This is a genomic window from Massilia sp. TWP1-3-3, from assembly GCF_049897805.1.
Taxonomy (GTDB): Bacteria; Pseudomonadota; Gammaproteobacteria; order Burkholderiales; family Burkholderiaceae_D; genus Telluria_A.
Window position 1 is genome coordinate 1 of the sequence record NZ_JAFCWX010000020.1, and the last position, 107,441, is coordinate 107,441.

Below are 107,441 nucleotides of genomic sequence, written 5' to 3' on the forward strand. Positions count from 1 at the left end.
TGCCGGGAAGACCTATCGCCATCGAGAGAATCGTTCGAAGCCCAGGAAGCCCGGCGTAAAACCACACAAGAAGATGACTCAGAAAAACTGTTGAAATGTCTTAACTTGGGTGGATTGGGTCCAGCCCCAGTTTTTTGGAAGCTTAACCGCGCGGGAATTGACATTTCTCAATACGGGGTGGGGGGGCGAAAACGGCAAAGCGTCGATCGATTCCGGCATAAAATATGTGGCCGGCCCGTTTGTGCTGTAACTGGCGGTACAAGCCGGAACCGCCGAAAAATCCGTCCGTGTAGATGCTGTGGTCAAGCATGCAGAATTCGGAAAAAATGGGGAACCGTAAGGATTCCTGCGCAAATGAGTAACATGTTAAAAAACCGTAAGATTTATGGCGTTCTGCGCTACTGGATGACCGGAACGGGCGGCAGCTGCCGAGTCGGTAGCCATCGGTCTGCCGTCGAGTACAATCAACAGCTGCCGGCCAGGGGCGGCAGCACGCGGAATAATTTTTTAACAAAAATTAAAGGCTGTTGATGGAGTTCACACCGAAAGAATTGGCTTTAATCACGAAGGCCGGCAGGAAGACAAAGAACCCAAAGTTCATTCGAATAATTCTGTAGATTGGGATGCTCATCTCAGTCGCCTGCATGTTCGTAGGCGTTCTTGATAGCGACAAATTGGCCTATGGTCTGGTCGTAGTCGTGTTCATCGCCATTGCCCATCCGCAGTTTGTGGACGGGCCGAAGTACGAAGATTTAGTAGCTCTGCTGGAGCAAAAAACAGTTCGGAAAGATTGACGCATGCTACGCCGGCTTTGGGGCGATAGCTGCCCCTTCAATACTTACGTCTCGCATGATCGATGGTACCCGAACACGATCAATTTCTACGAGGACGAAGAGTGGGCTAAGCTTCGAGACCTGATCGACGACTTTAAGGAGGCCATCTGAGTTACCCTTCATTCTAAGGAGAAGAAATGCCCCTTTTTTGCCCTGGCTGTTCCGCAGAACTCAAGAGCGCACATATCCCGCCGGCGTGCTGGAAGTGCGCCGCGGTATTCGGAACAGATCCCCCTTCGGCACCGGTCGCCATCCGGCCGCCGCGTCAGCGGCAGGCGCCGCGACAGCCTGCAAGTGCCGCGACGCCCGTGCCCAAGCCAGTGCCGCCAAGACCACTGGCAACCGGCCGCACGCCAGTCCGTGCGAGTGCGACCGCGCCAGCCACGCAGCCTTCGGGGCTGGCCAAAACATTGATCGCAGCGCCGCTGCTCATCATCGCGGCGCTGTTGCTGCTCGTGGCGGCTCTGATGCGCGACCGTGAAGTCGGCGTGGTCGTGATGCCTGGCCTGGTAGCCCTTGTCCTAGGCTTGACTGCCGCGCTGACAAAACGGAAAGGGATACTGACGGGCGTCATGTTCCTGGGAGGCGCGCTGATCGCGCTGATCTGTCTGGCCCTGTTCACTTTGCCCCCGGTTGGCCGGACCTGAGCAGCGCACAACACCGCGGGGCAAAAAAAATGGCACCAAATTTCCATGGTATGGCAGTCCGTATAGATGATGTTGGGGCCATTGGTGAGCATTGTCACAAATGAAGGGCGTGTTATCGCGGGACCCGATGTCCGCTGAGGGGCGACAGCCGCCGTTCAACAAACCCCATATGACAACGTCCGTTTGAGCATTGCCGAATCGTGGTTGAAAAGGTTCGTTCCCCTCATCCGCCTCCCGCTGCCATAATCCGCGGACGGCTACGTTCTCAAGGCAAACCCATACAAAGCCCCCAACACCGCATCCGGCTGCTCGGCCATCAACGAATGCCCCGCATCGACCATCACCACCTTCCCGTGCGCGATCGCGCCGGTAAGCGTTTTAGTCGAACGCGCCGGCGTCATCATGTCCTTCGTCCCAAAAATGAACAGCACCGGACACGTAACCGCCGCCGCCGCAACCTCGCCATTCGCATACGCGTTACAAGCAAAAAAATCCGTATAAAACAGCTGCTCGGGATTAATCTGCGACATGCGCTGCATCAGCCTGCGCGCGCCGCCCATCACATGCAACCCTGGCGTTGGGCACGCGGGGTTTTGCGCAATCGACGAGTGCAAAAAAATATTCACCATGTCGATCGCCGCCTGTTCGTCGTCCCTGGAAGTGGCCAGCAGCGCGTCGGACACCTTCATCGGATAGGTCGTCCCCAGCATCGCCAGCTGGCTCACGCGCGCCGGCGCCATATGCGACGCTTCGAGCGCAATGAGCGAACCCATGCTGTGCGCGATCATCAGCGCCTTGTCCACCCCCACCGCATCCATCACTTCCAGCACCCACGCAGCCATCGCCTCGACACTGGTGCATGCGCGGCCTTTGCTGCGGCCGTGGCCCGGCAGGTCCAGCGCCAGCACATTGAAGCCGTGGTGCGCAAAATAGCGCGTCTGCAAACTCCACACCGAATGGTCGTTCTGCGCGCCGTGAATGAAGATGGCGGTCGGCTGCGCTGCATTGAACGGCTTGCCGCCGGTGTAGCAATAGGCGTCAACGCCTTGCACTTGTACGATCACGTCATGCTCCTTTCTGCGACAGCTTCAGGCCGCGCGCGAGGTCTTCGATCAGGTCGTCGACGTTTTCCAGTCCCACCGACAGGCGCATCGTTCCCTCCGTGATGCCGGCGGCGGCCAACTGCTCGGCCGGCACCCGAAAGTGCGTCGTCGAAGCAGGGTGGATCACCAGCGACTTGGCGTCACCCACATTGGCCAGGTGCGAAAACACCTTCAGCGCGTCGACAAAGCGGCGCCCGGCGGCGCGGTCGCCCTTGATGCTGAAGGTGAAGACGGCGCCGCAGCCCTTGGGCAGCAGCGTCTTGGCCAGTTCGTAATCAGGGTGCGAATCCAATTCCGGGTACGACACCGATTCGACGGCAGGGTGCTTGAGCAGAAATTCGACCACCTTGCGCGTGTTGGCCACGTGCCGGTCCATGCGCAGGCTGAGCGTCTCTATGCCTTGCAGCACGGCGAACGCGTTGTGCGGACTCATGACGGCGCCAAAGTCGCGCAAGCCCTCGCGCCGCGCGCGCAGCGCGAACGGGGCGACGGTCGATTCTTCGGCAAACACCATGCCGTGAAAGCCGTCATACGGCTCGCACAGTTCGGCGAAGCGGCCGCTCTTGTCGTACGCGCCTTGCCAGTCAAAGGTGCCGCCGTCGACCAGCAGGCCGCCGATGGCGGTGCCGTGCCCGCACAGGAACTTGGTGGCCGAATGGAAGACCAGGTCGGCGCCGTGTTCGAAAGGACGCAGCAGATACGGCGTGGTGAAGGTCGAATCCATCATCAGCGGCAGGTGGTGCTCATGCGCGATGGCGGCCACGGTGGGGATGTCGAGCACGTCCAGGCCCGGATTGCCCAGCGTTTCGGCAAACAGCACCTTGGTGTTGGGCCGGATCGCGCTGCGCCAGGCATCCATGTCGCGCGGGTCGACAAAGGTGGTCTCGATGCCGAAGCGCTTGAGCGTATAGGCGAGCAGGTTGTGCGAGCCGCCGTACAGCGCGCGCGAGGCGACGATGTGCGAGCCGGCGCCGGCAATGGTCGCCAGGCCCAGGAACATGGCGGCCTGGCCGCTGGCGGTGGCAATGCCGGCCACGCCGCCTTCGAGGGCGGCGATGCGCTCTTCGAGCACGGCGTTGGTCGGGTTCGAGATGCGCGAATAAACGTGGCCGGCGCGCTCCATATTGAACAGCGACGCGGCGTGGTCGGAATCCTTGAAGGCGAACGAGGACGTGAAATAGACAGGAGTTGCGCGTGCGCCGGTGGCCGGGTCTGGCGTGGCGCCGGCATGCAGCGACAGGGTGTCGAAGCCGGGATATTGAGGACCGCTCATGGTGGACTCATCTGGTTGATAAAACATGGTAACGAGGGATGGGCAGAATCGTAGCATGCGCGTCCCAAACAAAAGAATGGTTTCCTCGCTAAAATGGTACGTTCGGCAAGGATGGCGCTTTTCCCGGTTTGATTTTTCGCAAAGCTGGATTTTTTGCCACGCATACGCTACATTCGGAGCCAAGGCTTATAAAAAAGCACTCCACTTATAACCTCATCAGACAAGGCGGCCATCATGAAAGTGTCGGAAATTCTCCAAGTGAAGGGCAATATCCTCTATACGGCCACCCCGGACATGCCTTTGGTGGACGCCGTGAACACGATGTCGGAAAAAGATATCGGCTCGCTGGTGGTCATGGAATTTGGCGACCTGGTCGGCATGCTGACCTTCCGCGAAGTGATCAAGGTGCTGCACAAGAATAACGGTTCGGTCGGCGCCGGCACGGTGCGCAAGTACATGGACGACCATCCGATCACCGTCACCCCCGACACGGAAGTCAACGAAGTGCGCCGCATGATGCTCGAAAAGCACGCGCGCTATCTGCCCGTCATGAACGCCAAGACGCTGCTGGGCGTAATTTCCTTTTACGACGTGGCGCGCGCCGTGCTCGAGGCGCAAAGCTTTGAAAACAAGATGCTCAAGGCGTATATCCGCGACTGGCCGGCAGAAGTCACGCAGGACGACTGACAGCGCATGCTTACCCGTATGGGCGCCCGGCGCCGCTTCAAGCAGGTCGACGTTTTTACCCGGGTGCCGTTCAAGGGCAATCCGCTGGCCGTGGTGCTGGACGGCGACGCTCTGGCCGACGAGCAGATGCACGCCATCGCGCGCTGGACCAATCTGTCCGAAACCACCTTTGCATTGACGCCGCGCGATCCGCAAGCCGATTACCGCGTGCGTATTTTTTCGCCCGGCACCGAGTTTCCCTTCGCCGGCCATCCCACCTTAGGTACGGCGCATGCGCTGCTCGAAGCCGGCCTCACGCCCAAGACGCCCGGACGCCTGGTGCAGGAATGCGGCGTGGGTCTGGTCCATATCCGGATCGCGGACGATGGCGCGCTCGCTTTCCGCGCGCCCGAGGCCGAGCTGCGCGCGCTGCACGCGTCGCTCTTTCCCGCCGTGCGCGCGGCTTTGCAAAGCGATGCCTTTCACCTGGGCGGGCCGCCGGTCGTGGCGACCATGGGCATTTGCTGGCTGGTGGTGCGCATGGACAGCGCGCAAGCGTGCCGCGACGTGCGGCCCGACGCGCAGGCGCTGCTGGAGATCACGCGCATGGGCATGACCGGCATCGCCATGTACGGGGCAATGCCGCCGGGCGGTGCAATCGACTACGAAGTGCGCGCCATATTCACCAAGATGGACGTGCTCACCGAAGACCCGGTGACCGGCAGCGCCAATGCCTGCATCGCGCGCGTGCTCGAGGCGCAGGGCTTTCCCGATGGCGGCCACACCAGCGCTGGATACACCGCCTGCCAGGGCGGGCAGGTGCAGTGCGACGGGCGCATTTCGGTGCTGTACCAGGATGGCGCGCCGTGGATCGGCGGGCATTCGGTATCGGTGATTGACGGTACAATCCAGGTATAAAGTAACCTATTGGTTGCAAAAAGTAACCTTTATGTTACATTGCGTTCTCCCATGTCGACGTTCACGAGGAGTCGCAAACATGCAGTCCACAATACCCAACGAAGCTGAGCAACTGGTCGCCTGTTCACGCCGTGGCCTGTGGGTTGCCCTGGTGCTGATGCTCGCGCTGCTCGCCGATGCGCTGATCGTCAACCTGTATCCGGACGGCGCGGCCGCGTTGGTGGCGAGCCGCATGGCGCTGCTGCTGCCGGTCGGAATCGTGGTCGCCGTGGCGTGGCTGCGCTCATCGCTCAAGGGCGTGCGCAGCGATGCCGGCTCGCCTGCCATGCAGTCGATGCTAAACGATGATCTGCGCCAGCAAAGCCTGCGCCTGGCCTATCGCAATGGCTTGTTTGCGGTGCTGTTCGCGCAGCCGCTGCTTGGCTTGCTGCTGGCGGCGGCGGGCCCGCCGCAGCCGATCATGCTGATGGCCAGCGCGACCGCGCTGCTCGGGGTAGTGGCGGTGGTGGGCAGCTTGCTGGCGCATGACCGCTGATGGACGAACATCTAAAAACAACGATGAAGGTGCAGCGCGCCATGCGCGACCTGACGCAGGCCGATCTGGCCGCAATGGCCGGCATTACCCGCAAGTCGATCAATGCCATCGAGATGGGGCATATGGTGCCATCCACGATCCTCGCGCTCAAGCTGGCGCACGCGCTCAAAGTGAGCGTGGAGGAGTTGTTCAGCCTTGAGGTGAGGCCGTAGGGACGGGCGGCCACGCATGGCGCAAGACGCGCTTTGCGCTTTTCCGTCATGCAGTCCAGACTTGAATCGTGGCTGGACTGGCTTTGCGTTCGGCCTGCGATATGGCTCAGGTGGCGGCGCGGCCTTCGCGCATGAAGCGCTGGATGTGGGCCAGCATGACGTCGTCGGCGTAAGGTTTGCCAAGCAGGATGTCGACTCCGGCTTCCTGCGCCTTGGGGCCATAGCTCTCTTCGGCGCTGATCATGATCACCGGGATGTGCGCGGTGGCAGGGTCGTTGCGCAGGTGTTGGGTCAGCTCGAAGCCGTTCATGCCGGGCATTTCGACGTCGGTGATCAATACGTCGGGCATGCGCTCACCGATCTGGCGCAGGGCGTCCAGACCGTCCTCGGCCTGCTGCACCTGGAACTGGTTGTTGACCAGCATGCGGTTGGTCTTGACCCGCACTACCTTGGAGTCGTCCGCAATCATGACGAGCGTCTCGGGCGCGGCCTTTGGCACGCGCTGCGCTGCGGGACTGGCTCGCTGCTGGCCTGTCGTTTCCTGTGCTGTCGCTGCCCGTTCCGCCGCTGCCTGTTCCGCCGCAGCCGCTTCCGCGGCCAGGCGCTTCGCTTCGAGGCGGGCGGCGCTGGCCGCAACCAGGCGCTCGGCTTCCGCGCGCGTGGCTTCCGCCAGTGCCGCGCGCTCCGCTTTCAGGCGCGCAGCTTGCGCTGCTGCCTCGCGTTCGGCTTCCAGGCGCGCCGCTTCATGGGCGGCATTGCGCATCGCTTCCAGGCGTGCTGCTTCCTTGGCCGCGACGCGTTCGGCTTCGGCGCGGGCCAGCCTTTCGGCCGACAGGCGCAGCGCCTCGACGCGGGCCGCTTCCTGTTCGGCCAGGCGCAGCGCCAGCAGGCGCGCCGTTTCTTCGGCAGCCACGCGCTCGTCTTCGCGCCGGATCGCTTCCTCGGCAGCTAGGCGCTGGGCCAGCGCACGGGCGGCCGCTTCGTCGGCGGCGCGGCGCGCTTCCAGCCGGGCCGCTTCTTCAATGGCGATGCGCTGCGCTTCTGCGCGCGCGGCTTCTTCAAGGACGATGCGTTTGGCTTCCACGCGCGCGGCTTCTTCAAGGGCGACGAGTTCAGCTTCAATGCGGGCCGCTTCTTCAGAGGCGAGGCGCTGCGCTTCCACGCGCGCGGCCTCCTCGGCGGCGGCGCGTTCTAATGCGATGCGTTCGGCTTCTTGGGCGGCCACGCGGGCAGCTTCCACCCGCGCCGCTTCCTCGGCGGCTGCCTGTTCGGCTGCCTGGCGCGCTTCTTCTTCGCGCGCGATGCGCTGCGCTTCGGCGCGGGCGGCCTCCTCAAGGGCTACACGCTCGGCCAGGCGATGTGCTTCTTCTTCAGCGGCCAGGCGTTCGGCTTCGGCGCGTGCGGCTTCCGCAAGCGCCAGGCGCGCAGCTTCGGCACGCTCTGCTTCCTCAAGCGCCACGCGCGCAGCTTCTGCGCGGGCCGCTTCTTCCGCGGCGGCGCCTTCAGCGTCGGATCGGGCTGCCGTTTCGGCGGCGATGCGCTCTGCTTCCAGGCGGGCGGCCAGTTCAGCGGCCGCCGCGTGCGCTTGCGCGCGCGCCGTTTCTTCTTCGGCCACGCGCTCAGCCTCGCGCTGCGCGGCAGCGTCTTCGGCCGCGCGCAGCGCTTGCACCCGGTCTTCGTCTTCGAGCGCCACGCGCTGCGCTTCGGCGCGCGCCGCCGTGTCGAGCGCCTGGTGCGCCGCGTCAAGCCGGGCGCGCTCTTCTTCGGCCACGCGCAGCGCTTCGATGCGCGCCGCTTCCTCGTCGGCCATGCGCTTGGCGTAGCGGCGCGCCGTGTCTTCTTCGGCCAGGCGCTGCTCTTCGATCAGCAGCGCTTCTTCGTCGGCCATGACCTTGGCGTCGATATTGGCGGCCAGTTCTGCCGCTGCGCGCTCCGCTTCCAGGCGCGCCGCTTCCTCCCCCGCCAGGCGGTCCGCTTCCAGGCGCAGCGCCTCGGCGGCGGCAGCTTCGCGTTCGGCTTTTTCGCGCGCGGCCATGTGGGCGGCAATACGTTCGTCCTCGGCGCGGAAAATGACCGCCGGGTCGAGCACCGTTTCAGGCGTTTCCAGGACGCTGTTGGCCTGGATGTCGGCGCGCTCGAGCTCATCGGCGGCGCTGCGCAGCGCGTCGAGACGCTCGCGCTCGGCCAGGGCGATAGTGTCGGGGTCGACCGCAACGTCGTCGTCGATCGTGAAATGCTGGCGTATGGCCGGGGGCGGCGCCGCGCGCGACTTGAACCGGCGCACCAGGGCAACCACGAGAACGGAGCCAACCAGCACCGCGATCAAAATCATTGCAATATCTTTAAGTAACACGCGGACAACTCCGTCGAGGCGCCGCGCAGCGGCAACCGGTTGTAAATGGCGAGGGGGTACGAAGTAAGGATATTACACCAACGCAACAGGGGGCGTGTTGCTGTCTTGCAATGCGAACCCAGTTTGTGCCGTGGTTCAGCTGGCAACATTATCCGCTGGCGACCAGGCGGCGTCGATGCCCGCACCGTCATCCTTCGAACTGATCAAGGTCACGCGCCCGGTGTCGATCATGACTTGGGCGCCCGGGTGCAGTTTTTCAACCAGCGCGCTAATTCGCCGTCCGGCGCCGGCCCGAGCGCGCTCCAGCCGTTGCGCCCGTTTTCCTTGACCCAGTACAGCGCCGCGTCGGCCAGTTCAACCAGTTGCTCCCAGCCGGCCAGAGGCAGGTGAGATCGGCTTTCGACGGCCCATGGTTCCACGCGACTCACCCCTGGTCGACGTGCGGGATGTACATGGATTTTACGTGGGCAGCCGCTTGGCGAGCGCCATCGACGCCTGGCGCGACGAAGTAGTGTTGGCTTGACCAAAACGTAGGGCGGAAAAGCGAACGCGCATTCCGCCAGTGCTGGCGTCACGTCGATGCGCGCATTGGCGCAATGCGCATGCGCTTTTCCGCCCACGATGCCACCATGTAGGCCACGTCAGCTCAGGCGGACGGCAATGCCAGGCGCGTGTGCAGGTCGTTGGCCAGCCATTCGTACAGCGCCGGCACCGTCATTGGGCGCGCAAACAAAAAGCCTTGCGCCAGCGGGCAACCCAGATCGCGCAGGATCTGGGCCTGGCGCTCGTCTTCGACGCCTTCGGCGACGATCGACAAGCCCAGATTGCGCCCGAGCTGGATCACCATTTCGGCAATGCTGCTGCCGCGCGCCGAGCCGGTGATTTCGGTGACAAAAGCGCGGTCGATCTTGAGCCGGTCAACCTGCAGGCGCTGCAAGTACGACAGCGATGAAAAGCCGGTGCCAAAGTCGTCGATCGAAATCGACACGCCGGTATGCTTGATCTGGGCCAGCATCTTGATCAACAGGTCCGGCTCTTCCATGGCCATCGATTCGGTGATTTCGAGCTCGATGAATTCGGGCGGTGCCTGGCTGTCTTCAAGCGCCGAGCGCAGCATCTCCAGAAAGTACGGATGGCGAAACTGCACCTGCGAGACGTTGACCGACATCGTGAAATCGCGGTGCCCCGCTTCGCGCAGGCGCACCACTTCGTGGCAGGCGGTGCGCAGCACCCATTCGCCGATGTCGATGATCAGGCCCGAATATTCGGCGATCGGGATGAAGCGGTCGGGCGAAATGAAGACGCCGTCGGCGCCGCGCCAGCGCAGCAGCGCCTCGGCGCCCACCGGCCGGCGCGTGGCCAGGTCGATCTGCGGCTGGTAGACGACGAACAGCTCGCCGTCGGCAAAGCCGCTGCGCAGCGCGTGCATCATGCGCACCCGCTCGCGAATTTCAACGCCCATGCTGCGCGAAAAATAAAAGTGGCCGGCGCGCTGCTGGGTCTTGGCGCGCTTTAAGGCAATATCGGCGTCCTTCAGGGCGTCGGCGCCGCCGCCGTCATGCTCGACCAGGCGCACCAGGCCGAGCGTGGCCGACAGGCGCACTTCCTGGTTCTCGATCAGGAAGGGCGTTTCGAACAAGCACAGGATGGCGACCGGATTGACGGCCGCCGCGTCGCCCAGCACGCAGAAAATATCGCCGCCGATGCGCGCCACCGTCAACTGCTGGCCCAGGCTGGTCTGCAATCGCGTGGCGACGGCCACCAGCAGTGCGTCGCCGAACTGGTGGCCAAGCGCGTCGTTGGTCTCGGCAAAGTGGTCCAGGTCGACCAGGCACAGCGTGGCGTCGTCGCACGCCGGGCCGCACAAGGTGGCGTCGAGGATTTCGACCAGGCGGGTGCGGTTGGGCAGCTTGGAAAGCTGGTCGTAAAAGGCGGCGTTGTGCAGGTGGCTGACCAGTTCCACATTGTCCAGACCGACCGCGACGTTGCTGCAAAATACGTCCAGCAGACGGCGGTCGATGTCGCCCAGCACCCGGTTCACCGAGACGCGGGCCACGAAGTCGCGGCTCGACTTGCCGGCGAAGTAGAGCGTGACGCAGCCCGGTTCGTACAGGTTGCTGCACTGGGACAGGGTGCGCATCATGGCGCTGTAGAGCGGGGCGTCGTCGGCCAGCGTCAGGCGCGCGTTGGCGGCGCGCCGCGCCGTGCCCGCGCTGGCCACCACGCATAGCGCGTCGCCGCCGGCGTCCGGGTTGTCGCGGGCGCACAGCACGCCGTTGGGGGGGATTTGCAAGATCTCGGCAATCTGGGCCAGCACGCCGGCGGCGAAATTTTGCACGCCGTGCAGCGACATCAGCTCGGTGCTGGCGCGCACGATCTGGTCCAGGCCGCGCCGGCTGGCGCTGATCGCGCGGATCTGTTCGTAGGAACGGATCGCCGCCGTCACCGTCGTATACAGCTTGATGCGGGTCAGTTCCGACTTGGTCTTGTAATCGTTGATGTCGAAATCGCGGATGGCGTCGATTTCGGGCGCGTAGCCGGGCTGCCCGGTGCGCAGAATGATGCGCACGTCGGCCAGCTTGAGCGTTTCGCGGATGTAGCGCACCAGGTGCAGGCCGGCGTCGTCCTGTTCCATGACCACGTCGAGCAAAATGACGGCAATGTCGGTCTCGGTCTTGAGCATTTCACGGGCCTGGGCGGCCGAATAGGCATGCACGAATTGCAGTGGACGGTGCTGCATGTCCAGGTTGCCCAGGGCGAAAGTGGTCGTCGAATGGACGTCCTCATCATCATCGATGATCATCACGCGCCATACGTTGGGCAAGCCGTCGGCAGCGGCGCTTGCCGGGTGCTCGTCCAGAAAGACCAGGTCGTCGTGATCGTCCTCGGAACGGACCGGGGGCGTGCTCGATGGGGGCATGTAGCGCTTCTCCAGGATGGCGTTTTTCAGTAGGATACGACGAAAACGCCGCCTCAAGCGAGTTTGCGGTGAGAAAAACAGCTTTCCGTGACGCTTACAGCAATTGCTTTAATGGTAATGTGATGGGGAAGATATTGCCATTCGAGGGCAAGGGTGCAGCAAATGCGCGCGGGCTGGTAGAATTGCTTTTTTCTCCCACTCACTTTTCCCACCATGTCCGGCAACTCATTTGGCAAGCTGTTTTCCGTTACCACCTTTGGCGAATCGCATGGCCCCGCCATCGGCTGCATCATCGACGGTTGCCCGCCGGGCATGCTGCTGTCGGAAGCCGATATCCAGCCGGACCTGGACCGCAGAAAGCCGGGTACCTCGCGCCACGTGACGCAGCGCCAGGAAGCCGACCTGGTCGAAATATTGTCCGGGGTGTACGAGGGCAAGACCACCGGCACGCCGATCATGCTGATGATCCGCAACCAGGACCAGCGCAGCAAGGACTACGGCAACATCGTCGACAGCTTTCGCCCGGGCCATGCCGATTACACCTATTGGCACAAGTACGGCGTGCGCGACCCGCGCGGAGGCGGGCGCTCGTCGGCGCGACTGACCGCGCCCGTGGTGGGCGCCGCCGCCGTCGCCAAAAAGTGGTTGTTCGAGCAGTATGGCACGGTGTTCAAGGGCTGCATGAGCCAGCTGGGCGACATTGCGGTGCCGTTCGCGTCGTGGGAGCACGTGCGCGAGAACCCGTTTTTCGCCGCCAGCGCCGACGCCGCCCTGATCGCGCGCATGGAAGCGGCCATGGATGAGCTGCGGCGCGACGGCGACTCGATCGGCGCACGCATCGACGTGCTGGCGCACAACGTGCCGGTCGGCCTGGGGCAACCCATTTACGACAAGCTCGACGCCGACATCGCCTACGCGATGATGGGCATTAACGCGGTCAAGGGCGTGGAAATTGGGGCCGGCTTCAAGTCGGTGGCGCAGCGCGGCTCCGAGCATGGCGACGAACTGACGCTGGAAGGCTTTGTCGGCAATAACGCCGGCGGCGTGCTGGGCGGGATCTCGACCGGGCAGGACATCACGGTCTCGATCGCTATCAAGCCGACCTCGTCGATCCGCACGCCGCGCCGCTCGATCGACAAGGCGGGTAACCCGGTGCTGGTCGAAACGTTCGGCCGGCACGACCCGTGCGTGGGGATCCGCGCCACGCCGATTGCTGAAGCGATGCTGGCCCTGGTCTTGATCGACCACGCGCTGATGCACCGGGCGCAGTGCGGCGACGTGCGCGTTTCCACGCCCAGGATCGCCCCAAAAATTGCCTGAGCCGCGCGCGCCGATGCCGCTGCAGTCGATTAATTTTTCGCTGTTCCTGTTTGTCTATTACGCCTACGCCGGCACCTTTGGCACCTATGCGACGCTGTATTTCGCCGCGCGCGGCCTGACGGTGCCGCAGATCGGGGTGCTGGTCTCGCTCATTCCCGTGATGCGCATCGTCGGTCCCAACCTGTGGGGCTGGGCGGCCGACCGCAGCGCCCGCCGCGTGCTGGTCATGCGCCTGACGGCGCTCGGCGCGCTGCTCTCGTTCGGCGCCATCTTCGTGGCCGACGCCTACCTGCAGTTTTTCATCGTGATGATGCTGGTGAACCTGTTCGCCAGCGCGTTAAGCCCGCTGTGCGACGCGCTGATGCTGGCCGAAATGCGGGGCGACCTGTCCAACTATGGCAAGCTGCGATTGTGGGGCTCGCTCGGCTTTATCGCCGCGGTGGTGCTGGCCGGGTACCGCCTTGAATGGTTCGGGGTGGAGGCGCTGCTGGGCTTGACGTTCGCGCTGCTGCTGCTGGTGTTTGGGGCCAGCCCGCGCATTGGCGAAACGGCTCACCCGGTGCGCGCGCACGACACGCCGCCCTTGTGGAGCGTGCTGCGCAAGGGCGAAGTGGTGGCGTTTTTTGTCTCGGCGGCGCTGATGTGCGGCGCCCACATGTGCCTGTACGCGTTTTACTCGCTGTACCTGGCGCGCGCCGGTTACGGCAAACCGCTGATCGGCGCGATGTGGGCGCTTGGCGTGGTGGCCGAGGTGGCGTTTTTCTACTTTCAGTCGCACGTGTTTGCGCGCTTCGGGGCGCGCCGCGTGATGCTGTTCGCCTTTGGCGTGGCGCTGCTGCGCTTTGCCATCACCGGGGCGGCGCCCGGCCTGCTGTGGGTGCTCATTGCCGCGCAGTTGATGCATGCGGCCACGTTCGCGGCCCACCATTCGGCCTGCGTAATCACGATGCAGCGCTGGTTTGCAGGCCCCCTGCAGGCCAGCGGCCAGGCGCTCTACATGAGCGTCGCTTACGGTGTCGGCTGCACGCTGGGCGGCCTGGTGCTCACCTTGTGCTGGGACCGCGTCGGGCCGCAGCACATGTTTTATGCGGCCGCCGCGATGGCGCTGGCCGGGGCGGGGGCAGCCTGGTATTGTTTCCATCGCCAGGACGCCGGCGCCGGCGCTCCCGGGTTGATGGTCTGATTTTTTTTCAGGAGCATTGGCGATGTCTGCTGACGAACACCTTGGTGCTAGATTGACCCTCGGCCAGCTGGCCAGCCGCTGCAATGTGCCGCGCACAACGGTGCTGTATTACGAGCAGGTAGGGTTGCTGGCGCCGCTCGAGCGCAGCGGGAGCGGCGAGCGGCTCTATTCGGAACCTGAACTGGCGCGCGTGCTGCAGATCGGCACCTACCGCGCCACCGGGCTGACGCTGGACCAGATTCGCCCCTTGCTGGCGGGCGGCGACAAAATGGCCGCATTCGCCAAGCGCCTGGACGAGATCGGGCAATCAATGCTAGGCCTGCGCGAGCAGCAGGCTTTGCTGGTGGCGTTACTGGAAGGCGGGAGGCGGCCGGCGGCGCCGGGTGTTGCGTTTGAAGATGCGTTTGAAGATGCGTTTGAGGATGCGTTCGGAGCCAGCGGGCTCGATGACGCCGCGATGCACCGCTGGCACGCCGTGTTCGCGCGCCAGAATCCGGAAGGGCACAAGGCCTTTTTGCGCTCGCTCGGCCTGACGGGCGAGGAGGCGGCGCGCCTTGCGGGCGCCGGCGAAGACCAGTAAACGCTGCCGCGCGCCTAGGCATGCTGGCGCCGTTCCAGCGCTTCGAGCACCAGCGCGCGTAGTTCATTGAGCTGGGTGAACTGGCCATGGTCGAGCGGCATTTGGTACATTTCATCGTCCCAGTCGCCGTAAATAAAGCCGACCGGCTGCCCGTTGCGGCACAGCGGCAAGATCACGAAGCTGCGCGCGTTCGCCAGCGACACCTTCCACCAGGCCGGCAGCCGGGGCGCAAACTCGCGGTCGCGCGTGTTTTCAATGAACACCACGCGGTCGTGGCTGAGCGCGGCGTGAAAGACATTCGGCTGGTAGCGGTCGTCGAACGTCAACCGGGGAATCAAGAGGCGCACGCCGGCGCCGAAGCCCATCTTGGCGGCGTAGTTGTGCTCGCGGCGGTTGCGCAAAAAGCCCACCGCGCGCGCCAGGCCCAGGCCCTGATACAGCGTTTCCAGGGCCATCGACATCATCTGGCCAGGGCTGGCCGTATCGAGCACGTCGCGCATGTCGGCAATGCCTGAAGCGAGCAGGCGGCTGTCGCGCGCGCGCACCTTGGCGCGCACCTCGGGCACCTGCGAGCGCTTTTGGGCCGCGCGTGCAAATGGCGCCACCGACAGGTCGGCGATGGCGTTTTCGCGCGCTTTTCCGATGGCGTCCATCACGCTGCCGGCCTGTACGCCGAGCATGGGCGCAAAGCCGGCGGCGAGCAGTTGCAAGGTGTCGGCGCCGGCGTCGTCGTCGTTCCACAGCGAATCGGCGCAGCGGCTCGACATGGTCGACAAGGCGGCCAGCCAGTCGGCGTCGCTGAAGGCGTCGGGCCGCGGCGCCGGTTCGACCCGGCGCATGCTGGCGATCAGCTTGTGCGGCAAGCCCCAGCGTTCGGCAGCGGCGCGCCCCACGTCTTCGAGCGAGAGCCCGAGCAGCTCGGGGGCGGCGTGGTCTTCGCCGCCAACGCCGCCGGCGTCCTGCAGCGCGCTCCATACGTCCGGCAGGTAGAACGTGACGGCCATCCGGCCCAGGGCATGGAGCATGGCGCAGACCACCGCTTCCTCGCTGTCGCGCCCTTCGGCGCTGCCGGCCACCTGCTGCGCGACCATGCCGGCCAGGACCGCCTTTTCCATCTCGGCGTGGGCGTTGCTGCTGGCCTGGGCGCTGGCGTGCAACTCTTCGACCAGTTTCAGTCCGAGCGCCAGGTGACCGATCGCCTCGGTGCCCAGCACCAGCACGGCTTTGGAGACGGTGCTGATGCGCTGGCCAAAGGCGGCGTACATGCCGCTGTTGGCAAGGCGCAGCACCTTTTGCGTCAAGACCGGGTCGGACAGCACGGTCTGGGTCATGCAAAATTCGTGCTCGTCTTCGCCGCGCATGGCGCCCAGGATGGCGCCGATGGCCTTGGCAAAGCCGGGCATGTCGCCCTGCTCGCGCACGCGCTCCCATAGCAGCGCGAGCGTGGTGTCGGCGCTGGCGCCGCAATTGGAGGTGCAATCGGCGCCGCAATCGGGACTGCAACCCGAGCTGCAATCCGAGCTGCAATCCGTGGCGGAAAGGGTTACGTCCATCATACGCGCCCCGTGCGCAAGGCGTTGAAGGTGTCGGCCAGCGCGACCATGGCGACGTGGGCCGGCATTGGACGGCCGGTCAGGTAGCCCTGGATGTACTGGCAGCCGCGCTGGCCCAGGTACTGCAGTTGGTCTTCGGTCTCGACGCCTTCGGCCACCACCGACAGGCCAAGGTGGCGCGCCAGGTCGAGCACCGCGTTGCAGATCGCGCCGTCCTTGCTTGACGCCGGCAAATCCTTGACGAAGGCGCGGTCGACCTTCAACACGGAGATGGGAAAGCGCTTGAGGTAGGCCAGCGACGAGTAGCCGGTGCCGAAGTCGTCGATCGCGATGCGGGCGCGCCGCTCGGCCATGCGCGTCAAGATCGTTTCCGCGTGCTGCGGGTCGAGCATCAGCGTGCCTTCGGTAATCTCGAGCACCAGCTGCTCGCCCGGCAAGCCCGAATAGGCGAGCGCTTCATCGAGCACCGCCAGGAACTGGTCGTTGCGAAACTGGCGCGGGCTGATGTTGACCGACATGTACAGCGTTCGGCCGCAGGCTTGCTCAAACTGGGCCAGCTGCACGCAGGCCGCCTTGAGCGCCCAGGCACCAAGCAGGTTGATCAGCCCGTTCGATTCGGCCAGGCCGATAAAGCGTGCCGGCGGCACCATGCCCAGCGTGGGGTGCTTCCAGCGCATCAAGGTCTCGAACCCCTGGATCTGGCGCGTCGGCGCGTCCACGATGGGCTGGTAAAAGAGCAGGAATTCGCCTTCGCGGATGGCCTGGAACATGGCAGCTTCGAGCGAAATATCGTGTTCCGGCGGGGAGCTCTGGCGCGCGCTGTACAGCACGCAGCGTCCGCGGCCGGTCTGCTTGGCGCGCGACATGGCCGTGTCGGCCAGCGCCACCAGCCGCACCTCATCTTCGGCGTGTTCGGGAAACAGCGCCACCCCGATCGAGGCGCCGATGTAGATCATGTGGTGCTCGACCTCGAAGGCCATCTGCGCCATCGCCAACAGGCGCCCCGTGACCAGCTTGATTTGCGCTTCGCTGTGGGTGCCGGGCAGGATGGCGACGAATTCATCGCCCCCCACGCGCGATAGCGTGTCGCTGTCGCGCAGCGTCTTGCGCATGCGCGCGGCGGCCATTTTGAGCACCGCGTCGCCCACCGGATGGCCCAGGCCATCGTTGACCTTCTTGAAGCCGTCCAGGCCGATGTGGATGACGGCAAACGGCTCGCCCGAGCGGCGCGCCTGCAAGGTGACCATGCGGATCCGGTCCGACAGCAAAATGCGGTTGGGCAGGCCGGTCAGGGCGTCATGGGTGGCCATGTGGCGCAGCATCTCTTCGGTGCCGCGCTGGGCCGACATGTCGCGCCCCACGACCAGCACGTCGGCAATGTCGTCGGGCGTGGTCAGGCGCGACAGGCGCAGCTCGAACCAGGTGTACTGCTCGCCGCACTGCAGGCGCACGACGGCCAGCACCGGCGCGTCCGATGGCGCCGCAGTCACCGCATCGCCCACAGCCTTGGCTAGCGACGGCTGGTCTGCGTCGGCCGCGAGCGAAGCGAGCTTGATGTTGGCGCCGCGCAGTGCGAGCAGTGCGCGGGCGCGGCGGCTGGCGTAACGGACCTGGCCGGCCAAGTCCAGGCGCAGCACGATGTCCCCGGCCGCGTCCATCAGGTGATCGATTTCGCGGGCCGGGCCGCGGTTGTCGCTGGAGATGCTCATGCGCATAAGATAATCGGTCTTTCCGTTGAATTGGACAGCACAATCGTGGACAACACGAGCGAGAAATGTAGCACCAAAAAAATGCCGTTGGGCATTGATTCCTCCTGTTTTGGCCTTTGATAGCAGGAAGTTTGACGCCCATCATGGAACCGGGCGCCATTGCTGGCGGAATCACCGAAACTTGCGTCTGCAGGGGCTTTGCGCTAGCCTGCAACGCTCGCAGTGCACTGCCAGCAAAACAATAAAACGGCGCCAGCGCCGCCATGGAGGCTTCACCATGCACCATTTCGATACCCACGACGTCTTTAACCAGGCCGCGCCGTTTGCCGACATCAACCTGTTCGCCTGCGACCTGGCTTTGCAGGAAGCGCTGCAGCGCGAGGGCGGCGCGCAGGCGGCGCTCGCCTTGCACGCGCTGGGCGAGCAACTGGGGCGCGCCGAGGTGCTGGACCTGGGACGCCAGGCCAACGCCAACGCGCCCAGATTGCATAACTTCGACCGCAGCGGCAGGCGGGTTGACGAAGTCGAATTCCATCCATCCTGGCATGCCTTGATGACGCTGATGATCGAATCGGGCGTGCACGCCTCGCCGTGGGATTCGGGCCTGGCCGGCGCCCAGGTCACGCGCGCGGCCCAGTACCTGCTGTTCGGCCAGGTGGAAAACGGCGCCCAGTGCCCGATCACCATGACGTATGCCTGCGTGCCCGCGCTGCGCCAGGCCGGCGCGCTGGCCGACAAGTGGCTGCCCAAGATCCTGTCGCGGCGCTACGACCCGCGCTCGCTGCCGATCGAGCAAAAGCACGGCGCCTTGATCGGCATGGGCATGACCGAAAAGCAGGGCGGCACCGACGTGCGCGCCAACACCACGCGCGCCGCGCCGCTGGCGCCGGGCGAGGGCCAGGCGCGCTTCGGCGCCGAAGGCGAAGGCGCATTCAACATTGTCGGCCACAAGTGGTTTTTTTCCGCGCCCCAGTCGGACGCGCATTTGATTCTGGCGCAGACCGACGACGAAGGCAGCGCCGGCCTGTCGTGCTTTTTCGTGCCGCGCTTCCTGCCTGACGGCAGCCGCAATGCAATCCGCGTGCAGCGCTTGAAGGACAAGCTGGGCAACCGTTCGAACGCCTCGTCGGAGGTGGAGTTTTGCGATGCGGTGGGCTGGCTGGTCGGCAAAGCGGGGCGCGGCATTCCCACCATCCTGGAAATGGGCGGGCATACGCGGCTCGACTGCGTGGTGGGCAGCGCCGGCATCATGCGCGCCGCACTCACGCACGCGCTGCACCATGCGCGCGGGCGCGCCGCGTTCGGGCGCAAACTGGCCGACCAACCTTTGATGCAAAACGTGCTGGCCGACCTGGCGCTCGAATCGGAGGCGGCAACCGTCTTTGCGCTGCGCCTGGCGCGCTGCTTTGACGAAGGCGATGACCCGGCCCAGGCGCTGTTGGGACGGATCCTCACGCCCGCGGGCAAATACTGGCTGTGCAAGCGCGGGCCGGGCTTCGGCGCCGAAGCGATGGAAGTCATGGGCGGCAACGGCTACGTGGAAGACGGCCCGCTGGCGCGCCTGTACCGCGAGGCGCCGGTCAATTCGATCTGGGAAGGCTCGGGCAATGTGATGTGCCTTGACCTGCTGCGCGCCTTTGGCAAGACGCCGGCCGCGCGCGAGGCGCTGGCCGCCGAACTGGCGCTGGCGGGCAAGGCCAGCGGCCCCTTGAATGCGTATGCGGCGCGCCTGCTGGCCGACATCGATCAAGCGCATGGCGACGAATTCGGCGCGCGTCGGCTGGCCGAGCGCGTCGTCATCGCGGTGCAGGGCGCGCTGCTGGTGCGCCACGCGCCGGCGTTCGTGGCCGAAGCCTTTATCGCCTCGCGCATTGCGGTGGATGTGGGCGGCGCCTTCGGACGCCTGGGGCCGGGCGTCGATTGCAAGGCCATCCTCGAGCGCGCGCTGCCGGCATCGGCTGACAACTAAATTCGGACAAACCGGGCTGCGGCTGGGATAATACGGGCACAAGCCATTACCACGAAAAACTCATCATGAAACAAGATCCACGCTTTCCCAACCTGTTCATCCTGGACCACCCGCTGATCCAGCACAAGCTGTCGCACATGCGCGAGCGCGACACCTCGACCCGCACGTTTCGCGAACTGCTCAAGGAAATTACGCTCCTGATGGGCTACGAGATCACGCGCGACCTGCCGCTCACCACGCGCAAGATTGAAACGCCCCTTGTTACCATCGACGCGCCCGTCATCGCCGGAAAAAAACTGGCGATCGTGCCGATCCTGCGCGCCGGTATCGGCATGAGCGACGGCCTGCTCGAACTGGTGCCGTCGGCCCGCGTGGGCCACGTGGGCGTGTTCCGCGATCCGAACACCCACAAGCCGGTCGAATACCTGGTGCGCCTGCCTGATACGGCCGACCGCATCTTCATCCTGTGCGACCCGATGGTGGCTACCGGCAATTCGGCCGTGCATGCGGTCGACGTGCTCAAAAAGCGCGGCGTCTCCGACGAGCAGATCATTTTCCTGGCGCTGGTGTGCGCGCCGGAAGGCGTGCAGGTATTCCAAGATGCGCATCCGGGCGTCAAGCTGTACGTGGCCTCGCTCGACTCGCACCTGAACGAGCATGCGTACATCGTGCCGGGCCTGGGCGACGCGGGCGACCGTATTTTCGGCACCAAGTAAAGCCTGCTGCGCGATGGCGACACAGATCGACCAGGACTTCTTTGCGCGCCTGCGCGCACTGAACGACAAGTTCGCCGCGGGCATTCCCGAAACGCTGGTGCGCATGCGCCGCGAGCGAGGCGCGTTCAACCCGGATGGGCCGCAGGAAGGGAGCATCAAGGCGCTGCATGAAACCTTGCACACGATTGCCGGTTCGGCGGCCACGTTCGGCTTTCGCGCCTTTGGACAGAAGGCGCGCGAGCTCGAGCAGCGCCTGCGCGTGCTGATGGCCTTCGAGACGGTGGCGGCGTCCGACTGGCAGCGCTGGCTCGATGCGCTCGACGCCTACATCGACTGGGCCGAAATCGACCCCAAGGCGGACGAACACGCAGGCGGACGCGACGTGTAATGCGACATTGAACTGTTGCATATGCGTTAATGCAAGAACCGGTGCGATGATCGTTTGATCTAACGCAAACTTCCAGAGTATCCATGCCCTATATTCATCTTACTGCCGCTGCAAACGGGTTCTGTCATCGTTGATCAACGCAACGATTCTTCAGTCCTCAAGTTTTATTTTGCAGTGAATGTGTTTTTTTTGATTTATTGGGTATAATGCGGGATCGTTGGATTCGAGGTAGTAGTGCAGTCTGTCTGTCATTTCTTTCTTGCTTCTTCAAACGATCTAAAACGGGCGAAAGCCCAACTAACTGAAATAGGAAATTGTAATGGCAACTGGCATCGTAAAATGGTTCAATGATTCGAAGGGCTTCGGCTTTATCACCCCTGACGAAGGCGGCGAAGATCTGTTCGCTCACTTCTCGGCTATCCAGTCGGCAGGCTTCAAATCTTTGCAAGAGAACCAGCGCGTCTCTTTCGAAGTAACCGCTGGCCCTAAAGGCAAGCAAGCTTCGAACATTCAGCCTATTTAATATCGCTGAGTCAACGACTAAAAAAATCCTCGGTTTCCGAGGATTTTTTTTCGCCTGATGGTTTTGAAACGCCGCAGTTAGTAGCAATTCCTCCCTCACATCACTGACCCCGTTGAGGGGGGTGAAGGTGGATCAGCCTTTGCGCCAATATCCCGGCTGGGCGTAGGTGTGGCGCAAGAAATCCACGAACGCCCTGATCCGTAATGGCAAATGGCGGCGCTGGGCGAATACTGCATGGATATCGTTTCCCGGCGCCGCAAACTGGTCCAGCACGGTCTTGAGCTTGCCCGCATCGATTTCGGCATTGACCTCCCACATCGAGCGCCAGGCCAGCCCCTTGCCTGCCAGCGCCCAGTCGTGCAGCACCGCACCGTCGTTGCAGACCATGTTCCCGGCCACCTTGATCGTCACCGCCTTGCCGTGTTCGCGAAAGGTCCAGCCGCGCTGGCTTCCTTCGCTGCTGATCGGCAGGCAGTTGTGCTTTGCCAGGTCGGCCAGCGTTTCAGGCGTGCCATGGCGCTTGAGGTAGGCAGGGGAGGCCACCAGCACGCGCTGATTGTCGGCCAGCTTCATGCCCACCAAAGTGGAATCGGACAGGCTGGCGATGCGAATGGCCACATCCACACCTTCGCCCACCACGTCGACCAAGCGGTCGTTCAGGTTCAGGTTGACCGTCACTTCACGATGCTCGGCGAGAAACGATGGCAGCAGCGGCGCCACGTGCTGGCGTCCAAAGCCGGCAGGCGCGGAGACCAGCAGATGGCCGCTGGCCTTGGCGCTGCGCTCGGCCACGGCGGCCTCGGCTTCTTCGAGCTCGGCCAGGATGCGCTGGCAGTCTTCGAGGAAGGCCGCGCCTTCGTTGGTGAGCACCAGTTTGCGCGTGGTCCGCTGCAGCAGCTTGACGCCCAGGCGCGCCTCTAAGGCGTCGAGGCGGCGCCCGATCATCGCCGGCGCGATCGCCTCGGCGCGCGCCGCAGCCGACAGACTGCCGCGCGCGACAACCTCGACAAAGGTGGAAATCTGTCTGAACTGCCCCATCAACTGCTCCTGTCACTTGTGATAAAAACGCACAGATGAATGTATAAAATGTCTCGTTTAGCTACCAGATAGTGAATATACTGGAAGTCATATGAATCGCCAATGCGTTCGCCAATTAGCCGCGTCAATGCGCTGTACCCGTTTTCCATTTCCACCTTTACAGGAGTACCTATGACAATCGCCACCCCAGCCGGTATGGACATCAAGGCCGAGATCTTGCCTGGCTACGAACAGATTCTGACGCCCCAAGCACTCGACCTGGTCGCAAAACTCACGCGCGCCTTCGAGCCGCGCCGCCAGGAACTGCTGGCCGCGCGCGTGGAACGCGCCAAGCGCCTTGACGCCGGCGAGCGTCCCGACTTTTTGCCAGAAACGGCGCACATCCGCGCCGGCGACTGGAAGATCGCACCGATTCCACCCGCGCTGGAATGCCGCCGCGTTGAAATCACCGGCCCGGTCGAACGCAAGATGGTCATCAACGCCTTCAATTCCGGCGCCGACAGCTACATGACCGACTTCGAAGACTCGAACACGCCGAACTGGGACAACCAGATCACCGGCCAGATCAACATGCGCGACGCCGTGCGCCGCACCATCTCGATGGAGCAAAACGGCAAGACCTACAAGCTGAACGACAAGATCGCCACGCTGGTGGTGCGTCCGCGCGGCTGGCACCTCGACGAAAAGCACGTGCTGGTCGACGGCAAGCGCATCTCGGGCGGCATTTTCGACTTCGCGCTGTTCATGGTCCACAACGCCAAAGAGCAGCTCGCACGCGGCGCCGGCCCGTATTTTTATCTGCCCAAGATGGAGTCGCACCTTGAAGCGCGCCTGTGGAACGACATCTTCGTGATGACGCAAAACGAACTGGGGCTGCCGCAAGGGACGATCAAGGCCACGGTACTGATCGAGACCATCCTCGCCGCCTTCGAGATGGACGAGATTTTGTACGAGCTGCGCGAACACAGCTCCGGCCTGAATGCGGGTCGCTGGGACTACATCTTCTCATGCATCAAAAAATTCAAGCTCGACAAAGACTTCTGCCTGGCGGACCGGCCCAAGGTGACGATGACGTCGCCGTTCATGCGCGCCTACGCCTTGCTGCTGCTGCAAACGTGCCACAAGCGCAATGCGCCGGCCATTGGCGGCATGGCGGCGCTGATCCCGATCAAGAACGATCCGGAGAAAAATGACATCGCGATGGGCGGCGTTCGCAGCGACAAGGCGCGCGACGCGACCGACGGCTACGACGGCGGCTGGGTTGCGCATCCGGGCCTGGTGGCGCTGGCGATGGGCGAATTCACCAAGGTGCTGGGCGATAAAAAGAACCAGATCGACAAGCAGCGCCCGGACATCAGCGTCACCGCCGCCGAACTGCTGGACTTCAAGCCGGAAGCGCCGATCACGGAGGCGGGCCTGCGCTACAACATCAACGTCGGCATCCATTATCTGGGCAGCTGGCTGGCCGGTAACGGCTGCGTGCCGATCCATAACCTGATGGAAGACGCGGCCACCGCCGAGATCAGCCGCTCGCAGGTGTGGCAGTGGATCCGTTCGACCAAGGGCGTGCTCGAAGACGGGCGCAAGGTCACCGCCGACATGGTGCGCGCGATGATTCCCGAGGAATTGGTGAAGGTGAAGGGCGTGGCGCCAAATGGCGACAATCCGACGTACGTGCGCGCCGCGCAGATCTTTGAAGAGATGTCGACGTCGGAAGACTTTGCCGAATTCCTGACGCTGCCGTTGTACGAAGAGATTTAAGGTTGCGATTTGGCGCAATGCGCTTTTCCGCCCTACGAAGACGCCGCCGTGACGCGGCGTTTTTTTTGGCCCGGGCTGCGAAAAGGACGAAGTCCCCATCGCGCCAAGCGTGACGAGGACACTGCCTTGCCAACAGCGCCTATACCAGCCTGGCTTCCCGTTCCCGCACCAATTGCGCAAATTGCGCAGCCGGCACCGCCGGGCTCAGATAGTACCCCTGCAAGAGATCGCAAAACTGCTCGCGCAGGTAGTTCAGCTGCGCTTGCGTCTCCACGCCCTCGGCCACCACTTCCAGCCTCAGGCTGTGTGCAAGCGCGATGATCCCCTTGATGATCGCCGCGTCGTCGGCATCTTGCGGCACGTCGCGCACGAACGAGCGGTCGATCTTGATGATGTCGACCGGGAAGCGCTTCAAATACGACAGCGACGAATACCCGGTGCCGAAGTCGTCGATCGAGATCCGCACGCCGAGCGCGCGCAGCCGGTGCAGCGCCTGCAGCGTGTCCGATGCATGCTCCATCAGCGTGCTTTCGGTGATCTCCAGCTCCAGCAAGTGCGCCGGCAAGCCGGTATCGATCAGGGCCGCTTCCACCGTCGCGGCGAAGTTTTTCTGCAGCAGCTGGCGCACCGACAGGTTGACCGCCACCCGCATCGACGGCAAACCCTCGTCGAGCCACGCGCGCAGCTGCGCGCAGGCGGTGCGCAGCACGAACTCGCCCAGCGGGTTAATCAGGCCGGTTTCTTCGGCCAGCGGGATGAAGTCATTCGGCGCCACCATGCCGCGCGTGGCGTGGTTCCAGCGCACCAGCGCTTCCATACCGATGATGCGCTCGTCCCCCAGCCGCGCCTGCGGCTGGTAGTACACATCCAGTTCGCCGTGTTCGAGTGCGCGCCGCAAGTCGCTTTCCAGGCGCACGTGTTCCGAGATGGTGTTTTCCATCGACGCTTCGTAGAACTGAAAGCCGGTGTTGGTCTTTTTGGCGCGGTACATGGCGCTGTCGGCGTGCTTGACCAGTGTTGCCACATCGAGCCCGTCGTGCGGATACAGCGCAATGCCCACGCTGCTGGTGACAAAAATGTCGTGGCCATCGATCTGGAAAGGCGCGGCCAGTGCGCGGCAGATATTCTGGGCCGCGCTTGCCGCCGGCGCGGGGCCGTCGATATCGGCAAGCACGATGGTGAATTCGTCCCCGCCCAGGCGCGCCAGCGTGTCCACGCTGCGCACGGTGCGCCGCATGCGCTGCGCCACGGCCACCAGCAGGCGGTCGCCCACATCGTGACCGAGATTGTCATTGACGTACTTAAAACGGTCCAGGTCCAGAAACAGCACCGCCAGCATCGACTGTTGCATCTGCGCCTGGTGCACCGCCTGCCCGAGCAGGTCGAAGAACAGCGTGCGGTTGGGCAGGCCCGTCAACAAGTCGTTATAGGCCAGGTGGCGAATCCGCTTTTCGGCGCGGTTGGCCTCGATGATGCGGCGCACGCGCTGCGACAGCACGGCGTAATGAATCGGCTTGGGGATGTAGTCGCTGGCGCCGGCGGCAAAGGCCCGTTCGACCGAGGAGTTGTCTTCCAGCGCGGTGATCATCAAGACCGGTATCGCCCGGCCGCCGGGCAGCTCCTGCATGCGCGCGCAGGCGGTGAAGCCATCCATGACGGGCATCACCGCGTCCATCAGGATCACGTCGGGCTTGAAACGCTTGAGCATGGTCAGGGCCTGGGCGCCGTCGGCCGCTTCCTCGACCTTGAAGCCGTCGCGCTGCAGCGTGTAGCGCAGCGTGCTGCGGGTGCTGCGGTCGTCGTCGACGATCAGTACCTGCGCGACATCGTCGGTGTCGACGGGCGCGTTGTGGAAGCTGTCGCTGCCGCTCACTACGCTGGCAAGCGAACCGGCGACGGCATTGTAGGCCATGCGCAGGCGCGCCAACAGCGGCACGATCTGTTCGAGGTCGCCGGCCATGGCCAGTTCTTCGGCTTCCTTGGCCAGTTGCGCCAGGCCGCCGGCGCCCAGGTTGCCGGACGCGCCCTTGATGGCGTGCGCCCTGGCGCGGGCGGTGCCGGCGTCGCGCCCGTGTACGGCAGCTTCCAGTTCGAGCAGGTATTGCGCCGTGTCTTCCAGGAAGGGCGCGACGGCTTGCGGCAGCATCGGCCCCATGACTTCGCGCAGCTCGGCGAACGTGGGCAGGTCGATCGGGCTCCCGGCGTCGTCGCCGTCCATGTCCGCCTGAATGCGCGGCAACCACTTGTCGAGCTTCTGGCGCAGTTCGACCAGGGTGATGGGCTTGGCGAGGTAGTCGTCCATGCCGGCAGCGAGGCATTTTTCGGCGTCGCCGCTCTGGGTGTTGGCCGTCATGGCCACCAGAGGCGTGCGGCGAGCGCTGCCCATTTCGTGCGCGCGGATCTGCGCGGTCGCTTCGTAGCCGTCCATGTCGGGCATGCTGCAATCCATCAGGATCAGGTCGAAGTGTCCGGCCCGCGCCGCCTCCAGCGCTTCGCGTCCGTTCGCTGCGAACTCGCACGCGCAGCCATTTATGGCCAGCATGGCGGCGGCGACCATCTGGTTGGTGCGATTGTCTTCGGCCACGAGGACGCGGTAGGCAAGGGGCTGGGGCGCCCCCGGTGCGCTTGCCGGGGGGGACGGCGCGGGGGCGCCATCAAACAGGTCCTGGAGCGCCCGCAGCAGGCGGCTCTGGCGCAGCGGCTTGCCGAGCGTGGCCTGGCCGTCGACCAGGCTGCCCCCGCCCGGCGCGCCGAAGCGGTCCAGGATCAGCACGCGGGTGCCGGGCGCCTGTAGCGCGATCTGGCGCGCCAGGTCGTTGCCGTCGTCGTCGAGCGCGCCGATGTCCATGATCGCGATGGCGTAAGGTTGTGCGCTGTCGCTGCCCGCCTTGAGCTGCGCCAGCGCCGCGCCGCCCCAGCGCGTGGCGTGGCACGTCATGCCGTGGCGCGCCAGGCATTGTTCAATGAAGCTGCGTACGACCAGGCTGTCGTCGACGGCGATCACGCGCAGGCCGGCCAGCGCGGGATGGGGCCGGGGCGGCGCCAGGTCGGGCGCAGGGCGGCACAAGATGGTAAATGCAAAAACGCTGCCTTCGCCGGGCGTGCTGGCGACGGTGATGGCGCCGCCCATCAGGCCAACGAGCTGCTTGCAAATCGCCAGGCCAAGGCCGGTGCCGCCGTACCTGCGCGTGGTTGACGGGTCGGCCTGGGCGAACGACTCGAACAAGCGGGCCTGCTGAGCGCAGCTCATGCCGATGCCGCTGTCGCGCACCTCGACGCGCAGCGCGAACTGCGGACCGGGCACCAGGCCAAGCGCAATTGCAACGTCGCCGTGTTCGGTGAACTTGACGGCGTTGCCGACCAGGTTGATGAGCACCTGGCGCAGGCGCAGCGCGTCGCCCACCACGCGCGCGGGCACATCGGCGTCCAGCAGGTAAGCGAGTTCCACGTCGCGCTCCTGCGCCTGTTGGGCAACGAGCTCGATGACTTCTTCGAGCAGTTCGCGCAGGTCGAAGTCGACTTCTTCCAGCGCCAGCTTGCCCGCTTCCATTTTGGAGAAGTCGAGGATGTTGTTGATCAGTTCAATGAGCGTGCGCGACGAATTCCAGGCCACGTCAACGCACTGGGCCTGGCGCTGGTTCAGGTTCATTTCCTTGAGCATGTCGAGCATGCCGACCACGCCATTTAACGGGGTGCGCACTTCGTGGCTGGCGGTGGCGGCAAACTGCGCCTTCATGGCGGCCATGCTGACGGCGGCGTCGCGCGAGTCCTTCAGTTCGGCCTCGCGCTGTTCGAGTACGACCATCATCTTGTTAAAGGCGCTGGCCATGTCGATGATGTCGCGCGGGCCGTCGGGCGCGGCGCGCATGCCCGACTCGCCCAGTTCGGCGCGCCGCATCAGATGCGACAAGGCGTTGAGGGGGTTGATCATGCGCCGCGTGAGCAGGCGCACCACGGCGAGCAGGATCACGGCGAACGACAGGCTGATGGCCAGGTTGCCGACCAGGAGCGAGAGCGTTAGGCGGCGCAGGGTATCCTTGGCCACCCACACGTGCACGTAGCCGAGCAGTTGCGGCGCGCTTTCGTGCAGGTCGAAGGGCGAGGCGGCCGCGGCGCCCCCGTACACGGGTGCGATGAAGCGCCAGGCGCTGTCGCTCTCGCCGGCCAGCATGGCATGCGCCAGCGCTGTTGGCACGGCGGGGGCGGTGACGGGTGCGGCGTCCTTCTGGCTGCGCGCCAGCAGCACATGCTGGAGCGTGTCGGTGATCTGGACGTGCGAGACGTCCGGAAAGCTGAGGGTGGTGGCAACGACCTCGCTGGCGTTTTCGCCCGAGTGGTAAAGCAGCGCCAGCGTGCTCTGGCGGGCCAGATTTTCGGCGATGCGCTGGCCTTGCTCGACAAAATGCTCGCGCATGCGGGTCCTGGCTTCCCAGGAGTTGATCAGCGACGAAAAAAGCGCCAGGCCCAGGATCGCCGCCGAGACAATGATCGTGAGCTGGCGACGAAAACCGGTGCGGCGCAGGAAGCCATTGATCATCGCGTCAAGGCTCCGGAAAAATGAAGTCGAACGTGCGTTGCTGCTGGTAGCCGATGTTCAGGCCCATGTGGTGGGCGGTACGCAAATTGAGCGCGGTGTGCAATTCGCGCAGCGGCTGCACGCCTTTGCGGCGCAGTTCGCCCGCCATCAGGCCGAGCGCCGAACTTGCCAGCGACTTGCCCAGCTCGACATTGTTGGGACTCATGGCGAACAGCGCGCCTTTTTTCGCGTGCAGCACGTTGCTTGAAAAAATAGGCACGCCCTGGTTCCAGGACTGCTTCAGGATCAGCGGCAGCAGCGTGCTTTCTTCGACGGTGGTGGTGTCGTGCGGCAGCCACAGCGCGTCGCGCTTGCCGTCGGCCGCCTTCAGTACGCTGGCGTAAAGGGTCGCGGCCTGGCCCAGGTCGCGCGCTTCGTGGGCCACCAGTTCCAGGCCCTGGGCGCGCGCCGCCTCGCGCGCCAGGCGCAGCAGCCATTCGGTTTTGGTCGGGTCGTACACCACCAGCACGCGCCGCACGTCCGGCAGCAGCGTACGCAGGCGCGCAAACAGCAGGGCCGGATCGGGGGTCAGGCTGATCCCATTCAAGTTGACGATTTCGGCGTCCGACAGCAGCAGCGCGCCGCCCACCAGGACCAGGATGTCGCGATCCAGGCCTGCGGCCGCGGCCAGGCCCTGGCGCCCGAGCGCGATGACAACGCGGGTATTGGCGCGCTTGAGGCGTGCGTTCAGTTCGGCCGGGTCGGTGCGCGCTTCGACCAGATAGCTGCGCACCCGTACCCGGGTGCGTTCTTCGATCCCCTGGATCATGGCAATGAAGGCGCTGCGCACCGGTTCCGACACGTCCGGATAGAGCACGGCGATGGCGCCCTTGCCGGCGCTGGCCTGCAGTTCCGGGCGACGCAGCTGGTCTTCGAGCTGGGCCAGCGTGATCGGGCGCATAGCATAGGCCGCGCCGGGGGCGCCGGCGTCGAGCCGCTCAAGCATATGGGCCGACGCGGCAAAGCCGGCCGCACTGGCGGTGCTGATCTCGGCCGCGGCGTCGGTGCGCGCCCGGGCCGCCGCAGGGGCAAGCAAGGCCAGCGCCAGCAACAGGCAGACGGCGGCGCGCAGGACGCGCCCGGCATGAAAGAGCATAGTGATCATTGACAGCGACGCGAGGTGCCAACCAGGTTAAGCGACGGCCGCAAGGGGCGACAGTTTCCACGCGGCAGTATAAATCAGAAAAGTAGCTTTAAAGAAATAATGTTTATTGTCGGGCGTACGGGATCAGCGTGCGCGAGGCCATTTGCTTGCACGTATGCTTGCCATCTTAGAAATATTCCCCGTTCGACTTTGCTTGCCCGACCCGGGCCAGCAATGAACGCGCCCGGGCCGGTGGCAGCGCCATGCTGACAATGAGCACCATGAGGGCGGCGCGCCGCTGTGTCGATACCGGTGTCTTCATTCGCGCCTCGATGGCCGGCAACAAGGCGCGCCCCTCTTGCTTTAACACGGCAAGCTTTTCCAGCGTACTTGAAAAAGGTTCCTTGCCGGGCCCGGCGCCGATCTGCCTGGCGAACGCGGCCAATACTGCCGGTTCGCCGTCCGCCACCACCAACAGCGCCTCGAGCGCCTTGCGACCCGATTCGCCGCCCTGTTCCATCAGGCCGATCAACACCGGCGTGCTGGAGCTGGCCTTGCGAGCGTGCCGCGCCAGCATGTCGACCGCTGCGCCGCTACCGTGGCGCGCCGCCTCGGTCAGCAGCGCGATCGCCTTGTCCGGGTTGGTGGCGCCGGCCACGTCGTTGCAATCCAGGCAAGCTTGTTCGCGCAGCGCGGCAACGCCGGCATGGCGCAGCAAGACCTGATGCAAGCGTGGATCGTCGCCAATGATGCCGGTCAGGGCGTGCGCCGCATGGCCGGCCCGTACGCCGTCACCCTGGGCGGCCGCCAGCAAGGCAGGCACCAGGGGCGCGGCGTCCTTCCCGAACGTGGCGATCATGTCGCCAGCCTGCGCCGACTGGGCGCTGGCGCCCCCGGTCAGTGCCGCAAAAAGGGCGGGCAGGATTGGCCGCAGCAATGTGTTGGCGCTTGCCGGGGCCGCCGCATCGGACGCCGACTTCAGGTTGTTCAAAAGCGCATACGCGCTCTCTTCTGCATCCCGGGCGAGTTTGGCGTCGGACGACACCATGTCTTGCGCCAGCAGCTTGCCGAAAGGCTCCACGAAAGCGCGGCTTTGCGCCGGCGCCAAGATGAACAGGGTGGCCAAGGCCGCCCTGGCGCAGCCCTTGGCTGACACGCTCGCCGACGCTGCGCTTGTGGTCGATGCAAGCTTGAGCAGATCGGGCATGGCCGCAACGTCGCCGGCGGACAGTTCGCCCCCCTGTGCGTGACCGGTCATGCACACGGCTTGCGCGATGCGCTCCTTGTTGCCACTGGCCAGCGCTTGCTTGAGCATGCCAAAGCCGGTGCACGAAGCGCCCTTGGGGTTGGCGAAATCCACGCCGGTGATGCCTGAGGGACGCAGTGTGTCTTCGACCTCCAGCATTCCGGCCCAGCCGCGAATGCTGACCCGGCCGCCGGCCCCGTCACAGGGCATGAGGATCATGTCGGCCCCATTGCCGCGCGCCGTTGCGCCCAACTTGGGCGCGTCGCAGGCATTGGACTGGTAAAGTAATTGCGCAAAAGGCGTGCTCGCCTTTGTCGGGCCCCCTACGGCGCGAATGGCCGAGAAATACAGGATTGCGCCCGCGTAGCGCTTTAGCCCGTCCGGGACGACATAATGAAAATCCTGCACGGTGGCAGCCGACGCGTACCCGCACGACCCGCCTGCGGGCCTTGCCATCATCTTGCGCTCGGGACGGCCGTCAAGCGCCAGCGCGTAGTCGGCGCCCGTCATGGTTACCGGTGCAGCGTCGATCGCATGCTCCACCTTTGCCTGATAGCGCCAGGAAGCGCTTGGCCCCTGGTATGCAATGGCATAACGCGCGCCCGCTTTGAAACCGGCGGTCGGTCCGATGCGCACCAGGCCGGTCGCCGCTTGCATGGCTGCGCTGATGTCGATCAGCCGCCCCGCGCGCAACATGGCTTGCCAGTTCAAGGGACGTGACGAAACGCGAAAGCGCGCCCGGTCGGCGGCGCTGGCAAAGCGAAACGCGCGCGGGGCGGCGATGCCGTCGGCGGCGCCCGGCAGCGTGACGCGCGTGATGCGAACCGGAATGGGCCCCTTGTCCAGCGTGGACGTCATCGTAAAACTGGACGGGGACAGGGCGCGTGGCACGCCACTGTAAATGACGAAGTCGCCTTCGGCGCGCAGGATGCTGGCCTGAGGCGGCCGGGTTGGCAGGAACAGGGCCCCGCGTGCGTTCGCCGGAAGTTGCTTCATATCGGCATGAATGAATCCGGCTTCTTCAGCAAAGTTGCACGAGCATGCCAGCGCTGCCTGAGGCCACATCGTGGCAGCAAGCATCATCAGGGCGCCCATCGTATATGTCGTCATGTGTCTATTCCTTGAGCGCGCACGCGCTTGGGGCTGTTGGACCAGGATGGACGCTGGTTCAGGCGGCACCGGGCCTGCGGCACGCAGCGGCAGTCCGCGTCAATACAGGCGCAAGTCCGATCTAAGCAGTGGAAATATTTTCGTTCCGCAAGGAATGTCAGAAAGTATTCTTCCATTCGCGCAGGGCCGCAAAGACTGCCGGCGGAGCGGCGCCCGGGGCCAGTTTTCCGGCGTCCACGAGCTCGCTTGCGATGGCGCTTTGGGTAGCGCGCAGGAAAGGATTGGTGGCTTTTTCCAGGCCGATGGTCGATGGAATGGTCGGCAAGCCGCGCGCGCGCTTGGCGTTTTCGGCCTCGATGCGCGCGCCAATGGCAGTGTTGCCCGGCTCGACTGCATGCGCGAACGCCAGGTTGGCCAGCGTGTATTCGTGCGCGCAATAGACCAGCGTGTCGTCGGGCAGCGCGGCCAGTCTGGTCAGCGAATCGTGCAACTGGGCCGGCGTGCCTTCGAACAGGCGTCCGCACCCGCCGGCAAAGAGCGTGTCGCCGCAAAACAGCCATGGCTGCGCTGGTGTCCGGCGCAGGTAGGCGATATGCCCGAGCGTGTGGCCGGGCACGTCAAAGACGCGCAGGGCAAGGTCGAGCCCGGGCACGTCGATGCAATCGCCTTCGCCCAGCGGCACCGTGACCGCTGCAATACCGTCGCCGCGCGGGCCGAACACGGGCACATCTGCCGTGGCGAGCAAGGCCGGCACGCCGCCGATATGGTCAGCATGGTGATGCGTGAGTAAAATGGCAGTGAGCGTGAGATGATGTGCGGCCAGCGCGGCGAGGATGGGTGCCGCGTCGCCCGGGTCGACGACGGCCGCGTGGACGCCGTCATGCACCAGCCACAAGTAATTGTTCTGGAAGGCGGGGACGGCGAGAACGCGCAACGCGTGCTGCGATGAGGTGGGCATAGTGGAAGTTTCCGAGAGAATCAACGAGGGTCAGGCATGGACAGTGCGGCATCAGAGAAGTCCATTATAGCGCTCGACGAGTGGCTGCAAACACCGGCCGGCGTGTATGTGCGTGCGTGGGAGCAAGCTTGCCTGGACGAATTGACGGCTGATATTTTCGGTTTCAATGCCATCCAGGTCGGCCTGCCGCAAATCAATGCGCTGGCGGCCAATCGCATGCCCAACAAATGGCAGGCGGCCACGCGCACCTCCAGCATGGCCCAGTTGCAACAGGTCGCCGACGGCAAACAGATTGCCGTGGCGCTCGATTTTGCCGAGTTGCCCTTCGCCTCGCAAAGCCTGGACCTGGTGGTCTTGCCGCATGTGCTGGAGTTTGCCGCCGAGCCGCACCAGGTGTTGCGCGAAGTCGAGCGGGTGCTCATTCCTGAAGGCCAGGTCATCATTTGCGGCTTCAATCCAGCCAGCCTGTGGGGCGCGCGCCAGGGCGTAAGTCGGATCACGCGCAAGCACTACCTGCCGGTCGCGGGCGAATTCATCTCTATGCCGCGCATGAAAGACTGGTTAAAATTGTTGAACCTGCGGGTGGGCGGCAGCCACTTCGGCTGTTATTCGCCGCCCTGTCGCACGGCCAAATGGCTCAACCGCTTTGCCTTTATGGAAAATGCGGGACAGCGCTGGTGGCCTTACTTGGGCGCGGTGTACATGGTGCATGCGGTCAAGCGGGTCAAGGGCATGACAATGGTCGGGCCTGCATGGAATAGAAAGTCTGCCTCGTCTTCCCAGGCGGTGCCGGCGACGAATCGGAAATAGAACGCGTGAGCGAGACAGAGAAAGCAAGTATGAGTAAAGTGGATATTTTTACCGATGGCGCTTGCAAGGGCAATCCAGGCAAGGGCGGTTGGGGGGCATTGCTGGTGGCCGACGGCCACGAGAAGGAAATTTTTGGCGGCGAGCCGAACACCACCAACAACCGCATGGAATTGCGCGCCGTAATCGAAGCGCTGACGATCTTGACGCGCCCTTGTGAAGTGGTGCTGCACACCGACAGCCAGTACGTCCAAAAAGGTATTTCCGAGTGGATCCATGGCTGGAAGGCGCGCGGCTGGAAAACGGCCGCCAAGGAACCGGTCAAGAATGAAGATTTGTGGAAGGCGCTGGACCTGGCCCAGCACCAGCATAAGGTCGAGTGGAAATGGGTGCGCGGACACAATGGGCATCCAGGCAATGAACGGGCCGACGTGCTGGCCAATCGCGGCGCCGAGACCGTCGGCCGCTAGCCGTTTCCCGTGTCCGCCGGCGCGCTTTGCTATACTGCGCGCCTTTCTTTGCCCAACACCTGGAACAGCATGCGTCAAATCGTCCTCGATACTGAAACTACCGGCCTGAACCCTCGCACGGGCGACCGGGTGATTGAAATTGGCTGCGTGGAATTGAAAAACCGCATGCTGACGGGAAATAATTTTCACCGGTATATCAATCCGGAGCGCGATTCGGAAGAGGGCGCGTTGGCGGTGCACGGCATCACGACCGAATTTTTGCGCGACAAGCCGAAGTTTGCGGAGATTGTCGCTGAGCTGCGCGACTATATCCAGGGCGCCGAAGTCATCATCCACAACGCGCCGTTCGACCTGGGCTTTTTGAACAACGAATTCAAATTGCTCGGCTTGCCATCGTTTACCGGGCATTGTAGCAGCGTGATCGATACGCTGGTCAACGCCAAGGAAATGCGGCCAGGCAAGCGCAACTCGCTCGACGCGCTGTGCGATCACTATGGCGTGTCGAACGCGCACCGCAAGCTGCACGGCGCGCTGCTCGACGCCGAATTGCTGGCCGATGTGTATTTGTCGATGACACGCGGACAAAACAGCCTGTCCATGGATCTCGAGGAAGAAGTGGCCGAAGGCGGCGGCTTGCTGGAGGCGGTCGCGCTGGCCGACATCGTGTTGCTGGCCGCGAGCGCCGAAGAGCTGGCCGAACATGAAACCCTGCTCGGCGGCCTCGACAAGGCGGTCAAAGGCAGCTGTATTTGGAGAAATTACGCGCCAAGCGTGACGATTTGAGAATGGTGTGCGATAATACGCCGCGTTTCGGGAGGTTAGCTCAGGGGTAGAGCACTGCATTCACACTGCAGGGGTCGCAAGTTCGAAACTTGCACTTCCCACCAAGAATTCGTTCTATATTAAAGGCTTGCAATGTTCAGTTGCAGGCCTTTTTTGCGTGTACGGGAAAAGTACGGGAAAACGTAGCCGGAAGTCGGCGCGTCTGGATCGAGGCGCAGGCCCGCAAGTTCGCCTTTGTTCGCGGAACTGAACGCGTGGCTTGGCCAGCGTGACCCGACGTTGTGGCGCGGATTGCCTCATCCCGAGTACCCAGGAGCTGAGCGTCGCCGACGTGTTGGAACAGGAGCAATCGCAGATGCTGCCGATGCCAACCGCCGTCGGCCGTCATCTCTCGGTGGCGGGAGATATAACGCTAATATCACGTGATAGGATCGTGAATGCCACTTGATTGGATCGAAGTAACGAGGGCAGCCCACCAACTGGCACTCGATCATGGTAGCCGCGCTCACCTTTATGTAGCGAAGCTGGCGACTGCAGCCATGAAAAAATGTTGTATGAAGATGAAAAATTTTGGAGTGCAGTTGCGGCCACACTTCAGCCCCGTACATCAGGCGTCAAGAGAATGCAACTCGAGACTTCAATTGCGCCTCAGCTTAAGGCACTTGGTTTCCGCAAACAGGGTCAAACTTGGTGGCTCTCGAATATCGAAACAATTGGCGTCATCAATATCCAAAAAAGTTCCTTTGGACCTGGGGTCTACATCAACCTGGGGGTGTACGTTAAACAACTGGGACAAGAAGAACGCCCGCCTGAGTACCGCTGCCATGTCCGAGCGCGCCTTGAACAAATCGCTTCTGATCGCTTCTGGAACGAGATCGTCTCTGCAGAATCCATTGCTCCCCCCTCGGCATCACTGATTGAGGCCATACTGGGCGATGGAGTGGCCTGGCTTGAGCAACTTTCCACGCTTGATGGGATACGCCACTACATCAGGTCAGGGGGAGTAGAAGCGGTTCTCTCCGTAAAAAAGCTGGTCGGCGAATAGCACTGCAAGCTAATTCAAGTCATGCGTTGAAGTCATCAAACGGCCAGTACAGATGGCAGTTTCGGAGTGGCCGCCGCCTTTCGCCTCGCACAACTTAGTCACTTGATGTCAAGGCCGCAGCAGGTTAAGGAAGCTAGATTGAATTAACAATTTAAACCATTTATATCGTTAACTTGCGGGCGCAAATAGGGGAATGTGCTACCCACCTCCCATACACACGAATTCATCGCCGTTAAGTTGATAAATTTATTGCGGCTGCTACTCAAAACCGCAGCCCCGCTCGGGGTCGCATTTGCATCGGCGCGGTGGGTCAAATTTGGATCGGCGCCAACGAATAGAGTTCATCTGGCGCTCCGGCTGCGCTGAGCCTGGCCGGCGCCTGAGCAGCGGCAGATAAACACTGTTGGACTGAGCCGCACCACCGGCGCTCAATATGGAGATTGTAAGCGTCGCCCGAGCATTGCATTAGGCGGCCCTGACGCGATGTCGGTCAATGCCAATGTGTTTTGGTCCCCCGAGCACGTTGGCCCGGTTCCCGGCGCGGGCGGCGATGGCATGCCGCGCGGCGATTTCATGGATGCCGACGCACCCATCCACGGCACCTGTGCGCGCCATGGCACGTCGTTGCGCAATCGAGCGCTCCAGGTCCCTCGCGTCATGGCGGTGGCCCTCTCGCATTGCACGCATGCCAGCGTGGCGCGATGGCTTCGACGAAGCGAAAGGTCCCGTACGCGCAACAGGTGCAGCGCGTGACGTCGATGGCGGCGACGCGGTGCATGAAGGCCTCGACCGCCTCGATCACGGCCGGCTCGGGTTGCGGCAGCGCGAGCGCGCTCCGGCAGCGTTCGAGCCGCTCGCGCTTGTGGCAGTTGGCCAGCAGGCCGTAATGGCGGATGCGCTTGAAACCGGGCGGCAGCACATGCGACAGGAAGCGTCCGATGAAGGTGTCGACCGGTAGGCGTTCGATGCGCTTCTTGCCGGAATGATCGCGCGCGCGCGCCCGAAACAGCACCTCGCCGTCGCGCACGGCGACGATCCGCTCATTGGAAATGGCGGTCTTGTGCGTATATCGGCCCAGATAGTCGAGCACCTGGGCCGGTCCGCCCAGCGGCTCCTTGGCATACACGACCCAATCGTGCCGGCGCAGCGCCGCCAGCAAGCCAGCCCAGTTCGCACCGTCGCCCGCCGGACCGAGGCGCCGGTCGCTGCGCGCCAGTGTGAGCGCGTCGATGAACTTCTCGCGAAACACCTTCGACAAGGCCTTGACCGGAAACAGGAAATGCGGCTTGCCGTGTATCCATCGTCCGTCGTCGGCGAGCGCGCCGTTGGCCACCAGCGCATGCACATGCAGGTGGCGCAGCAGGTTCTGGGTCCACGTGTGCAGCACCAGCGAGAGGGCCAGCGCGCCGCCGAGCCAGCGCGGATTGGCGCCGAACTCGAGCAGCGTGCGCGCGCTCGCCGCGAACAGGATATCGGTGACGAGCCGGAAGTGGCTGCCTGCCAGGCCGTTCAAGGCGTGCGGAATGGTAAACACCAGATGCACATACGGCACCGGCAGCAATTCGCGCTGACGCGCCGCTATCCATTGCTCCTTGGCGCGCGTCTGGCACTTCGGGCAATGCCGGTTGCGGCATGAGTGGTAGACGTGCCGGGTCGCGCCGCAGCTGTCGCACTGTTCGACATGGCCGCCAAGCGCGGCGGTGCGGCAGGCGACGATGGCGCGCCATGCCTTGGCCTGACTGCGCGCGAGCCGGTGCCTGGCCAGCCAGGCAGGCCCGTGAATGCGCAGGATATCGGCCAGTTCGACGCGGCCGGCGCCGGACACGGCCTAATGCCGGGTGCGCAGCCCCGATAGCAGGTCCAGCGGAGAGTCGGTGTTGGCCACCTGCGCGCGCAGATGCAGGTAGCGCGCGGTGGTGTCGATCCGGTCGTGTCCCATCAAGGTGCCGATGGTGTGGATGTCGACGCCCGCTTCGAGCAGGTGGGTGGCGAACGCGTGACGCAGCGAATGGATGCCGCCGCGCTTGACCACTTCGGCACGCTGCTTGGCCGCGTAGAAGACCTTCTGCACCACACCGGTCTTCAACGCCAGTCCGTTGCCGGCGCTGGGAAACAGCCAGTCGGTCGGACGGGCGCCGCGCCAGTACTGGCGCAGCAGCGCGAGCAGCGCCGGCGACAGCAGGGTGTAGCGATCCTTGCCGCCCTTACCGCCGGACACGCGCAGCATCATTCGATCGCTGTCGATGTCGGCCACCTTCAGCGCGCATGTTTCCGTCACGCGCAACCCGGCCGCGTAGGTGGTCGTCAGCAAGACCTTGCGCCGCAGGTTGCTGCAGGCGTCGAGAACGCGCTGCACTTCCTCCCGCGAGAGAATTTCCGGCAGTTTGGCCGGAACCTTCCGGTTCGGAATGATGAAGCCGATATCGTCCCGCGCCAGCGTCACGTGGTAAAAAAAGCGCAGCGCACAGGCCATCTGGTTGGTGCTCGACCAGGCCAGCTTGCGCTCCTCGATCAGGTGCAGCAGGTAGCATTGCACTTCCTGCTGAGACAGGGCGTCCGGGCGCTTGTTGTAGTGGGCCGCCAGCCCATTCACGGCGGCGATGTAGTGCTGCTGTGTTCGCGGCGACAGGCCGCGCAGGACCATATCGGCCTGCATTTGACTGCGCAAGGTGTTCATGACTGATTCCTCCGCCAAAGCCGGGAACATCCCCCGATTTCAGCATATGAACCAGCGCACTAATTCCTAGCGAAAACCGCCGAAATGCCACCCGCCGCGCAGCGGCTTAGTCCAACAGTTTTGACCAGCTCGTACAGATTACACCATTTAAGATGAATGCCGTTCAGCCTTAATTGAACGGCATTCGGGCTTAACCCCTTTTTTGCTTGGTCCGCTGGCGTATGGAGGCGTGAAGTAAAAAACCTCCCGCAGATTAGTCCGCGGGAGGTTCATGCAAAATGCTTTCTGATTGGTCCTATTCGAGCATCAGCGAGATCTTGCGAGCCTGCAATCCGGCCGTGGGCGAGGCGGTCGCTTCCACTGATACAGCATGGCCAGCCAGGTTCGCCGCCTCGATGCCGATGAAGGTGGTCGCGCTCCCGTAGTGCACCGTCAGCGTTTCCTTGGCCGTCGTCATGCTGAACGTATGGGCAGCCGCATCGACCGCACTTACTTTGCCTTGGCGGGTGACGACAATGGTGCCGTCGGCCACTTTTTCGCACTTGATAGCCGCGCTCTTGACTGCGCCGCCAGGCGCCAGGCTGCCGAACACCGCCACTTGCAATTCGTTGGCCAGGTGGCTGACGCCGGGGCAGGAGGCGCTGTCGAGCACGACGCCGGTGGCGTCCACCCGCACGCCGCGCACCTTGAAGTCGGCAACCGATTTGAAGTCGACAATTGTGCCGTGCAGTTCAATGTCCTTGCCTTTTTCCTGTTCTACACCGCGGATGACTACGCTTGCAGCCTTGAGGACGTTCTCGCCGCTATAAATTCCCTTGACGACGATGTAAGCGCCTGGCTTCAGGTCGGCCAAGCCCTTGCCTTCCTGCGTAAAGGCGACGGCCGCTATATCGACCTTGACGCCGTTTAACGTCAGCACGCGTGTTTCGGTATTGAAGGCCGCTACCGCGCCGCCGAGTTCAACTTCCTTGCCCAGTGTTTCCGCTTTGCGGTCCTTGACCTTGATGGCGCTGGCCTTGACGGCGACGCCTTTTTCCACAGTGCCCAAAGGAATGGTTACCGTCACTTCGCTGTCCTTGGTCAGCACCACGCCGGCAGGCACCATGGTGGCGGTACTGTAGTCGACCAGCAGATTGCCGACCTTGAAGGTATGGTTCGCGCTCGACAAGTCAAATACGATGCCGTTGACGCGGTCTGCGACTTCGGCCATCACTTTTTTCTCGACGCGGGTGGCCTGCAGCGTAGCCTTGCCGCTCGCATCGGTTCTAAGCAAACCATGGATTTCCACCCCATCGGCCAGTTTGACGTCAGCCAGACTGGCATACGGGGCGCCGAAGACGGTGACCGGTCCAAGCGCGGCGTCGGTGTTGATGGTGATGGTCTGGCCGAGTACGGTCAAGGTTTTTGCGGAAAAGTCGAGCGCGGCGACGGCGCCCTCGGCTTCGGCGGCAACCCGGATTTTGGTAGCGACCAGGTTGCCGTCGTGTTCGACCTCGACATGCTGGCCCAGTTTCAGTTCGATGCTGGCGAGGGCGCCGTCGGCATGCTCCTTCAATGCCGCGACGAGCTTATCGTCGATCCGCACCCCATCGACAATAATGCTGCCGAAGCCGGTCACGGTGCCGTAGATGGTGGGTGCACCGGGCACGGCAGGCGCAGGTGCAGGCGCAGGTGCAGGTGCGGGTGCGGGTGCAGGTGCGGGAAGCGGTGCGGGGATTGGCGCCGCTGCGCCGCCACCGCTACCGCCGCCGCAGGCAGCCATCAGGAGGGCGGCGCAAGCGGCGCCGATCAAGGTGCGTGGCAATGTGAGCTTGTTCATATTTTTATCTCCTCAAAAAGACCGTGACCGAGCGATCCGGTGACTGAATTTTAATTGCCATATAGAAATAAAAATGATTTATATTAAATTTTTGTTCGCCTGTTGTTATCTGCATTTTCGTCAGGGGTTCGTCAGGGTCGTATGGTATTTTCTCAATGATGGCGGGCGCCGTTGCACGTTTGACCCTCCGCGCGCGCCGTCGCTCTGCTGACAAAAAGCGTCAACTGCGGCCGCTAAATTTGTGCGGAAGTCCTTGCGCGTTCCGTACAGTGGGAGCGGGAACGGGACTGCGGGAATAGCACTGCGGGAATAGCACGGCGGGAATAGCACGGCGGGAATAGCACGGCGGGAACAGCATTGTTTTCTGTCGGGGAAAAAGTGACGATTTGCGTCAGGCGATGAAAGCCTGCACACAGGCTGGTTCATAGGTACTGGCCGACATTGCGGTGGTTAACCATCGCGCTGGCGCACTGTCCGGGTGCCAGCTAGACCACCAGCACACTGCTCGCGCGCAGTTCCCGCCGCAGTTCCTGCGCCACCTTCTCGCGCTCTTCAAGCGAAACAAAGGCGCCAAGTTCCACCTTTACTCCGCGCGACTCTAGCGCGATCAGCGTGTGCCGCCGGCTCGGTACGGCAATCTTGGTCCAGTACGGATCAAGCCTGATTTGCTTCACTTCGCCAGCTTCGATCCTTTCAATGAGCAGGCAACCGTCAGTGAGCGCAACGTGTTCCTGGTCCGTTGCATGGCTCGCGTAGTAAAGCAGCGCCCATGCCAGTGCGACGAGTTCGAGGACGCCAAAGGCGAACACGAACCAGACTCCCCGCGCGGCGAACGCCAAACCGATTGCCAGCACGAACCCGGCCAGCGTGCCGTACGCTTTTCCCACCTGGCGCGGCGACAGCGAGCAGTTGCGTTTTAGCCGCCATTCGCGCGTCATGGGAAGCCCTACTTGATGAGCGGGGGCCGCTCAAAGGTATGGAAGGGGGCCGGACTCGGCACCGTCCATTCGAGCCCTTCAGCACCTTCCCAAGGTTTGGCGGGCGCCTTTTCGCCGCCGCGAATGTTGGGGATGACGACGGCGAAAAGCCAGTACACCTGCGACAGGCCGAACAGAAAGGCGCCGACGGATGTAAAGCTGTGCAGATCGGTGAACTGGGTGGGATAGTCGGCGTAGCGGCGCGGCATGCCGGCCAGTCCGAGGAAGTGCATGGGGAAAAAGGTGACGTTGACCCAGATAAGCGAATTCCAGAAGTGAAACCTGCCGCGCCGCTCGTTGATCGTGTGCCCGGTCCACTTGGGGGCCCAGAAATAGTAGCCGGCGAACAGGCAGAACAGGGAACCGGCCACCAGCACGTAATGGAAGTGGGCGACGACGTAGTAGGTGTCGTGCACCTGGATGTCGATGGGCGCGACCGCCAGCAGCAGCCCGGAAAAGCCGCCGATGGTAAACACCCAGATGAAGCCGATGGCGAACAGCATGGGCGTCTCGAACGTGAGCGCACCGCGCCACATGGTAGCGATCCAGTTGAATACCTTCACGCCAGTGGGCACGGCCACCAGCATGGTCGCGTACATGAAGAACAGCTGGCCGGTGACCGGCATGCCGGTGGCGAACATATGGTGCGCCCACACGACAAAGGACACGATGGCAATGGCCGCCGTCGCGTACACCATCGATGCATAGCCGAACAGGGGCTTGCGCGCAAAGGCGGGAATAATGTGCGAGATCATGCCAAAGCCCGGCAGGATCATGATGTAAACCTCAGGATGGCCAAAGAACCAGAACACGTGCTGGAACATGACGGGGTCGCCGCTGCCGGCCGCGTTGAAGAACGTGGTGCCGAAGTGGCGGTCGGTCAGCAGCATCGTTACGGCTGTCGCCAGCACCGGCATGACGGCAATGAGGAGATAGGCGGTGATGAGCCAGGTCCAGCAAAACATGGGCAATTTCATTAACGTCATGCCCGGCGCGCGCATGTTCAGGATGGTGGTGATGATGTTGATCGAGCCCATGATCGAGGAGGCCCCCATCAGGTGGATGGCGAAGATGGTCATGTCCATGCCCGCGCCCATCTGCAGCGACAGTGGCGGATACATGGTCCAGCCCGACCCGGTGGCGCCGCCTCCCGTGAAAAAACTTGCCACCAGCAGCAGCGCGGCCGGCGGCAGCAACCAGAACGAAAAATTGTTCATGCGCGCAAACGCCATGTCGCCCGCGCCCACCTGCAGCGGCACCATCCAGTTGGCGAAGCCGACAAAGGCGGGCATGATGGCGCCGAACACCATGATCAGCCCGTGCATGGTGACAAACTGGTTGTAGAGCTCCGGCGCGAAATATTGCAGGCCCGGTCGGAACAGTTCCATGCGCAGCAGCAGCGCAAGCACGCCACCCACCATGAACATGGTCACGGAAAACCACAGGTACAGCGTGCCGATATCCTTGTGGTTGGTGGCGTACAGCCAGCGCCGCCAGCCGTGCGGATGTCCGTGTTCGTGCTCGTCAACAAATTCCGGGGTTTCGCCATCTGCCGTCGTGACACGCATTGCCGCCTCCTGCAATATTAAAACCGATCACAGATCAATTACAGTGCGACTGACTATAGCGAGGCGAGGCGGGGGCACGATAAGGCGTTTTAGCGCGCCTTGACGCCGGTCATGCGGGCGCGTAGCGCACGAAACTTGGACCGTGTTCAGATGTCGCCCAGCCGCAGGGAATTTCCGGCGACGAATGGGACTTGGAATCCGGTAAGAATCTTGTAAGAATCTGGTAAGAATCTGGTAAGAATCTGGTAAAATATCGCCCCTTACGACAAAGGGTCACATGGGCAACGCTTGCGGCGTCGATTTCGGGACGTCTAATTCCACGGTTGGTTTCATCAGTCCGCGCGCCAATGGCGAGGCGGGTTCGGCTTTGCTCGCGCTCGAAGACGGCAAGCCGACTTTGCCGTCGGTGGTGTTTTTCAACGCTGACGACGACGAGGTCAGCTACGGCCGCGCGGCCCTGGCCGGCTACCTGGCCGGCTACGAGGGCCGCCTGATGCGCTCGCTTAAAAGCTTGCTGGGGACGAGTCTGATCGATGGTCAGACCGAAGTGGGCGGGCGCGCCTTGCCGTTTCGCATGCTGCTGACGCACTTCATTGGCGAAGTCAAGCGGCGCGCCGAGCGCGAGGCGGGCCGCGAATTTACCTCGGCAGTGTTCGGCCGTCCCGTGTTTTTCATCGACGATAGCGCCACTGCCGACAAGTTGGCCGAAGATACGCTGGCCGGCATCGCGCACGCGGTCGGCTTTAAAGACGTGGCCTTTCAGTTCGAGCCGATCGCCGCCGCGTTCGACTACGAATCGCAAATATCTAGCGAAGAACTGGTGCTGATCGCCGACATTGGCGGCGGTACGTCCGACTTTTCACTGGTGCGCCTGTCGCCGGAGCGCTCCCGCAAGGCAGAACGGCGCGACGATATCCTCGCGACTGGCGGCGTGCATATCGGCGGCACCGATTTCGACAAATACCTCAGCTTGTCGTCCGTCATGCCGCTGCTTGGCTACCAGAGCCTGATGAACAATGGCAGCGCCATTCCGTCGAGCTATTACTTTAACCTGGCAACCTGGCACACGATTAATCTTGCCTATACCAAGAAGATCTGGACCCAGCTGGCCGATGTGGCGCGCGACGCGCGCGAGCCCAAAAAACTCGGCCGCCTGCAGCGCCTGATCGATGACCGCGCCGGCCACTGGCTGGCGATGAAGGTGGAGGAGGGCAAGATCGCCCTGTCGGGCGCGGCCAGCACCGAATTGCACCTGGAGCGCTTGTCGCCGCCCGAAAACCTGGTGCTGCACCGCAAGGATTTTGAAGAATCCATTGTCCACCTGGTCGGCCAGATCGACCAGACCGTGCTCAAGCTGCTGGCGGACGCGGGCGTGCGTGCCGACGCGGTCGATACCGTTTTCTTTACCGGTGGCTCGAGCGGCGTGCGCATGCTGCGCGAACGGATCGGGGCGCTGTTGCCCCGGGCGCGCAAGGTCGAAGGCGATCTGTTCGGCAGCATTGGCGCCGGCCTGGCCCTTGATGCAGTGCGCAAATACGGGTAGGCTACGGCATGTTTGAAAAACCTATCGTCATGCTTGACTTCGAGACCACCGGGCTTTCGCCCGCGATGGGAGACCGCATCACCGAGGTGGCCGCGCTGCGCATCGTGGGCGGCAAGGTCACCGAGCGCTACGTGTCGCTGATCAATTGCCAGGTCAGAATTCCTTCCTTTATCACCCACCTGACCGGCATTTCCCAAGCCATGGTCGACAGTGCGCCGCCAGCCTCGCGCGTGGTGCCCGAGCTGCTCGACTTCATCGGGGACGACGCCTTGTCGGCCCACAACGCAAGCTTTGACGAAAAGTTCCTCAAGGCCGAGGCGGCGCGGCTGGATTTGGCGCCGCGTCACGTCGGCCTGGTCTGTTCGCTAAAACTGTCGCGCCGCGTGTTCCCTGGACTGGGCAGCTACAAGCTCGGTTTGCTGTCCGGGCAGCTCGGTATTCGCTTTCGCAGCGCGGCGCACAGGGCCGAGTCCGATGCCGAAGTGGCGGCCGAAGTGCTGATCCATATTAGCCGCCATCTGGGCAGTACTTACAAGCTCGGACCGGTTTGTCCCCAGCTACTGGTCTCGGTAAATAAATTAAGTGCGGCCAAAGTGCCCGACTTCCTGCATAAATACGCTGTTACAAATAAGCAGCCAGATATTTCCTAATCGTCTTACAATAGCGCTACCATGACCCGCCAGGCCTTCGTCCGTGTTCTGTTGTCGCTGCTACTGCTTGTTTCACAGCAGTTGGCGTCCACGCACGTGCTCTCGCACTTGACCGGGCAGCGTAACAATGCCGGTACGGCGCAGGCCCAGGCCCGGACCCAGGTCGACGCCGACGGCGCCCTGAAGGCGGCGCTGGCGCAGGACCAGAGCTGTAACCAGTGCCTCGCCTTTGCGCAGCTGGCCGGACCGCTGGTCAGTTCGCCGGCGCAACTAGACGTGCCGCAGCAAGCGTCTTTTGCCATCGCCGGCATTCCGGCGCGCGCCGCTGGCGCCCGCATCATTCTCGCCTTCCAGTCCCGCGCTCCCCCCGTCCTGTCCTAGTTTTTTTGCATTTGCTCGTCCGCTGCGCCTTGCGCAGGGGCTTGTCATTCTTATTGCTAACAGGATTATCATGTTCAAACGTTCCATTCTTGGCGCGGCATTGCTTGCCGCGTTTGCAGCACCGGTGTCGGCTTTCGCCGCTGACGACAAGGAACTGGCCGCCATCCGCGCCCAGATCCAGGAAATGAAGCAATCCTACGAAGCGCGCCTGCAAGCGCTCGAGCAGCGTTTGCAAGATGCGCAGGCCGCTACGGCGCAGGCCCAAAACAGCGCGGCCCAGGCCGCTGTCCAGACTCCAGCGCAGGCGCCGGCCCCAGCCGTCGCGCCGGTGGCGGCCAACAGCAATGCCTTCAATCCCGATATCTCCATGGTTCTCGGCGGCAGCTTCAACAACCTGTCGCAAGACCCAGGCAGCTACCGCATCCAGGGCTTCATGCCGCTGGGCGGCGAAGTAGGCCCGGGCGCGCGCAGTTTCAATTTGGGCGAGTCGGAATTGACCTTGTCGGCCAATATCGATCCCATGTTCAGCGGGCGCCTGACCTTTGCCTTGTCCGGCGAAAACGAGATTGGCGTGGAAGAAGCGTTTGTGCAAACGCGCGCGCTTGCCGGCGGCGTCAATGCGCGGGCCGGGCGCTTCCTGTCCTCGATCGGTTACCTGAACGGCCAGCATGCGCACACCTGGGACTTTGTCGATGCGCCGCTGGCGTACCAGGCCATGTTCGGCGGCCAGTACAAGACCGATGGCGGCCAACTGACCTGGCTGGCGCCGACCGACACCTATATTCAACTGGGCATGGAAGCCGGACGCGGCGCTGCGCCGCCAGGCAACGATCGCAACAAAAATGGCTTCAATTCCACGGCCGTGTTCGCCCACGCCGGCAACGATATCGGCGACTCGGCAAGCTGGCGCGCCGGCCTGTCCTACCTGCGCACGGGCGCTGTCGAGCGCGCCTTCGACAACGCCGGCTTGACCGCCGCCTTCACGGGCCGCTCCACGGTGCTGATGGCCGACGCGGTCTATAAATGGGCGCCGAATGGCAACGCCACCCAGCGCAACTTCAAGCTGCAAGGCGAGTATTTGCGGCGCAAGGAAAGCGGCAGCCTGGCCAATGACGGCGCCAGCGGCGACTACGCCGCCGTCCAGTCGGGCTGGTATGCGCAGGCGGTCTACCAGTTCATGCCGGCCTGGCGCGCCGGCCTGCGCTACGACCGCCTGGCGTCGGGCACGCCGGCTATCGGCCTGACCGGTGCCATGTTTCCGATCCTGGAAAGCTATGCGCCACGGCGCAGCAGCCTGATGCTCGACTATAGCCCGTCGGAATTTTCTCGCATGCGCCTGCAGTTCGCGCGCGACCAGGCCCGTTCCGGCACGCCCGACAATCAAATATTCCTGCAGTACATCATGAGCCTGGGCACACACGCTGCCCACGCGTTCTAAGGAGCACAATAATGAACAACATTATCAACAACATCGTCAAACAATCGCTGGTTTCGATTTTTCTCGCCGCAGCAAGCCTGAGCGCGCACGCGGCCGTGAGCGTGCTGGCCTGCGAACCGGAATGGGAAGCGCTCACCGTGGAACTGGGTGGCGACAAGGTTAAAGTAAGCAGCGCCACCAATGCCTTGCAAGATCCGCACCGGATCGAAGCGCGCCCGGGCTTGATCGCGCGCACCCGCAATGCCGACCTGATCGTGTGCACCGGGCTGGAACTGGAAACGGGCTGGTTGCCGGTACTGGTCCAGCAGTCGGGCAATGCCAAGATTGCCGCCGGCCAGCCGGGCAACTTTGTAGCGGGCAGCTTTGTGCCGCGCCTTGACGTGCCGGCCAAGCTGGACCGCAGCGAAGGTGACGTGCACGCATCGGGCAATCCGCACATTCAGCAAAATCCCCATAATATTGCGCTGGTTGCCGCCGCCCTGTCCAAGCGCCTGGCAGAGATCGACCCGGCCAATGCCGCCCACTATCAAGTGCGCTACAAGGATTTTTCCGGGCGCTGGAACGCCGCCATGCTCAAGTGGGAACAGCAGGCGGCGCCGCTGCGCAATGTGGCCGTGGTCGAGCATCACAAGAACATGGAGTATTTGATGAACTGGCTCGGCTTGCGCCAGGTCGGCACGCTCGAGGCCAAGCCGGGCGTCGAGCCTAGCGCGGCCCAGCTTGGGCAATTACTGTCCCAGCTGCAAGGCCAACCGGCGAAGATGGTCTTGCGCGCCGCCTACCAGGATGCGCGCGCGTCCAATTGGCTCTCCGAGCATGCCCGTATTCCCGCGGTCGTGCTGCCGTTTACGGTGGGCGCCGATGCGCAGTCGAAAGATCTGTTCGCCATGTTTGACACCACCGTCCAGCGCCTGCTGGCTGCAGCGAAATGAACGACACGGGTCTGGACTTGATGATCGTGCTGCCGGCCTTTCTGGCCGGCATCCTGGTGCTTGCCACCCATGTTCCACTGGGCGCGCAAGTGCTCAAGCGCGGCATCGTCTTCATCGATCTGGCCATCGCGCAGATCGCCGCGCTCGGCGTCATCATTGCCAGCAGCGGCCAGCTCGACCCCAGCGGCTGGGCGGTGCAGGTGGCAGCCGGCGTGGCGGCGGTGCTGGGCGCCTTGCTGCTGACCTGGACCGAAAAACGCTGGCCCGACGTGCAGGAGGCGCAGATCGGGGTCATGTTTATTTTGGCGGCCACCGCCGGCCTGCTGCTGGTGGCGCACAACCCCCATGGTGGCGAGCATATGCAGGAGTTGCTTGCCGGGCAGATTCTGTGGGTCAGTTTCGGACAGTTACTGATGCCGGCATTGGGTTCGGTCGCGATCCTGGCGATCCTGTACTTCTTCAATCACCGCATGGGGCGTCTGGGTTTCTACCTGGTGTTCGCGATGGCCGTGACCGCCTCGGTCCAGCTGGTGGGCGTGTACCTGGTCTTCGCCAGCCTGATCGTGCCCAGCCTGGCGGTGCGCCATTATGCCGAACCGCGCAAGCTGCCGCTCGCTTACCTGACCGGTGTGGGCGGCTATGGCTGCGGGTTGGTGGCGTCGGTGTTTCTCGATCTTCCGTCCGGTGCGCTGATCGTCTGGTGCCTGGCGTTGCTGGCGATGGTGGTGTACGCATGCGGTCCCAAGCCGGCCCGGGAGGCGGCCAAAGTGGGCGTCAGATGCGACCATGTCCCGATGAGGCACTAACCCGAAACAGGGCCGATGCTGCTCCGGCGCGCCCGATACTTTCCGCATGCAATTGAAACCCCGCCGTGAACACGCACTGCGGGGTTTTTTCATGTGCCATATCGTGCGTGCACGGCCACGCTTTTGCGAACAGTCAAACGCCGTCATTCTTCCCATATTAAAATTTTAGCAATACTTCTCAGCTCGCTTAGTGCCTGTTGCAGCTCCATTAATCCTGCGTTTTTACGGCTTCGCGCCGGAGGATGAGCATGAACCGCCAGAATATATCTCGCGAGAACTATCAGACTTACGTGTGGTTCCGCCAGGCAGCTGAGCGCGGCGACGCATATGCCCAGTTCAATCTGGGCCTGATGTACAAAAAAGGCGATTGCATCGAGCGCGATTACGCGCACGCCTACAAGTGGTTGCGCCAGGCTGCGCTGCAAGGACTTGCCTTTGCCCAGAACCACCTCGGCGCCCTGTATTACAACGGCCGCGGCGTCGAGCGCAGTGATGCCGAGGCCACCTACTGGTTTCGCCACGCGGCCGAGCAGGGCGACGCGTCGGCCCAGCAAAACCTCGGGCAAATGTACAAGAAAGGCCGCGGCCTTGAACAAAACCATGAACTGGCCCTCGCCTGGTTTTACCGGGCGGCCGAGCAAGGCGTGGCCAGCGCGCAAAGCTTGCTGGCCGAATGCTATCTGTTTGGCCACGGCGCGCCGATGAACTTTCCGCTTGCCATGGCCTGGTTTCGCAAGGCGGCGGTGCAGGGCGAAGTGCAGGCCCAGCTCAACCTGGGCTTGATGTACAAGCGCGGGCAGGGGGTTGAAGCGAATGACGCGCAAGCGCTGTGCTGGTTTCGCCAGGCGGCAGCGCAAGGCTGTGCCGGCGCCCAGCGCCAGCTGGGCGTGGCCTATGCCGAAGGCCTGGGCGTGCGCTGCGATGCCTTGCGCGCCTTTGCCTGGCTGCAGCGCGCAGCCGAGCAGGGCGACCGCGACGCCCAGTTCAGCCTGGGCGTGATGCTGGCCAACGGCCAGGGCGTCAAGCAGGATGAAGCGCTTGCCATGGCCTGGTACCTGCGCTCGGCCGAGCAAGGCCACATCCTGGCGCAATACAACTTGGGCAGCATGTACGCCAACGGCCGCGGCGCGCCGCGCGACGAATTGCGCGCGCTGGAATGGTATCGCCGCGCCGCCGACCAGGGAGCACCCAACGCCCAGTTTAACCTGGGCGTTATTTATGCTACCGGCCAGGGCGTCCCCAAGAATGAAGCGCAAGCGGCGCGCTGGTACCGCATCGCCGCCGAGCAGGGCGACGCCAGTGCGCAAAACAATCTCGGCGTCATGTATGCGAACGGGCAAGGCGTTGCGCAGGACGACGCACTGGCCGTGCACTGGTACCAGCAGGCGGCCGAACAGGGCCATGCGCTGGCCCAGTACAACCTGGGCGGCATGTACAGCAGCGGGCGCGGCGTGCCGCGCGACACCGTGCGCTCCTACATGTGGATGCTGCTGGCCGCCGACGCTGGCGACGAAACGGCCAGCGCCAACAAGAGCATCGTCGCGCGCCGCCTCACCCCGTCCGAAATCGGCTCGGCGCTCGACCTGTCGCGCCAGTGGCAACTGAGCCATGCAACGGGCGCCGCCGCCCGCGGCGCGCACTGAGCGGCAGCGCGGGCATGTATATAAAGACAAGGCGTGCAATGTGCCGTGCCGAATTGCCCTGGCGCGATTGAAAGTTCTTCTCGGAACTTTCGCGATGGCGCTACAATAGTCCGGCAGGCAGGCATACCGATGCCATACTTCCACCCGACCGAGGCTCATGAAACTTCCCTTCCGACCCGCCTTGCTGGCAACAATGTGTTTGGCCGCGTACGGCGCCCACGCCGGCGCGCTGACGGTGCAGGTCAGCGACAGCGCCGGCAAGCCGCTCGCCGACGCCGTCGTGGTTGTCGACGCCGAGGGCGGTGTGGCCATGCCGCGCGTGTTAACACCCGGTCAGATCGAACAGCGCGGCCTGAAGTTCCTGCCCTTGGTCACCGTGATCCAGACCGGCAGCCGCGTGTCGTTTCCCAATAACGACAAGGTCAAGCACCATATCTATTCGTTTTCGCCCGCCAAAAAATTCGACCAAAAACTCTATAGCGGCGTGACGGCCGCGCCGCAAGTGTTCGAGAAAGCCGGCCTGGTGGTCTTGGGATGCAATATCCATGATCGCATGGTGTCATATGTGAAAGTCGTCGATTCTCCCTATTTTGCCAAGACCGACGCGGCCGGCGTGGCGCGCATCGAGGTGCCGGCCGCCGGCAAATACACCGTGACGGCCTGGCACTACCAGATGAGCGGCGCCATTGCCGAGCAAAGCGTCGCGCTCAGGAGTGAAGCGCCGTCGGCACTTTCGTTCAAGCTGCCGCTCAAACCGCCGCCAATCGGGGCCGACGCGCAGAGCAACTAGTGAAGATGCGCTTCAACAGCCTGGAAGGGCGCATCGCGACACTGTTTCTGGCCTTGATCATCGTCGTACAGGTGCTCGGCTTGCTGGTAATCCAGCAAGGCATCGAGCGCAATGCGCGCGCCTCCATCGCCACCGAACTCGATAACGGCGAGAAGGTGTTCAGCAAGCTTCTGGAGCAAAGCGCGCAAACCCAGCGCTTTTCGGCCCAGGTACTGGCGCGCGACACCGCTTTCGTGCAAGCGGTCGGCAATGGCGCTGCGAACGACCGCGCCACCATCGAATCAGCCTTGCAAAACAGCGCGCGCCGCGCGCACGCGGACCTGACCATGCTGATCGACGGCGAGCGCAAGGTGAGCGCTGCCAGCGGTATCGCCATGCGCTCGTCGATCGAACATCTGGTCCTCGGCCTGCTCGACCGCGCCGAACAGGCCGACGGCGCCAGCGCCATTGCCGTGGTCGACAACCGCCCGGTGCAGATCGTCGTCATGCCGGTCAAGGCGCCGATCACGATCGCCTGGGTGGCGATGGGTTTTGCCATCGAGCGCGAGCTGGCGGTGGACATGCAGCAGTTGTCCGCCCTTGACGTGGCCATCCTTGCGCGCGCGCCCGACGGGCGCTGGACGCCGGTTGCCTCGACGCTGGCGCCGGCGCTGATGCCCCAGGTGGTCAGCGACTTGCACGCCTTGCCCGGCAAGTCGGCGCGTTCCATCGAGATCGATATCGGCGGCAGCCCGTACAGCGCGCGCCTGGTGCAGATCGGTCCGGATGCGGGCGTCCTGCTGGCGCGCTCAATTGACGCCGCCACCGCGCAGTACGTACGGCTCGAACGCACGCTGGTAGCCTTGACCGTGATCGGGATTTTGGTGGCCGGCGTGGCGGCGGTGCTGACCGCCAAGCGCGTCGCCCAGCCGCTGCGCGAACTGGCGGCCACCGCGCGCCGGCTTGAACGGGGCGACTACCGCGGCCAGATCAATCTGGAGCGCAATGACGAAATCGGCGCGCTGGCCAAGGCCTTTGACAGTATGCGCGACGGGATCGCCAAGCGCGAGCACGAGATCGGCCGCCTGGCCTACTGGGATTCGCTGACGGGCCTGCCTAACCGCGCCCAGTTCGTGCTGCTGCTGGGCGAAGCGCTGACCGAGGCGGGCCGCGCCGGTCACGCGGCGTTCGTGCTGATGATGGACCTGAACCGCTTCAAGCACGTCAACGACGTCATGGGCCACGACTTCGGCGACGAGCTGCTGCGCCAGGTCGCCGCGCGCCTCAAGCTGCACATGGCGGCCGCCGATCCGTCGGCGCACGTGGCGCGCCTGGGCGGCGACGAATTTGCGGTGCTGCTCTCGGCCGTCAACGTGGAGCGCGCGCAATCTGTCGCGGCGGGCATCCTGCAGGTGCTCGAAGTACCGATTTCACTCGATGACCAGACCGTCGACATCGGCGCCGGGCTAGGCATCGCAGCCTTTCCCGCGCATGGCGCCAAAGCCGAGGAGCTGCTGTCGATGGCCGAAGTGGCGATGTACCAGGCCAAGCAGCGCAACGACGGCGCTATTTTGTACGAGGCGGCCATGGACACGGCCAGCGCCAAGAGCCTGGGCTTGTTGAGCGAACTGCGCAACGCGATCGAACGCGACGAATTTCGCCTGCACCTGCAGCCCAAGCTGCGCCTGGACACCGGCGAAGTGGTGGGCGCCGAAGCGCTGGTGCGCTGGGTCCATCCCGAGCGCGGCAACGTGTTCCCGGACGAATTCATCCCGTTTGCCGAGCAGACCGGATTCATTCGCGTACTCACGCGCTGGGTGCTGGAGCGCTCGGCGGCGCTGTGCCGGCAGCTGGCCGAGCAAGGCATCCACCTGAAAATATCGGTCAACCTGTCGACCCGCGATTTGCTCGACCAGGACCTGCCGGCCAAGTTTGGCGAGATTTTGGAGCGCCACAAAGTGGCGGCGCAATCGTTCTGCCTTGAGATCACCGAGAGCGCCATCATGGACGACCCGGTGCGCGCCCAGCTCACGCTCGAGCGGCTCCATGCGATGGGCGTGGATTTGTCGATCGACGATTTCGGCACCGGTTATTCGTCGCTGGCCTACCTCAAGCGGCTGCCGGTCGACGAACTGAAGATCGACAAGTCGTTCGTGCTCAACATGGAGCACGATAGCGGCGACACCAAGATCGTGCGTTCGACGATCGACCTTGGCCACAACATGGGTTTACGCGTAGTGGCCGAGGGGATCGAGAGCGAGGCGGTGTGGCGCCTGCTGGCGGCGTTGGGATGCGACCAGGGGCAGGGCTATTTCATGAGTCGGGCAATGCCGGGCGACGAGCTGGCCGCGTGGATCGCGGCCTGGGTGCCGCCGGTATAGCCACATTTGCAGGGCTCCGCCCAAAAAGTCTCGGCACCCGTGCAGGTCGAAATGCGCTGCGCTTTTCCGTATCGACGGCCTACTGTTCCTGGTTCTACGAAGTATTTTTTTAGCCATGTTGAGCTCGCCCGTGCCGCATTTTCACGTTATCATCTCCCCCGGCATATCGCCAGCAGCGGCAGTCCGCGATCCGGTCTTGCCGTCTTCGACTCTTTACCCAAAAGACGGAAATTTTATGCAAATGAGGCACGTCACCCTGGTCGCCAGCCTGCTCGCCATGCTCGGCACACTCAGCACGTTCAGCGCAAACGCAGTCGCGCAATCCTGCCCCCCGGGCGCGTCAACAATGAGCTATCCGGCGACTCTGAAGGGCACGCAGCAGGATATTTACCACGGCACCACCATCGCCGACCCGTACCGCTGGCTCGAAGACGCCAACAGCGCCGAGACGCGCGCCTGGGTCGAGGCCGAGAACAAGGTCACGCAAGCGTTCCTGGCCCAGATCCCGGAGCGCGAGACCATCAAGCAGCGCCTGACCAAGCTGTGGAACTATGAGCGCTACGGCGTGCCGTACAAGGAAAGCGGGCGCTATTTCTACAGCCGCAACGACGGCCTGCAAAACCAGGCGGTCCTGTACACGATGAAGTCCCTCGCTGACGAGCCGCGCCTGCTGCTCGACCCGAATACGCTGGCCGCCGACGGCACCGTCGCCCTGGCCGGCAGCGCCGTCAGCCCGGACGGCAAATATCTCGCCTACGGCACTGCAGCGTCAGGCTCGGACTGGAACGAATGGAAGGTGCGCGACATCGACACCGGCAAGGACCTTGACGACCACCTCAAGTGGGTTAAGTTCTCCGGCGCCTCCTGGACTGCGGACGGCAAGGGCTTTTTCTACAGCCGCTACGACGCGCCCGACGAAGCGGGCATGCTGGCCAGCGTGAACTACTTCCAGAAGCTGTACTTCCATAAAATCGGCACGCCCCAAAGCGCCGACGTGCTGGTCTACGACCGGCCCGACGAGAAGGAGTGGGGCTTCGGCGGCGAAGTGACCGACGACGGCAAATACCTGATCATCACCGCCTCCAAGGGCACGGCACCCCGGAACCGCGTGTTCTACAAGGATCTGTCGAAACCGGGCAGCAAGGTGCTGCCGCTGATCGACAAGTTCGAAGCATCGTACGACTTTATCGACAACGACGGCGCAGTTTTTTACTTTAAGACCGACAAGAACGCCGCGCGCGCGCGCGTGGTCGCCATCGACACGCGCCACCCGCAGGAAGCTTCCTGGAAGCAGGTCCTCGGGGAGTCTGCGCAAACGCTGGTGGGCGCCAACCTGGTCAACAACCAGATCGTTGCCGAGTACCTGGCCGACGCGCGCAGCATGGTCAAGGTGTTCGACCGCAAAGGCAAGCTGGTACGCGACATCACCTTGCCCGGCATCGGCACGGTCAGCGGTTTTGGCGGCAAGCGCAAGGATGGCGAGACGTTCTATTCGTTCACCGGTTTCACCAACCCGACCACCATCTACCGCCTCGACATGAAGAGCGGCGCAAGCACGGTGTTTCGCAAGCCGAAGGTCGACTTCGACCCGGCCGGGTACGAAACGCGCCAGCAGTTCTACACCAGCCGCGATGGTACCAAGGTGCCGATGTTCATCGTCTCCAAAAAAGGCATCAAGCTCGATGGCAGCAATCCGACCTACCTGTACGGCTACGGCGGCTTTAACGTCTCGATCACGCCGAGCTTTTCGCCCGCCAACCTGGCGTGGATGGAAATGGGCGGCGTGTACGCGGTGGCCAACCTGCGCGGCGGCGGCGAATACGGCGAAGCCTGGCACGAGGCCGGGACCAAGCTGCACAAGCAGAACGTGTTCGACGACTTCATCGGCGCGGCCGAATGGCTGATCGCGAACAAGGTCACGTCGCCCGCCAAGCTGGCGATCGGTGGCGGCAGCAACGGCGGCCTGTTGGTGGGCGCGGCGATGACGCAGCGTCCGGAGCTGTTCGGCGCGGCCATCCCGCAGGTGGGCGTGCTCGACATGCTGCGCTTTCACAAGTTCACCATCGGCTGGGCGTGGACGTCCGACTACGGCTCGTCCGACAACGCCGACGAATTCAAGGCGCTGGTCAAGTATTCGCCGCTGCATAACATCAAGCCTGGCGTGTGCTACCCGGCCACGATGATCACGACGGCGGACCACGATGACCGCGTGGTCCCGGCGCACAGCTTCAAGTTTGCCGCGACCGCGCAGGCCGCGCAGCCAAGCGGCGGCGCGCCTATCCTGATCCGCATCGACGTCAAGGCGGGCCACGGCGCCGGCAAGCCGACCACCAAGGTGATCGAAGAAGTCGCCGACCGCTGGGGCTTCTTGAGCCGCACCCTGCAAATGGCGGCGCCGGCCAAGGTGGCCGCGCAGTAAAGAGCTGTGCAACGACGTCGCCTTCGCGGCGACGTCGTGCGCGTGGTGGATTCAAGCGCGGCGGTATCATATTTCGGTACGCAAGGTCGCCTTGCAAGGTACGCGCGGCCCTCGGGTATCGTCATCAAGCCTGGCCGGTCACACTGGGGTTTTTCAACGCCAAGGACCACCATGCCGCTTGCCCCTGCCAGAGTGCACCTCGCCCCGTACCTGGGCTTTGCCTTGATTGTCGCGCTGACCGCTTTCGGTCCCATCGCACAAACGGCCAACTATCACGACTTTGCCGACCAGCGCACGCTCTTTGGCTTGGCCAATGCCGGCGACGTCTTGTCCAACCTGGGTTTTCTGCTGGTAGCCATGGTTGGCTTTGCCGCGCTGCGCCGCGCGCGCCGTGACGATCCGGCCCGCCTGGCCTACGCGGTGTTTTTCGGCGCCATCGGCGCGACGGCGCTCGGGTCAACCTGGTATCACATGGCGCCCGACAATGCACGCCTGGTGTGGGACCGGTTGCCCATCGCGCTCGCATGCGCGGCCTTGCTGGCAGCGGCCGTGCGCGACGCCTATCCGAATACGAAGACGCAACTGCCGCTGCTGGTGCTGACGGGCTTGGGGGCGCTGAGCGTGTTCTGGTGGTCATGGAGCGGCGACTTGCGCTTCTATCTGCTGATCCAGGCCGCGCCCCTGGTGCTGATTCCGGTGCTGCAGTGGCAGTCCGGCGCGCCGATGGCCCAGCGTACCTTCTTCTTTGTCGCGATAGGGTTGTATGTGTGGGCCAAGCTGTTCGAAGTGGCCGATCAGGCGGTGTTTCAGGCGCTGGGCTTTGTCAGCGGACACACGCTCAAGCATCTGCTGGCGGTGGCTGCGGCCTTTGTGCTGGCCTTTGCATTTGCCAGGCGGCGCTAAATGTCACCTTGTGCCGGTGACGCGGCATCGCCCCAAATGTAGGGTGGAAAAGGCCGCAGGCCGCATTCCACCACGCGTCGCCAGCGACCTACCGGTGCACAACCACCAGCAAGGCCTTGGCCTCGGTCTTGCCCGCATTGCGCAGTACGTGGTTCTGGTCGGCCGGATACCTGGCGGTGCCGCCCACCTTCAGCTTCTTTTTCTCGACCCCGACTTCCACTTCCAGTGTCCCGTGCAGCACCGTCACGTGCTCGGTCGTTCCCGGGTCATGCGCCTGCGACGCTAGTTCGCCCCCTGGCGCGAGCGTGAGCTCATACCATTCATACTTGCCGGCCATCTCCATCGGCCCCAGGATACGCAGCACGTAGCCCGCATGCGCGCCCGGCAAGGTGGGCGTTTCATGCGCGTCGAGCACGCGGATCGTCTCGGCCGCGCGCGTACCAGACGAGAGCAGCTCGCCGATCGCCACGCCCAGCGCATTGGCCAGGCGCCAGGTGATGGCAATCGTCGGATTCGCTTTCTCTCTTTCAATTTGCGACAACATCGATTTCGACACCCCGGCGATGCGCGACAAGTCCTCCAGCGTCAAACCGCGCGCGAGGCGCAAGCGCTGCAGCGTTGCGCCCACTTCAGGAGGAGAATTGGGACCGAGCGTGATATTCATGATTTTTGCCAATTCATAGGTGCGAGACAACTAGGTGCGAAACCCGGTGCGAGACGAAACAAACTGATGCTTGCCAAGTTCAACGGCCTTGGGTAATATCCACTATATTGAATTTTAGTTCGATATCGCGGAATTGCCATCATAGTGCGATCACGGTACAGCATACTGCAACAGTCGGTCAAGCCGGCAACCACAGACGAGGGACAAGATGAGCGATCAAGCGAAAAATGCATTTTTTACCGGCCTGCAAGCCAACCTGGACACGCTGCGCGGCCAGGGCCTGTACAAGCCTGAGCGCGTGCTCGCTTCGCGCCAGGGCGCCGAAGTGGTGGCCGACGACGGGCGCACCCTGATCAATATGTGCGCCAATAATTACCTTGGCCTGTCGGGCGACCTGGAAACCCAGAAGGCGTCGATCGAAGCGACCGAAAAATACGGCTACGGCCTGTCGTCGGTGCGCTTTATTTGCGGCACCCAGACCGTGCACAAGGAACTGGAAAAAGCCCTTTCCAGCTTTCTGGGCATGGAGGACACGATCCTGTACGCGGCAGCGTTCGACGCCAACGGCGGCCTGTTCGAGCCGCTCTTCGACGAGAACGACGCCATCATCTCCGACGCGCTGAACCACGCATCGCTCATCGATGGCATTCGCCTGTGCAAGGCGGGGCGCTATCGCTACGCGCACAACGACATGGCCGACCTTGAAGCGCAGCTCAAGGCCGCCTTTGATGCGGGCAAGCGGCACAAGGTCATCGTGACCGACGGCGTATTCTCGATGGACGGCACGATCGCGCGGCTCGACAAGATCTGCGACCTGGCCGACCAGTACGGCGCGCTGGTGATGATCGACGAGTGCCACGCATCGGGCTTTATGGGCAAGACCGGGCGCGGCACGCACGAGCACCATGACGTGATGGGCCGCATCGACATCATCACCGGCACGCTGGGCAAGGCGCTGGGCGGCGCGATGGGCGGCTTTACGGCTGCGCGCAAGGAAGTGATCGACACGCTGCGCCAGAAGTCGCGCCCCTATCTGTTTTCCAACACGCTGGCGCCATCGATTGCCGGCGCCTCGCTGTCGGTGCTCGAGCGCCTGTCCAAGTCGACTGCGCTGCGCGACCGCCTGCACGAGAACACGGCCTACTTTCGCAAGGAGATCGAGCGCATCGGCTTTACCATCAAGCCGGGCACCCATCCGGTGGTGCCGGTGATGCTGTTCGAAGCGCCCATCGCCCAGAAATTTGCGGCGCGAATGTACGAGCTGGGCGTGCTGCTGTCGGGCTTTTTCTATCCGGTGGTACCGATGGGCCAGGCCCGCGTACGCGTCCAGCTATCGGCAGCCCACACCCGCGAGCAGCTCGACATCGTCTTGAAGGCCTTTGAACAGGCCGGGCGCGAGCTGGACATCCTGAAGAACTAAGTAATGAACTAAGCATTGCTACACGCATCAACAGATCGGAAAAAATACCATGGAACGCATCCTCGTAATTGGCGCCAACGGCCAAATCGGCAGTGAACTGGTGGGCGCGCTGGCAGACCAGCATGGCGCGGCCAACGTGATCGCCTCCGACATCGGCGCGCTCAACGTCTACCAGGCGGCGCGCTACACGCGGCTCGACGTGCTGGACCAGGCGCGCCTGGCGGCCCTGGTGGAAGAAGAGGGCATCACCCAGGTCTACCAGCTGGCCGCGCTGCTCTCGGCCACCGGCGAAAAAGCCCCGCTCAAGGCGTGGGAACTGAACATGGACGGCTTGCTCAACATCCTGGAAGTGGCGCGCCTGCGCGGCGAAGCGGGCAAGCCGCTGCGCGTGTTCTGGCCGTCGTCGATCGCCGCCTTCGGCCCCAACACCCCGGCCCGGAACACGCCCCAATTTACGGTCATGGATCCAACCACGATCTACGGCATCAGCAAGCTGGCCGGCGAACGGCTGTGCGAGTACTACTTCACCAAGTATGGCGTGGACGTGCGCAGCATCCGCTACCCCGGCATCATCAGCTTCAAGTCGCCCCCGGGCGGCGGCACCACCGACTACGCTATTGCCATCTTCCACGCCGCGCTCAAGGGCGAAAAATACGATTGCTTCCTTGGCCCCGAGACCACGCTGCCAATGATCTACATGCCCGACGCGATTCGCGCCACCATCGAATTGATGGATGCACCGGCCGACAAAATCGCCGTGCGTTCGGCCTACAATGTGGCCGGCGTGTCGTTCAACCCACGCGAGCTGGCCGCCGCGATTACCCTCGCCGTACCAGCGTTCACGATCGGCTACACGCCTGACAGCCGGCAGGCGATTGCCGCCACCTGGCCGCAAAGCCTGGACGACAGCACAGCAGCAGAACACTGGGGATGGAAAGCGGCGATCGGACTCGAACAGCTGGTCACCGACATGCTCGCAAACATCGACGTCGCTCTGGGCCAGGCCGCCTGACACGTTTCACAAAAACCTGGAGAACCCGATGGACATGAGCGTATTTGACCTATTCAAGATCGGCATTGGTCCGTCGAGTTCCCACACGGTGGGGCCGATGCTCGCCGCGCGCCGCTTTCTGCTCGAATGCGGCCCGCTGGACAACGCCGTCGGCGTCGAAGCGGCTCTGTATGGTTCGCTCGCGCTGACCGGCGTGGGCCACGCCACCGACAAGGCGGTCATCCTGGGCCTGATGGGCGAAACGCCGCAAGGCATCGACCCTGAAGCGGTGGAAGAGCGGCTGGCCGAAGCGGAGATGGATGGCGTCATCAAGCTGCTGGGCGTAAAAGACGTGCCGTTCACGGCCAAGGCCAACCTGTTGTGGAACAAGAGTTCGAGCCTGCCGGAGCACCCGAACGGCATGCGCTTTACGCTCAGGCTGGCCGACGGTTCGGCCATCGAGCGTATTTTCTATTCGGTCGGCGGCGGCTTCATTCACGCCGCGGGCGAATCGCACGCGCGCCAAAGCGGTTCGGGCGGCGAGAACCCGATTCCTTTTCCCTTCGATACCATGGACCAGCTGCTGGCCCATGGCAAAGCGACCGGCAACAGCATTGCCCACATGCTGCGCGCGAATGAACTGGCGCGCATGGGCGAAGCGGAGCTGGACGCAGGCCTGGACAAAATTTGGGACGTCATGCACGCCTGTATCGCCCATGGTCTGGTGACGGGCGGCCAGCTGCCCGGCGGCTTGAACGTCAAGCGCCGCGCGGCCAACCTGTGGAAGCAGGCGCAAGACGCCAAGAACAGCGACAACCGCGCCAACGACCTGCCGCACGACGCGCTGCACCAGGTCAGCCTGTATGCGATGGCCGTCAACGAGGAAAACGCGGCCGGCGGGCGGGTGGTGACGGCGCCGACCAACGGCGCGGCCGGGATCATCCCGGCGGTGCTGCGCTACTATGCCGAGGACTGCCGGCCGAGCGACCCGGTGGCGGGCGTACGCGCCTTCATGCTGACGGCGGCCGGCATCGGCATGCTGTGCAAGAAGAACGCATCAATCTCGGGCGCCGAAATCGGCTGCCAGGGCGAAGTGGGCGTGGCCTGCGCGATGGCGGCGGCGGGCCTGGTGGCGGCACTGGGCGGCAGCAACGAACAAATCGAAAACGCGGCCGAAATCGGCATCGAGCACCACCTGGGCATGACGTGCGACCCGATCGGCGGCCTGGTGCAGATTCCCTGCATTGAGCGCAACGGCATGGGTGCGATCAAGGCCATCACGGCCGCCTCGCTCGCGCTCAAGGGCGACGGCACCCACTTCGTCAGCCTGGACGACGTCATCGAAACGATGCGCCAGACCGGCGCCGACATGCAGGATAAGTACAAGGAAACGTCGCTTGGCGGCCTGGCCATCCACGTCGTCACCGTCAACCACGCCGCCTGCTAAAAAACAACATCTCCCCCGGGGTCAGTTCCCCCATTACGACACGAGCTCAACTGCAAACAGCTGAGCTCGTGTCGTAATATGGGAGAACTGACCCCGCGGGAGGGACTTGTCATTGCGCTTGAAAGCGGTTACTTTTGGCAGCACCGACCGCACCGATTGAGGATTGCATGTTTTTCTTCCGCTGGCGCCTGTTTCTGCTGATTGCAGCGCTGTGTGCGCCGTCAATCGTCGCCGCCGAGGTGGTGGTGCGCTATCCGCGCCCGGAAAGCGCGCCCGACGAGCGCTCCTATTACCCCTTGCGCCTGCTGGCAATGGCGCTTGAGCGCGCCGACATCGCCTACCGCGTCGAGCAGCACCCGGTGCGCATGCTGCAAGGACGCGCGCTGCTGCGCCTGGAAAACGGCGACGGTATCGATGTCGTCAGTACCATGACGTCGACCGAGCGCGAAGCCAGGCTGCTGCCAATCCGCATTCCGCTCGACAAGGGCTTGATCGGCTGGCGCCTGCTGCTCATTAACAAGACGCATGCGTCGACCTTCAATGCACTGCGCAGCATCAACGACCTCAAGCGGCTCACGGCCGGGCAGGGCAGCGACTGGCCCGATACGTCCATCCTGCGCGCCAACGGCTTGAACGTGTACGGCACGTCCAATTACGCGGCGCTGTTCAGCATGCTGGAAAGCGAACGCATCGACTATTTCCCCCGCTCCGTCACCGAAATATGGGCTGAGCTCGCGCTCTACCAGCAGCGCTTGGCCGTCGAACCTTCCGTGGTGCTGCATTACCCGACCGCCATTTATTTCTTCGTGCGTCAGGGCAACACCCAACTGGCTGCCGATATCACGGACGGTCTGGAAAAAATGATCGCCGATGGTTCGTTTGAAAAGTTGTTCCAGCGATACTATGGCGCCACGATCAGGAAAGCGGCCCTCAAAGAGCGCCGAGTCTTCGAGCTGAAGAATCCGCTGATGCCCAAAGACATGCCCATCGGCCGCAAAGCGCTGTGGTTCCACGAATAATTCGGAAAAACAAGCGTTTCGCGCAAGGAGCGTCGGTCCGCACTATAATATTCGCTCGAACGCCCTGTTGTGCTCCACGCTGCCAGCCCTAAACGGACCCCTCATACCATGCATTACGTCTCCACCCGCGCCGACAAGGCCGCCGCTTCGCCCACTCCCGCACAATTTTCCGACATTCTGCTTGGCGGCCTGGCGCCCGATGGCGGGCTGTATTTGCCGTCCGAATATCCGCAAGTCACTTGCGCCGAACTGGACGCCTGGCGCAAGCTGTCCTACGCCGACCTCGCCTTTGAAATCCTGCGCAAGTTCGCCACCGACATTCCAGACCATGATCTGAGGGCGCTGACAAAAAAAACCTACACGCCGGCGGTCTACCGCAACGTGCGCAAGGGCGAAAAGGCAGCCGAGATCACGCCGCTGCGCGTGCTTGAACAAGACGGCGACAAGACTTTGATCCTGCAGGCGTTGTCGAACGGACCGACGCTCGCTTTCAAGGACATGGCGATGCAGTTGCTGGGCAACCTGTTCGAGTACACGCTGGCCAAGGACGGCGCCGAACTGAATATTTTCGGCGCCACCTCGGGCGACACCGGCAGCGCCGCCGAATACGCGATGCGCGGCAAGAAGGGCATCCGCGTGTTCATGCTCTCGCCGCACAAGAAGATGAGCGCGTTCCAGAGCGCGCAAATGTTCAGCCTACAGGACCCGAACATCTTCAACATCGCCGTCGAAGGCGTGTTCGACGATTGCCAGGACCTGGTCAAGGCGGTCTCGAACGACCTGCCGTTCAAGGGCGCGCAAAAAATCGGCACCGTCAATTCGATCAACTGGGCGCGCGTGGTGGCGCAGGTGGTGTACTACTTCCGCGGCTACCTGGCCGCCACGACCGAGAACACCCAGAAAGTCTCGTTCACGGTCCCGTCTGGCAACTTCGGCAATATCTGCGCCGGCCACATTGCCCGCATGATGGGTTTGCCGATCGACCGCCTAGTGGCCGCCACCAACGAAAACGACGTCCTCGACGAATTTTTCCGCACCGGCGTGTACCGGGTGCGCAAGTCGGCCGAAACGTACCACACGAGCAGCCCGTCGATGGATATTTCCAAGGCATCCAACTTCGAGCGCTTTATCTACGACCTGGTCGGGCGCGACAGCGAACGTGTGCGCGCGCTGTTTCACAAGGTGGAAACGCAGGGCGGCTTTGACCTGTCCGGCAAACCGGGCAGCGATGGCGACGAATTCAAGCTGGTCTCCGAATACGGTTTCCAGTCCGGCAAATCGACCCACAAGGACCGCGTGAACACCATCCGCGACGTGGCCGACGACTACGACATCACGATCGACACCCACACCGCCGACGGCATCAAGGTCGCGCGCCGGTACATGGCGCCGGGCGTACCGATGATCGTGCTCGAAACGGCACTGGCGGCCAAGTTCAACGAGACCATCCTGGAAGCGCTGGGCGTGGACGCCGAACGTCCGGCCGGCTTCGAGAACATCGAAGCGCTGCCGCAAAAGTTCGTCGTCTTGCCGCCGGACGTGGCGCAGATGAAGGCCTTCATCGCGGCCAATACGGGTCTGTAACGTGGACCTCGGCGACAGGGACATGAGCGCCGGGGAACAGCGCCCGGCGCGCCCACCGATGCTGTCGGTGCAGGAGGCGCTCGCGTTCATGGCGCGTGCGGCGCTTGCCCCCGGTGCCGGCATGGAGAGCGAACTGGTAGCGACCCTGGCGGCGAACGGTCGCGTGCTGGCCGCGCCACAGGTGTCGGGCATCGACGTGCCCACGGCCGACAATACGCAAATGGATGGCTACGCCGTGCGCGCCGCCGACTGTGCCGGCGGCAGCGCCGTCTTGACCGTCTCGCAGCGCATCGCGGCCGGCCAGGTGGGCGACTATCTCGCGCCAGGCTGCGCGGCGCGCATCTTCACCGGCGCCATGATTCCGGACGGCGCCGACGCGGTGGTGATGCAGGAGCAGTGCGAAGCGGGCGAAGGCAAGGTCATCATCAGGCATGCGCCCCAGAGCGGCGAATGGATACGGCGGGCGGGTGAAGACATCGCCAGCGGCGCCGTCATCCTGGAACAGGGCACGCGCCTACGCAGCCAGGAGCTGGGCCTGGCCGCGTCGATCGGACTGGCGCAACTGCAGGTGTTCCGCAAGCTGCGCGTTGCCGTCTTTTTTACCGGCGACGAACTGGTCATGCCGGGCGAGGCGCTGGCGCCCGGTGCGCTCTACAATTCGAACCGCTTCACCTTGCGCGCCCTGCTGGAAAACCTCGGCTGCGAGCTGACCGACTTTGGCATCGTTCCCGATACGCTGGCAGCTACGCGCGACACCTTGCGCCAGGCCGCGCGCGCGCATGACCTGATCATCACCTCGGGCGGCGTGTCGGTGGGCGAAGAAGACCATATCAAGCCTGCGGTCGAAGCACAAGGGCGCCTGAACATGTGGCAGATCGCCGTCAAGCCCGGCAAGCCGCTTGCCTTTGGCGAGATAGACCGCGACGGCGATCCCGCTTTTTTTATCGGCTTGCCCGGCAATCCGGTATCGAGCTTCATCACTTTTTTATTGTTCGTGCGGCCCTTTATCCTGCGCCTGCAAGGCGTGGCGAACGTCAAGGCGCCGCGCGCCTTTGCCATGCGCGCGGACTTCAGCTGGCCCAAGGCGGACCGCCGCAACGAATTTCTGCGCGTGCGCATCAACGACGGGGGCGGCCTGGAGCTGTTTCCCAATCAGGGCTCCGGCGTGCTGACTTCGACCGTGTGGGGCGACGGCCTGGTCGACAATCCGCCCGGCCGCATCATCGTGCCCGGCGACAGCGTGCGCTTTATCCCGTTTAACGAATTACTGTACTAGGACTTCATGAAAATTACGCTGCGTTTTTTTGCCAGCGTGCGCGAGCAGCTCGGCACGTCCCAGGAAAACCTCGCGCTGCCGGAAGGCGCTGCCACGGTCGAGGATGTACGTTTGCTGCTGGTGCAGCGCGGCGGCGTGTGGGCCACGGCGCTCGCGGGCGACAAGTCGCTGCGCACGGCGCTCAACCATGTCATGTGCAGCAGCGACACGCCATTGGCGCAGGACTGCGAAGTCGCATTTTTCCCGCCGGTGACAGGCGGCTAGCCGAAGGCAGAGATGCGTCGGTATCGGCCCCAAACCTCTGCAAAAAGCGCGGTGTCACTGCGCGCCAACTGTTTTTTTAGCCTGCCGCAAAGCTCGCGTCGGCCAGCAGCAGCTCGAACGCTGGCAGCGGCACCGGCTGGCTGAAGTAGTTACCCTGCACCTGGTCGCACCCGTTCTGCTTGAGAAAATCGCGCTGGCCCGGCGTTTCCACGCCTTCGCCGATGACGCCCATGTTCATCAGGTGGCCGATGCCAATGATCGTCTTGGCCATCATGTCGCTCAGGTTGTCGGTGGTCAGGCGCCCCACATAGGACTTGAAGATCTTCAGGTTCGTCACCGGCAGCGCGTTCAGGTTCTTGAGACTGGAGACCCCGGCGCCGAATTCATCGACCGTCAGCCGGATGCCCTGGCGCGCGATGTCGGTAAAGATGCGCTGCGACAGTTCGGCATTGCGCAGCAGGTTCGCTTCGCTGATCTCCAGCTCGAACGTTTCGGGGGCCAGATCCGACTGGCGCAGCTTTTCACCCAGCAGGGCAATGAAGCCGCGCTGGTTCAGTTCCCGAAACGACACGTTCATCGACATCACCAAACCCTGGAAGCCGAGCTGCTTGAGGCGCTGCATGACTTCGCACAGGCGGTTGAATACCCATTCGCCGAACGGCACGATGGCGCCGTTTTCCTCGGCCTCGAGGATGAACGAGGCTGGCAGCAGCAGACCCTGTTCGGGGTGGCGCCAGCGCGGCAGCGCCTCGGCGCCGACGATTTTTCCGGTCTTGAGCGAGAGCTTGGGTTGAAACACCAGGAACATTTCATCGTTCTCGAGCGCGTGGCGCATATGCGTTTCAAGCTTGAGCTTGGCGTCGGTGGCGACCTTCATGTCGTGCGAAAAAAACTGCACATCGTTGCGGCCGGCCAGCTTGGCGTGGTACATGGCCGTGTCGGCCGCGTGGATCAGTTCGCCCGCGTTGGCGCCGTCATGCGGGAAAACGTTCACGCCCATGCTCGCCTGCACGGCCACTTCGCGACCGTCGATGGTGACCGCGTTTTCCATGCCCTTGCGCAGGCGCTCGATCATGCGCAGCGTGTAGCGCAGCGACGGCTGGTTGACCAGCACCAGCACGAATTCGTCGCCGCCCAGGCGCGCCACGGTGTCGCTCTCGCGCACCGAACCGAGCATTTTGCGCGCCACCACGCGCAGCACTTCGTCGCCGGCTTCATGGCCGAGCGTGTCATTGATGACCTTGAAGTTGTCAAGGTCGACCAGAATGGTGGCCACCAGCGCCTTGCTGCGCTGGGCCATGTGGATGGCTTGCTCAAGGCGGTCCCAGAGCAGGTTGCGGTTGGCCAGCCCGGTGAGCATGTCGTGGTTGATTTCGTGTTCGAGGAAGGAGGTGCGCTGCTTCGATTCGGTCACGTCGTTCATGACGCCGATGAAATGGGTGCCGGCGCCGCTCTCGTTGACGACCGGCGCGACCGTCATCTCGTTCCAGAAGATTTCACCGTTCTTGCGCAAGTGGCGGCACGTGACGCGCGTTTCGCGCCGCTCGCGAATGGCGGCGCGCGCCAGCGCGTGCTGGTCGTCGTCGATGCCCGGGATGAACATCAGCGCGCTCACGTGCTCCCAATTGGTGCCCACGATGTCGGCGGCGCGGTAACCGGTGATGCGCTCAAAGGCCGGGTTGACGTACTCGATCGGATGCGATTGGCCGCTGTAGCGCGCGATCACGATGCCGTTGCTGCTGGCGTGCAGCGCCCGTTCGCGCAAGCGCAGCTGTTCTTCCTGCTTGCGGCGCTCGGAAATGTCCAGCCCCATGCCGCACACATAGGGCACGTCATTGACCAGGATGCGCGTGCCCGTAAACAGGAAGGGCGTGCTCGCGCCGCCGCCCGAGAGCAGGCTTGCCTCGACCACGACGGGCCCGTCGCGCTGCAGCATTTGCTCGATGCGGGACTGCACCAGGGCGCGTTCGTCCGGCGGAAACAGGTCGATGGCCGCAGTCGCTTCCACTTCGGCGTACGACAAGCCGGTGGCCCGTTCGACCCAGGTGTTCCACAACACCAGCCGCCCGGCCGGATTGATCATGTAGAACGTGCCCGGCAACAGGTCGATCACTTCGCCCGGCGGCGTGCGCGAGAGCAGGTCGTGTTCGCACAGCGCGGCTGCCGCCCCGCCATGCATGCGGCCGGCCCGCAGCAGGGCGCCAAAGCCGCACAGGCGGCCGGTCTTGCGGCATTGGGGCGCGAGCGTCAGCGCCGCCGGTACCACCGAGCCGTCGGCGTGCATCAGGTCGGACTCGACCGTCACCGGCGCTTCGCGCGCCGTTTCCAGCAGTTTGGCCAGGCGTTGCTGCGCTGAGTGCGGCAACAGGCGCTCCAGCGGGCGCGCGAGGATGTCGCGCGTGGCGTAGCCGAGCAACTGTGCGCAGGCGTCGTTCCAGGTCGCGATTTTGCCGTTGGGGGCGATCCAGAAGTTGACGACAGCGCTTTCGGTAGTAGCTTGCATGTTTGTCCCAGTCTCCCTGGAACGTGTCATAACTTGAATAAAGTAGTAGACAACCGGTCAAGGGCAAGCGTTCATGCGGCGGGCAAATGAATGCAAAATTGTCGGTTTGTCGGGCTCATCGTGCAACTATCGCGCACCAGACATGTCTTAGTTAGTTAATGCAGCCAAAGACCATGTCATGAAAGAAAATGAATTCATCCGTAGCGGCCCGCTGATGGCGTTGGACAGCTACCCCGAGTGGGCGCAAGACATGATGCTGTCGGCGGAAGGCGTCAAACAGAAAGTGGTCAACCATGAGCTGTTCGACATGATCCGCGAGGCGCGTTTGCCGGCCGACGCCGTGTATCAATTTTTTGTGGGAGGCTGGCCCGTCATCGAGCAGTTCCCGCAGTACATGGCGGTCAATCTTTGCAAGGTCAAGTACGGCCGTTCAGTGGCCGAGAACATGGCGCGCAAATACCTGATGAAAAACATCCGGGTCGAGCAGAACCATGCCGATCACTGGGTGGAGTGGGCCATCGCCAGCGGCGTTTCGCGCGACGAGCTGTTTGATGCCGACGTGCCCGTTGAAAGCCAGGCGCTCAATCACTGGTGCTGGCACAGCTGCGAGCGCGATTCGCTCGCCACCAGCATGGCGGCGACCAACCTGGCGATTGAAGGTGCGACGGGGGAGTGGTCAACACGGATCTGCGCCTCCGACGCGTACGAAAATTCGTTCGATCCAGATGAGCGCAAGAAGGGCATGCGCTGGCTGAAGATGCATGCGCATTACGACGATACGCACCCCTGGGAGGCGCTTGAAATCGTGTGTTCGCTGATCGGTCGCAAGGCCGAGCCAGCCTATGCGACCCTGTTAGGCAGGTGCATCGCCAACAGTTACGCGTACATGGCGCTGTCGCTGGACAGGTGCTTGATGGCCCCGTTGCAGCGTCGGCATTAACGGGGGGCGCAATAAAAGCGCCAGACCCTGTGTTTGAGAACGCTTGACCACATCGTCCTCGCGAACGAGGGTGTCGTAAAGCGCGTTGAGATCGGTCGGCCCGACAGAAATCGCGAAGGCTGCGAACGCGCAAAAGAGAACAACGATGTGGGGGCGAGCTGTTTGCAGGTATAGTTTCATGCGAGCATGAAACTTCGTGTGAACGATGCAGGACTGCTGCACCGTCCTTCCTTTCGCAACGGTGCCGATCACGAATGTCGTGCCAGATCAGCCCGTCCGTCCGGGGCGCGATGCGCAGGTATCAACTCACTGCGGCAGCGCCTTCAAATACGCCGCAATCGCCTCACCCACCGCCTGCGGCTGGTCGAACATCGCAAAATGCCGTGCCGGCGACACTATCTTGACCGTCGCATGTGGCGTGCCCTGCATCAGCGAGGTGTAATACGCCGCCTTGCCCGCTTCATCCAGCGGCTGCTGCCCCGCGTCAACCGGCGAATACGGCGCAATCACCAGGACCGGCACCTTGATGGCCGGCAGCGCGCTGCGCAAGTCGATCGCCACGCCGTCAGCCATGTAGCGCATGACGGCTGCCGGGTCGCTCTTGCCGCTCAGCTTGGCCAGTTCGTCGGCGCGCGCCATGTCCAGCGTGCCGGTGCCGCGCATGTATTGCTGCTGCTGGGCCGCAAACGCTAGCGCCGTTGGCGCCGGCTTGGGACTGTTGAGCATCGCGACCATTTGGGTGCGCTGTTCCGGCGGCCAATTTTCAGTTCCCGGCAACACCGGCAAACCATCGATCGCCACCACGCCCCGCACCAGGTCGGGGTGCGCCGCGGCCAGCGCCAGCGACATGGTCGCGCCCAGGCTGTGCCCGATCAGCACCGGCAGCTTGAGCTTGCGCGTTTCGATCAGCGCGCGCACCGATTCCTGCGCCGCCGCCATGCCCTTGCCGTCAACCGCCGCCCGGCCATCAAAACCGGGCAATGTCAGCACATAGATCACGTGCTCCTTGCTGAACTGGCCGATCGTGTCCTGGAACGCCCAGGGTCCGCTGGCCAGGCCCGGAATGAGGATCAGCGGCGTGCCTTTGTTGCCGTGCCGTTCGACTAGCGTGGCGCCGACCTCGAAGCGTTCCACCGGCACCGCCGTCGCGGCGTAGCGGTTGGTTTCGGCGGCAAATGCGGGAACACTGGCGCACAGTGCTGCGGCAAGAATAAGACGGGCAATCATGAAGCCTCCTGGTCAGGTGTAAAAATAGCCTCGATGGGCCGGGAAAAAAGTCTGGAAATGGCAAACGCGAGTGGCAAGCTGGGGTCGTAACGCCCGGTTTCGATGGCGTTCACCGTCTGGCGCGACACGCTCAGCAGGTCGGCGAGATGGGCCTGGCTCCAGCCCAGCTCTGCCCGCAGTGTTCGGATGGTGTTGTTCATCGGTTCATAAAGGCGCGAACGACAGTCGAGCCCCACCAGGTTCCGCCCATCACGCACCATACGGTGAACATCGACAGCTTTTCGTAGCCGGCGGTCTCCAGAAAACCGTAGGTAAAGGTGGCGGCCGCGGTTACCGCTGCCGCGATGGCGATGTTTTCCAGCGTGAACTTGCGAATGTACTCATCGACCCGCATCAGATGGCGCCCGATCGCCCATACCACGCCCAGAAAGCCGAGCATGGGGAGCATCAAAACGACCGTGCGCAGCGGTCCCTCGGCCATCGGGCGTCCGAACTTGATCGTTCCCACCAGAATGATCCCATACACCGCAAAGCCGGCCGCCATCTCCATAAGGTAGGCGCGGCTTACCGTTTTCTCGTGCATCATGTTGCTCCTTGTTGTAAAGTATGCTTTACATAGTAGGCAGCTTCGCAAGCGGTGTCAAGTAAGCTTTACATATTTTTTGTGACAGTATTCTGGACTACAATGCTCACCTTGTTATTCGAGCCATGCCATGCCTGCCAAGTCTTCCTCTCCACCGCGCGTTGCCGTCATTGGCGGCGGCCCCGCAGGCCTGATGGCCGCCGAAGTCCTCAGCCAGGGCGGCTTGCAGGTCGACCTGTATGACGCGATGCCCTCGGTGGGCCGCAAATTCCTGCTGGCCGGCAAGGGCGGCATGAACATCACCCATGCCGAACCGTATCCCGCGTTCGTGCAGCGCTACGGCGCGCGCCACGCACAGGTCGCGCCCTGGCTGCAAGCGTTCGACGCTGCTGCCGTGCGCGGCTGGATCCACCAACTCGGGTTCGACACTTTCATCGGCACCTCGGGCCGCGTGTTCCCGACCGACATGAAAGCGGCGCCGCTGCTGCGCGCCTGGCTGCACCGGCTGCGCGAGGGCGGCGTGCAGCTGCACATGCGGCATCGCTGGCTGGGCTGGGATCAGGAAACGCTGCGCTTTGCCACGCCCACCGGCGAGCTGCGGGTGCAGGCCGACGCGCTGGTGCTGGCGCTGGGCGGAGGCAGCTGGGCAAGGCTGGGCTCGGACGGTGCGTGGGTGCCGCTGCTGCAACAGCGCGCGGTGCCGGTGGCGCCCTTGATGCCGTCCAATTGCGGCTTCGACACCGGCTGGAGCGCGCATTTCAGCAGCCGCCATGCGGGCGCGCCCTTGACCACGGTGGCCATCACTTCCACCGACGCACATGGCGCGCAGGTGCGCCGCCAGGGCCAGTTCATCATTACCGCCACCGGCGTTGAAGGCAGCCTGATTTACGCGCTGTCGGCCGCGCTGCGCGAGCAGATCGCCGCCGCCGGCAGCGCCACCATCTATTTGGATCTGGTCCCGGACTTCAGCGCCGCGCGCGTGCATGCCGAAGTCACGCGGCCGCGTGGCGCGCGCTCGATGGCGAGCCACCTGCAAAGCCGGCTGGGCATCAAGGGCGTCAAGTCGGGCTTGCTGCGCGAATGCCTGTCGGCGACCGAATTCGCCGACACCGACCGCCTGGCCGAAGCGCTGAAAATGCTGCCGGTCGTGCTCACCGAAACGCGCCCGCTCGACGAAGCGATCAGCAGCGCGGGCGGCGTGATGTTCAAAGGGATCGATGGCGCCAGCGGCATGCTGCGCGCCATCCCCGGCGTGTTCGTCGCCGGCGAAATGATCGACTGGGAAGCGCCGACCGGCGGCTACCTGCTCACCGCCTGCTTTGCCAGCGGGCGCGCCGCAGGGCAGGGCGCGCTGGCCTGGCTGGCCGCACGCGGCCTTATTTGAACGTGACGTCGCCCGAGCCGGTGCGGCTGACAACGCGCTCGCCAGGATTGCCCAGCACGCTGACGTCGCCGCTGCCGCGCACGGTCACTTCTGCACTCTTGAACGCCTGAACCGACGCGCTGCCAGAACCGTGCAGTTCGATTGTTGCAGCGTCGGCCGCAAGATGCTCTGCGTCGAGCGTGCCCGAGCCGGTCTGGCTGGCCTTGAATTGCTTGCACGAACCGACAACCGTCATTTTTCCGGACCCGGACAGCGCCACATCCACCGTGTCGCTGGCGCCGCCATTGACTTCCATGTCGCCGCTGCCGCGCACCTGCGCATGGACTTCCTTGAAGCGGCCGTTGAACTTGACCAGGCCCGAGCCGTCTAAGACAACGTCGAGGCGCTCCCCGCTAAAACCATTGATGGTGCTCTCGCCGCTGCCCTTGATGCGCACCGTATCAATGGTCGGCAGCACCAGAATGACTTGCAGCGGCAGGCGCTTGTGCAGCAGCATGCCCTTGACGGCGATCTGCAGCGCGTTGCCATCGGCCATGGTATCCACGTTGCCGAGCAGGCGCTGCTCGCCGCGCACCGTCAGCGCCGGCACCGCGCCCTGGCGCAGCGTCAAGTCAACCGCGCCGCTGACGTTAATTTCCGTCACCGTGGCAGGGACCGTGCGCGTTTCGCTGGCCAGTTCCCGCCCTTCGCTCTGGCCACGGGTATTCACGCCTTGCACGCGCAGCATGGAAAAGGTCAGGCCGATCAGCACAAAGGCCAGCAGCAGCAGTCCCGAACCGATCTTGAGTAAGGTGCGCATGGTTTCCTCAGTTTCCCTTGAGCAGGGAGAAATTCATTTCGATGTAGCGCCAGGCGGCGATGAAGGTATAGCGGGTGACCATCAGGCATAGCAGCAGCATCAGGATTCCGCCCAGCACCAGGCCAAAGCCAAAAAAGGTTTGGGTGGTGCGCGAAGCCTCATCCATTTCGGTATTGAACTTGACGCCGATGGTGGCGACCTGTTCGGCCCGGCGCAGCGCGCGGATGGTTTGCTTGCCTTCGCTGTCGTCCACTTCGGCGTCGGCGGCGTCCGCGGTGGCCTTGTTGAGCGCGCCGGCTACCGGTTCCGTGTAAATTTGGATGTTGCCGCCGCTGATGGCGACCTTGGTCTGGCGTTCGCCGTCGCGCCGCTCGTCATTGTTGTCGTCGTCATGGATCACCATGCTCTTGAACGGGCCGTCGAGCTTGACTTCAGTAGCGCCGGACAGGCCGCTGGCCGTGATCACCACGCCGTATAGATACAACGCCAGGCCAAGCGCGTACAGCGATGCCAGCACGGCCGCATAGACCACGGCCGGCACCACCATCACCAGGTTGAAGATCAACAGGCCGATCGCGGCAAAGCCCATCCGCACGAAGTTGGCCGGGTTCTTGCGCGTTTCAAAAGCTTGCATGTGCACGCTGGCGCGCAGCGTCATGGCGATTTTTTTCGGGTCGCCCAGTTCGGTGGTCAGGTCGGCCTCGCTGCGCCCGGCCAACGCGCCGTCCACAAAGCGCTGCTCGTAAAAGGCGAGCGTTTGGGCCTGCGTTGCCGGCGCCAGGCCGGTCATGGCGCGCTTGAGCGCGTCCAGGTAGTCAATTTTGCCCATGATGTGCTTCTCGGTTGCGTGCGTTCAGAAATGGCTCAATGGCTCAATGGCTCAATGGCTCAGTGGCTCAGTGGGGTAAGAACAATCACGGCGGTCGCTGCTGCGACAAACGCGAGCAGGGTCAAGGCGCGCAATCCCAGAGTGATGTCCATTTTGCAATCCCGTCTTCAGGTATCAGTATCGATGGTGCGACTGTACGAAAAGGGCACGCTCTTGGCCATGTGCATGCGACAGTCTGCGTCTTTCAGGGGGCAGACGACCGGATAGCGCGACGGCGCCGTGGCGCATCAGGGGAAGGGACGCGCCTTTCAGCGTGTCCGCACCAGGCGGGCGGCGCCCACGCCACTGCGCACGGCCGACTCCAGCGTGGCCGGATAGTCGCTCGCGGTGTAGTCCCCGGCCAGCGCCAGGCCTGGCAAGCCAACGTCAATGGCGGGCCGTTGCAAGCCGGGCGTGCAGGCAAAGGTGGCGCGCTTTTCGGTGATCACCTGGCTCCAGGCCGGCGTGGCCAGTTCCGGGCGTGCAAACGCGTGCGCCAATTGTTCGGCAATGGCGCCGCTCAAGGCGTGCCGCTCGAGCGCGCCGGCCTGGGATGAGGCGCTGACCACCACCGACAGCAGGCCTGGCTGGGCCAATTCGAGCTGGCCGCGGTCGAACACGAACTGTCCCCAGCGCCCGCTCGCCGGGTCATCGAGCAAGGCGTAAAAGGGCAGGTCCAGCCGCGTGCCAAGGCCGTATTGCAGGTAGCAGGTGGTGATCGGTTCGTACTCGAAGGCCATCAGTGCCGTCGCCAGTTCTTGTTTGCCAAGTTTGGCCAGTAGTACGGCGCTTGACGGCGCGCCGCCGGCCAGCACTGCCGCGTCCACCTGCACGCTCCAGTTGCCGTCCACTTGATTGCCGGTCGCTTCCACCTGCCAGCGGCCGTCGCTCTGCGCTATTGGCGACAGCGCGCCGACCTTGGCGCCGGTGCGCACCATGCCCCCGCGCGCGATAATGTAAGCGGCGGCGGCGGTCGGGAACAGCGCCGACAGGTCGGTGCGCGGCAACAGCATGTCGGAGGCGGCGCGGCGCGCGCCCAGGCTGTCGCGCAGCACGTTGAGAAACACCTGCGCCGACGCGCGCTCGGGCGGCGTGTTCAGCGCCGCCAGGCACAGCGGACGCCACATCAGTGCGATCAAGCGGTCGGTCTGGTCGAAACGCTCCAGCAGTTCGCTCACGCTGCAATCAACGTGCAGGCGCCAGTCCATCCAGCGCGCCGTGGTTGAAAAGCGCGCCAGCGACATCTTGTCGGCGCGCGTGAGCCCCTTGGCGCGCAGCAGCGCCACGGCCAGGTGCAGCGGCGCGATCAGGCGCGGCGCGATGAAATCCATGCCCTGGCCGGCCGGCGGATAGCGCATCTGCAGCGGCACATTGAGCAGCGCGCTGGCCGGATCGATGTCCACCAGGCGCAGCAGGCGCAGCGTTTCAGTGTACGCGCCCAGCAAAATGTGCTGGCCGTTGTCGAGCGTCAGTCCATTCGCTTCGACCGCGCGCGCGCGCCCGCCCAGCGTGCGCGCGGCCTCGAACAGGGTGACCTTGTAGCCGGCGCGGGCCAGCTCCACCGCCGCGCTGCAGCCGGCCCAGCCACCGCCGATCACGGCTGCCGTTTTCACGCTGTCAGCCACGAATATAGGTTTTCCACGCGAGCCACAGTTTGCGGATCGGCGTGAGCGAGATGCGCTGCGTGAGCACGCGGTAGTTGTCGCGCTCGATTTCGTCGAGCACCGTGCGGTAGATGGCGGCCATCATCAAGCCCGGACGCTGGGCGCGCCGGTCGGCCTGCGGCAGCAGTGCGAACGCTTCGTCGTAGACCTTTTTTGCGCGCTCGACCTGGAAGCGCATCAGCGCTTCGAACTTGTCGCTGTGGCGCGCGTTGAGCAAGTCGGCCGCCGTCACGCCGAACTGCTGCAGCTCGTTGACCGGCAGGTAAATGCGGCCCTTGCGCGCGTCTTCCCCCACGTCGCGGATGATGTTGGTGAGCTGGAAAGCCAGGCCCAGCTTTTCGGCGTATTCCAGCGTCTTGGGATTGGTCACGCCAAAAATGCTGGCCGACAAAATGCCCACCACGCTGGCCACGTGCCAGCAATAGCGCTGCATGGCGGGGAAATCAAGGTAGCGGGTCTGGTCCAGGTCCATTTCCATGCCGTCGATGATCGCCTGCAAGTGCTTTTCCTGCAGATTGTAGAGCGCCAGGTGCGGCTGCAGGGCCAGCATCACCGGGTGCGTGGGGGTGCCCATGTACATGGTTGACACTTCCGTGCGCCACCAGGCCAGCTTGATGCGGGCAATGGATTGGTCGGTGCACTCGTCCACCGTATCGTCCACTTCGCGGCAAAAGGCGTACATGGCCGTGATCGCGCGCCTGCGCTCGGGCGGCAGGAACAGGAAACTGTAGTAGAAACTGGAGCCGCTCTGGACGGTTTTTTGTTGGCAGTATTCGTCGGGGGACATGGTCAGAAATGCAATAGTGGGCAGGGCGAAGCCGCTATTCTATAGCGCCGCGACCCATGCGAGGGCGCGCGGTGTTGGTTTTTGGTTCACATGGCGCAATCAGATGCCAGATTCGCGTGTCCATTCACATCCACAAGGCGCGCCACATAATCACGATCCAGTCGCGCGCCTTGAGCTTGGGGCGGCGCCGAAATACGTCGAACTGCACCGCTTCGATCGCCTGCAGTATGCGCAGCCCGCCCTGGACCACCAGCCGCAGTTCCCAGCCAATGCGCCCGGGCAGGCGCTTGGCCAGCGGCGCGCCTGCAAGCATCAGCGCGCGCGCGCGCGTTACCTCGAAAAACATCATGGCCTGGAACCTGGCATCGGCGTTGCCCGGGTCGAGCTGGGCGGCAGTCACGCCGAAGCGCTGCATGTCGTCCAAGGGGACGTAAATGCGCTGCTTCTCGCGGTCAATCGCCACATCCTGCAAAAAATTGATCAACTGCAGGGCCGAGCAAATGGCGTCGGACTCGGCCACGTTGCCCGGCGTCGCCGCCCCATACAGATGCAGCATCAACAGGCCGACCGGGTTGGCCGAGCGGCGGCAATAGTCGAGCAACAGCGCGAACGTGGCGTAGCTGGTGGTGCCCACATCCTGCTTGAAGGCCGACAGCAAATCGTTAAACGGTTGCAGCGGCAAGCCGTACTGGGCAATGACGCCGGCCAGGCGCGCAAACATGGGTTCTGGCTGCTGCTCGCCGCGGCCGATCGAGGCCAGCGCCGCTTCATAGGCACCCAGCGCGGCCAGGCGCTCATTGGGCAGGGCGTCGCCCTCGTCGGCGATATCGTCGGCGCTGCGGGCAAAGGCATAGATGGCTTCGACGGCCGGCACCAGCCGCTTGGGCAGCAATACAGAAGCTACCGGGAAATTTTCGTAATGATCGACGGGCATGAGAATCTAAGGACGCTTGCGAGCAATGTTTGTACTATTGTAATTAATAACCGAAAAGTCAGTTAGCTGTAGTTGCCGTACGAGTAGTAGCATCATGCATTTCGTCCCGGCGCCGGGTTGCCCAAGCCCCACGCATAGTAAAGGAAAACCAGTGCTTGCCCTAAAAAACCTGCTCCTCCTCCACCTTCTTTTGCTTGGCGGCTGTGCCAAGGAAGCGGCAAAGGTGGAAGATATCCGCCCGGTGCGGGTGCTCGTGCTGACCTCCAGCAATGTCGGCATCAATGCCGAATTTGCCGGTGAAGTGCGCTCCCGGGTCGAATCGCGCCTGGCGTTTCGCGTGCCCGGCAAGATCACCGCCCGCAAAGTGGACCCCGGCACCGTGGTCAAGCGCGGCCAGATACTCATGCAGCTCGATCCGCAGGATTTGCGCTTGTCGCAGGCCCAGTCCAAGGCCACGCTGACGGCGGCGGAAACATCGCGCGACCTGGCCAAGGCCGAACTGAAACGCTACCAGGAACTGCGCATCAAAAATTTCGTCAGCGGGGCGGTGCTGGACCAGAAGCTGTCGGCATGGAAGGCGGCCCAGGCCAATGTGGACGCCGCGCAGGCCGGCTATTTTGGCCAGTCCAACCAGGCCGGCTATGCCACGCTGGTGGCCGACATCGACGGCGTGGTCACCGCCGTCGACGCCGACGTCGGCTCGGTGGTGTTGCCCGGCACGCCAGTGGTGCGGGTGGCCAAGGCGGGCGACAAGGAAATCGTCATCGGCCTGCCGGAAGACAAAGTCGATACGCTGCGCCAGGTGCAAGACGTCACCGTTCGCCTGTGGGCCAACCCCAACGTCGTCATTCCCGGCAAGGTGCGCGAAGTCTCGCCCGTGGCCGATGCCGCGACGCGCACGTATGCGGTTAAGGTGGCGATTCCCGACAGCGCGCTGGACGTCAAGCTGGGCATGACGGCGCTGGTGCAGTTTGCCTCGAGCACGGCGGCGCCCATGATCCGCGTGCCGCTTACGGCCCTGTTCCATGAAAAGGCGACGACCTCGGTGTGGCTGGTCGAAAACGGCGCCGTCAAGCTGGTGCCGGTGCAGATCGGCGGCACCGCCGGCAATGAAGTGGTCCTGGTGGGCGGCGTCACGGCTGGCCAGACGGTGGTGACGGCGGGCGTGAACCTGCTCAAGGCGGGGCAAAAGGTCAAGATTTTGGCGGCCGAACAGCCGGCGTCGGGCGGGATCGCGCAATGAAGGGCGGCTTCAATCTGTCGCGCTGGGCCCTCGAACACATCGCACTGACGCGCTACCTGATGGCCGCGCTGCTGCTGGGCGGCATCATCAGCTACATGAACCTGGGGCAGGATGAAGATCCGCCGTTTACCTTCCGCATCATGGTCGTGCGCGCCATCTGGCCGGGTGCCACCGCCGTGCAGATGGCCGAACAGGTGACCGACAAGCTCGAAAAAAAGCTGCAGGAGACGCCTTACATCGACAAGATCAGGAGCTACTCCAAGCCGGGCGAAACCATCATCCTGGTGCAGCTGCGCGAGTCGACGCCGCCCAAGGAAACGGCCACCTCGTGGTACCAGGTGCGCAAGAAAATGGGCGATATCCGGCCCACGCTGCCCCCGGGCGTGATCGGGCCGTTTTTCAATGACGAATTTGGCGACACCTTCGGCTCCATCTTCGCCATTTCGGGCGACGGCTTTACCTACGCCGAGATGAAGCAGTACGCCGACTTCGTGCGCCAGCAACTGCTGCGCGTGCCGCTGGTGTCCAAAGTGGAGCAGTTTGGCGTACAGGACGAGAAGATCAACATCGAGTTCTCGCATAAAAAATTCGCGCAGCTGGGCGTGCCCTTTGAAGTCATCGCCAACCAGATCGCCACCCAGAACACGGTGGAGTCGAGCGGCGTGCTGGTCACGCCCACCGACGACCTGCAGGTGCGCGTGACGGGCGCCTTGATGACGGTAAAAGACCTGGAAAACCTGGAGCTCAGGGCAGGGCAGACCACGATCCGGCTGGGCGACTTTGCCACCATCAAGCGCGAGTACCAGGATCCGCCGATCGACAAGATGCGCTTTAACGGCAAGGAAGTCATCGGCCTTGGCGTGTCGATGGAAAAGGGCGGCAATATCATCGTGCTGGGCAAGGAGCTGGACAAGACGGTGGCGGCAATCAAAGCCAAGCTGCCGGTCGGGATCGAACTTGCCCGCGTGTCGGACCAGCCGCGCGCCGTCACCGCCTCGGTCAGCGAATTTATCCACACGCTCATCGAGGCGATCGCCATTGTGCTCATTGTGAGCTTCGTCGCGCTCGGACTGCACACCAAGCCGCTGCGGCTCGACATGCGCCCCGGCCTGGTGGTGGCGCTGACCATTCCGCTGGTGCTGGCCATTACGTTTTTGTTCATGCGCCTGTTCGATATCGACCTGCATAAAATTTCGCTCGGCGCGCTGATCATTGCGCTCGGCCTGCTGGTCGACGACGCCATCATTGCCGTTGAAATGATGGTGCGCAAAATGGAGGAGGGCATGTCGCGCTTTGACGCGGCCACTTTTGCCTACACCTCCACCGCCATGCCGATGCTGACCGGGACCCTGATCACGGCGGCCGGCTTTTTGCCGATCGGGCTGGCCAAGTCGGCCGCCGGCGAATATACGTTCTCGATGTTTTCGGTGAACGCGCTGGCCTTGATCATCTCCTGGTTGGTGGCGGTGTACTTCACGCCCTACATCGGCTTTTTGATATTGAAGGTCAAGCCGCACGCCGGCGGCGAAGCGGGGCACGACATGTTCGACACGCCGGGTTTTCAGCGCTTTCGCAATGTCGTCACCTGGTGCGTGGAGTGGCGCAAGACGACCATTGCCCTCAGCCTGGCGGTGTTTTTTCTCGGCGTGTTTGGCTTTACTTTCATCGAGAAACAGTTCTTCCCCGATTCGAGCAGGCCTGAGCTGATGGTCGAGATGTGGATGCCCGAAGGGACCACGTTCAAGGCCAACGAAGCGCAGGCAAAAAAATTCGAAGCGTACATGCAAAAGCAGCCAAACGTGGAAAGCGTGACCAGCTATGTGGGCAATGGCAGTCCGCGCTTTTATCTGCCGCTGGACCAGATTTTTCCGCAGTCGAACGTGTCGCAAATCGTGGTGCTGGCCAAGGATGTGAAGAGCCGCGAACAGCTGCGCTTGAGCATCGTTGACGTCTTCAAGAACGATTTTCCCGACGTGCGCGGGCGCGTCAAGCTGCTGCCGAACGGGCCGCCGGTGCCGTATCCGGTGCAGTTTCGCGTCTCGGGGCCGGAGATTGCCACCACGCGCGAATTGGCCGACAAGGTCAAGGAAATCATGCGCGCAAATAAAAACACGGCCGGCGTGAACGACAACTGGAACGAGTCGGTCAAAGTGCTGCGGCTTGACCTGGACCAGGACAAGTTGCGCGCTTTGGGCGTGACGTCGCAAACGGTGATGCGCGCGGCGAACACGATTTTGTCGGGCACCACGATCGGCCAGTTCCGCGAAGAGAACCGGCTGATCGACATCGTGGTGCGCCAGCCGCTCGAGGAGCGCGACACCATCTCGGTGCTCAACGACACCAACATTCCTACCGCGTCGGGCAAGTCGGTGACCATCTCGCAGATCGCGCGCGCGCACTTTGTGTGGGAGCCGGGCGTGGTGTGGCGCGAAGGGCGCGAGTGGGCCATTACCGCGCAGTGCGACGTGATCGACGGCATCCAGGGGCCAACCGTGTCGGCGCAGGTGAGCGACGCCTTGAGCGCCTTGCGCAAGACGCTGCCCAACGGCTACACCATCAACCTGGAAGGCGCCGAAGCGGACAGCAAGGCGGCCGAAGCGTCGATTGCCGCCAATGTGCCGCTGGTGCTGTTCATCGTGTTCACGTTGCTGATGCTGCAGCTTCACAGTTTTTCGCGCGCGTTGATGGTGTTTCTGACCGGGCCGCTGGGCATTGCGGGCGCGGCGATGGCGCTGTTAATGTTGGGGCGCCCGTTCGGTTTTGTCGCCAACCTGGGCGTGATCGCGCTGTTTGGCATGATCATCCGTAACTCGGTGATTCTGGTCGACCAGATCGAAGCCGATATTGCCAACGGCACGCCGCCGTGGCATGCCGTGATCGAGGCGGCGGTGCGGCGCTGCCGGCCGATCATCCTGACGGCGGCAGCTGCCGCGCTGGCGATGATTCCGCTGTCGCGATCGGTTTTCTGGGGGCCGATGGCGGTGGCGATCATGGGCGGGCTAGTGGTGGCAACGGCGCTCACGCTGCTGTTCTTGCCGGCGCTGTACGCCGCCTGGTTCCGGGTCAAGAAACCGCTGCCGGGCATCTCGGCGCTCGACCAGAACTCCGTGTTCATGACCTGAACGCAGAAGGCAGCCGGGGTCAGACCACTTTTGCTTGAAAACCAGGGTCAGACCACTTGTTCCAGATGTAAATCGCAAGGTGGCAAAAGTGGTCTGACCCTGGTTGTAAGGAAAAAGTGGTCTGACCCCGGTGTTTCGCGGTGTTTCGGGACGGTTTGGAAAAATCCCTATATGGTCAGAAAATCCAGTAAAATACCGGGTTGATGTTGTAGCCCCTAACAAAGGCAGTGCAGGGCGGCCGGTCTCATCATCGGGCGCCCTTTGTGTTTTCATGACGGACACAGGCAGTGCAAGCTGCGATCCCGCGAGGATGGCGAAATTGGTAGACGCACCAGGTTTAGGTCCTGACGCCAGCAATGGTGTGGGGGTTCGAGTCCCCCTCCTCGCACCACGAATTTAATTCATTTTTTTTTGGACGATTTTTACAATGGCAACTGCAGTCGAAACCCTGGGTAAACTCGAACGTCGCTTGACGATCTCTTTTCCGCTGACTGACGTCCGTACGGAAGTCGAAAAGCGCCTGAAACAACAGGCCAAAACGGCCAAAGCGCCGGGATTTCGTCCAGGTAAAGTTCCTCTGAAGATGGTCGCCGCGCAGTACGGCTACCAGATCGAGTCCGACGTCCTGAACGACAAGGTTGGCCGCGCTTTCAGCGAAGCTGCCAACACCAATCAGTTGCGCGTGGCCGGCTACCCAAATATCGTACCAAAGGAAGACAGTCCTGAAGGCGTGCTCTCCTTTGACGCCACCTTCGAAGTCTATCCGGACGTCGTCATCTCCGACCTCTCGAGCGTCGAGATCGAAACCGTCAAGGCCGACGTTTCCGAAGCCGAAATCGAAAAAACCATCGACATCCTGCGCAAGCAGCGCGTTCACTACCACCCCAAGGGCGTGGCTGGCGAACACGGCGACGGCGGCGAGCCGATCGCAGCTGCTGCCGACCGCGTCACGGTTGACTTTACCGGCGTCATCGACGGCGTTGAATTCCCGGGCGGCAAAGCGGAAGACTATGCATTCGTGCTGGGCGAAGGGCGCATGCTGCCGGAATTCGAAGCGGCCACCATCGGCCTTAAAGTTGGCGAGAGCAAGACGTTCCCGCTGGCTTTTCCTGAGGACTACCATGGCAAGGACGTGGCCGGCAAAACTGCCGACTTCACCATCACCCTGAAGCAGCTCGAGTGGGCGCACCTGCCGGCAGTCGATGCAGAATTTGCAAAAACGTTGGGCATGGAAGACGGCGACCTGGAAAAGATGCGCGCGGATATCAAGGTCAACCTTGAGCGCGAAGTCGCCGGCCGCGTCAAGGCGCGCAACAAGGAAGCCGTCATGGACGCGCTCGTGGCTGTCGTCGACATGGAAGTGCCGAAGGCGATGATCGCCCAGGACGCCGAGCGTCTGGCCGAAATGACCCGCCAGGACATGGCGCAGCGCGGCATGGAGGTGAAAAACATGCCATTCCCGCAAGAATTATTCGCCGCCAAGGCCGAGCGCCGCGTGCGCCTGGGCCTGATCTTGTCGCAGTTGGTTGCAGACAACAAGCTGCAGGCTACCGCCGAGCAGGTCAAGGCGCAAATCGAAGATTTCGCGCAAAGTTACGAAGACCCGCGCGAAGTGCTCAAGTACTACTACAGCGATCGTCGCCGCCTGTCAGAAGTCGAAGCCCTTGTATTAGAAGAAAACGTCGTCAACTATGTGCTCAGCCGTTCGAAAGTCACCACCAAAGATGTGGCTTTCGACGAATTGATGGGAAGCCAGGCACAAGCTTAAGCCCCGGTACATGCCCGGGCCAGCCCTTACTAAAGGAAATGACAGCAATGAACCATAATCCGGCATTGGATACCCACGCTCTCGGCCTCGTGCCGATGGTGGTGGAGCAGAGTGGTCGTGGCGAGCGCGCCTATGACATTTATTCGCGCCTGCTCAAGGAGCGCGTGATTTTCATGGTCGGCCCGGTCAACGACCAGATGGCCAACCTGATCGTGGCCCAGCTGCTGTTCCTCGAGAGCGAAAATCCCGACAAGGACATTTCGCTCTACATCAACTCGCCCGGCGGATCGGTTTCGGCCGGCCTGGCGATCTTTGATACGATGAACTTCATCAAACCTGATGTGTCTACGTTATGTACGGGCCTGGCCGCGTCCATGGGTGCTTTCCTGCTTGCAGCGGGCACCAAGGGCAAGCGTTTCTCGCTGCCGAACTCGCGCATCATGATTCACCAGCCGTCGGGCGGCTCGCAAGGGCAAGCTTCCGACATTGAAATTCAGGCCAAGGAAATCCTGTACCTGCGCGAGCGTCTCAACCAGATCCTGGCTGAGCGCACCGGCAAGACGATGGAGCAGATCCACAAGGATACCGATCGCGACCGCTTCATGTCCGGCGACGAAGCGGCCGAATATGGCCTGATCGACAAAGTACTGACCAGCCGCGCTTGATGCATTCAACAAAGTGTTGCTGAAAAAACGCCCGGGCGCGACAACGTTCGGGCGTTTGCTTTTTATTTCGGGTAGCATGGCAATTCACAGCCCATCGCTCTGACGCCCGTCTTAGTCTTATTTTCATCGCAATCCAATAGAAACCTGCCCATGTCTGACAAAAAATCCTCCAGCGGCGAAAAACTCCTTTACTGCTCGTTCTGCGGCAAGAGCCAGCACGAGGTGAAGAAACTCATCGCGGGACCGTCCGTGTTCATCTGCGACGAGTGCATCGACCTGTGCAACGACATCATCCGCGACGAAACCTCGAACGTGGAATCGGTCGCCGGCGCCAAGTCGGACCTGCCAACGCCCAATGAAATCAAGGAACTGCTCGACCAGTATGTAATCGGCCAGCAAAAGGCCAAGCGCATCCTGTCGGTGGCGGTGTACAACCATTACAAGCGCTTGAAGCACCTCGGCAAGAAAGATGACGTCGAACTGGCCAAGAGCAACATCTTGCTGGTCGGTCCTACCGGCTCGGGCAAGACGCTGCTGGCGCAAACGCTGGCGCGTATGCTCAACGTCCCGTTCGTCATCGCTGACGCCACCACGCTGACCGAAGCCGGTTATGTGGGCGAAGACGTCGAAAACATTATCCAGAAGCTGCTGCAAAGCTGCAATTACGAAGTCGACAAGGCCCAGCGCGGCATTGTTTACATCGATGAGATCGATAAAATTTCGCGCAAGTCGGATAATCCCTCGATCACGCGCGACGTCTCCGGCGAAGGCGTGCAGCAAGCGCTGCTCAAACTGATCGAAGGCACCATGGCATCGGTGCCGCCGCAGGGCGGGCGCAAGCACCCGAACCAGGACTTCGTCCAGATCGACACGACCAACATCATGTTCATCTGCGGCGGCGCGTTTGACGGCCTGGTCAAGATCATCCAGAACCGCTCCGAAAAGAGCGGCATCGGCTTCTCGGCCAACGTCAAGAGCCAGGTGCAGCGCGATAGCAGCGACGTGCTGCTTGAAGCTGAACCGGAAGACTTGATCAAGTTCGGTCTGATTCCCGAGCTGGTGGGCCGTTTGCCGGTCGTTGCCGCCTTGAGCGAGCTGACGGAAGAGGCACTGATCCAGATTTTGATCGAGCCGAAGAATGCCTTGATCAAACAGTATTCCAAGTTGCTTGAAATGGAAGGGGCCGAATTGGAAATTCGCCCGGCCGCTTTGCATGCTATTGCCCGTAAAGCATTGGCGCGCAAAACCGGTGCGCGCGGTTTGCGTTCGATTCTTGAACACGCCTTGTTGGATGTTATGTATGAACTGCCGAATCAGCAGAATGTCGTGAAGGTCGTTATCGATGAAAATTCGATCACGAACGGCGCAAAACCTTTACTGATTTACAGCGAAACAGCCAAGGCGTCCGGCGAAAACTGAAATTGTGCCGCGCGCACACAACAAAAGGGTTTGAATCCCTAATTCTTGGCGGTACAATTTACCTCAATAAAAGAATCAGGCTTCAATCGAAAAGCCACTCGCAGCGCCTCGCTGCGCAGTGGTTTTTTTAATTGACGTTCATTAAATTCTTTTAGTTTATTCCGGTGTATTTGAATCAAGTTATTAACTGTTTAAACGACTTGTAGAAAATATTTTTATTCGCCGGTCTTGTGTTTCGGCAGTGAGTGCCAACATCGTAAACACGCTTTCTATAAGGTATGCCATGACAACTTCCAAATTAACCGAGCAAACGACGCTGCCGTTACTGCCGTTGCGCGACGTGGTCGTCTTCCCGCATATGGTGATACCACTGTTCGTCGGCCGTCCGAAGTCGATCAAGGCGCTTGAGGCCGCGATGGAGCAAGGCAAGAGCATCATGCTTGCCGCCCAAAAGGCAGCCGCCAAGGATGAGCCATCCGCCTCCGATATCTACGAAATCGGTTGCGTGGCCAACATTCTCCAGATGCTCAAGCTTCCCGACGGCACCGTCAAGGTGCTGGTCGAGGGCGCCCAGCGCGCGCGTATCAATCACATCAGCGATACGTCGGCGCACTTCATTGCGGACCTGACCCCGCTCGAATCGGAAATCGGCGACGATTCCGAAGTCGAAGCGATGCGCCGGGCCATCGTTCAACAGTTTGACCAGTACGTCAAACTGAATAAAAAAATCCCACCCGAGATTCTCGCATCGCTCGCCGGTATTGACGACGCAGGCCGCCTGGCCGATACGGTCGCCGCGCACCTGCCGCTCAAGCTCGAGCAAAAGCAAGTGATCCTGGAAATCTTTAACGTCGCCAAGCGCCTCGAGCATCTGCTCGGCCAGCTGGAAGGCGAACTCGATATCTTGCAGGTTGAAAAGCGCATCCGCGGCCGCGTCAAGCGCCAGATGGAAAAGTCGCAGCGCGAGTACTACCTGAACGAGCAGGTCAAGGCCATCCAGAAGGAATTGGGCGAGGGCGAAGACGGCGCCGACATCGACGAACTCGAGAAGAAAGTGATTGCCGCCAAGATGCCGAAAGAGGCACTCGACAAGGCAACCAACGAACTCAAGAAGTTGAAGCTGATGTCGCCGATGTCCGCCGAAGCGACCGTCGTGCGCAACTACATCGACACCCTGGTCAATCTGCCGTGGAAGAAAAAGTCCAAGGTCAACAACGACCTGGAAAACGCAGAGAAAGTCCTCGAGGGCGATCACTACGGCCTCGACAAGGTGAAAGAACGCATTCTGGAATACCTCGCGGTCCAGCAACGCGTCGACAAGCTCAAAGCACCGATCCTGTGCTTTGTGGGGCCTCCCGGCGTGGGTAAAACCTCGCTTGGTCAGTCCATCGCGCGTGCCACGAACCGCAAGTTCGTGCGCATGGCGCTGGGCGGCGTGCGCGACGAAGCCGAGATCCGGGGCCACCGCCGTACCTATATCGGCTCGATGCCGGGCAAGGTATTGCAGTCGCTGTCGAAAGTTGGCGTACGCAACCCGTTGTTCCTGTTAGATGAGATCGACAAGATGGGCGCGGACTTCCGCGGCGATCCTTCGTCGGCCCTGCTTGAAGTGCTGGACCCGGAACAGAACCATACGTTCTCGGACCATTACATCGAAGTGGACTTCGACTTGTCGGACGTAATGTTCGTGGCGACCTCGAACTCGTACAACATTCCGCCGGCGCTGCTGGACCGGATGGAAGTGATCCGCCTGTCGGGTTACACCGAGGATGAAAAGACCAGCATTGCGCAGCGTTACTTGCTGCCCAAGCAGATCAAGGCCAACGGTCTGAAGGAAGAAGAGATCAAGGTCGAGGAAGTCGCCATTCGCGACATCATCCGTTACTACACCCGGGAAGCCGGCGTGCGTTCACTCGAGCGTGAAATCTCGAAGATCTGCCGCAAGGTCGTCAAGATGCTGCTGACTAAAAAGGCCGACAAAAAGGTCCTCGTCAATGGCAAGAACATCGACAAGTTCCTTGGCGTGCGCCGTTACGACTTTGGCGTGGCGGAAAAGGAAAACCAGGTGGGCCAGGTGGTCGGCCTTGCATGGACCGAAGTGGGCGGCGACTTGCTGACCATCGAGGCGGTCCAAATGCCGGGCAAGGGCGGCGTGATTCGCACCGGTACCCTGGGCGACGTGATGAAAGAGTCGATCGAAGCGGCCCGTACGGTGGTGCGTTCGCGCGCCAATCGCCTGGGTATCCGTAACGACGTGTTTGAGAAATCCGACATTCACATCCACGTGCCGGAAGGCGCGACACCGAAGGACGGTCCGTCCGCCGGTATCGCCATGACCACCGCGCTGGTGTCGGTCTTTACGGGCATTCCGGTACGCGCCGACGTGGCGATGACGGGCGAAATCACGCTGCGCGGCGAAGTATTGCCGATCGGCGGACTGAAAGAGAAGCTGCTGGCGGCGCATCGCGGCGGCATCAAAACAGTCTTGATTCCCGAGCAAAACGTCAAGGACCTGGCCGATATTCCGGACAACGTCAAGAACAAGCTCGAAATCGTTCCGGTACGCTGGATCGACAAGGTGCTTGAAATTGCTCTGGAACGCATGCCGACGCCCGTGGTTGATTTGCCGGCCGTGGCCGTGGCACCGGCCGCAGCAGCCGCCGACGGTGCTGCCGCAGCAAGTACCGATGTCGTCAAGCACTAACTGCTAATTGTTGGTCAACGACAAGCGCCTTCGGGCGCTTGTTTGTTTTTGGCTTGACACATCTGTGGGCGGCTTGTTTAATACGCTGCTGCGGTATTTCCTGCCGCAATTTCAAGCAATGGGGCACACGTGAATAAAACAGAATTAATCGAAGAAATCGCCAAGTCGGCAGACATTACCAAGGCTTCGGCCACGCGCGCGCTCGACGCCGTGATCGAAGCGGTCACCAAGAGCTTGCGCGAGAACGACAGCGTGACCCTGGTCGGCTTTGGTACCTTCTCGGTCGGCGAGCGGGCGGCGCGCGAAGGGCGCAACCCGCGCACCAAGGAAGCGATCCAGATCGCTGCCGCCAAAGTCCCGAAATTTAAAGCTGGCAAAGCGCTCAAGGATGCAGTAAACTAATGTCCTTCAGCGAGGTGACAATCGCTGGAAAATGTTTGGAGGCACCCAAGTAAGTCGTTGATGCTTGGGCGCTTAGCTCAGTTGGTAGAGCGGAGCCCTTACAAGGCTTAGGTCGGGAGTTCGAGCCTCTCAGCGCCCACCACCAGACATGCAATACCCGTATTTTGAGGAGTGGTAGTTCAGTTGGTTAGAATACCGGCCTGTCACGTCGGGGGTCGCGGGTTCGAGTCCCGTCCGCTCCGCCAACAAAATGCACAGATTCAGGAGTGGTAGTTCAGTTGGTTAGAATACCGGCCTGTCACGTCGGGGGTCGCGGGTTCGAGTCCCGTCCGCTCCGCCAGCTTAAAGAAAAAGGGCGAACGAGAGTTCGCCTTTTTTTTCGTTTGCGTTTTAATTGCTGCTTTTTGCTTACCTTTTCGAATTGGCTCACATGTTTGAATTTATTCGCACGCACAAAAAATGGATGCAGGTACTGCTGGCATTGCTGATCATTCCGTCGTTCGTTGTCGTCGGTGTCAGCAGCTACGGTGGCGGCGGTGGCCCGGCGATGGAAGAAGTGGCCAATGTGGGCGGCCAGAAGGTCACCCAGCTGGATCTGGACGAAGCCCAGCGCCAGCAGCTCGACCGCGCGCGCTCCGCGATGGGCGAGCGTTTCAACGCCAAGGAATTCGAAACGCCTGAAGCGAAGCAGGCAGTGCTGGACAACCTGGTGTCCCAGCGTGCGCTCGACGCCGAACTGCGCGCCAGCCACATGACGGTCAGCGATGAAGTCTTGATGAAGGAAATCGGCAAGATCGAGGCCTTCAAGAAGCCCGACGGCAGCTTTGACCTCGATGGCTACAAGGCTTTGCTGGCAGCGCAGGGCATGCGTCCTACCCAGTTTCAAGAGCAGATGCGGCGCGACCTCGCGCTGCAGCAGCTCAACACCGCCATTCAGAGCAGTGCTTTTGCGCCGCGCGCCGTTGCCGCGCGCCTGTCGGAAATCGCCGACCAGGAACGCGAAGTACAAGAGCTGGTGTTCCCGGCCTCCGATTTTGTCGCGCAGGTTCAGGTCACGCCCGCGATGGTCAAGGCTTACTACGACAAGAATGCGCCGCTGTTTCAGATTCCCGAGCAGGTCAAGGCCGAGTACGTCGTGTTTGATGCCGCCGCCGTCGAGAAGCAGGTCACGGTCAGCGACGATGACGTTGCCGCGTACTACAAGGCCGAGCAGAAAAAGTTCACCACGCCGGAAGAGCGTCTTGCCAGTCATATCCTGATCAATGTGAAAGCGGGCGACGCGGCCCAAAACAGCGCCGCCAAGGCGAAAGCGGACGCCGTGCTGGCCGAAGTGCGCGCCGCGCCCGCCAACTTTGCCGCAATTGCCAAAACCCGTTCGGAAGACATCGCGTCGGCAGAACTGGGCGGCGACCTGGGTAATGTCGCCAGCGTCGACCCGCAACTGGCCGCCCCACTGCAAAAACTCAAGCAGGGCGAGGTTTCCTTGGTCGAAACCAGCTACGGTTACCACATCATCACCGTGACCAAGGTCACGCCCGCGGTCATCAAGCCGCTGGACGAAGTCAAGCTTGCGGTGGCTGCCGAACTCAAAAAGCAAAAGATGTCGAAGAAGTATTCGGAACTGGTCGAGACGTTCAATAATACCGTTGACGAGCAGAGCGAGAGCTTGAAGCCGGTGGCCGACAAGCTGGGCCTGACGGTCCAGGTGATCGAGCACCTGACGCGCACGCCATCGGCTGCACTGGGCGCCGTCCCGGCGAACAATGCCAAGTTCCTCAAGGCGCTGTTCTCGGCGGACTCGCTGAAGAACAAGCGCAACGTTGAAGCGGTGGAAGTGGCGCCTAGCGTGCTCGTCGCCGGCCGCGTGCTGGAGTACAAGCCGGCAGCAGCGCGGCCGCTGGCCGAAGTGGAAGCCGTCATCCGCCAGCGCGTAGCGCAGGAAGAAGCGACCAAGCTGGCGCAAAAAGCGGGCGCCGCCAAAATCGCTGCGGCCAAGCTGTCGGGCGACGCTGCAGGTTTCGGCGCGGCCAAAGTCGTCACGCGCAACAAGCCGCCAACGATTGCCCCTGCGGCGATGCTGGCGGTGCTCAAGGCCGATGTGACCAAGCTGCCAGCCTATGTCGGCGTCGATGTGCCGGGTGTGGGCTACGGCGTGTACCGCATTGGCAAGGTGACGCAGCCGGCGCAGGTTGATGTGGCACGCCGCAAGGCCGAGCAGGAGCAGATCGGCGGCGTCATCGCGCAGCAGGAAATGTACAGCTATATTGATGCGCTCAAGGTCAAGGCCAAGTCGAAGATCAAGCTCAAGCCAACCACGGTTGCCGACGCCAAGTAACCGGCACGGCACCATGAAAAAAACCCGGAAGCGAAAGCTGTCCGGGTTTTTTTATCGGTGCGACGAATGCGATATGAACAAAAGGCTTGCCGGCGGTGAAGCGCGCCCTGGCACCACATGAAGGTGTTGCCAAACGTTTTAGCAATAACCGGCAACCCAAAAATCGCGATATTTGATAGCCCGAAAACCAAACCGACATCGTCCTCGCGCAGGCGGGGACGATGTGGGGTGAGGTCACACTATTGGTGCTGCTGGATGTAAATAGCGCGCGGCGGCCATGAAATCATCGACCCCGATATCGTTCAACGCCAATATCTCCGCCTGGCCAAACTGCACAAAATTGCGGTCAATCGACTTCACATACGCCGGATCATAATGGTCCACCAAAAGATGGTCGACCAGCGCCGGCATCTGGCCGCCATTGGCCATCGACTTCCAGTCATCGATCTTGGCGCGTCCGTGCAGCTTGACCAGGCATTCAAGCTGCGTATTGAGCGTGTCCGGACTGTCGGTAAAATGATGGTAATCCTCCATCAGCAGGCGCACCCGGTTTGGCCGCGACAGCGTCAACGACACGCACGGCGAGAGCCGCATCTTGTCCATCACCGCGTCCGGCACGCGCAGGTTGCCCACCTTTTTGCTTTCCGACTCCACGAACACCGGCAGCGCCGGATCGAAACTGCGCATCTTGGCCCAGATCAGCGTCTCGAACATCTTTTGCGATGGCTGCGGCTGGCTGGGCAAATTGCCCAGCACCGAGCCGCGGTGCGCGGCCAGCTGTTCCAGGTCGAGCACCTGCGCGCCGATCGCGTCGAGCACTTCGAGCAGGCGGCTCTTGCCGCTGCCGGTGGTGCCGCAGATCACGCGGAACTGCTGCGCCGGCACCTCGGCCAGATCGCTGCTCACATGCGCGCGGTAGGCCTTGTAGCCGCCGTCAAGCTGGATCGCGGGCCAGCCGACTTTGGCCAGGATATGCGCCAGCGAACCGCTGCGGTTGCCCCCGCGCCAGCAGTAAATCAAGGGCTTCCAGTCGCGCGGCTTGTCCAGCCACAGCTCCTCAATGTGGCGCGCGATGTTCTTGGCCACCAGCGCCGCGCCCACTTTTTTCGCTTCGAAGGCGTTCACTTGCTTGTACAGCGTGCCGACGCGGACCCGCTCTTCGTCATGCAGCACGGGGCAATTGACCGCACCGGGAATGTGATCGAGCGCGTACTCGGACTCGCTGCGCGCGTCGATGATGCAGTCGAACTGGTCGAGCTGCGGAAGAATCTGGGTGAAATCGATCAGTGCCGGGTATTTCATTTCGCGTTGACCAATGCCAGAAATTGCGGCCAGATGTTGGCCAGGATGATCGGATGCGCCGTCGCGTTGGGGTGAAGCCGGTCGGCCTGGAACATGGCAGGGGTGTCGGCCACGCCTTCGAGCATGAACGGCACCAGCGCCGCCTTCGATTGCGTCGACAGCTTTTTGTACATGCCATAAAAGCTCTCGGTGTAGCTGCGCCCATAGTTGGGCGGTACCCGAATGCCGACCAGCAGCACGCGCGCGCGGCTCTTCTGCGACTGCTCGATCATCGTGCGCAGGTTCGCTTCGGCTGCGGCCACGGGCTGGCCGCGCAGACCATCGTTGGCGCCCAGTTCAATGATGACCAGGTCGGGATGGTGCTGCGTGAGCAGCGCAGGCAGGCGCGCACGACCGCCGCTGGTGGTCTCGCCGCTGATGCTGGCGTTGACGATGCGCGCATCGATCTTTTCCTTCCTGAGTCTTTGTTCGAGCAATGCGACCCAGCCGCTACCCCGGCTCAGACCGTATTCGGCAGACAGGCTGTCGCCGAGCACGAGCACGGTTTTTGGTGCAGAATAGGCGCTGCTTGATGCGGCCAGCAGCAGCCAGCCGCAGAGCGACCATTTATTGAGATAACTACGCATGCGTGACATTCCTGAAGCTTCCCATCGTTACGTGAACCAGACCGGCCAGGCGGCAGCCGCCATTGAAGTGATCGACCTCTCAAAACGGGTGGCCGACACCAGCGGCGAACTGACCATCCTGCACAGCGTGGATTTTACAGTGCAACCGGCCGAGACGCTCGCCATCGTTGGCGCGTCCGGGTCTGGCAAGTCCACCTTGCTCGGTTTGCTGGCCGGTCTCGATACGCCTTCCAGCGGCAAGGTGCTGCTGGGCGGGCAGGATATTTTCGCGCTGGACGAGGATGGGCGGGCGGGCCTGCGCAAGGCCAGGCTGGGATTCGTGTTCCAGTCGTTCCAGCTGCTGGCGCATTTGAGCGCGCTTGAAAACGTGATGCTGCCGCTCGAATTGCGTGGCGAGAGCGACGCCAAGGAGCGCGCGACGGCGATGCTGGGCAGGGTGGGGCTGTCGAGCCGGCTAAAGCACTATCCCAAGTATCTGTCGGGTGGCGAGCAGCAGCGCGTGGCGCTGGCGCGCGCGTTTGTCACGGAGCCGCCGCTGCTGTTTGCCGATGAACCTACCGGCAGCCTGGATGCGGCGACCGGCGAAGCGGTGATCCAGCTGATGTTCGAATTGAACCGCGAGCGCGGATCGACCTTGGTGCTGGTGACGCACGATCCGTCAATTGCTGCGCGCTGCGGGCGCACCATTACCATTGCGGCGGGCCGGTTGGTGTAGATGGCGTCGTCGGCGGCGCTTGGCGCAATGCACTGCGTTTTTCCGCCCTACGAAAATTGCCCGTTGCGTCGGGGTGTTTGGTGTAGATGGCGTCGTCGGCAGTGGATTTGGCCGGCCGCAGCGTCACCGTAGGGCGGAAAAACGCAGTGCATTCCGCCAACCGCGGTGTCACCGTAGGGCGGAAAAACGCAGTGCATTCCGCCAACCGCGGCGTCACCCTAACAACTGATTAAACACCGTCCGTACCGCCGCCGGCAGCTCGCCCGCCGTCATCCCGACCGGCCCCACGCCTTGCTGCACCAGCCAGTCGGCTGCGGCGCCGTGCATCCACACCGCCCCCAGCGCCGCTTCCCACGCCGGCCAGCCCTGCGCCAGCAAACTGCCGCACACACCCGCCAGCACGTCACCTGTGCCGCCTGTGGCCAAGCCAGGATTGCCGGTCGGGTTAATGACGGCAATCCCGCGCGCATCCGCAATCACGCTGCCCGATCCCTTGAGCACGACCACCGCGCCAAAACGCGCCGCAATCTCGCGCGCCGCGGCCAGCCGGTCACCCTGGACTACGCCGGCCGTCACGCCCAGCAGGCGCGCTGCCTCCAGCGGATGGGGCGTCATGATCGTGTCCGCCGCGCGGCTCGATAAATGCCCCTGCAAATCGGGACTGGCCGCAATCAGGTTGAGCGCGTCGGCATCGAGCACCAGCGGGGAGGGGCCGTCCAGCGCCTTGACCAACGCGCGGATGGCCGCGGCCGAGTCGCCCATGCCCGGCCCGAGCACCAGCGTGCTGGCCGCGCCGTTGAACGCGGCAGCGCTGCGAAACATGATCTCGGGCTGCATGCTGTCGTACGCCGACCCGGGGTCGAGACTGGCCACGAACACCCGCCCGGCGCCGGCGAACAGCGCCCCGCGCGCGGCCAGCACCGCCGCACCGGTCATGCCTGCCGCGCCGCCCACAATGGCAACGTCGCCAAAACTGCCCTTGTGCGAATTGTGCGAGCGCGGCGTCAACTGGGCCGCAAAGCAGGATGGGTCGTTGATGCCGGCGCTGGCCAGCGGCAGCGCGGCAATCTCCAGCGACGCTACCGTCACGACGCCGGCGTGATCGCGCCCTGAATTGGTATGCAGCCCCGGCTTGTCGCCAATAAAAGTGATGGTGCGCGTGGCGCGGATGGCAACGCCGTCTGGCCCGATCACGGCGCCAGTGTCGGCATCGAGTCCGCTCGGCACATCAAGCGCCAGCACGGCCACACCGAGTCGATTGACGGCCAGCGCAAGCTCGCGCGCGGCGCCCGTCAGCGCCCGCGCCAGGCCAATGCCAAACAGGCCGTCGAGCACCAGATCGCAATGCGCGGGAAGCTCGTCAATGAAAACGGCGTCGCCGTCGCGCGCCCGCTTGAGTGCGTGCGCCGTCTCCGGCGCGAGCTCGCCAGTGCCTGCCAGGTACAGCACGCTCACGTCAATGCCGGCCAGCGCCAGGTTGGCGGCAGCTTCCAGCGCGTCGCCGCCGTTGTTGCCAGGGCCGGCCAGCACCAGCACCGTACTGCCGGCGAGCATCGCCAGCGCGCAGTCGGCTGCGGCGCGGCCGGCGCGCTCCATCAGAACGCCGGCCGGGAGGCCCGCTGCGGCGGCCCGTTCAATGTCGCGAATCTCGGCAACGCTGTAAAGTGGTGTCATGTCGTTATTTTCCACACAAAGTTTCAGTTCGTTCGCTCTACAATAGCGCACACATTTCTACACGAGGCAGAACATGGATTGGCAATTCTGGATCGACCGCGGCGGCACCTTTACCGACATCGTGGCGCGCCGGCCCGACGGCAGCCTGCTGACCCACAAGCTGCTGTCCGAAAATCCGGAACAGTACCGCGACGCCGCCGTCGCCGGCATCCGCCACCTGCTCGGCATCGCCCCCGACGCGCCGATTCCCGTGCAAGCGATCGAAGCGGTCAAGATGGGCACCACGGTGGCCACCAACGCGCTGCTCGAGCGCAAGGGCGAACCGACCGCGCTGGCCATCACGCGCGGCTTTCGCGACGCGCTGCGCATAGCCTACCAGAACCGCCCGCGTTTGTTCGAGCGCCATATCGTGCTCCCCGAACTGCTCTACAGCCACGTGGTGGAAATCGATGAGCGCATCGGCGCCCACGGCGACGTCGTCACCGCCTTTGACGCTGTTGCCACGCGCGCCTCCTTGCAAGCGCTGTTCGACCAGGGCTTGCGCTCGCTGGCCATCGTCTTCATGCACGGCTACCGCTACACGCAGCATGAAGCGGCGGCGGCGGCCATTGCGCGCGCCATTGGTTTTACCCAGGTCTCGGTCTCGCATGAAGTCAGTCCCATGATGAAACTGGTCGCGCGCGGCGACACCACCGTGGTCGACGCCTATCTCTCGCCGATCTTGCGCCGCTACGTCGACCAGATCGCCGAACAGCTGCCCAACGTAAACCTGCAGTTCATGCAGTCCAATGGCGGGCTGACCAATGCGCGCACGTTCCAGGGCAAGGATAGTATTTTGTCCGGCCCGGCCGGCGGGATTGTCGGCATGGTGCGCGCCAGCGCCCTGGCCGGGTTCGAGCGCGTGATCGGCTTTGACATGGGCGGCACCTCCACCGACGTTTCGCATTTTTCCGGCGAATTTGAACGCGTGTTCGAGACCCAGGTCGCCGGCGTGCGCATGCGCGCGCCGATGATGAGCATCCATACCGTGGCCGCGGGCGGCGGCTCGATCCTGCATTTTGACGGCAGCCGCTATCGGGTGGGCCCCGACAGCGCGGGCGCCAACCCGGGGCCGGCCAGCTACCGGCGCGGCGGCCCGCTGGCGGTCACGGACTGCAACGTCATGCTGGGCAAAGTCCAGCCTGCGCATTTCCCGACGCTGTTCGGTCCCCAGGCCAATCAAACGCTCGACGCCGGCGCCGTGCGCGAACAATTTGCCGCGCTGGCCGCGCGGATCGGCCAGGCCACGGGCGCCACGCCCAGCCCGGAGCAGGTGGCCGACGGCTTCATCCAGATCGCGGTGGGCAATATGGCCAATGCGATCAAGCAGATCTCGGTGCAGCGCGGGCACGACGTGACGCACTACGCGCTCACCAGTTTTGGCGGCGCCGGCGGCCAGCATGCTTGCCTGGTGGCGGACGCTCTGGGCATGAAGACGGTGTTCGTCCATTCGCTCGCCGGCGTGATGTCGGCCTACGGCATGGGCCTGGCCGACCAGAGCGCGATGCGTGAGGCGGCTGTCGAAACGCGCCTTGATGATACGCCGTACGAGGCGCTGGCCGAGCGCTTGCGCGTGCTGGGAAACAGCGTGGTGCAGGAGCTTGAAAACCAGGGCGTGGCCATCGAGCGCATTGCGTTGGTGCGCCGCGTCCATCTGCGTTACGAAGGGACCGACTCGGCCATCATCGTACTCTTTGACGCTGCCGCGCAAATGACGCTGCAGTTTGAAGCCGCCTATAAAAAGCGCTTTTCCTTCCTGATGCCGGGCAAGGCACTGGTGGTTGAAGCGGTGTCGGTGGAAGCGATCGGCGCGTCCGACGCGCCACCCGAAACCGTGGCCGCCCCCGCTCCACGCCACGGTCCCTTGACGGAGCACGAAACGGTGCGCATGTACAGCGCCGGCGCCTGGCACCAGACAGCACTCTACAAACGCGCGGACATGCGCGTGGGCGACGTGCTTGCCGGCCCCGCCATCGTCGCCGAGGACAATGCGACCACCGTTATCGAACCAGGCTGGCAGGCAGCGGTCACGCCGCACAACCACCTGGTGCTCACGCGCGTCGCCGCGCTGCCCGAACGGCGGGCGATCGGCAGCACGGCCGACCCGGTGATGCTGGAGATTTTCAACAACCTGTTCATGTCGATTGCCGAGCAAATGGGCCTGCGGCTGCAGAACACCGCTTATTCGGTCAACATCAAAGAGCGGCTCGACTTTAGCTGCGCGCTGTTCGACGCGGCCGGCAACCTGATCGCCAACGCCCCGCACATGCCGGTGCACCTGGGTTCCATGGGCGAGAGCATCAAGACCGTGATGCTGGAAAACGCGGGCAAGATGCGCGCGGGGGACGTTTTCATGCTCAACGACCCGTACCACGGCGGCACCCACCTGCCCGACGTGACGGTCATTTCGCCCGTGTTCGATGAAGCGGGGCAGGTCATCCTGTTTTATGTCGGCTCGCGCGGCCACCACGCCGACATCGGCGGCACGACACCCGGTTCCATGCCGCCGGACTCGGTGACGATTGACCAGGAAGGCGTCTTGATCGACAACTTCAAGCTCGTTGACGGTGCCGATGGCTTGCTGCGCGACGCCCAGGCCCGTGCCTTGCTGGGCGCGGCGCGCTACCCGGCGCGCAATCCGGACCAGAACATGGCGGACTTGCGCGCTCAGGTTGCGGCCAACCAGAAGGGCGTTGACGAATTGCGCAAGATGGTGGCGCACTTCGGGCTGGACGTGGTGCAGGCCTACATGGGCCACGTGCAGGACAATGCCGAGGAAGCGGTGCGGCGCGTGATCACGGCGCTCAAAGATGGCAAGTTTACGGTCGAGCTCGATAATGGCGCCCGCATCCAGGTCGCGATCCGGGTCGACCGGGCAGAACGCAGCGCCGAGATCGACTTCACCGGCACTTCCGGCCAGCTGCCCAACAATTTCAACGCGCCGTCGGCCGTGTGCATGGCGGCCGTGCTGTACGTGTTTCGCACCCTGGTTGACGACGATATTCCGCTTAACGCCGGTTGCCTCAAACCGCTGCGCGTGATCATTCCGTCCGGCTCGATGCTCAATCCCCATTACCCGGCCTCGGTTGTCTCTGGCAATGTGGAAACGTCGACCTGCATCACCAACGCCTTATACGGCGCGCTCGGCGTGATGGCGGCGTCGCAGGGAACGATGAACAACTTTACCTTTGGCAACGCCAAATACCAGTATTACGAAACGATTTCCGGCGGCTCGGGCGCGGGGAAAGGCTTCGATGGCACCGACGTGGTGCAAACCAATATGACCAACTCGCGCCTGACCGATCCGGAAATCCTGGAATTTCGCTTTCCGGTCCGTCTGGAAAGCTATGCCATCCGCCATGGGTCCGGCGGGGCAGGGCGCTGGGCCGGCGGCAATGGTGGCGTGCGCAAGCTGCGCTTTCTGGAACCCATGATGGCGGCCATCTTGTCGAACAACCGGGTGCACGCGCCGTTCGGCATGGCCGGCGGCGAAGCGGGCGCCACGGGCGTGAACACGGTGCTGCGCGCCGATGGCAGCACCGAGCACCTGCCTCATATCGGCAAGACCGAGATGGCGGCCGGCGACACGTTTATCGTGGAAACACCAGGCGGCGGCGGTTACGGTTTCGCAGAGAAATAGCGCATTCGTGCACTGTAGCTTTGTATTATTGGCTACACTTGGGCCTGCACGACTAAACATAGGCGATTATTTTGGACCATAGCGAACATCCCCACGCTCACAAGCACGAGCCAACCCTTGCGCCGCAAGCGAACGTGCAGCCGGCGATCGATGCCGGCGAGATGCCGGCCTGGCTGAGTAATCAGAGCGCCGCGCCCACGGCGGGACAGCGCTGGGGCCGGCGCGTCATCTTCCTGGGCATCGCGCTGGTGACGATTGCCGTGGCGGCGGGCGCGACCATGCTCGCGCTCGATTTGTACGAGTCGAACAGTCCCATGGAAGTGGTGGCCGCCAATGCGTCGGCGCCGGCGCCAGCGCCGCCCTTGCTTGAAAAACGCGTGTCGAGCCTGCCGCCGCTGGTGATGTTGCCGCAAGAGGCAGTGCCCGCGCACAAGAAAGAAGAAACTGCCGCCGTGGCGCACCCGCAAGCGGTGGCCGAAACGCCCAAGCCGGCAGCACCAAGCGCTCCAGCGCCCGTTACGGCAAAGAAAGTGGAGAAGCCGGCCGCGCCGAGCGTGCATGCGCCAGCACCGGTTGTGGCAAAGAAAGTCGAAAAACCGGCCGCGCCGGCTGTTGTCGCCGCCAAGCCGGCCAAGAAAGTGGTGCCCAAGCCCACCATCGCGGCCGTGGCCAAAAAAGCAGCCATCATTGCAAAACGGGTAGCGACGCCCGCAGTGGCAAAGGTTCAGCCGCGCGCCAGGCCCATCAAGGGAACGATGCTGCAGCCGCCGCGCGAACGGGGGCTCGATCCTGCGTTCCAGGAGCCGCCGCGCCAGGCGGTGGACCGGCGCTGCCGCCCGGGGGAACTTGCGCGCGAGTGCGAGGAACGCACCCGCTGATCAGCGCGCTGCAGCGCGGCGGCAAGTTCAGCTCGATATGCCGTATTTGCGCTTGAGCCCGTTGTACTCGTCGAGCAAGGGCCCCACTTTCGGGTGGCGCGCATCGAGTTCGCGGATCGTGTCGATCTGGGTCCGGCCCACCTCCGCCAGACTGTGATCCCAGCCCAGCTCAGCAATCTGGCGCAAAATGCCGGCAGCCAGCGCGATCATCACTTCCAGGTTGCCCGGCGACTTGTGTAGTGCCTCGAGCAAGGTTTGCACCGCGCCCTTCAAGTCGCCCATATTCGCCTTTTCGGTCGCCACGCTGAGCAATTCTTGGGACTGCTGCTTGAGCTGAGCGCCCAGGCCCTCGGCAAGATCCTGGCGCCCGGCCTTGGCGAACACGGCCATGGCCTGCGGCAGCGTGATGTCGCTGTTGAAGTCGTTCATCACCGCCAGCATCACGTCCGACGCTTCCTTGTCCAGTTTGCTGGCAAGGCAGCTGCGCGCCAGTCCGATTTTTAGCGCGCTCGACAGACTGGCCGCGCTGCGCACGCCGCCGACGGCACTGGTCAGTTCGGTTTTCATGGCATCGTTGTTGCCGGCCGCTTCGTGCAGCATGGCGGTGGTGATCGCGCGGCAGATATCGGTGGTGGGGTTGCCGCGCAGTGATTTTTCCATGTCGCGGATGACCGCGCTGGCCTGCGCCGCATCGCCTTTTTTGATCAAGGTCTTGACCAGGTTGACGTGGTCTTCCGGATTGCGAAATTCCGAATACTTGGCTTTGGCCACCACCAGCTTGAACGATTTTTCGGCCGCCGCCATGTCGCCCGCTTCCATCGCCACCTCGCCCAGCGTGCGCAAGCGCCGCACCACGTGGGGCGAAATGGCGACCGCATTTTCGAGAATGCGCTGGGCGCCGGCGACGTCGCCCTCGGCCTGGCGGCAGCGCGCCAGCAGGTCGTAGGCCGCCATCAGCTTGGGATTGTCGACCACGAGCTTGCCCAGTACTTGCTCGGCGTCTTCTGTCTTGCCCTGGGCGAACAGCGTGCGTCCCAGCCCCAGTTGCGCCCAGCCGTAGGGCTTGATGGCCAGCACCGCACTGTACAGCTGCTCGGCTTCGGCCAGTTCGTTCAGGCTCACGTGCAACTCGGCGCGCAAGCGTATGAAGTCCGCGCCGTAGCGCGGGTTGGCCGTTTCGCCGCCCGCGCATGCCTTGATCGCTTCGCGCGGGTTGCCCTGGCCGATGGCCTGGTAGGCCGGCAAAAACGCATTGCGCCGCTCGATGGCGCGCGTGATGCGGTTGCTCAGCACGTCAACCGTGAACGGTTTCAGGATGTAATCGGTCGGCGTGAGTTCGGCCGCGCTGACCACCTTGCTGTAAATGCCTTCGGAGGTAATCATGATGAAGATGGTCAACAGGCCAATGAGCTTGTGGTGGCGCAGGTCTTCGAGCAACTGCTGGCCGTCCTGGCCGTCGGTGCCCCCGCCCAGATCGTATTCGCACAGGATGATGTCGTACGAGCGCCGGCCCAGCTGCTTGATGGCGGTGCCCGAGTTGACGGCGAATTCGACTTTGGAAATGTTGGCCTGCACCAGCATGTTTTGCAGGCTGCCCCGCATGCCGGGGTTGGGGTCGATCACCAATACCGACAAGTTGCTGTTATCTTGCATCGTTTTTTCCACTCTCGTATCCCCGTTGCCGGGGCGTTACCATCATTAACGGTTGGCATGCCAAAGTCTTGAAACTGTACGATACGCTATTGTCGCCGCCATCGGCAACAGGATGCTTCGCTGTCCATTGTGCAACGCGGTATAATGCCGCCCTAAAGGTTTCCACTTTAACCCGCAGCCACGCTGCATCAACCACCTCCCAACCATGTTGATTCTGCCGGGTTCTAACGCCCTGTCCGCATTTCGTAGCCATCGTCTCCTCGCCCAGCTGCAAGCCGTCAAGCCTGCAATCGTGGCCATCCAGGCGCGCTTTTATCATTTCATTGATTCCAGCGCAGCGCTGTCCAACGCCGACACAGGCCGCTTGACTGCCTTGTTGACCTATGGCGAAGCGGCCATCGAGACGGCGCACGACGGCGCCGTCGAGGCGTTTTTCGTCATACCCCGTTTCGGCACCATTTCGCCGTGGGCCTCGAAAGCGACCGACATCGCCCACAACTGCGGCATGGCGCACGTGCACCGCATCGAGCGCGGCGTCGCCTTTACGGTGGTGCTCAAGGGCGGCATTTTGGGCACCAGCATCGGCGCGGCCAAGCACTTCACGGCAGAAGAAACCGAGGCCGTGGCCGCGCTGCTGCACGACCGGATGACCGAAAGCGTGCTACGCAATGCAGACGACGCGGTGCATCTGTTTCGCGAACTGCAAGCCAAGCCGTTCGAGTCGATCGACGTGCTGGCCGCCGGCAAGCACGCGCTGGAAAAAGCCAATACCGACCTTGGCCTGGCCCTGTCGGACGATGAAATCGATTACCTGCTCGAAGCCTTCACCCGCGCCCAGCGCAACCCGACCGACGTTGAACTGATGATGTTCGCGCAGGCGAACAGCGAGCATTGCCGCCACAAGATCTTCAACGCCGACTTCATCGTCGACGGCGTGGCGCAGGACAAGTCGCTGTTCCAGATGATCAAGAACACCCACCAGTTGCAGCCGAAGGGGACCATCGTCGCCTACAGCGACAACTCGTCGATCATGGAAGGGGCCACCGTCACGCGCTTTTATCCGCGCGGCGAACAGCACGAATACGCGAGTTCGACCGAACTGACGCACACGCTGATGAAGGTCGAAACGCACAATCACCCGACCGCGATTTCCCCGTTCCCGGGTGCCTCTACCGGCGCCGGCGGTGAAATTCGCGACGAAGGCGCCACCGGCCGCGGCGCCAAGCCGAAAGCTGGCCTGGCCGGCTTTACGGTGTCGAACCTGATGATTCCCGGCTTTGTGCAGCCATGGGAAAACGCGGCCAGCGTCACCGCGCCGTTGCAGGAACGCGCCACTGCCACGACCACCCCGGCCTACGGCAAGCCGGACCGCATCGCCTCGCCCTTGCAGATCATGATCGAAGGCCCGCTTGGCGGCGCCGCGTTCAGCAACGAATTTGGCCGTCCTGTGTTGGGCGGGTACTTCCGCACCTATGAACAGAACGTCGGGCGTCTGGTTGCCGGCACGCCGGACACCGTGTACGGCTACCACAAGCCGATCATGATTGCCGGCGGCATTGGCAATATCTCGGGCCAGCACACGCACAAGAACGATATTCCCGTCGGCAGCCTGCTGGTGCAGCTGGGTGGGCCGGGCATGCGCATCGGCATGGGCGGCAGCGCCGCGTCGTCGATGGCGACCGGTACCAACACGGCCGACCTGGACTTCGACTCGGTCCAGCGCGGCAATCCTGAAATGGAACGGCGCGCGCAGGAAGTGATCAACCGCTGCTGGCAGATGGGCGCGGACAATCCGATCATCTCGATCCACGACGTGGGTGCCGGCGGCTTGTCGAACGCGTTCCCGGAAATTACCAACGACGCCAAGCGCGGCGCGATTTTCGACCTGCGCAAGATTCCGCTTGAAGAAAGCGGCATGGCGCCCAAGGAAATCTGGAGCAACGAGTCGCAGGAACGCTACGTGCTGGCCATCGCACCGGAAAGCCTGCTCTTGTTTACCGCCATGTGCGAGCGCGAACGCTGCCTGTTTGCCGCCGTCGGCGTGGCCACTGAAGAACGCCAGTTGAAACTGATCGATCCGGAACAGGGCAACTGCCCGGTCGACATGCCGATGGACGTTTTGCTGGGCAAGCCGCCCAAGATGTCGCGCGACGCCCACCATGTGCACAACGATTTCCCCGCCATCGACCTGACCGGCCTTGAGCTGGCCGATGTCGCCAAGCGCGTGCTGCTGCTGCCCACCGTGGCCGACAAATCATTCTTGATCACCATTGGCGACCGCACTGTCGGCGGCACTACCGTGCGCGACCAGATGGTTGGCCCGTGGCAGGTGCCGGTGGCCGACTGCGCCGTCACCGCCATGAGTTTTGAAGGCTACCTGGGCGAAGCGATGGCGATGGGCGAGCGCACGCCGCTGGCCGTCATCAACGCCGCCGCGTCGGGCCGCATGGCGGTGGGCGAAGCGGTGACCAACATCGCCGCCGCAGCGATTAACGATATCTCGGACATCAAGCTGTCCGCCAACTGGATGGCCGCCTGCGGCCAGCCGGGGCAGGATGCTGCCTTGTTCGACACCGTCAAGGCGATCGGCATGGAACTGTGCCCGGCGCTGGGCATCAGCATCCCGGTGGGCAAAGACTCGCTGTCGATGCGCACCACCTGGAAGGATGACGGCGACGCCAAGGCTGTTACGTCGCCCGTGTCGCTGATCGTCTCGTCGTTCGCGCCGGTGGCCGATATTCGCCGTTCGCTCACGCCGCAGATCAGGCAAGACGCGGGCGACACGGTGCTGATCGTGATCGACCTTGGGCGCGGCAAGAACCGCCTGGGCGCATCGGCCCTGTCGCTGGTGACCCAGCAGCTGGGCAACGAAGTACCGGACGTTGACAGCGCGGACGACCTGAAAGGTTTTTTTGCCGCGATCCAGAAGCTCAATATCGACGGCAAGCTGCTGGCGTATCACGACCGCTCCGACGGCGGCCTGTTCGCCACGCTGTGCGAGATGGCCTTTGCGGGCCGCAGCGGCCTGACCGTCAACCTGGACATCCTTACGCTCGAAGGCGAACATGCGGCCGACTGGGGCGACGCCAAGAACTGGACCGGCCAGGTGGCCGAGCGGCGCAACGACATGACGTTGCGCGCCTTGTTCAGCGAAGAACTGGGCGCCGTGATCCAGGTGCGCGCCGCCGACAAGACGCCCGTAATGAACGTGCTGCGCGAGTTCAACCTCGGCGCCTGCAGCCACATCATCGGCAAACCGAACGAGCGCGGCATGATTGAATTTACGCGCGACGCCAAGGTGATCTACAGCGAACAGCGCAGCGCCTTGCACCGCCTGTGGAGCGAGACGAGCTGGCGCATCGCGCGCCTGCGCGACAACCCGGCCTGCGCCGACGCCGAATACGATCGCCTGCAGGACGACACCGATCCTGGTATTTCGCCGGTGCTCACGTTCGACCCGAGCATCAATGTGGCAGCGCCGTTCGTCGCGAGCGGCGTGCGTCCGCGCGTGGCGATCCTGCGCGAGCAGGGCGTCAATTCGCATATCGAAACGGCGTGGGTCATGCACCAGGCCGGCTTTACGGCCGTTGACGTGCACATGAGCGACTTGATCGCCGGACGCGCCAGGCTGGACGACTTCCAGGGCGTGATCGCCGTGGGCGGTTTTTCGTATGGCGACGTACTGGGCGCGGGCGAAGGCTGGGCCAAGACCATCCTGTTCAACGACAAGCTGGTCGACCAGTTCGCGCGCTTTTTTGCCCGCAGCGACAGCTTTGGCCTGGGTGTGTGCAACGGTTGCCAGATGATGAGCAATTTGAAGTCCATCATTCCGGGCGCGCAGGCATGGCCCAAGTTCACGCGCAATAAATCGGAGCAGTTCGAGGCGCGCTTCGCAATGGTGGAAGTGCTCGACTCGCCATCGATTTTCTTTAGCGGCATGAGCGGGACCAAGACCGCGATCGCGATCGCGCACGGTGAAGGCTTTGCCGACTTCTCGCAAACCGGCGACATCGATGCCGCCGTCAAGGCGCTGCGCTATGTGGACAACCGGGGCGAGGCGACCGAAGCTTACCCCTACAATCCGAATGGTTCGCCGGCCGGTTTGACCGCGGTGACCACTGCCGACGGACGTTTTACAGTCATGATGCCGCATGCCGAGCGTGTATGTCGTTCAGTGCAGCAGTCGTGGCACCCCGAGTCGTGGGGCGAGGATTCGCCATGGATGCGCATGTTCCAGAACGCGCGCAAGTGGGTTGGCTAAACGCCGGCGCAGCAAATACGCTGGTGCTGGCGGCGTTGGCTGCCAGCAGCGGCGCCGCCGTTGCCGCCAATACGCTGTGCACGCCGCTGCTGGTGGCCAGCACGGCGTCGAAGTTTAAGCATGATCCGCCCCGGACAGAGATGCAGGCGTGCCGCGCCTTGCCGGCCATGCCGGGCCACGCCGTCGTTGCGCTGGCATTTCGCCGCGCCGACTCGGTGGGCGAGGGTGATGACGGTAGCTACGATATCGACCTGGCGATCGTCAAGGCAGATGGGACCGTGGTAAGGCGCATGCGCCATGACAGTGCTTTCGAGTCCGATGCCTTGCGTTTTTCAGGGCTCTCAATCGACACTGGGCGCTACGACCTGGCGCCGCGCGTTCGCGCCTTTGGCGTGCGCATCAATCATGCGTCGTCGTCGCGCGCCAATCCTGGTTCGTACCAGGCGCTGTCTTTGTACATTGATACCGGCAAGGAGCTGCGCCAGGTTCTTGGCCCGCTGCAGACGCAGGCGAACCAGGGCGAATGGGACACGCAGTGCGCGGGGAGTTTTTCGACCAGCGCGGCGACGATTGATCTTGCGCTCACTTCCACCAAAGGTTTTCGTGACCTGGTGGTGACTTCCAGGGAAAGCGTCGAGGCGGCGCGCCAGAGTGCCGGCGAGTGCCTGCAGACGACAGGCAAGCCGACAAGCGGCAAGCTCGTCTTGCGCTATAACGGTCGGCACTACCCAAGCCCAGCGCCACGCGGGTTCTGAGGTGCAGTGGAACGTTTAGGTGCAGCTGAGCGTAACGGTTCTTATGGGGACCGTGTGCCGTCGAGTACAATCGACCGGGACTGGTGGGCCGCCGCTCACCCCTTCGAATCCGAGATATGAAAATATTATTTGTCCATGGTATGGGCGCCACACCTTTTGACTGCTTTCCTACCTTCGTGCGCTTAAGGAGGCTTGGGTACAAAACGGCTACATTTTCTTATTTTTTGTCTTTTCAAAACCTGGATTCAATCAAAAGCCGGCTGTTGAACTGCTTTGCCGAGACAGCGGCCGAAGGGGAATATGCGGTGATAGGTCATTCCTTGGGCGGGATACTCGTGCGGGATATTTTGATGAAGCTACCCGCTGCAATTAAAAAACCAAAATACCTTTTTTTGCTTGGCTCGCCAATGATCGCGACACAGGTGAATAAACGCTTCAGCAGGTATGGGGTCTACAAACTTCTTTTTGGCCAACGTGGCCAACTCGTGCCCTCCGATGAGCGCATGCAAGTGATCGGCACACCGCCAATCCCCACGACCTGTGTCGTGGGTACCAAAGGATTCAGCGGTCGCCGCTCGCCGTTCCCCCTGTGTCAGACTACTTGTCGGGTGTGTTTTTTGAACAAATTATGTCCTGATCTTGGTTGTTGTGGTGGAATTTAGGGTTCGTTCTTGTGCTTTATTTCTAACATCGTTTCCGGG

Annotated in this window: 83 protein-coding genes and 5 tRNA genes; 57 read left to right on the top strand and 31 right to left on the bottom strand. The window is 63.0% G+C overall.

What is annotated here, in order from left to right; translation table 11 throughout:
- Positions 1–623: 623 nt before the first annotated feature.
- Together ACP7D4_RS18465 and ACP7D4_RS18470 are read left to right on the top strand one after the other, a co-directional pair.
- Positions 624–794 (top strand): hypothetical protein, encoded by a 171-nt coding sequence (locus ACP7D4_RS18465; RefSeq protein WP_426210597.1) that lies wholly within the window; start codon positions 624–626, stop codon positions 792–794.
- 449 nt (positions 795–1,243) lie between these two features.
- The gene (locus ACP7D4_RS18470; protein ID WP_426210599.1) at positions 1,244–1,480 is read left to right on the top strand and encodes a hypothetical protein; all 237 of its coding nucleotides are present in this window, start codon (positions 1,244–1,246) and stop codon (positions 1,478–1,480) included.
- 257 nt (positions 1,481–1,737) lie between these two features.
- Here ACP7D4_RS18470 and ACP7D4_RS18475 read toward each other — a convergent pair whose 3' ends face one another.
- Positions 1,738–2,544 (bottom strand): alpha/beta fold hydrolase, encoded by an 807-nt coding sequence (locus tag ACP7D4_RS18475; RefSeq protein WP_426210601.1) that lies wholly within the window; start codon positions 2,542–2,544, stop codon positions 1,738–1,740.
- Between the two features lies 1 nt (position 2,545).
- Positions 2,546–3,856 (bottom strand): O-acetylhomoserine aminocarboxypropyltransferase, encoded by a 1,311-nt coding sequence (locus ACP7D4_RS18480; protein WP_426106271.1) that lies wholly within the window; start codon positions 3,854–3,856, stop codon positions 2,546–2,548.
- A gap of 234 nt (positions 3,857–4,090) precedes the next feature.
- Between ACP7D4_RS18480 and ACP7D4_RS18485 the strand changes: the two genes are divergently transcribed.
- The 4 genes from ACP7D4_RS18485 (at position 4,091) to ACP7D4_RS18500 (ending at position 6,187) form a co-directional block, all read left to right on the top strand.
- Positions 4,091–4,543, top strand: coding sequence for a CBS domain-containing protein (locus ACP7D4_RS18485; RefSeq protein ID WP_426106272.1), 453 nt, complete (start codon positions 4,091–4,093; stop codon positions 4,541–4,543).
- Between the two features lie 6 nt (positions 4,544–4,549).
- Positions 4,550–5,440, top strand: a complete 891-nt coding sequence (locus ACP7D4_RS18490) for a PhzF family phenazine biosynthesis protein (protein ID WP_426210603.1) — start codon at positions 4,550–4,552, stop codon at positions 5,438–5,440.
- A gap of 79 nt (positions 5,441–5,519) precedes the next feature.
- The gene (locus tag ACP7D4_RS18495) at positions 5,520–5,975 is read left to right on the top strand and encodes a hypothetical protein (protein WP_426210605.1); all 456 of its coding nucleotides are present in this window, start codon (positions 5,520–5,522) and stop codon (positions 5,973–5,975) included.
- Positions 5,975–6,187 carry a helix-turn-helix transcriptional regulator gene (locus ACP7D4_RS18500; RefSeq protein WP_426106276.1) on the top strand — a complete coding sequence of 71 codons (213 nt, stop codon included), beginning with the start codon at positions 5,975–5,977 and terminating at the stop codon, positions 6,185–6,187. Before ACP7D4_RS18495 ends, ACP7D4_RS18500 begins: the two co-directional genes overlap by 1 nt.
- 106 nt (positions 6,188–6,293) lie before the next feature.
- Here ACP7D4_RS18500 and ACP7D4_RS18505 read toward each other — a convergent pair whose 3' ends face one another.
- The 3 genes from ACP7D4_RS18505 to ACP7D4_RS18515 all read right to left on the bottom strand — a co-directional run bounded on the left by ACP7D4_RS18505 (position 6,294) and on the right by ACP7D4_RS18515 (position 11,460).
- Positions 6,294–8,519: a response regulator gene (locus ACP7D4_RS18505; RefSeq protein ID WP_426210607.1), complete on the bottom strand. Its 2,226-nt coding sequence runs from the start codon at positions 8,517–8,519 to the stop codon at positions 6,294–6,296.
- Between the two features lie 248 nt (positions 8,520–8,767).
- Complete coding sequence (locus tag ACP7D4_RS18510) at positions 8,768–8,959, bottom strand: hypothetical protein (RefSeq protein WP_426210609.1); 192 nt, start codon at positions 8,957–8,959, stop codon at positions 8,768–8,770.
- 227 nt (positions 8,960–9,186) lie between these two features.
- On the bottom strand, positions 9,187–11,460 hold the full coding sequence (locus ACP7D4_RS18515; RefSeq protein ID WP_426106279.1) for a GGDEF/EAL domain-containing response regulator: 2,274 nt from the start codon (positions 11,458–11,460) through the stop codon (positions 9,187–9,189).
- A 213-nt stretch (positions 11,461–11,673) separates the two neighbouring features.
- On the opposite strand from ACP7D4_RS18515, the gene aroC reads away from it, so the two are divergent.
- The 3 genes from aroC to ACP7D4_RS18530 are packed head-to-tail and all read left to right on the top strand — an operon-like array spanning position 11,674 to position 14,543.
- Entirely contained in the window at positions 11,674–12,780 is a 1,107-nt protein-coding gene (aroC, locus tag ACP7D4_RS18520; protein WP_426106302.1) for a chorismate synthase, read from the top strand.
- Complete coding sequence (locus tag ACP7D4_RS18525; RefSeq protein ID WP_426210610.1) at positions 12,773–13,963, top strand: MFS transporter; 1,191 nt, start codon at positions 12,773–12,775, stop codon at positions 13,961–13,963. The genes aroC and ACP7D4_RS18525 overlap by 8 nt, the downstream gene beginning before the upstream one ends.
- A 22-nt stretch (positions 13,964–13,985) precedes the next feature.
- Positions 13,986–14,543: a MerR family transcriptional regulator gene (locus ACP7D4_RS18530; RefSeq protein WP_426210612.1), complete on the top strand. Its 558-nt coding sequence runs from the start codon at positions 13,986–13,988 to the stop codon at positions 14,541–14,543.
- A gap of 14 nt (positions 14,544–14,557) precedes the next feature.
- On the opposite strand, the gene ACP7D4_RS18535 is transcribed toward ACP7D4_RS18530, so the two are convergent.
- Positions 14,558–16,096 carry an HDOD domain-containing protein gene (locus ACP7D4_RS18535; protein ID WP_426210614.1) on the bottom strand — a complete coding sequence of 513 codons (1,539 nt, stop codon included), beginning with the start codon at positions 16,094–16,096 and terminating at the stop codon, positions 14,558–14,560.
- The gene (locus ACP7D4_RS18540; protein WP_426210616.1) at positions 16,096–17,805 is read right to left on the bottom strand and encodes a putative bifunctional diguanylate cyclase/phosphodiesterase; all 1,710 of its coding nucleotides are present in this window, start codon (positions 17,803–17,805) and stop codon (positions 16,096–16,098) included. Before ACP7D4_RS18540 ends, ACP7D4_RS18535 begins: the two co-directional genes overlap by 1 nt.
- Positions 17,806–18,082: 277 nt before the next feature.
- On the opposite strand from ACP7D4_RS18540, the gene ACP7D4_RS18545 reads away from it, so the two are divergent.
- From ACP7D4_RS18545 to ACP7D4_RS18560, 4 genes are all read left to right on the top strand, one after another.
- Positions 18,083–19,774 (top strand): isovaleryl-CoA dehydrogenase, encoded by a 1,692-nt coding sequence (locus ACP7D4_RS18545; RefSeq protein WP_426210618.1) that lies wholly within the window; start codon positions 18,083–18,085, stop codon positions 19,772–19,774.
- A 65-nt stretch (positions 19,775–19,839) separates the two neighbouring features.
- Positions 19,840–20,490 (top strand): uracil phosphoribosyltransferase, encoded by a 651-nt coding sequence (gene upp, locus ACP7D4_RS18550; RefSeq protein ID WP_426106288.1) that lies wholly within the window; start codon positions 19,840–19,842, stop codon positions 20,488–20,490.
- A gap of 13 nt (positions 20,491–20,503) precedes the next feature.
- Positions 20,504–20,878 carry an Hpt domain-containing protein gene (locus tag ACP7D4_RS18555; protein WP_426106289.1) on the top strand — a complete coding sequence of 125 codons (375 nt, stop codon included), beginning with the start codon at positions 20,504–20,506 and terminating at the stop codon, positions 20,876–20,878.
- 319 nt (positions 20,879–21,197) lie between these two features.
- Entirely contained in the window at positions 21,198–21,401 is a 204-nt protein-coding gene (locus ACP7D4_RS18560) for a cold-shock protein (RefSeq protein WP_020703630.1), read from the top strand.
- A 132-nt stretch (positions 21,402–21,533) separates the two neighbouring features.
- Here the strand turns inward: ACP7D4_RS18560 and ACP7D4_RS18565 are convergent, their stop codons facing one another.
- The gene (locus ACP7D4_RS18565; RefSeq protein ID WP_426210620.1) at positions 21,534–22,439 is read right to left on the bottom strand and encodes a LysR family transcriptional regulator; all 906 of its coding nucleotides are present in this window, start codon (positions 22,437–22,439) and stop codon (positions 21,534–21,536) included.
- A 171-nt stretch (positions 22,440–22,610) separates the two neighbouring features.
- Between ACP7D4_RS18565 and aceB the strand changes: the two genes are divergently transcribed.
- The gene (gene aceB / locus ACP7D4_RS18570; RefSeq protein WP_426210622.1) at positions 22,611–24,200 is read left to right on the top strand and encodes a malate synthase A; all 1,590 of its coding nucleotides are present in this window, start codon (positions 22,611–22,613) and stop codon (positions 24,198–24,200) included.
- 139 nt (positions 24,201–24,339) lie between these two features.
- Here the strand turns inward: aceB and ACP7D4_RS18575 are convergent, their stop codons facing one another.
- From ACP7D4_RS18575 to gloB, 4 genes are all read right to left on the bottom strand, one after another.
- Complete coding sequence (locus tag ACP7D4_RS18575) at positions 24,340–28,737, bottom strand: EAL domain-containing protein (RefSeq protein WP_426210624.1); 4,398 nt, start codon at positions 28,735–28,737, stop codon at positions 24,340–24,342.
- Positions 28,738–28,741: 4 nt separating this feature from the next.
- Positions 28,742–29,881 (bottom strand): ABC transporter substrate-binding protein, encoded by a 1,140-nt coding sequence (locus ACP7D4_RS18580; RefSeq protein WP_426210626.1) that lies wholly within the window; start codon positions 29,879–29,881, stop codon positions 28,742–28,744.
- Between the two features lie 166 nt (positions 29,882–30,047).
- Positions 30,048–32,216: a hypothetical protein gene (locus ACP7D4_RS18585; protein WP_426210627.1), complete on the bottom strand. Its 2,169-nt coding sequence runs from the start codon at positions 32,214–32,216 to the stop codon at positions 30,048–30,050.
- Between the two features lie 157 nt (positions 32,217–32,373).
- Entirely contained in the window at positions 32,374–33,174 is an 801-nt protein-coding gene (gene gloB, locus ACP7D4_RS18590; protein ID WP_426210629.1) for a hydroxyacylglutathione hydrolase, read from the bottom strand.
- 36 nt (positions 33,175–33,210) lie between these two features.
- Between gloB and ACP7D4_RS18595 the strand changes: the two genes are divergently transcribed.
- The 5 genes from ACP7D4_RS18595 to ACP7D4_RS18615 all read left to right on the top strand — a co-directional run bounded on the left by ACP7D4_RS18595 (position 33,211) and on the right by ACP7D4_RS18615 (position 36,279).
- Complete coding sequence (locus ACP7D4_RS18595) at positions 33,211–33,984, top strand: class I SAM-dependent methyltransferase (RefSeq protein ID WP_426210631.1); 774 nt, start codon at positions 33,211–33,213, stop codon at positions 33,982–33,984.
- A gap of 29 nt (positions 33,985–34,013) precedes the next feature.
- On the top strand, positions 34,014–34,451 hold the full coding sequence (gene rnhA / locus ACP7D4_RS18600) for a ribonuclease HI (RefSeq protein WP_426106298.1): 438 nt from the start codon (positions 34,014–34,016) through the stop codon (positions 34,449–34,451).
- Positions 34,452–34,520: 69 nt separating this feature from the next.
- The gene (gene dnaQ / locus ACP7D4_RS18605; protein WP_426210633.1) at positions 34,521–35,234 is read left to right on the top strand and encodes a DNA polymerase III subunit epsilon; all 714 of its coding nucleotides are present in this window, start codon (positions 34,521–34,523) and stop codon (positions 35,232–35,234) included.
- Positions 35,235–35,263: 29 nt separating this feature from the next.
- A tRNA-Val gene (locus tag ACP7D4_RS18610) sits at positions 35,264–35,338 on the top strand.
- Between the two features lie 518 nt (positions 35,339–35,856).
- Positions 35,857–36,279: a DUF4304 domain-containing protein gene (locus tag ACP7D4_RS18615; protein ID WP_426210634.1), complete on the top strand. Its 423-nt coding sequence runs from the start codon at positions 35,857–35,859 to the stop codon at positions 36,277–36,279.
- Positions 36,280–36,934: 655 nt separating this feature from the next.
- Here ACP7D4_RS18615 and ACP7D4_RS18620 read toward each other — a convergent pair.
- From ACP7D4_RS18620 to ctaD, 5 genes are all read right to left on the bottom strand, one after another.
- Positions 36,935–38,104 (bottom strand): IS91 family transposase, encoded by a 1,170-nt coding sequence (locus tag ACP7D4_RS18620; protein ID WP_426210636.1) that lies wholly within the window; start codon positions 38,102–38,104, stop codon positions 36,935–36,937.
- Between the two features lie 3 nt (positions 38,105–38,107).
- Complete coding sequence (locus tag ACP7D4_RS18625; protein ID WP_426210638.1) at positions 38,108–38,956, bottom strand: tyrosine-type recombinase/integrase; 849 nt, start codon at positions 38,954–38,956, stop codon at positions 38,108–38,110.
- Positions 38,957–39,251: 295 nt separating this feature from the next.
- Positions 39,252–40,775, bottom strand: coding sequence for a DUF5666 domain-containing protein (locus ACP7D4_RS18630; RefSeq protein ID WP_426210639.1), 1,524 nt, complete (start codon positions 40,773–40,775; stop codon positions 39,252–39,254).
- Positions 40,776–41,260: 485 nt separating this feature from the next.
- Positions 41,261–41,713, bottom strand: coding sequence for a DUF2244 domain-containing protein (locus ACP7D4_RS18635; protein WP_426210641.1), 453 nt, complete (start codon positions 41,711–41,713; stop codon positions 41,261–41,263).
- Positions 41,714–41,721: 8 nt separating this feature from the next.
- Positions 41,722–43,320: a cytochrome c oxidase subunit I gene (ctaD, locus tag ACP7D4_RS18640; RefSeq protein ID WP_426210643.1), complete on the bottom strand. Its 1,599-nt coding sequence runs from the start codon at positions 43,318–43,320 to the stop codon at positions 41,722–41,724.
- A gap of 277 nt (positions 43,321–43,597) precedes the next feature.
- Here ctaD and ACP7D4_RS18645 point away from each other — a divergent pair, with 277 nt between their 5' ends.
- From ACP7D4_RS18645 to ACP7D4_RS18695, 11 genes are all read left to right on the top strand, one after another.
- Complete coding sequence (locus tag ACP7D4_RS18645) at positions 43,598–44,863, top strand: Hsp70 family protein (protein ID WP_426106929.1); 1,266 nt, start codon at positions 43,598–43,600, stop codon at positions 44,861–44,863.
- 8 nt (positions 44,864–44,871) lie between these two features.
- The gene (locus ACP7D4_RS18650) at positions 44,872–45,513 is read left to right on the top strand and encodes a 3'-5' exonuclease (RefSeq protein ID WP_426106930.1); all 642 of its coding nucleotides are present in this window, start codon (positions 44,872–44,874) and stop codon (positions 45,511–45,513) included.
- Between the two features lie 21 nt (positions 45,514–45,534).
- Complete coding sequence (locus ACP7D4_RS18655; protein WP_426210645.1) at positions 45,535–45,894, top strand: hypothetical protein; 360 nt, start codon at positions 45,535–45,537, stop codon at positions 45,892–45,894.
- A gap of 70 nt (positions 45,895–45,964) precedes the next feature.
- Entirely contained in the window at positions 45,965–47,332 is a 1,368-nt protein-coding gene (locus ACP7D4_RS18660) for a hypothetical protein (RefSeq protein WP_426106933.1), read from the top strand.
- An 11-nt stretch (positions 47,333–47,343) separates the two neighbouring features.
- Positions 47,344–48,264, top strand: coding sequence for a metal ABC transporter substrate-binding protein (locus ACP7D4_RS18665; RefSeq protein ID WP_426106934.1), 921 nt, complete (start codon positions 47,344–47,346; stop codon positions 48,262–48,264).
- Entirely contained in the window at positions 48,261–49,070 is an 810-nt protein-coding gene (locus ACP7D4_RS18670) for a metal ABC transporter permease (RefSeq protein ID WP_426210647.1), read from the top strand. The genes ACP7D4_RS18665 and ACP7D4_RS18670 overlap by 4 nt, the downstream gene beginning before the upstream one ends.
- A 248-nt stretch (positions 49,071–49,318) precedes the next feature.
- On the top strand, positions 49,319–50,713 hold the full coding sequence (locus ACP7D4_RS18675) for an SEL1-like repeat protein (RefSeq protein ID WP_426210649.1): 1,395 nt from the start codon (positions 49,319–49,321) through the stop codon (positions 50,711–50,713).
- A 157-nt stretch (positions 50,714–50,870) separates the two neighbouring features.
- Entirely contained in the window at positions 50,871–51,503 is a 633-nt protein-coding gene (locus tag ACP7D4_RS18680; protein WP_426210651.1) for a methylamine utilization protein, read from the top strand.
- Between the two features lie 5 nt (positions 51,504–51,508).
- Complete coding sequence (locus tag ACP7D4_RS18685; protein WP_426210697.1) at positions 51,509–53,863, top strand: putative bifunctional diguanylate cyclase/phosphodiesterase; 2,355 nt, start codon at positions 51,509–51,511, stop codon at positions 53,861–53,863.
- Positions 53,864–54,104: 241 nt separating this feature from the next.
- Positions 54,105–56,282: a prolyl oligopeptidase family serine peptidase gene (locus ACP7D4_RS18690; RefSeq protein WP_426210699.1), complete on the top strand. Its 2,178-nt coding sequence runs from the start codon at positions 54,105–54,107 to the stop codon at positions 56,280–56,282.
- A 171-nt stretch (positions 56,283–56,453) separates the two neighbouring features.
- Positions 56,454–57,185 carry a hypothetical protein gene (locus ACP7D4_RS18695; protein ID WP_426210653.1) on the top strand — a complete coding sequence of 244 codons (732 nt, stop codon included), beginning with the start codon at positions 56,454–56,456 and terminating at the stop codon, positions 57,183–57,185.
- Between the two features lie 88 nt (positions 57,186–57,273).
- Here ACP7D4_RS18695 and ACP7D4_RS18700 read toward each other — a convergent pair whose 3' ends face one another.
- Positions 57,274–57,849: a helix-turn-helix domain-containing protein gene (locus tag ACP7D4_RS18700; RefSeq protein WP_426106942.1), complete on the bottom strand. Its 576-nt coding sequence runs from the start codon at positions 57,847–57,849 to the stop codon at positions 57,274–57,276.
- Positions 57,850–58,057: 208 nt separating this feature from the next.
- On the opposite strand from ACP7D4_RS18700, the gene kbl reads away from it, so the two are divergent.
- From kbl to moaD, 7 genes are all read left to right on the top strand, one after another.
- On the top strand, positions 58,058–59,269 hold the full coding sequence (gene kbl / locus ACP7D4_RS18705) for a glycine C-acetyltransferase (protein WP_426210655.1): 1,212 nt from the start codon (positions 58,058–58,060) through the stop codon (positions 59,267–59,269).
- Between the two features lie 49 nt (positions 59,270–59,318).
- A complete protein-coding gene (locus ACP7D4_RS18710; protein ID WP_426210657.1) occupies positions 59,319–60,281 on the top strand; it encodes an NAD-dependent epimerase/dehydratase family protein in 963 nt (320 codons plus the stop codon).
- A gap of 28 nt (positions 60,282–60,309) precedes the next feature.
- A complete protein-coding gene (locus ACP7D4_RS18715; RefSeq protein ID WP_426106947.1) occupies positions 60,310–61,707 on the top strand; it encodes an L-serine ammonia-lyase in 1,398 nt (465 codons plus the stop codon).
- A gap of 167 nt (positions 61,708–61,874) precedes the next feature.
- Positions 61,875–62,726: a substrate-binding periplasmic protein gene (locus ACP7D4_RS18720; protein WP_426210659.1), complete on the top strand. Its 852-nt coding sequence runs from the start codon at positions 61,875–61,877 to the stop codon at positions 62,724–62,726.
- 108 nt (positions 62,727–62,834) lie between these two features.
- Positions 62,835–64,310, top strand: a complete 1,476-nt coding sequence (thrC, locus tag ACP7D4_RS18725) for a threonine synthase (protein WP_426210661.1) — start codon at positions 62,835–62,837, stop codon at positions 64,308–64,310.
- Between the two features lie 22 nt (positions 64,311–64,332).
- Entirely contained in the window at positions 64,333–65,586 is a 1,254-nt protein-coding gene (gene glp, locus ACP7D4_RS18730; protein ID WP_426106951.1) for a gephyrin-like molybdotransferase Glp, read from the top strand.
- A gap of 6 nt (positions 65,587–65,592) precedes the next feature.
- Positions 65,593–65,850 carry a molybdopterin converting factor subunit 1 gene (gene moaD, locus ACP7D4_RS18735; RefSeq protein ID WP_426106952.1) on the top strand — a complete coding sequence of 86 codons (258 nt, stop codon included), beginning with the start codon at positions 65,593–65,595 and terminating at the stop codon, positions 65,848–65,850.
- A gap of 76 nt (positions 65,851–65,926) precedes the next feature.
- Here moaD and ACP7D4_RS18740 read toward each other — a convergent pair whose 3' ends face one another.
- On the bottom strand, positions 65,927–68,353 hold the full coding sequence (locus tag ACP7D4_RS18740; RefSeq protein WP_426210663.1) for a sensor domain-containing protein: 2,427 nt from the start codon (positions 68,351–68,353) through the stop codon (positions 65,927–65,929).
- Between the two features lie 178 nt (positions 68,354–68,531).
- Here ACP7D4_RS18740 and ACP7D4_RS18745 point away from each other — a divergent pair, with 178 nt between their 5' ends.
- Entirely contained in the window at positions 68,532–69,293 is a 762-nt protein-coding gene (locus tag ACP7D4_RS18745) for a TenA family transcriptional regulator (RefSeq protein WP_426210665.1), read from the top strand.
- Positions 69,294–69,599: 306 nt separating this feature from the next.
- Here the strand turns inward: ACP7D4_RS18745 and ACP7D4_RS18750 are convergent, their stop codons facing one another.
- The 3 genes from ACP7D4_RS18750 to ACP7D4_RS18760 are packed head-to-tail and all read right to left on the bottom strand — an operon-like array spanning position 69,600 to position 71,103.
- A complete protein-coding gene (locus ACP7D4_RS18750) occupies positions 69,600–70,520 on the bottom strand; it encodes an alpha/beta fold hydrolase (protein ID WP_426210667.1) in 921 nt (306 codons plus the stop codon).
- Positions 70,517–70,720, bottom strand: coding sequence for a helix-turn-helix transcriptional regulator (locus ACP7D4_RS18755; RefSeq protein WP_426106958.1), 204 nt, complete (start codon positions 70,718–70,720; stop codon positions 70,517–70,519). The genes ACP7D4_RS18750 and ACP7D4_RS18755 overlap by 4 nt, the downstream gene beginning before the upstream one ends.
- The gene (locus ACP7D4_RS18760) at positions 70,717–71,103 is read right to left on the bottom strand and encodes a hypothetical protein (RefSeq protein WP_426210668.1); all 387 of its coding nucleotides are present in this window, start codon (positions 71,101–71,103) and stop codon (positions 70,717–70,719) included. The genes ACP7D4_RS18755 and ACP7D4_RS18760 overlap by 4 nt, the downstream gene beginning before the upstream one ends.
- A gap of 130 nt (positions 71,104–71,233) precedes the next feature.
- Between ACP7D4_RS18760 and ACP7D4_RS18765 the strand changes: the two genes are divergently transcribed.
- Positions 71,234–72,487, top strand: a complete 1,254-nt coding sequence (locus ACP7D4_RS18765) for a TIGR03862 family flavoprotein (RefSeq protein WP_426210670.1) — start codon at positions 71,234–71,236, stop codon at positions 72,485–72,487.
- On the opposite strand, the gene ACP7D4_RS18770 is transcribed toward ACP7D4_RS18765, so the two are convergent.
- From ACP7D4_RS18770 to hpnC, 5 genes are all read right to left on the bottom strand, one after another.
- Complete coding sequence (locus tag ACP7D4_RS18770) at positions 72,480–73,286, bottom strand: GIN domain-containing protein (RefSeq protein WP_426210671.1); 807 nt, start codon at positions 73,284–73,286, stop codon at positions 72,480–72,482. The two genes, ACP7D4_RS18765 and ACP7D4_RS18770, sit on opposite strands and share 8 nt — an antisense overlap.
- Positions 73,287–73,293: 7 nt before the next feature.
- Complete coding sequence (locus tag ACP7D4_RS18775) at positions 73,294–74,115, bottom strand: DUF1700 domain-containing protein (protein ID WP_426210673.1); 822 nt, start codon at positions 74,113–74,115, stop codon at positions 73,294–73,296.
- Positions 74,116–74,423: 308 nt separating this feature from the next.
- On the bottom strand, positions 74,424–75,767 hold the full coding sequence (gene hpnE, locus ACP7D4_RS18780; protein ID WP_426210675.1) for a hydroxysqualene dehydroxylase HpnE: 1,344 nt from the start codon (positions 75,765–75,767) through the stop codon (positions 74,424–74,426).
- 4 nt (positions 75,768–75,771) lie between these two features.
- Complete coding sequence (hpnD, locus tag ACP7D4_RS18785; protein WP_426106969.1) at positions 75,772–76,605, bottom strand: presqualene diphosphate synthase HpnD; 834 nt, start codon at positions 76,603–76,605, stop codon at positions 75,772–75,774.
- A 124-nt stretch (positions 76,606–76,729) separates the two neighbouring features.
- Positions 76,730–77,539, bottom strand: a complete 810-nt coding sequence (hpnC, locus tag ACP7D4_RS18790) for a squalene synthase HpnC (protein ID WP_426210677.1) — start codon at positions 77,537–77,539, stop codon at positions 76,730–76,732.
- 151 nt (positions 77,540–77,690) lie between these two features.
- Between hpnC and ACP7D4_RS18795 the strand changes: the two genes are divergently transcribed.
- From ACP7D4_RS18795 to ACP7D4_RS18850, 12 genes are all read left to right on the top strand, one after another.
- Positions 77,691–78,782 carry an efflux RND transporter periplasmic adaptor subunit gene (locus ACP7D4_RS18795; RefSeq protein WP_426106973.1) on the top strand — a complete coding sequence of 364 codons (1,092 nt, stop codon included), beginning with the start codon at positions 77,691–77,693 and terminating at the stop codon, positions 78,780–78,782.
- On the top strand, positions 78,779–81,904 hold the full coding sequence (locus ACP7D4_RS18800; RefSeq protein WP_426210679.1) for an efflux RND transporter permease subunit: 3,126 nt from the start codon (positions 78,779–78,781) through the stop codon (positions 81,902–81,904). Before ACP7D4_RS18795 ends, ACP7D4_RS18800 begins: the two co-directional genes overlap by 4 nt.
- A 304-nt stretch (positions 81,905–82,208) precedes the next feature.
- A tRNA-Leu gene (locus ACP7D4_RS18805) sits at positions 82,209–82,295 on the top strand.
- 36 nt (positions 82,296–82,331) lie between these two features.
- Positions 82,332–83,672, top strand: a complete 1,341-nt coding sequence (gene tig, locus ACP7D4_RS18810) for a trigger factor (RefSeq protein ID WP_426210681.1) — start codon at positions 82,332–82,334, stop codon at positions 83,670–83,672.
- A 47-nt stretch (positions 83,673–83,719) separates the two neighbouring features.
- A complete protein-coding gene (clpP, locus tag ACP7D4_RS18815) occupies positions 83,720–84,337 on the top strand; it encodes an ATP-dependent Clp endopeptidase proteolytic subunit ClpP (RefSeq protein ID WP_426106977.1) in 618 nt (205 codons plus the stop codon).
- A 150-nt stretch (positions 84,338–84,487) separates the two neighbouring features.
- Complete coding sequence (gene clpX, locus ACP7D4_RS18820) at positions 84,488–85,756, top strand: ATP-dependent Clp protease ATP-binding subunit ClpX (protein ID WP_426106978.1); 1,269 nt, start codon at positions 84,488–84,490, stop codon at positions 85,754–85,756.
- 283 nt (positions 85,757–86,039) lie between these two features.
- Positions 86,040–88,460, top strand: coding sequence for an endopeptidase La (gene lon / locus ACP7D4_RS18825; RefSeq protein WP_426106980.1), 2,421 nt, complete (start codon positions 86,040–86,042; stop codon positions 88,458–88,460).
- Between the two features lie 129 nt (positions 88,461–88,589).
- Positions 88,590–88,862, top strand: a complete 273-nt coding sequence (locus tag ACP7D4_RS18830) for an HU family DNA-binding protein (RefSeq protein WP_426106981.1) — start codon at positions 88,590–88,592, stop codon at positions 88,860–88,862.
- Positions 88,863–88,928: 66 nt separating this feature from the next.
- A tRNA-Val gene (locus ACP7D4_RS18835) sits at positions 88,929–89,004 on the top strand.
- Positions 89,005–89,030: 26 nt separating this feature from the next.
- Positions 89,031–89,107 (top strand) — tRNA-Asp (locus tag ACP7D4_RS18840).
- 18 nt (positions 89,108–89,125) lie between these two features.
- A tRNA-Asp gene (locus ACP7D4_RS18845) sits at positions 89,126–89,202 on the top strand.
- Between the two features lie 90 nt (positions 89,203–89,292).
- The gene (locus tag ACP7D4_RS18850; RefSeq protein ID WP_426210683.1) at positions 89,293–91,197 is read left to right on the top strand and encodes a SurA N-terminal domain-containing protein; all 1,905 of its coding nucleotides are present in this window, start codon (positions 89,293–89,295) and stop codon (positions 91,195–91,197) included.
- 234 nt (positions 91,198–91,431) lie between these two features.
- On the opposite strand, the gene mnmH is transcribed toward ACP7D4_RS18850, so the two are convergent.
- Positions 91,432–92,499: a tRNA 2-selenouridine(34) synthase MnmH gene (mnmH, locus tag ACP7D4_RS18855; protein WP_426106984.1), complete on the bottom strand. Its 1,068-nt coding sequence runs from the start codon at positions 92,497–92,499 to the stop codon at positions 91,432–91,434.
- Positions 92,496–93,125 carry an arylesterase gene (locus ACP7D4_RS18860; RefSeq protein ID WP_426106985.1) on the bottom strand — a complete coding sequence of 210 codons (630 nt, stop codon included), beginning with the start codon at positions 93,123–93,125 and terminating at the stop codon, positions 92,496–92,498. The genes mnmH and ACP7D4_RS18860 overlap by 4 nt, the downstream gene beginning before the upstream one ends.
- Between ACP7D4_RS18860 and ACP7D4_RS18865 the strand changes: the two genes are divergently transcribed.
- Complete coding sequence (locus tag ACP7D4_RS18865; protein WP_426210684.1) at positions 93,124–93,840, top strand: ABC transporter ATP-binding protein; 717 nt, start codon at positions 93,124–93,126, stop codon at positions 93,838–93,840. The two genes, ACP7D4_RS18860 and ACP7D4_RS18865, sit on opposite strands and share 2 nt — an antisense overlap.
- 213 nt (positions 93,841–94,053) lie before the next feature.
- Here the strand turns inward: ACP7D4_RS18865 and ACP7D4_RS18870 are convergent, their stop codons facing one another.
- The gene (locus ACP7D4_RS18870) at positions 94,054–95,514 is read right to left on the bottom strand and encodes an NAD(P)H-hydrate dehydratase (RefSeq protein ID WP_426210686.1); all 1,461 of its coding nucleotides are present in this window, start codon (positions 95,512–95,514) and stop codon (positions 94,054–94,056) included.
- A gap of 73 nt (positions 95,515–95,587) precedes the next feature.
- Here ACP7D4_RS18870 and ACP7D4_RS18875 point away from each other — a divergent pair, with 73 nt between their 5' ends.
- Both ACP7D4_RS18875 and ACP7D4_RS18880 read left to right on the top strand, forming a co-directional pair.
- Positions 95,588–99,193 (top strand): hydantoinase B/oxoprolinase family protein, encoded by a 3,606-nt coding sequence (locus ACP7D4_RS18875; protein WP_426210687.1) that lies wholly within the window; start codon positions 95,588–95,590, stop codon positions 99,191–99,193.
- Between the two features lie 71 nt (positions 99,194–99,264).
- Positions 99,265–100,071, top strand: coding sequence for a hypothetical protein (locus ACP7D4_RS18880; RefSeq protein ID WP_426210688.1), 807 nt, complete (start codon positions 99,265–99,267; stop codon positions 100,069–100,071).
- Positions 100,072–100,098: 27 nt separating this feature from the next.
- Here the strand turns inward: ACP7D4_RS18880 and ACP7D4_RS18885 are convergent, their stop codons facing one another.
- The gene (locus tag ACP7D4_RS18885; protein ID WP_426210690.1) at positions 100,099–101,724 is read right to left on the bottom strand and encodes a tetratricopeptide repeat protein; all 1,626 of its coding nucleotides are present in this window, start codon (positions 101,722–101,724) and stop codon (positions 100,099–100,101) included.
- Positions 101,725–101,929: 205 nt separating this feature from the next.
- On the opposite strand from ACP7D4_RS18885, the gene purL reads away from it, so the two are divergent.
- The 3 genes from purL (at position 101,930) to ACP7D4_RS18900 (ending at position 107,402) form a co-directional block, all read left to right on the top strand.
- Complete coding sequence (purL, locus tag ACP7D4_RS18890; RefSeq protein WP_426210692.1) at positions 101,930–105,985, top strand: phosphoribosylformylglycinamidine synthase; 4,056 nt, start codon at positions 101,930–101,932, stop codon at positions 105,983–105,985.
- Positions 105,943–106,740: a hypothetical protein gene (locus tag ACP7D4_RS18895; RefSeq protein WP_426210693.1), complete on the top strand. Its 798-nt coding sequence runs from the start codon at positions 105,943–105,945 to the stop codon at positions 106,738–106,740. Before purL ends, ACP7D4_RS18895 begins: the two co-directional genes overlap by 43 nt.
- Before the next feature lie 116 nt (positions 106,741–106,856).
- Complete coding sequence (locus ACP7D4_RS18900) at positions 106,857–107,402, top strand: esterase/lipase family protein (RefSeq protein WP_426210695.1); 546 nt, start codon at positions 106,857–106,859, stop codon at positions 107,400–107,402.
- Positions 107,403–107,441 lie beyond the last annotated feature (39 nt).

Coding starts and splice junctions, on each gene's coding strand:
- hpnC (WP_426210677.1), bottom strand. CDS start 77,539: ATGCCCGTCGATCATTACGAAAATTTCCCGGTAGCTTCTGTATTGCTG.
- ACP7D4_RS18695 (WP_426210653.1), top strand. CDS start 56,454: ATGCCGCTTGCCCCTGCCAGAGTGCACCTCGCCCCGTACCTGGGCTTT.
- ACP7D4_RS18675 (WP_426210649.1), top strand. CDS start 49,319: ATGAACCGCCAGAATATATCTCGCGAGAACTATCAGACTTACGTGTGG.
- ACP7D4_RS18895 (WP_426210693.1), top strand. CDS start 105,943: ATGGATGCGCATGTTCCAGAACGCGCGCAAGTGGGTTGGCTAAACGCC.
- ACP7D4_RS18875 (WP_426210687.1), top strand. CDS start 95,588: ATGGATTGGCAATTCTGGATCGACCGCGGCGGCACCTTTACCGACATC.
- purL (WP_426210692.1), top strand. CDS start 101,930: ATGTTGATTCTGCCGGGTTCTAACGCCCTGTCCGCATTTCGTAGCCAT.
- ACP7D4_RS18545 (WP_426210618.1), top strand. CDS start 18,083: ATGCACCATTTCGATACCCACGACGTCTTTAACCAGGCCGCGCCGTTT.
- ACP7D4_RS18540 (WP_426210616.1), bottom strand. CDS start 17,805: ATGAGCATCTCCAGCGACAACCGCGGCCCGGCCCGCGAAATCGATCAC.
- ACP7D4_RS18635 (WP_426210641.1), bottom strand. CDS start 41,713: ATGACGCGCGAATGGCGGCTAAAACGCAACTGCTCGCTGTCGCCGCGC.
- clpP (WP_426106977.1), top strand. CDS start 83,720: ATGAACCATAATCCGGCATTGGATACCCACGCTCTCGGCCTCGTGCCG.
- ctaD (WP_426210643.1), bottom strand. CDS start 43,320: ATGCGTGTCACGACGGCAGATGGCGAAACCCCGGAATTTGTTGACGAG.
- aroC (WP_426106302.1), top strand. CDS start 11,674: ATGTCCGGCAACTCATTTGGCAAGCTGTTTTCCGTTACCACCTTTGGC.
- ACP7D4_RS18535 (WP_426210614.1), bottom strand. CDS start 16,096: ATGGACGTAACCCTTTCCGCCACGGATTGCAGCTCGGATTGCAGCTCG.
- ACP7D4_RS18595 (WP_426210631.1), top strand. CDS start 33,211: ATGGACAGTGCGGCATCAGAGAAGTCCATTATAGCGCTCGACGAGTGG.
- ACP7D4_RS18870 (WP_426210686.1), bottom strand. CDS start 95,514: ATGACACCACTTTACAGCGTTGCCGAGATTCGCGACATTGAACGGGCC.
- ACP7D4_RS18720 (WP_426210659.1), top strand. CDS start 61,875: ATGTTTTTCTTCCGCTGGCGCCTGTTTCTGCTGATTGCAGCGCTGTGT.
- ACP7D4_RS18465 (WP_426210597.1), top strand. CDS start 624: ATGCTCATCTCAGTCGCCTGCATGTTCGTAGGCGTTCTTGATAGCGAC.
- ACP7D4_RS18885 (WP_426210690.1), bottom strand. CDS start 101,724: ATGCAAGATAACAGCAACTTGTCGGTATTGGTGATCGACCCCAACCCC.
- ACP7D4_RS18860 (WP_426106985.1), bottom strand. CDS start 93,125: ATGCGTAGTTATCTCAATAAATGGTCGCTCTGCGGCTGGCTGCTGCTG.
- ACP7D4_RS18495 (WP_426210605.1), top strand. CDS start 5,520: ATGCAGTCCACAATACCCAACGAAGCTGAGCAACTGGTCGCCTGTTCA.
- upp (WP_426106288.1), top strand. CDS start 19,840: ATGAAACAAGATCCACGCTTTCCCAACCTGTTCATCCTGGACCACCCG.
- ACP7D4_RS18500 (WP_426106276.1), top strand. CDS start 5,975: ATGGACGAACATCTAAAAACAACGATGAAGGTGCAGCGCGCCATGCGC.
- ACP7D4_RS18700 (WP_426106942.1), bottom strand. CDS start 57,849: ATGAATATCACGCTCGGTCCCAATTCTCCTCCTGAAGTGGGCGCAACG.
- ACP7D4_RS18485 (WP_426106272.1), top strand. CDS start 4,091: ATGAAAGTGTCGGAAATTCTCCAAGTGAAGGGCAATATCCTCTATACG.
- thrC (WP_426210661.1), top strand. CDS start 62,835: ATGCATTACGTCTCCACCCGCGCCGACAAGGCCGCCGCTTCGCCCACT.
- ACP7D4_RS18745 (WP_426210665.1), top strand. CDS start 68,532: ATGAAAGAAAATGAATTCATCCGTAGCGGCCCGCTGATGGCGTTGGAC.
- mnmH (WP_426106984.1), bottom strand. CDS start 92,499: ATGAAATACCCGGCACTGATCGATTTCACCCAGATTCTTCCGCAGCTC.
- ACP7D4_RS18515 (WP_426106279.1), bottom strand. CDS start 11,460: ATGCCCCCATCGAGCACGCCCCCGGTCCGTTCCGAGGACGATCACGAC.
- aceB (WP_426210622.1), top strand. CDS start 22,611: ATGACAATCGCCACCCCAGCCGGTATGGACATCAAGGCCGAGATCTTG.
- clpX (WP_426106978.1), top strand. CDS start 84,488: ATGTCTGACAAAAAATCCTCCAGCGGCGAAAAACTCCTTTACTGCTCG.
- glp (WP_426106951.1), top strand. CDS start 64,333: ATGAGCGCCGGGGAACAGCGCCCGGCGCGCCCACCGATGCTGTCGGTG.
- ACP7D4_RS18680 (WP_426210651.1), top strand. CDS start 50,871: ATGAAACTTCCCTTCCGACCCGCCTTGCTGGCAACAATGTGTTTGGCC.
- ACP7D4_RS18625 (WP_426210638.1), bottom strand. CDS start 38,956: ATGAACACCTTGCGCAGTCAAATGCAGGCCGATATGGTCCTGCGCGGC.
- ACP7D4_RS18900 (WP_426210695.1), top strand. CDS start 106,857: ATGAAAATATTATTTGTCCATGGTATGGGCGCCACACCTTTTGACTGC.
- ACP7D4_RS18755 (WP_426106958.1), bottom strand. CDS start 70,720: ATGAACAACACCATCCGAACACTGCGGGCAGAGCTGGGCTGGAGCCAG.
- ACP7D4_RS18765 (WP_426210670.1), top strand. CDS start 71,234: ATGCCTGCCAAGTCTTCCTCTCCACCGCGCGTTGCCGTCATTGGCGGC.
- ACP7D4_RS18660 (WP_426106933.1), top strand. CDS start 45,965: ATGTTCAAACGTTCCATTCTTGGCGCGGCATTGCTTGCCGCGTTTGCA.
- ACP7D4_RS18615 (WP_426210634.1), top strand. CDS start 35,857: ATGCAACTCGAGACTTCAATTGCGCCTCAGCTTAAGGCACTTGGTTTC.
- dnaQ (WP_426210633.1), top strand. CDS start 34,521: ATGCGTCAAATCGTCCTCGATACTGAAACTACCGGCCTGAACCCTCGC.
- ACP7D4_RS18555 (WP_426106289.1), top strand. CDS start 20,504: ATGGCGACACAGATCGACCAGGACTTCTTTGCGCGCCTGCGCGCACTG.
- ACP7D4_RS18580 (WP_426210626.1), bottom strand. CDS start 29,881: ATGATCACTATGCTCTTTCATGCCGGGCGCGTCCTGCGCGCCGCCGTC.
- moaD (WP_426106952.1), top strand. CDS start 65,593: ATGAAAATTACGCTGCGTTTTTTTGCCAGCGTGCGCGAGCAGCTCGGC.
- ACP7D4_RS18505 (WP_426210607.1), bottom strand. CDS start 8,519: ATGATTTTGATCGCGGTGCTGGTTGGCTCCGTTCTCGTGGTTGCCCTG.
- ACP7D4_RS18650 (WP_426106930.1), top strand. CDS start 44,872: ATGTTTGAAAAACCTATCGTCATGCTTGACTTCGAGACCACCGGGCTT.
- ACP7D4_RS18750 (WP_426210667.1), bottom strand. CDS start 70,520: ATGATTGCCCGTCTTATTCTTGCCGCAGCACTGTGCGCCAGTGTTCCC.
- ACP7D4_RS18850 (WP_426210683.1), top strand. CDS start 89,293: ATGTTTGAATTTATTCGCACGCACAAAAAATGGATGCAGGTACTGCTG.
- ACP7D4_RS18685 (WP_426210697.1), top strand. CDS start 51,509: ATGCGCTTCAACAGCCTGGAAGGGCGCATCGCGACACTGTTTCTGGCC.
- lon (WP_426106980.1), top strand. CDS start 86,040: ATGACAACTTCCAAATTAACCGAGCAAACGACGCTGCCGTTACTGCCG.
- ACP7D4_RS18760 (WP_426210668.1), bottom strand. CDS start 71,103: ATGCACGAGAAAACGGTAAGCCGCGCCTACCTTATGGAGATGGCGGCC.
- ACP7D4_RS18865 (WP_426210684.1), top strand. CDS start 93,124: ATGCGTGACATTCCTGAAGCTTCCCATCGTTACGTGAACCAGACCGGC.
- kbl (WP_426210655.1), top strand. CDS start 58,058: ATGAGCGATCAAGCGAAAAATGCATTTTTTACCGGCCTGCAAGCCAAC.
- ACP7D4_RS18670 (WP_426210647.1), top strand. CDS start 48,261: ATGAACGACACGGGTCTGGACTTGATGATCGTGCTGCCGGCCTTTCTG.
- ACP7D4_RS18740 (WP_426210663.1), bottom strand. CDS start 68,353: ATGCAAGCTACTACCGAAAGCGCTGTCGTCAACTTCTGGATCGCCCCC.
- gloB (WP_426210629.1), bottom strand. CDS start 33,174: ATGCCCACCTCATCGCAGCACGCGTTGCGCGTTCTCGCCGTCCCCGCC.
- ACP7D4_RS18575 (WP_426210624.1), bottom strand. CDS start 28,737: ATGATCAATGGCTTCCTGCGCCGCACCGGTTTTCGTCGCCAGCTCACG.
- ACP7D4_RS18800 (WP_426210679.1), top strand. CDS start 78,779: ATGAAGGGCGGCTTCAATCTGTCGCGCTGGGCCCTCGAACACATCGCA.
- ACP7D4_RS18690 (WP_426210699.1), top strand. CDS start 54,105: ATGAGGCACGTCACCCTGGTCGCCAGCCTGCTCGCCATGCTCGGCACA.
- ACP7D4_RS18480 (WP_426106271.1), bottom strand. CDS start 3,856: ATGAGCGGTCCTCAATATCCCGGCTTCGACACCCTGTCGCTGCATGCC.
- ACP7D4_RS18560 (WP_020703630.1), top strand. CDS start 21,198: ATGGCAACTGGCATCGTAAAATGGTTCAATGATTCGAAGGGCTTCGGC.
- ACP7D4_RS18775 (WP_426210673.1), bottom strand. CDS start 74,115: ATGGGCAAAATTGACTACCTGGACGCGCTCAAGCGCGCCATGACCGGC.
- ACP7D4_RS18490 (WP_426210603.1), top strand. CDS start 4,550: ATGCTTACCCGTATGGGCGCCCGGCGCCGCTTCAAGCAGGTCGACGTT.
- ACP7D4_RS18665 (WP_426106934.1), top strand. CDS start 47,344: ATGAACAACATTATCAACAACATCGTCAAACAATCGCTGGTTTCGATT.
- rnhA (WP_426106298.1), top strand. CDS start 34,014: ATGAGTAAAGTGGATATTTTTACCGATGGCGCTTGCAAGGGCAATCCA.
- ACP7D4_RS18585 (WP_426210627.1), bottom strand. CDS start 32,216: ATGACGACATATACGATGGGCGCCCTGATGATGCTTGCTGCCACGATG.
- ACP7D4_RS18710 (WP_426210657.1), top strand. CDS start 59,319: ATGGAACGCATCCTCGTAATTGGCGCCAACGGCCAAATCGGCAGTGAA.
- tig (WP_426210681.1), top strand. CDS start 82,332: ATGGCAACTGCAGTCGAAACCCTGGGTAAACTCGAACGTCGCTTGACG.
- ACP7D4_RS18655 (WP_426210645.1), top strand. CDS start 45,535: ATGACCCGCCAGGCCTTCGTCCGTGTTCTGTTGTCGCTGCTACTGCTT.
- ACP7D4_RS18645 (WP_426106929.1), top strand. CDS start 43,598: ATGGGCAACGCTTGCGGCGTCGATTTCGGGACGTCTAATTCCACGGTT.
- ACP7D4_RS18715 (WP_426106947.1), top strand. CDS start 60,310: ATGGACATGAGCGTATTTGACCTATTCAAGATCGGCATTGGTCCGTCG.
- ACP7D4_RS18565 (WP_426210620.1), bottom strand. CDS start 22,439: ATGGGGCAGTTCAGACAGATTTCCACCTTTGTCGAGGTTGTCGCGCGC.
- ACP7D4_RS18770 (WP_426210671.1), bottom strand. CDS start 73,286: ATGCGCACCTTACTCAAGATCGGTTCGGGACTGCTGCTGCTGGCCTTT.
- ACP7D4_RS18530 (WP_426210612.1), top strand. CDS start 13,986: ATGTCTGCTGACGAACACCTTGGTGCTAGATTGACCCTCGGCCAGCTG.
- ACP7D4_RS18630 (WP_426210639.1), bottom strand. CDS start 40,775: ATGAACAAGCTCACATTGCCACGCACCTTGATCGGCGCCGCTTGCGCC.
- hpnD (WP_426106969.1), bottom strand. CDS start 76,605: ATGTCCCCCGACGAATACTGCCAACAAAAAACCGTCCAGAGCGGCTCC.